The organism is Sphingobacterium sp. UBA7038 (assembly GCF_002494055.1).
Lineage (GTDB): Bacteria > Bacteroidota > Bacteroidia > Sphingobacteriales > Sphingobacteriaceae > Sphingobacterium > Sphingobacterium multivorum.
Genome location: NZ_DLAV01000014.1, coordinates 57,672 through 145,037, shown reverse-complemented (window position 1 = coordinate 145,037; position 87,366 = coordinate 57,672). Strand labels below are relative to the sequence as shown.

Sequence of the window (87,366 nt, the reverse complement as noted above, 5' to 3'; positions counted from 1 at the left end):
TGTTTTCAGGTTCAGCCTTTATGCTCGCATCTAACTTAAGTTCGTCTTTCGTATCGGACAGCGGTGTCTGGTCAGCAGTTTCTGCTTTGGTTATTCCAGCTTTAAACCTTGGTTTGAATCCTGTAGGTTTTGGAGCCGATGTCGATGCTTCGTCGGTCGTTTCTTCGGATGCTGGAGTGCTTGCCGCTGCGTCAGGAGCTTTGGTTACTCCAGCTTTAAACCTCGGTTTGAAACCCGTTGGTTTTGGAGCCGCCGTCGTCGCTTCGTCGGTCGTTTCTTCGGATGCAGGAGTGCTTGCCGCTGCGTCAGGAGCTTTGGTAACTCCGGCCTTGAACCTCGGTTTGAAGCCTGTCGGTATTGAATCTGGAGTGGATTCCGCTGAATCAGCTATTTCCTGTTTGGATGTTGCTTGAGCTTCATCTTTTACAGCGGCAGAAGGAGCCTTGAATCGCGGTTTAAAGCCTGCTGGTTTTGCCGTAGGAATACTGGAGGTCTCGGATGATGCATCTGGGGTAACCTGCTTTTCAACAGGTTTTGCAATAACAGTTTCCTCCTCTGCTAAATGGAAACTTTTTCGAAGCTTGTTGAACCAAAACTTTTTGCTGTGGTCAAAACTCTTTTCTCCCATAGCAGAATAATGTGCTTTGAACTCTTCAAATAAAGGTTCATCTGCAGCTTTTAAAGCTTTTAAATCAATTTTCTTTTTTATGAAAAATTCTTCAAAAGTCATTCTGGTACGAGTTTGATTTAGTCTATTACAAATGTAGTAATTTTTCTGACGGGGCTAGGCGGTGCTTTAAATAAAAAAGAGCGACAAGCGCTCTTTTTTATAGTTTTATAGGTTCAATAGCTTAAGCCATGTTATGGTAAACTGCTTGAACATCGTCATCTTCTTCGATTTTATCGATCATCTTCAATACATCAGCAGCTTGTTCTTCCGTAATATCTGAATGCGATAATGCGATACGTTCCAATTTTGCAGATGTTACTTCAATTCCCTTTTCTTCCAGTAATTTTTGCATATTACCAAAGTCTTCAAAGGAAGTTTGAACGACAGCAATATCATTGCCTTCTTCATCAGATTCTACGTACAATTCTTCTAAGCCTCCATCGATCAACTCTAATTCAAGCTCTTCTAGGTCCAGTTCCTCTGTTGCAGCAAAACGGAAAATGGATTTACGATTGAAAATAAAATCCAATGATCCTGTTTTCCCCAATGAACCACCTGCTTTTGTGAAATAGCTACGGATGTTTCCTACGGTGCGGTTGGTGTTATCTGTTGCAGTTTCAATTAATACAGGTACGCCATGAGGGCCGTAGCCTTCGTATACATATTCTTCGTAACCTTTTGAATCTTTTTCCGAAGCACGTTTGATTGCGGCTTCGATACGATCCTTTGGCATATTTACTGCCTTGGCATTGTGTATTGCTGTACGAAGTCTCGAGTTAGTTTCAGGGTGAGGGCCGCTTTCTTTAACCGCCATAGCGATTTCTTTACCTAAACGTGTAAATTGAACGGCCATTTTGGCCCAGCGTTTGAATTTCCGCTCTTTTCTGAATTCGAAAGCTCTTCCCATTGTTATATTTTGTTTTTAAGATTTTCAATCATGTCGACTGTCATCTTCTGGATGTCAAATTCCGGCGTCCAGTTCCAGTCTTTTCTTGCATAAGAATCGTCTAGACTAGCAGGCCATGAATCGGCAATCTGTTGTCTTGGATCGTTCTCGATGTAAGAGATTGCAAAATTAGGAAGAATTTTTTTAATTTCTTGCGCAAGTTCTTTTGGAGTAAACGTAATTCCACCAAGGTTATAGCTGTGGCGAATGCTTAGGCTTTCTTTGGGTGCATCCATTAATTCGAGTGTACCACGGATGGCATCCTCCATATAGAGCATTGGTAAGGCCGTGTTTTCAGATAAGAAGCAGGCGTAAGTCCCGGTTTTCAATGCTTCATAAAAAATATCGACTGCATAATCCGTTGTGCCACCCCCTGGTTCTGTTTTCCAAGAAATGATACCTGGATAACGGACACTGCGAATATCCAGACCACGGTGTTCTTGATACCATTCTATAAGGCGCTCACCTGCAAGCTTGCTGATGCCATAAATTGTGTTCGGATCCATTACGCAATATTGTTCGGTATTTGTTTTCGGAGAATGCGGTCCAAAAACAGCAATCGAGCTTGGCCAAAATATCTTTGAAACTTTATAGCTCACGGCTAGATCAAGCACATTCAACAGACCATTCATGTTCAATTCCCAAGCCTTCTCAGGGTATTTTTCACCTGTAGCTGAAAGCATGGCAGCTAATAGATATACTTGAGTAGGTTTATATTGTTGAAATAATGTCTCGAGTCCATTTTTGTCAAGGACATTAGCGATTTCGAAATTTTCGTCAGGGCTTTTAATCTGTGGTTCTCTAATGTCAGTGGTTACAACATTCTCTGCACCAAATTTTTTGCGCAAGGCGATAGCTAATTCTGTGCCGATCTGGCCATTTGCACCAATGATAATAATGCTTTCTTTCATTTGTAAGTTTTATTTTAGGAAGCTCCTGCTTTCACTATAATGAGTGTTTATGCTCAAAAATATAAATGAATCGCTTCGCTCGTTTCTTCCTATCGATATGATAGGATCTAGCCTGACATAATTTACGTTTCATCATGTAATGAAAAATGAAATTTCAACCATGGCGGTTTATGATGCAAATATAAAGGCTTTTCAGTATCTATCAACTTTGTGGTCTTTTAGGAAGCCGGGAAAAAATGTTAATTTTTAGACTCTTGGGACTGTTTTTATGAGATTTTAAACTGTTTCAATCGTTTGTTCTTTTTTTTTGAATAAGCGGTGAAAATTTTTATTTTTTTTGAATTGCTTTAATTCTAATTTTATGGCATGAATCAAAGAACTTAACGATTCCATTTTAGCAATTTAGGAGGGGAAATGCTAAATGTTGTGACATTTTTAGCTAAGCGCTTAATATTTTGTTATTTTAATAGTGGAATTGGGGAATATTTTTTAAATTTGAAGAATTCATTCTTCGAGAATCAACTAAAAACAAAATCAAATAACAATTTTAATATACACAATTTAAACACAGACAAAAATGAAAGTGGCAGTAGTCGGCGCAACAGGCCTTGTAGGTACTGAGATGCTAACCGTGTTGGCGGCGCGAAATTTCCCAGTAACAGAATTAATTCCAGTAGCTTCAGAGCGTAGTAAGGGTAAGGAAATTGAATTCAAGGGAAAGAAGTATAAGGTGGTTACACCATCTGAGGCTATTGCTTTGAAACCTGATGTTGCGTTATTTTCTGCTGGCGGTGATACCTCGAAAGAATTTGCCCCTCAATTTGCAGAAGCTGGAATTACAGTGATCGACAATTCTTCAGCATGGCGTATGGATCCAACGAAAAAGTTGGTTGTTCCAGAAGTAAATGGTGATGTGTTATCTGCTGAAGATAAAATTATTGCAAACCCGAATTGTTCAACTATACAAATGGTGGTGGCTTTAAAGCCATTACATGATAAATATAAAATCAAACGTGTTGTCGTTTCTACCTACCAATCTGTAACAGGTACAGGTGTTAAGGCCGTTAACCAATTGATGGATGAACGTGCTGGAAAAGATGGTGAAAAAGCTTATCCTTATCAGATTGATCTGAACGTGATTCCGCATATTGATGTTTTCCAAGAAAATGGATACACCAAAGAGGAGATGAAGATGATTTTGGAAACAAATAAAATCATGCGTGATGATTCTATTAAAGTAACTGCAACGACAGTGCGTATTCCTGTTATGGGAGGACACTCTGAATCATTGAATATCGAATTTGAAAATGACTTTGATTTGAATGATGTACGTGCAGCTTTAGCCGCGCAAAGTGGCTGTATTGTTGTTGACGATCCTGCGTCACTACAATATCCAATGCCGAAGGATGCACACGGTAGAGATGAAGTTTTTGTAGGACGCATCCGTCGTGATGAATCTCAGCCAAATACGCTCAACATGTGGGTAGTAGCGGATAACTTACGTAAGGGTGCTGCAACAAATGCAGTTCAGGTAGCGGAGTTATTGGCTGAAAAAGGATTGATCTAACTCAAGTAGATTCCATAATAAATATTGAGCCCCCATGAATTCGTTCATGGGGGCTCTTTTTTGTTCCATTAGCAAATCACAATTTAGATACTTATGATTTGGTCCTTGATGTCGGGGCTATAAATTATGGTGTCAATGTTGTGGGGTGGATCGAAAATTCAATCTTGTCATTCAACGGAGCATAGCTTTCTTTGCCTTGCTCTTCCAGTCGATCTGGAAATAGAATGCCGAAAAGATGATCCGTTTCGTGCTGAAAAATAACAGCAGTAAAACCCTCGATATTTTCTTCAATAACTTTACCTTCTTTATTGATGTATTGCAGGCGGATCGCATAACTCCGTAATACATCTTCTTTACGGTTGGGGATAGAAAGACAGCCTTCTGCACCTTTACGCTTCAGTTTGGAGCGCCATAGAATTTTAGGATTCACATAGAATTCAAATGGCTGATCCGGTTTGTCAAATCGCTGTACCCAGATTAAATTTTTATTGATGCCGATCTGTGGCGCTGCGATGCCTACACCGGGGTGATTGGGATCACGTACAGTCGCGAACATTCTTTTGGAAAGAGACTCAATCAATGGGTCGTTGTATTTGACATCACTGCTTGTCGCTTTTAAAACTCTCAGATCTTTATCGTCTGTTGTTTGCAATACGCGAAGAATTGCATTTTCATCTCCTGATAAAATGATTTTCTTGTCGGCAGCACTGAACTCCTGTCCTGCGTTAAGATTGACTGGTCTTTCATTCTTTGACTTATGAAATGCTTTTTCTCCGGCCATAATTTTTGTTTCTAAATTGTTCTCGACTGGGGGTACTGGGCAACGGTACCCGTTGCTATAGGCACAGTATGGGTTGTAGGCTTTGTTAAAGTCTATCTCAACATCGTTTCCTTTAATGTCGTCTGTGAATAAATCAATATACCGGCCCCCACTGTAGCTTTCCTGACCATTTGTTAAATCTAAAAATGGTAAAAATAAATGTTTTTTGTATGCAGGATTTTGAAATAATGCGACACTTTGGTAGACATTCAACGTATGTTCTTTTCCATGAAGCGTAAATGTTATAATAGCATAACGTTTGTATTCGTTGCTTGTGCCGTCGTAGGTCGGCATCCGGAATACCGGTTCATCAAATAGGACTTCAACTTTGGCGTTGACTTTATAACTGGCGTCTACAGGAAAGTAATCCAAAAACGCTACCTGATCTGATTTCAATGGGCCGTATTGTTCTTTCGCCAATTCAGCGGCTTTTTCTTCACGAAGAGCAGTAATGTGTTGCTCGTATTTACTTTGGGCATGCGTATTCAAGCATAAGGCCAAAAGGAAACTGGCAATAAGTGTTTTTTTCATTTGTTTGCATATTTATTTGCCCGATTTCATACAGCCCAATGCCCTGTTGCTTTTGCTGTTATTTTGATCCGTGTACTTATAGGGTAAGTCCGTAGACACGCTATGATCGGATTGAATTCGGTGATCTATTGCCCCAAAAAGCAACTTAGTTTGCTTTGTTAAATAGTCTATCAAAGTTATAGTTTTTTTGATTAAAAAGTCAGAATTAAAAGATCAAAAATGAAAAGGGCATGTATTGAAAAGAAGTGTCCAATTGAAATATTACATCTTCCTGTGTAATACTCAGGACTACTTTGTATTTTTGTGAAAAATATATATCCATGAGATTGATGGCCTTTGATTACGGTACAAAACGAATAGGGGTTGCGGTGACCGATCCAATGCAAATTATTGCTACAGCATTGACGACGGTACACCCGCAGGATATCTGGACATACTTAGCCGATTATTTACAGACAGAACAGGTGGAAACTTTTGTTGTAGGCAAGCCACGGCAACTGGATGGGACCGACTCTGAATCCGCACAGCATGTTGTCGGGTTTATTCGAAAACTGAAAAAGACTTATCCCACAATTGCTGTCGCTGAAATAGACGAGCGTTTTACTTCTAAAATGGCTTCTGCAGCGATCGCACAAAGTGGAAAAAAAAAGAAGGATCGTCAACAAAAAGGGCTGATTGATACGGTGTCTGCAACGATCATTTTGCAGAGCTACATGGATAGCCGTAATTTTTAGATACACAGCGACTAATACGTCAAATAAGAATGAATAATAAATAGAAGGATGAAGAGCATATTATTTTTTACCGAGGATACGGATTTCAAATTAAAAGAAAAGGGAAAGATTCGCCAATGGATTGCTGATGCCATCAAAAGCGAAGGATTTAAGCGTGTGGGCGAATTGAGCTTTATCCTTTGCTCGGATGCTTACTTGCTTGAAATCAATAAGCAATATTTAAATCACGACACCTATACTGATATCGTTACTTTTGATTCTTCCGAATATGAGGACACCATCGCCGGCGATATTTTTATCAGTGTGGAACGTATTCGGGAGAATGCCGAAAAATTTAAGGTTGATGTGCGAGACGAGCTTCATCGGGTGATCATTCATGGTGTAATGCATCTGTGCGGCTATCCGGATAAAAAGCCGGCAGATAAAGCCAAGATGACGGCCAAGGAGGATGAGTATCTCGGTAAAAGAAACTTTTAACATATTCCTTCGTACACTCATTAGGGGCTATGGTTCAGTGAACGGTTGGAGATTCTTTTTAGGCTGCAGTCGAAGGGGGCAATACATAAAAAAAGCGCTTTACAATTTGTAAAGCGCTTTTTTTATGTTGTTTCTAACGACTAGAATCTTTCAAATTGAGAGAAGAAGAAGTTTCCTTCTATAGCAGCATTCTCATCTGAATCCGATCCATGGATAGCGTTTGCGTCAATAGATTTAGCATATTTGTTACGGATTGTACCTTCAGCTGCATCAGCAGGATTAGTCGCGCCAATCAATGTACGGAAATCTTCAACGGCATTGTCTTTTTCCAAGATTGCAGCAACGATAGGACCTGAAGTCATAAAATTTACCAACTCACCATAGAAAGGACGCTCTTTGTGTACTGCATAGAATGCACCAGCTGTCTCTTGAGAAAGTTGGATGTATTTCATTGCAATGATTTTAAAACCACCAGCAATGATATCGTTTAAGATTGCACCGATGTGACCGTTCGCTACTGCGTCAGGTTTGATCATCGTAAAAGTTCTGTTAGTTGCCATTATTTTAATTTTTTTGCAAAATTAGATAAATTGCTTTTCATATGCAATATCATTACGCCTCAATATAGACACAATTATTGATAAGCCGACTAGCTGATGTCACCCTTATCGCTAAATTATTGGTTTTTGTTCCAGGATTTGTGCCTCTACTGAAATAGATGTTTCCTTTTGTTCCCAGCCCAATGTTTTTCTCTGTATGTAACAAAACTTTGTATCTGGCCGTTTATAGAAAAGTAAAAAAACAATTGATCTAAGTTCAATACGAATATGTAACTTTGTGTTATTATGGCATTAAATCTAACAGTAGACATCGATAAAGATTCAGGCTTTTGCTTTGGAGTGGTATACGCTATTGATATGGCAGAGGAAATTTTGGAGGAAGAGGGTTATCTTTATTGTTTGGGAGATATCGTTCATAATGACGAAGAAGTTGCCCGATTGAAAGCAAAAGGCTTACGCATTATCGATCATGCCGCCCTGCCGACCTTGAGCAATGAAAAGGTATTGATCCGTGCTCATGGTGAAGCCCCCGAGACTTATCGTGTTGCTTTGGAAAATAACATTACCTTGATAGATGCCTCTTGTCCTGTAGTGCTCAAACTACAGAACCGTATAAAAACGTCGTTCGATCAAGAGGAGAAAATTTTAATCTTTGGGAAGCACGGGCATGCTGAAGTGATCGGCTTGCAGGGGCAGACAAATAATGAAGCCTTAGTTTTTCAGGATATTTCCGAATTGGATCAAGTCGAATTGCCCGCCTCATTTACCTTATACAGCCAGACAACAAAAAGCGTGGATAAATTTTATGCCATCAAAGACGAACTGATCAGGCGAGGGTATGAAGTGAAAGCTAATGATACCATTTGTCGACAAGTTTCCAATCGATACGAAGATCTTGGCGCTTTCGCCAGACAATATGATAAGATCGTTTTTGTCTCAGGTAAGAAATCCTCCAATGGAAAGGTGCTGTTTGAAGTTTGTCAGAATGCCAATCCCGCTAGTTATTTTATTTCTGATCCTGCTGAATTAGATGCATCAGTCTTTGCTGAAAATGACCGTATTGGTATCTGTGGTGCCACTTCAACGCCAATGTGGTTGATGAAAGATGTAAAAGCAAGTTTAGAAGCATTATAAGCACAATTACCCGTCACAGATATTTCATAATTCCGCGGTTTAGATCCGGAGTGCATTCTTTTTTGCGTAGCTTTGTAAGCTATGAGCAATAAAGGCAAAAAAGGTATTCTTTTAGTACAATTGGGTACACCTGATAGTCCCACTACTCCAGATGTAAAGAGATATTTAACGGAGTTCCTAATGGATCCGCGAGTTATTGATATTCCTTATTTTCAACGCACCTTATTGGTCAAGGGAATCATTGCACGTACACGTGCGCCCAAATCGGCAAAAGTATACGAAACGATTTGGGATAAAGAAACGGGATCACCTTTGATGCACTACAGTATTTTGCAACGCAATCTGCTTCAAGAAGCGTTGGGTGAAGAATACCATGTGGAATTAGCGATGCGTTACCAAAACCCATCGATTGAGGCTGCATTGAAAAATATGGAGGGTCTATTTTTGGAGTCCATTCGTGTCATTCCTTTATTTCCACAGTACGCTTCAGCAACATCGGGTTCGGTCATCGATCGTGTCATGGAGCTTATTCGCAAATGGAATTATCTGCCAGAAATCAGTTTCGTAAGCAATTTCTGTACGGACGACTTAATGGCAGAAACTTATGCGGATCATGCCCGTAGGCACGATTTGGAAAGTTTTGACCATTTTGTCTTTAGTTATCACGGCCTTCCTGTGCGGCAGCTTGGAAAAGTAGATCCGACAGGTCAGCTTAAATGCCCCGAATCAGGCTGTGATTCTTGTAAAATGACAGTCAATTCATATTGCTATCTTTCGCAATGTTATGCGACAACACGGACGATAGCTGCCAAGCTCGGGTTGAAAAAAGAACAATATTCGCTCTGCTTTCAATCCCGTTTGGGTAAAGAACCCTGGATACAGCCCTATACCTCCGATTTACTGCATGATCTTGCCGCTAAGGGTTATAAGAAGTTATTAATTTTTAGTCCTGCTTTTGTGGCGGATTGTATCGAGACCATTGATGAAATTGGCGTGGAATATGCTAATGAATTTAAACATTTAGGGGGGGAGGAAGTGTGTTTGGTAGAGAGTCTTAATGATGATCCCAAATGGATCGAATCTTTAAAACAATTGGCGCTTAATGCCAAAAACTAAAATCGATAAAAGATGTTGTTAGTAAACGCGTGTGTATTACTCATATTGGATTTTTATATTTTCTTTGCGCTCCGTGCAACGAAGATTAAATTTCCCAAAACAAAAGTATTTTCCATTCTCTGGTGGTCTTATTCTGTTTTACTGCTATTGGGCGTTTTTATCTCAGCACAATATAGTATTCCTTTAATCGTACGGTCGGTTATTTTAGTCGCCTTTTTTCTGACAGCGGCGTCAAAGATATTTTTCTTTTTGATTTTGTTGATTGATGATATCCGACGTGGGGGTGTATGGTTGAAGCGTCTGTTCGCAAAAAAGAGATCTGTTGAGGATTTAGTCGACGATGCCGGAGACCCTTTACCAGAGAATCCAGTGAAAGGGATTAGCCGATCCGAATTTTTGACCAAAGCTGGTATTCTAGTTGGTGCCTCACCCTTGATACCCTTGAGCTGGGGAATTATTTCAGGAGCCTACGACTATCGTGTAAGGAGAGTCCCCTTGTATTTGCCAAATTTGCCCAAAGCATTCCATGGAATGACCATTGCGCAGATTTCAGATGTGCACTCAGGATCTTTCTATAATAAAAAGGCTGTCAGCGGTGGTATTGATATGCTTTTAAAGGAAAAAGCGGATGTGACATTTTTTACCGGTGATATCGTGAATGCCCAAGCTTCTGAAATGCGTGGTTATCAAGATATTTTTGCGCGTGTGAAATCTGATTTAGGTGTGTTTTCTACATTAGGTAACCACGATTATGGTGACTATTATTATGGTAAAGAAGATTCTCCTGGAAAGCGTAAGAACCTCCAGGATGTTATCGATGTGCATAAAATCATGGGCTGGGATCTTTTAATGGATGAAAATCGTAAGATTAAGGTCGACGGTGAAGAGCTTTGTATTGTCGGGGTCCAGAATTGGGGGACAGGTCGTTTTCCGAAACATGGTGATATCAAAAAAGCATTAATGGGTACCGAAGAGCAACCTGTTAAGTTGCTGTTATCGCACGATCCGTCGCATTGGCGGGCTCAGGTATTGGATACCGACGTGGATGTGATGTTTGCCGGACATACACATGGTATGCAATTTGGTGTAAGGTCCGAGATGTTGCAATGGAGTCCGGTACAATATATCTATAAGGAATGGGCAGGGCTTTATCGTGCGCAACAGAACAAACGATTATATGTTAATGTCGGCTATGGCTTTTTGGGTTATCCAGGACGTGTTGGAATTCTGCCTGAAATTACCATATTCGAATTGCTAAAAGCGCAGGACCCAAAGTTTAAAGCCTAAAAAATCCCCTTTGACTTTTGAGTTAATATAGCTATAATTGTGTATTCTGTACACCAGTTATACATAACATGCAATCAACTTTAAACTTTGGGGACTCTCCCCACACACGTGTTAATATTCTTACCGGGGAAAAAGTACTTGTGTCTCCGCATCGTAGTAAAAGACCATGGCAAGGGCAAGTAGAAGATCTTCCCGGGGATAATAGACCGGAATATGATCCCCAATGCTATTTGTGTCCGACAAATAAACGAGCAGATGGTGATATCAATCCAGATTATAAAGAAAGTTTTGTCTTTGTGAACGATTTCTCAGCTTTATTAAAAGATACAAGCCAGCAGGAATTTAATGAAGATGAATTATTTATCGCCGAAACCGAAAAAGGAATCTGTAAAGTAATTGCATTCACCCCGCGGCACGATCTTACACTACCCGAAATGGATCAGGCTGCAATCAAATCGGTGGTCGATCTTTGGCAAAAAGAGTTTGTCGAACTATCCAAGGTTGAATGGATCAAATACATCCAGATTTTTGAGAATAAAGGTGCAATTATGGGATGTAGCAACCCGCATCCGCATGGACAGATCTGGTCACAAAACCATTTGCCTGTAGAAATTCAAAAAGAATGTGTTCAGCAACAGCACTATTTCGATAAATACCAGCGCACCATCCTGTCAGATTATGTGAAAGCCGAACTCAGAAAAGAAGAACGAATTATAGACGAAAACGATTCTTTTGTGTCTTTAGTACCTTTTTGGGCTGCTTGGCCTTATGAAACGATGATTGTCAGCAAACGGTCTATTCAGAATATTGCCGGATTTGAAGAAAAAGAAAAAGAAGATTTTGCAGCCATACTCAAGCTATTGACAACGCGTTATGACAATCTCTTCAAAACATCTTTCCCTTATTCCGCTGGAATGCATCAGGCGCCAGTAAATGATGGCGATCATCCGGAATGGCATTGGCATATGCACTTCTATCCACCATTGCTGCGTTCTGCAACCGTGAAAAAATTTATGGTTGGCTATGAGATGCTAGCAAATCCACAACGAGATATTACACCAGAAGTTGCCGCAGAACAGTTGCGAAATTGTTCGAAAATACATTATAAATCTAAATAAGATGATAACAAAGGATACAATTGTTAATAAATTTAAAGAACACTATCAAGGAGAACCGCTTGTGGTTTCTTCCCCCGGACGCATTAATATTATCGGCGAACATACAGATTACAATGATGGTTTTGTATTGCCAGCAGCGATTGATAAAGCAATTTATGTTGCTGTGAGCAAACGTGCGGACGATACGATCGTATTGTATGCAGAAGATTATCAGGAAAGCCACGAGGTGAAATTAGCGGATATCGCTATTTCAGAAAAACATTGGCCAAACTATATTCTCGGTGTAGTCGATCAGTATCAGAAACGTGGGGCTACTTTAGGTGGGTTCAACTTGTATATCGATGGTGATGTGCCACTTGGGGCCGGATTATCATCATCAGCGGCCGTTGAATGTGCGGTGACGCTGGCACTTAGTGAATTGTTCGATTTGCAGGTCGAACGACTGGATATTCCGCAGATAGCTCAAAAAGCTGAACATACGTATGCTGGTGTAATGTGTGGTATCATGGATCAGTTTGCATCGGCCTTTGGGAAAGAAAAAAATGTGATCAAGTTGGATTGCCGGACATTGGGATTCGAGTATGTTCCACTTGATCTTAAAGGATATGAAGTGGTATTGCTGAATACCAATGTGAAACATTCTCTGGCTTCAACGGCATACAACACACGTCGCGAGCAGTGCGAGCAGGCTTCTGCCTGGGTGCGGGAAAAATATCCAAGGGTCAAGAACTTGCGTGATGTAACCGTCGAAATGCTTGATGAATTGGTTAAGGACAAAGATGCTGACATTTACGCTAAGGCAAGCTTTGTTGTCCTTGAGAATGAGCGTGTAGAGAAATCTTGCGATGCACTCCGTTCAGGAGATGTTGTTCAGCTGGGACAGTATATTTTTCAGAGCCATGAGGGGTTGAGCAAAGTATATGAAGTCAGCTGTCCGGAATTGGATTATTTGGTAGATTATGTCAAGCAGTTTCCTGAGGTGATCGGTGCCCGAATGATGGGCGGTGGTTTCGGTGGCTGTACGATCAATATCGTCAAAGAAGGTGTATTACCTTCAATTTTGCCAACACTCGAAAAAGAATACAAACAGAAATTTGATAAAGAACTTTCGGTCATTCAGGTCAGGATTGCCGATGGTACCCGAGTACTTTAATAAAAAATGGTACAGTAAGGGGAATAACATTAAGGTGCTATTCCCCTTATTTTTTTGTATTATGTGATAAAGACTTATTACATAAGTTTTAGTTAAGCTGGTCTAACGCCTGTTTTAAATCAGCAATTAAATCATCGATATGTTCGATCCCAACTGAGATGCGCAACATGCCCTGTGTAATTCCCGAAGCTTCTTTCTGTTCCTTCGTATGATGCCCGCCCCACATGCTGGCCGGATGTACAATAAGGGACTCTACGCCACCCAAACTGGCTGCGTTGATAAATATATGCAGGCCATTAATGAATGTCTGTGCATTTGAAAAGGCTTCTTCTTCATCTTTACCGTTCAGCTCCATACAAAGCATACCCGAAAATCCGCTCATTTGCTGTCTCGCCAGCTCATGTTGGGGATGATTGGGTAACCCGGGGTAACTGACCTTTTTGATTTTTGGATGCTGATCCAAAAATTCAGCCAGCTGTAAGGCATTTGCATTGATCTGTTTGACTCGTAGGCTTAATGTTTTCAATCCGCGTAACAATAACCAGGAGTCTAGCGGTGCAAGTGATGCGCCCAAAGCGACCGATCGCTTCCATACACGGGCAATATAGTCCCGCGTACCACAGACGACACCCGCAGTGAGATCACTATGTCCGCCTAAATATTTCGTGGCACTGTGGACAACGACGTCAATTCCATAATCTGTCGGTGTTTGGTTAATAGGGGAGGCAAAGGTGTTATCGACCATGCTCTGAATTCCATGCCGTTTGGCAAGTTCTCCGATTGCTTTTAGATCCGTGATATGGAGATTGGGATTCGATGGAGTCTCGATATATATCAGCTTGGTATTTGCCTGAATCGCTTCTTCAAACGCTGAAACATCTGTCTGATCCACAGCCGTAACTGTGATGCCATAATCCGTTAAGAACTCCTTAAAGAAAATAGCTGTTCCGGAATAATGTGCATGCTGGGCAACGATATGATCTCCCGATTTAACGATAGCCAATATGGCGGTACTGATCGCTGCCATACCTGTTGCAAATACCAGTGCATCTTCCGTCTTTTCTAATTTTGCTAGGATAGTCGCAACTTGGCTATTCGTCGGGTTGCCGTGACGATGATAGAAATAAGGATGTTTCGGTTCGGTAGCAGCCTTGATGTATTCCGCTGGGTCAGGATCTGCAATGTATGTGGATGTCTGATAGATTGGAGTCGTTACTGCAGATGTCTGGTTGAATTGCTGTCCTTCATGGACGAGTATCGTTTCGGTATTGGTTGCCATACTAATAATGTTGATTGATGCTTGTATTGCCTAAGTCTCCATAATGCGAACTTGTCGCATCTTTGACTCTAAGGAACCCTTAGCTCGTTTGAAAGCACTGTTGGTGCTAACGGTTCGTAGAAGGCTTGTCTTGTCTATCAAATATAAATAAAATCTACTCAAAATGTAGATTTTATTTATATCGGATGCATCCATATATCTTACAACATTTCTTTCAGAAGGTTCAACGCATATCCAATGGTATTCACATTATTTAGCGCTAAACGTAACTGGCCTTTCACTTCTTTGAGGTTGCTTATTTCGGGATGACTTTGTACAAAGGAAAGTACGCGGCCAAACTGGTCTGATTCAAAGTAGCTGGATTTCGGATTGTTGACGAAATAACCTTTTAGCGTATGCTTTTTATACGCTATTTTTTCAAACCCGATGGTTTTGCCAAACCACTGTAGACGAAGGGTATTGAACAGTTCGAAAACTTCCCGGGGGATAGGACCAAAACGATCCTCAAGCTCTTTCTCAAACGCTGCAAGTTGTTGCTCATTCTCTAGTTTGGAGAGTTCTGTATACAGATTATACCGTTCCGTAATATTTGTTACATATTCATCGGGGATCAATACCTCGAGGTCAGTGTCAATCTGCGTAAAGGACACATATTTTCGTTCTTTCTCATCCGCGAATACTGCCGAAAACTCGTCCTCTTTTAGTTCCTGAATAGCTTCGTCTAAGATTTTATGATACATTTCGAAACCGATCTCGGCAATAAAGCCCGATTGCTCGCCTCCCAAGAGATTTCCCGAGCCACGTATATCTAAATCGCGCATGGCAACATTAAATCCAGAGCCCAGTTCCGAAAACTCTTCTATTGCAGAAAGTCGTTTATAGGCTTCCGGTGTTAAGGTCGACAATGGCGGACTCAGTAGATAACAAAAAGCTTTCTTATTGGAGCGGCCCACCCGACCTCGCATTTGGTGCAGGTCGCTCAGTCCAAACATATGGGCGTGATTGATAATGATCGTATTCGCATTTGGGATATCAAGACCCGCTTCAATAATCGTTGTTGCAATTAAGACATCAAAATCGTGATTGATAAACTTGAGCATCACATCCTCAAGTTCATCCCCTTCAAGTTGGCCATGTGCCACACCGACCCGTGCTCCGGGAACCAGCTTGCGAATCAAATTGCCCAGCTGCGGTAGATCTGCAACACGATTGTGGATAAAGAATACCTGCCCGCCACGATCAAGTTCGTAACTGACGGCCTCTCCGATTAGTGTTTCATTGAAAACATGGAGTTCGGTCTGTACGGGCTGCCGGTTGGGTGGTGGAGTCGAGATGATACTTAGATCGCGGGCCCCCATCAATGAAAAGTGCAATGTTCTTGGAATTGGCGTTGCTGTCAATGTTAGCGAGTCTACATTCGCACGCATGACTTTCAATTTTTCCTTGACCGAGACCCCAAACTTTTGTTCCTCATCGATAATCATCAGGCCGAGATCTTTGAATTTGACATCTTTGCTAACAAGGCGGTGTGTACCAATGATAATGTCTATTTTTCCTTCAGCGAGCCTGGCTAAGGTATCTTTGATCTGTTTGCTCGTCTTGAAACGGTTGATATAGTCGATCGTGCATGGAAGACCCTTTAGACGCTCCGAAAATGTCCGGTAGTGCTGTAATGCCAGGATAGTCGTCGGTACCAGGACAGCAACTTGTTTACTGTCTGCTACAGCTTTGAAGGCTGCACGGATGGCAACCTCCGTTTTTCCGAAGCCTACATCCCCACAGATCAATCGGTCCATCGGATGTGGCGATTCCATATCTTTTTTCACATCGGCAGTAGCCTTTTCCTGATCGGGTGTATCTTCATAAATAAAGGAGGCCTCCAGCTCATTCTGTAGGTAGCTATCCGGTGAGAACGCATTTCCATGCTGTGCCTTTCGTTTGGCATAAAGCATGATCAAGTCGCGCGCAATATCCTTGACTTTTTTCTTGGTCGTCTTCTTGAGTTTGTCCCAGGCGTCGGTACCCAATTTATTCATTTTGGGAACAGTTCCCTCCTTACCGGAATATTTGGAAATACGGTTTAAAGAGTTGATGTTCACATACAAAAGATCATTGTCCGCATAGATCAAGCGGATCATTTCCTGAGACTTACCGTTGACATCTACTTTCTCCAAACCTCCGTAGCGGCCGACACCATGGTCAATGTGTGTAATGAAATCGCCCGGTTTAAGATCTCGTAGATCTTTGAGCGTAATTGCCTGTGAGCGCTCGTAAGCCTTCTTACGTTTATATTTATAATAACGGTCAAATATCTGGTGATCCGTGTAACAGGCTAACTTTAAACTGTCGTCTCTAAAACCTTCGCGTAACGCTTTATGAATCGGAATGAAGGTGGCTGATTTATCGAGATCTTCCAGAATCGTATAGATGCGTTCGACCTGTTTGGTCGAATCTGAAAAGATCAGATTCTGAATCCGCTGGCTCTCATTCTCTTTGAAATTATGGATTAAGAGATTAAAATCTTTATTGAATGAAGGTTGGGGATGTATATCGAACTTGAACGTGGCTTCAGCTTTATAAAAGAACTGTTTGCCGAATTCGATAATGGGAAACTCAAAAAATAACGCATTGAGGTTTTTCTCGTCTGTAAATTCATAGGCTGGATTATGCCATTCCGGATTATCCTTTTTCTGCTTATCGGTTAACCCCGCCCATAATTTTTCCGCTTTCTTTAACCCATCTTTCACAATATCTAACGTAAATTGAGCGTCTTTGATCCAGATTGTAGCGTCCTGATCTACATATTCCAATAAAGAAATGTGTTGGGATGTCAGGAACTTCGCTTGAACATTTGGTACAATGGTTACTTTGTGGATTTTTTTGACAGACAGCTGCGATTCAATGTCAAATGTACGTATGCTTTCGATGTCGTCGCCAAAGAATTCAATACGGTATGGGAGGTCATTCGAAAAAGAAAAGATATCTACAATGCCACCGCGTATCGCAAATTGTCCTGGTTCATACACAAAGTCGACACGTTCGAAATCATATTCGATCAAAAATTCGTTGATGAAATCAATACTTAGCGCCGTGTTTTCTGTTATTTCTAAGGTGTTTTTATCCAGGTCGTTGCGGTTGATCACTTTCTCCGCGATAGCCTCTGGATAAGTAACAACCATTTTCGGTAATTCCGACGTATGATTGAGCGAACTTAATGTCTCCGCACGTTGCAATACATTGGCGGAGTCCGTTTGCGTAAAATCAAATGCTTTGCGGTAAGACGAAGGGAAAAAAAGAACCTGCTTATCCAACAGGCTTTCCAGGTCACTTAAAAAATAAGAAGCGTCTTCATGAGTCGGTAAGATAAAGACCATTGGACGTTCCTGTAAGTTGTAAGAAGATACGGCTATGAATGCATCCGAAGAACCAATAAGCCCTTTCAACTGAATCTTGGGGTTTTTGGATTGTAAAGCCTTGGTAAGCGACTGAACAGTTTCGCTTTGGCTGTATTTTTCTAATATTTCTTGAATTCCCACGAGCAAAAATTTCGAATAAGTGCGAATTTAACGAAATAGTATCAAGTATCGGGTATGAAGTACTAAATTTTTTGGTAAAAAAATAGCTGACTTGCTCGTTAAAAAGGAGATGACTTTGTGAAGCTCAAAAGCTATAATAGATGAATCTGTGCAGGGGCTTATTTCGCGAGGTAAAAAGTATAGGCAAAAACGAGCAACACCAATAAGGTGGCCAGGTAAATTAATTTATATTGCTCATAAGCTGTAACATGAAAGGATCCAATTTTAACGCGATTTTTGCTGTTTCTCATAACTAATTTAGGTCGAGGTCAATCTTCTGTTCACTAATATAGCTTTTAAGTGTTGTATTACCAAAAGCATCCAGTGTATTTTGAAAATCTTCCCGATAGTCAAATTGAAAGTCTTCATGAAGTTTACTGTATTTGCCCACCGCATGCTTGATACGCCCTGTTATATATTTATGTAATTTATGGGCAGCAGACTGATAGGAGGAGGCGAAAAGCCTGTCGTAATCAGCGATGGCTCTCTTTAGGATATAGCATCTGAATTCTACTTCACTGATTTTATCCTTCGTGACTTTTTCGTGCTCATTCACTAAACCGCTTGCTTGTTTGATAAGCTTGATAAGCGCAATAAAATTACTGTGTTGTGGCGTATTACCAATTTGACTCAAACCACTATCGAACAATTGTTGCAGCTGCTTTCGTAGTTTTTCAATACGTTCCTCTAAATCCTCCGCATTCTCCAATAATTGGAAATGCAATTGCTTGATCAGCATTTTGTCCTTGCTTATCAGGCGTACGAGGAGTTTGTCTTTTTCCTTTTGGGGTAGGTCAAGGACAGCTTTCTTTAGTTCGGCATCTTGATGTAAGGACATAATCTGTTTGTTTTAGTGTAAAGAGAGTTATTGAGCGAAAATTCAGGCACGCTGTCAGTGTGCCCGAATAAATTGCTCGTTTCATCAGCCGGAGTTTATGTACGCAATAGCTGCCCCACATTTACCGTCGCTTGCTATTAATACAATATTCTGAACTTAATTGTATTGTCGATCTGTTTGAGTTGTTTCAATAGATCTTTATCATATTCACCTTGTATATCGGTTACCGCATAGCCAATGTCACTTTTGGTCATTAGAAATTGTGCAACGATATTGATGTTATTTTGGGCATAGACCTTATTAATCTGAGCCATAATTCCGGGAACATTTTGGTGGATATGCAGCAATCTTGTGACCTGTTTTACTTTTGGTAAAATTAGATTTGGGAAGTTGCGACTTAAATAAGTATCACCATTGTTGATAAAATCGGCCATTCGACGCGGAATAAACTCTGAATTTTTCTTTTTATTTTTCTTGTCGTCGAAAACGACAATACCTTTTGCATTGCAGATATCCTTATTGATATGCCCTTTGATATCGCCCAAATATCCGATTGTTTTTAATTTGTCGGCCTGTTGAAGCTGTTCATCACTGATGTCGATATTGTCGCCCAAGAGCAGCATCCCTACGTCCTTTACATACTTTTCTTCGAATGTATCTTTTGTGCGGATAGAAAAACCGTCTCTTTTTAAGATATGAGCCGCTATTTCTGGTACATCTCCCACGATCAAACAAAGGATACGATTTTTAGGATAAGAGATGGCACGGGGCAGATCATTTACATATAAGAACTCATCAAAACTAGGTGTGATGAAGTCTGCTTTCTCAGTGACACTTTTACGTTGGATATTCTCTGTGAATGCAAAGAATTTTTCAATTAATCCCGATTCCTTCAGTTGAAAATCTGAATAACCGTCACCAATGCCAAACAGTCTTCCTTCAATATTTAATTGTTTTAATAATTGCACTTTTCCACCTTCATTTGATAATGGATTCTCTTCGTCAAAACCGATAATATTACCGTCTTCATCAAATCTGAATGTATTGGCATAGATATTTTCGGTCTTGATATGATACGGTGTAACAACAGGTGTAATAAACTCCTTAAAACCTCCTGAAACGATCCATGCGGTGTCGGCGTGTTTCTTGAAAAATTCACGATTTCGGGAAAAAGAGGTTGAAACTTTTTTCTTAAGATGTGAAACAAGTTTATCCAGATGAGATTTATTGGCATTTAATAGTTTTACGCGACCAGCCAAAGCCTCACGGAAAGATAGTTTACCCTCCATGGCAAGATTGGTGTACCGCTCAATTTCGTGATAGATAGATTCGCGATCCGGATGGTTCTCAAGAGAGATTCGTGCAAGTTCATCAAGTGCCTCTACTTGTGTAAATGTACTATCAAAATCAATGATGTAATAGTTTTTCATCTTGTTATTTTTTTATGAAACGATCGTGAGAGTGCTGAATGCTAATCTCCGATATCGGTAGGTGCCGATGGTTTCAAGGTTCGGTTGTTTGTTATGTTATCGTTTTATTGTTTGTTATATAAATCTGCAATTTCCTTCAGCGTTTGTTCCAAAGGCCGATAACTGTGGTTTAGGAGCCCCTGGATTTTAGCGTTGGAATACTGCAATTTGGCACTTGAAGCCGCCGCAGTTTCTTTTGTCAATGTTGAATCCGATTTTTTAAATACGGAAAGCATGCTGGAAACAGTAGAGGCAATTTGGAGTAAGGTCTCGGAAACTTCGATTGTCGGTTCTGGCTTGTTCATTAATACACTTGCAACGCTCAACAGATCCTTGTTGCTTATATTGAGATGATTAATGATATAGCGTTCAGCAGTAATATCGTCTCGCTCCATCAATTGAATCATGATCGCGGCAACATCCTCTACATCAACAACACCAACACTTCCTTTTGGGTAAAATCGTAGCCCTTTATTGATCATTGAAAAAATAGCTCCAGAGCCTTTGTCGTTGGCCGAAGCACCTAAAATTACGGCGGGGTTGACAATAACTGCATTTAGACCCTCGGTAATGCCACGCCATACCTCCATCTCCGCCTGATACTTTGATAACGAATAGTTGGATGTTAGTGCATTGTGCTCCCAGTGGTCTTTCTCGGATACCGGCAGGTTGTCTCTATTTGTCCCTAAAGCTGCGATTGAGCTGACATGGAGTAAGCGAATGCCCTTTTCAAGGCAAAGATTGACCACATTTGTCGTTCCTTCCACATTCACTTTAAAAAGCGCTTTAGCATCTTTCTTTTGGTAGGAAACCAATGCTGCACAATGGAACACTTTAGTAACGCCTTCAAGAGCATCTTCTAATTCAAAATAATTGTTGATATCAGCGTCGATCCATTGCACCAACGAAGAAGATAACAACGAGGCCGGAATAGTCGATTGAGCTCTTTTGATGGCTATGACGTCAATTCCTTGGTCTATCAACTGTCTGATTAGTGTAGACCCTAAAAAACCTGTTCCTCCAGTTATTAATATCACTTGATAAAGATACTGTTAAAAATAATGTTTTCAAAAGTTAGTTAATAAATGGATATTTGTGTGAATTGCATCCTGAAAAAACCTTCATGCTTTCGCGTGTATCAAATACCATGAAAGCCAAGGTAGATTCTTTCAGTCCAATTAAAACAGTCGCTTTCAGAACAAATAGGAGATTTTACAAATTATAGCTTATGTCATCACTGTCCGTATTCTTTAGCCCGATTTCAATTACAGGTTTTGCTCCTGAGCATGGGTTCTTGAGTTCTCAACTAGGAAACGTTATTCAAGCCTATGAAACAGATTTTCCGAGCTGGGAAACGGATAAACAGCCTCAGTTGGCTATTGTCGGTGTGGAGGAAGATCGTGCATCCATCAATAATAATGGAACGGATAAAGCGCCGGATGCTGTTCGAAAACATCTTTATGCACTATATCAGGGCGATTATACGATGAATATCGTTGATTTGGGAAATATCAAAGCAGGTAATACGATTCAAGATACCTATATCGCTTTAAAATCTGTCGTGGAGGAACTGGTCAAAGAGAATATTCTTCCGATTATCATTGGCGGTGGACAGGACCTTACCTATGCACAATATTTGGGGTATCAAAATTTAGAACGAAAGATCGAGCTAGCGATTATAGATGCTCGGTTTGACCTTGATGAGGAGAACGCCGAAAATGTAAGCCTGAATTCCCGATCTTATGTGAACCATATTATTTTGCATCAGCCTGACTATTTATTCAATTTAAATGCCATAGCTTATCAAACTTACCTCGTCAGTAAAGAGTCTATCCATATGTATGATAAACTATTTTTTAATGCAACACGAGTCGGTATGATTGCGGGTAAAATGGACCAATCAGAGCCTTTGATCCGAGCAGCGGATTTGATTAGTTTTGACATAGGAGCCATTCGGGCCTCTGAGGCGCCTGGAAATGCCAATGCAATGCCAAATGGTTTATTTGGCGATGAAGCTTGTCAACTTGCCCGCTATGCGGGGATGTCGGATAAATGTTCTTCCATCGGTTTTTATGAATTCAATCCAACATTTGATCCAATGGAACAGACGGCTATGTTGGTCTCGCAAATGATTTGGTGCTTTATTGATGGTTATTATAATCGGAAACAAGATACGCCGTTGTATCCCAAATCATCTTATATCATTTATCGCACCACACTGGAAAACGAGGAGCATGAATTGGTCTTTGTGAAAAGTAAAAAATCAGACCGCTGGTGGATTCAAGTGCCTTATTTTGGATCTAAATCAGTCAACGAACGCTATTACCTCGTGCCTTGCCGTTATGAAGACTATCAATTGGCTGTCTCAGGTGAAATGCCCGATCTATGGTGGAAAACACACCAAAAATTGCAATAAAGCTTCGTTGAACGGTACATTGCTCTGATTCTGCTTCGATGGCGAAGCGGATGATGCACCTTGTAAATTGACAACAGCTTGCCAACTGACTACAGACTTTTTATAAGTGTTTTTAGTCGTGCAGATCCATTAAGTTTGAGATGTTATAGGTTTAATTAAATGCAATGATGGTTAAACAGACCTGCTCAGGTAAGCATACACCATCTTCAGAAAATACAAATCATGGAAATATTTTTCTTTGCGGGAATCGTATTGTTATTGGTCATTTTGATCGTATTGGTATTAAAAAAGAATACCGATTCCAGTGCTGGTCCTGCATACAATAAAGAGGTTGAAACACTAAAAATTGAGCTTGCCAGATCGCAACAGCGGGAACAAAGTTTGCTGGAAGAACGCCTTATGCTAAAAAATGAATTGGATAAGGAACGGGAGAATCTTCTGGTCGCAGAGCGGTCTTTAGAAAGTACACGTTCATTTTATGAGGCGCAGCTCGATAAATTTCAGGAACAGAAGAATGAAATCGCCGAGATTAAACGGCAGTTCAACAATGAGTTTCAGGTTATTGCCAATAAAATATTGGAAGAGAAGACACAAAAGTTTACAGAGACCAATCATCGTTCCCTGGGGTTGATTTTGGACCCATTGAAGGAAAAAATCAAATTGTTTGAAGAGAAAGTCGATAAAAATTACAATCAGGAGGCAGCGGAAAGAAATTCTTTAAAGGGAGTTGTCCTTCAGCTGGTCGAACAGAGTCTTAAAATTAAAGACGAAGCCAATAGCCTAACCAAGGCATTAAAAGGGGATACCAAAAAGCAAGGCAATTGGGGCGAGGTAATTTTAGAGCGGGTCCTGGAGCGTTCTGGACTGATGCGCGATCGCGAATTTAGATTACAGGTGTCTCTTATGGATGCCGAAGGAAGAAGAATGCAGCCCGACGCGATTATCGACCTTCCTGAAGATAAACACCTGATTGTGGATTCAAAAGTTTCGCTGATTGCGTACGAACGTTGGGTCAACGCCGACACGGATGAGGATCGTGCAATTTTCGCAAAACAACACGTACAGTCTGTGGAAAATCACGTGAAAGAACTTTCCGCAAAAAACTACCACGAGTTGTATGGTATAGAATCGCCAGAATTTGTATTGCTATTTATGCCTATAGAATCGGCTTTGAGTATGTCTGTGGCGCAAAAACCGGATTTGTTTAGTGAGGCTTGGGATCGAAAAGTCGTTATTGTAAGTCCTTCTACATTATTGGCAACCCTGCGTACCATAGCAAGTATCTGGAAACAGGAACGTCAGACCAGGAATGTAATTGAAATAGCAAAGGAAGCCGGGAGCCTTTACGATAAATTTGTGAGCTTTCTGAACGATATGGAGCAGGTGCAGAATCAGTTGGAGCGCGCATTAAAAAGCCATGAAGATGCAACTAAAAAACTTTCTACAGGAGCTGGGAATGTGATTGGAAAAGTAGAGAAATTAAAACGTTTAGGAGCTAAAGCAAATAAACAGATCGATTCCAAATTTTTAGATGAGGAAGATTAACGATGAGGAAGATTAACAAAAACGGACTTGCCGAAAGGTAAGCCCGTTTATAATTTTTAGCTTCGAAATGCAAAACCTACTTTGCTAACTTCTGCTAGCGGTTCTACTAAAGCTCTTTCATGCGCTTATTGATGGAAACATCAACATACGTATCCTTTAAACGGTCTACGGCTTCTTTTTGAACAGTGACATTGGTGTCTGATTCATAATCATGAATAGTCCTTTGATTTTGGATTTCATTATCATAAGGATCCTTTCCTGCCAAAAGTTTGACGATTACCGGAAGACATTCGAGGAAGACAAAAAGCAACGCAATAAAAAATACAGCATTTGCATTGGACTCGTTAACCTTTCCATTGGCATCGTACCTTAGATTGCCCAGCGCAGAGTTGCGGTCTGCAAAACCAGCGACATTGACGGCGCTGTCCAAAGAAGCGTTGGATAAAACTTTTTGGTCCAATATCCCTTCAAATTTCTGTTTCTGGCGTATAGCGTTTTGCTGGGTCGTTATCTTGTTCCGTAAAGTGTCCAAATAGCCCTCTTTTTTCTTCAGCTCTTCTTCTTTCATTTTGGCATAAGGGCCATACCCCATGACACCGGACGTTTCAGTTGTTTTGTTACCGAATATCTCGTAGTTCAATTTTGTACGGTCATTTTTAATGCTGGATTCCAATGAGTCACGTTCTGTCGTGGTTGCTTTCAAAAGTGCAACTTCATTGGCATATTTCTTATTGAAAGTACTGTTGAGCGTGTCAATTTTAGCGCGTTGGTCGGCAAGAAACCGTACACGGAGGTTTTCCCGGATCTCTTTATCGAAGATTTTTAACTCCAATGGCCTAGAGATAACCAACCCGATCAAAATAGCCAATAAAATTCGCGGCAGGGCCTGCAGAAGCTGCATAAAGCCACTTTTGGATTTATTAATACTGAGCACAATATAGCGATCCATGTTAAATATCGCTAAACCCCAAATAATACCAAATACAATAGCTAAAAGCCAGTCAAATGTTCCCCCACTAAAGACGAAATACATGGCATAACCACCCGAAAGGCTGGCAAACAATCCCGTAAAAAAAATAGTAGCACCTATGGCTGTGTACTTACTATGTTCTTCCGGATATTTTTCAAGAGTTTCTTGATGTACCCCCGCACATCTCCAAAAGAAACGGTTAATATCGCTCATTAATATATTTTTACTCAAATTGACAGATTATTTTTAACAAGATTTATGAATAAGTTTTTGTTTTACAATAGGATGACTGTTTTCATGCTCCTTTGTAACGCCTCCCCCAGAAGACACAGCATTTGCCTAATTTTATTATCTTTGAAAAAAATCAGGAATAATCAGATAATATGAAGAAAAGACAACTTTTGCCATTCTTTGCGATAGTGGCAACTGCATTTGTTGGTTGTGAGGAAAAAAAAGTGATGACAGATAATCCTCTTTTATTGGCTTACGAAACCCCATTTAATGTACCACCTTTTGACAAGATCAAAACAGAGCATTTTAGGCCAGCGTTTGATGAAGCAATAAAAATACACAATTTGGAAATTGACACAATAGTCAACAATTCGGATAAAGCAACATTTCAAAATACGATAGTCGCCTTAGAAAATGCGGGTGGATTACTGAATAATGTATCAACTGTATTTTATAATCTCAATAGTGCCAATACGAATGACAGTATTCAGGCAATAGCGAAAGATCTGGCCCCCATCTTATCGAGTCATTCGGATGAAATCTCGATGAATACCAAATTATTTGACCGTATCAAAACAGTTTGGAGCAGCCGAAATACACTTGGACTGGACGAACAGGATAATAAACTGTTAGAAGAAACCTATAAGAGTTTTGTTCGTTCTGGCGCAAATCTAAAGGATGCGGATAAGGAAAAAATGAAAAAAATTAATGCTGAACTTTCAACATTAACAACACAATTCGGACAAAATTTGCTTGCTGAAACCAATGCTTATACATTGGTCGTTGATTCCGCGAGCCAATTGGAAGGCTTGCCGGAATCGTTGAAAACGGCAGCGGCTGAAGAAGCCTTAGCAAAAGGAAAGAAAGACAAATGGGTCTTTACCTTACAGAATCCGTCCATTATGCCCTTTCTTCAGTATGCAAAAAATCGTGAGTTGAGAAAACAGCTTTGGGAAGCCTATCAGTTGCGTGGCAATCAAGATAACACCAACGATAACAAGGCAATCATTCAAAAAATTGTTAATCTCCGTCTTCAAAAAGCAAAATTATTGGGTTATTCTTCACATGCAGCTTATGTACTCGAGGAATCCATGGCGAAGAATCCGACCAATGTCTATGCACTGTTAAATAAACTTTGGACTCCAGCACTTGTTAAAGCGAAAGGCGAGGAGGCTGATATCGCACAGGAAATTAAAGCTGAAGGCGGCAATTTTGCTGTCGCTCCTTACGATTGGAGATATTATACAGAGATTATTCGCAAAAAACGTTTTGCATTGAATGAAGACGAAATTAAACCTTATTTGAGTCTTCCGGCAGTTCGTGAAGGAGCATTCGGTGTCGCCAATAAATTATATGGTTTGACATTCGTAGCCTTAAACAATGTCCCAACCTACCATAAAGACGTAGAAGTGTATGAAGTTAAAGACAAAGACGGTTCACATTTAGGTCTCTTATACGCTGATTTTTTCCCGCGCGAATCAAAAAGAGGCGGTGCCTGGATGACTTCTTATCGTAATCAGTCGACAAAAGATGGAAAACGTGTTGCTCCGGTAATTTCCATCGTATGCAATTTCACAAAACCAGTGGGAAAAAATCCTGCCTTGTTGACATTTGATGAAGCAACTACCTTGTTCCATGAGTTTGGACATGCGTTGCATGGTCTTCTTTCCAATGTAAGATACCGCTCAATGGCCGGAACTTCTGTACCACGTGACTTTGTTGAGTTACCTTCACAGGTGATGGAAAATTGGGCAGCAGATCCAGAGGTATTAAAAACATATGCTAAGCATTATAAGACGAAAGAAGCGATGCCAGATTCATTGATTCAGAAAATGGAAAAGGCCGGTACCTTTGATCAAGGATTTGCAACCGTTGAATACCTTTCTGCTGCGTTGTTAGACATGGATTATCATGCTACCACAAAAGAAATTTCAAAAGATATTAATGGCTTTGAAAAAACGGCAATGAAAAAAATAGGTATTATTGATGCTATTATTCCGCGCTATAGAAGTACATATTTTCAACATATTTTCGCAGGTGGGTATTCTGCAGGTTATTATGCTTATATCTGGTCTGAAGTATTGGATTCGGATGCTTTTGCAGCTTTCAAGGAAAAATCATTGTACGATCAAGTGACAGCAGATTCTTTCCGTAAGAATATTCTTGAAAAAGGAGGTACAGATGATCCTGCTAAGATGTACCGTACGTTTAGAGGTGCGGATCCAGATCCAAAATATCTATTGAAAAAGAGAGGTTTGAACTAATACTCACTAATCAAAAAAAGGCGATATAGAAATATATCGCCTTTTTTTTGTTAAGGTACTTGTTATTCTAAAAACTATTCTTACATTTGAATATTATTTATAATGAGTCTAAATAAATAAAGATGCTATGTGTGACACAAAAATTCTAAGCCAAAGAGGAGATACCCATATTAGTGTTTGCCATAAGTGTCAGACCTATTATATCTGGCAACAAAGTTTTGTACTGACATTTACGAAGAAAAAATTCTTCGACTTCTTGAATATTACGAAAAGTAATGGTGATGAACTCTTTTTTAGCACATTTCCAGATGGTGAATTTCGATTGATCATGAAAACACCTTATCCAGATATCGTATTTTCATTTGACGAAGAACAATGGCAGAATTTCAGAGATGCGCTCCAAGAATCTTATTACATGAATGAGTTTTATGGAATGCTGAATAATTAAGATAAAAAGTCCTGTTGCATCGCTTGTGTTTCATCTCTCTTTCCTTATGCGTTGACAACAGGCACAAACAAAACCCTCAGTTATAGCTGCATAAGTGTACGCAACTGTATCCTGAGGGTTCTTTTTTACCTATATATTGATTACTCGCCTATCGCGTAATATTTAAAATCAAGGTCTTCAAGTTCCTTACGGTTCAATAGTTTACGGCCATCGAACACAAATGCAGGCTTTTTCATGTGCTCCTTGATTTTGGCCCAGTCATAGTTCTTAAATTCATCCCATTCAGTCAATACTGCAATTGCATGTGCATCATTGCAAGCCTCATAGGCGGTATTGACCACCTTTACCAAGGCCCTGTTTTCTTCCGAAGATCTGGTGTTCAGATAATCGAGGTCGGCATAGATGCGTTCAGCAGAAACTTTGGGGTCATAGACCGTGATTTCAGCTTGTTCACTCAATAGATAATCAGCCACATAGATCGCCGCAGATTCACGCGTATCATTCGTGTCTTTTTTGAATGCCCAGCCTAAGAAAGCAATCTTTTTGCCCGATACAGTATTATACAATGTTTGGTTAATGTTGTCCGCAAATCGCTGTTTTTGATAATCATTCATCAAAATCACCTGATCCCAATACTCGGCAACCTCTGTGAGACCGTAACTCCGTGCGATATAAACTAAATTGAGGATATCTTTTTGAAAACAAGAGCCTCCAAAACCTACAGAAGCTTTCAGAAATTTGGATCCAATTCTGGAATCCATACCGATTGCCTTGGAGACTTCATCGACGTTCGCGCCTGTTTTCTCGCATAGTGCCGAGATGGAATTAATGGAGGAGACGCGTTGTGCTAAAAAGGCATTTGCGGTTAGTTTTGACAGTTCAGACGACCAAAGGTTTGTTGTGAGAATCTTGTCGCGACTTACCCAATGTGCATAGATATCGACCAATGCAGCAATAGCTTCATCATTCTCTCCACCTATAAGCACGCGGTCCGGATTGATTAAATCCTGTATCGCTGTTCCTTCAGCCAAAAATTCAGGGTTGGAAAGAATATGGAAATTAACACCATTACCCGTGTTATCCAGGATACTTTTTAAAGCTGCCGCTGTGCGAACGGGTAAAGTCGATTTTTCAACGACAATTTTGTCGTTTTTGGCAACCGCTGCGATCTGCCGTGCACAAAGTTCAATATACTTTAAGTCCGCAGCCATCCCCTTGCCTTTTCCGTAATTCTTAGTCGGTGTATTGACCGAAATAAAAATCATGTCGGCCTCGTCGATAGCTTTTTCGATATCGGTTGAGAAAAACAAATTGCGATGACGCGCTTCCGCAACAATCTCTTGTAAACCGGGCTCGTATACAGGAAAATTATCGAGATTTTCATCATTCCAAGCCGCGATACGGGCTGCATTGACGTCGACGATCGTAATCTCAATATGTGGACATTGCTTTGCAACAACTGACATGGTAGGTCCACCAACATAACCAGCACCGATACAGCATATTTTCTTGATTGTTTTGCTCATTTTGATTATCTTAATCAGCTATAAATTGAAGAACAAACTTAGATAAATTGCTTTTGATATGCAATACAAAGCACAGCATATCAAAACAATTTATTTATAGGAGCTGGCTCATCACTTGTTCTGCTTTCTATTTGCATAATTGCCCTTATGCAATGCTATTAAAGAAGCCATTTCGTAGTGGAGATGCAAAAGATTTATTCTAATTTTACATTAAAAAAGAAACGTTTTGATAAAGCAGGAAGTTATTGATAAGGTACTGGAAACAGCACGGATAGAAGAGGTGGTGGGAGACTTCGTTGATTTAAAGAAACGGGGAACTTCTTTGATCGGAAATTGTCCTTTTCACCATGAAAAGACACCTTCCTTCCACGTTTCTGTTTCGAAGGGTATCTATAAGTGTTTTGGTTGTGGTGTCGGTGGGGATTCCCTCAAATTCGTCATGGAACTGGAAAAGTTCTCATACCCCGAAGCCATTCGTTATTTAGCCGATAAATATTCCATTCAAATTGAAGAAGTCGAGCGTTCTCCAGCCCAGCTTGCCGCGCAGGATAAACGGGAAAGTCTATATGTGCTAAGCGCTTGGGCCAGTAAATTCTTCGCCGAGCAACTCTGGAAAACTGAAATGGGGCAGGTGATCGGACTCAACTATTTCAAGGAGCGCGGCTACCGTGAGGATATCATCAAAAAATTTGAATTGGGTTATTCGCCTGAGGAATGGACGGCATTGGTCGATAAAGCACAGGTAGCGGGTTTTCACCCAGATTATTTGGCCGCGAGTGGTTTGGCTATTGAACGCGATGATAAATCTTTATATGATCGTTTCCGTGGCCGGGTCATGTTTCCGATTCATAACCTTACAGGCCGTGTCATTGGCTTTGGTGGCCGGACACTAAAGACCGACAAAAAAGTCGCCAAATATGTAAACTCTCCTGAAAGCGAAATCTACCATAAATCCGATGTACTGTATGGATTGAATTTTGCCAAAAAAGCAATTATGGAAGAGGATAATTGCTACTTGGTAGAGGGGTATGCAGATGTTCTTTCGGTACATCAAGCTGGAGTCGAAAATGTTGTTTCCTCCTCGGGAACTTCGTTGACAACAGGTCAGATCAAGCTTATTTCCAGATTCACCAAAAATGTGACCATACTGTATGATGGGGATGAAGCGGGGATCAAAGCCTCCCTACGCGGTACAGATATGCTGCTCGAAGAAGGCTTAAACGTGAAGGTGCTGCTTTTTCCCGACGGTAATGATCCCGACTCTTACGTGCAAAAGTTTGGTGCCACGGCTTTTAAAGATTATGTCAAATCCAATCAGCAGGACTTCATTTTCTACAAAACGAATATTCTGCTTCGCGATGCCAATAACGATCCCATAAAAAGGGCCGAGGTTATTCGCGATGTGGTCGAAAGTATTGCATTGATTCCCGATGAAATTAAGGTTTCTGTTTTTATCCGCGAATGTAGCAGCCTTTTGGATATCGAAGAGCGTATTTTGTTGGCTGAACTCAACAAGATTAGGCTCAATAGAGCAAAGAAGGCGGATAAGGATGCTGCTCGTAAAACTCAGAGTCCGCCGCCAAATACAGGGATGCCCCCTTTCGGAATGGACGGGCCACCGCCGGATTTCTTTATGACAGATGGTGAAAGGGCGGGATTACCTCCCATAGAGTCTGTAGAACAGCCTGCACAGCTGACTTCGGAAATTCTCCAGGAACGTGAGATCGTCCGAATTTTAATCAACTATGGTGATTATCTGGCAACCTGGGAAGGTGACGGTGATATTCCAGTTGCAGGATTGCTATTGGGAAATATCAGCGACATTGAATTTAAGGATAAAGCTGCGGCTTATATTTTAAACGTCTATAGAGAAGCTGCGGAAAAATACGAAATTCCAGATACGAAACAATTCTATTCAAACTCTGACCCTGCTATAGCAGATTTGGCGATCAATTGCGTTGCCAGTAAATATTCGCTCAGCGAAAATTGGAATGACGATAAGCGTAAAATTTATGTAACGCAAGAATACGAACATCTAAAACAACTTGTCGTTACAGCGATCTATCGGATCAAGAAACGTAAGATTGAAGCTGAAATGCATCATATTCGTGAAGAAATGAAACATGAACAAGATGTGGCCAACCTGGAAGTCCTTATTTTTAAATATCAGAAATTAAAAGAAGCCGAACGCCTATTGGGCGGCTTTCTGGGCAACACTATTGTAAAGTAATCTTTGATATGGCAAAGCATCTTGAAACGGGCGAATGGGGCGAGCAAATGGCCATGGAATACCTCGTCAAGATAGGCTATAAAATAGTGTTAAGAAATTGGCGATTTAAGAATTTAGAAGTAGATTTGATTGTCGTGGACAAGGATACCTTGGTATTTGTTGAAGTAAAAACGCGGTCGGGAACGGATTTCGGCGAACCTTACGAATTTGTGGATCGCAAAAAACAGCGTCTACTGATTCGTGCAGCTCAGGCTTATATTCTTAAAACAGGTTATGTCGGTGAAGTCAGATTTGATGTTGTCGCAATAACAAAATCTCCCAAAACAGCACTCAATCATATCAAAGATGCGTTTTGGGATAGTTGAGGATACGTACTTATAAATAACTATACATAGATGAGAAAAATAACTTATTTTATGGCAATTGCAGCACTAGCTTTTGCTTCTTGTAAGTCAAAAAAATCAAGTTTGGAATTTGCCTCTCCTGGAGCAAATCAAGCTGTTTTAAAAGGTGCTCAGGTCCAATTGAAATTGAAATTTGAATCTGTATCAATGGACTCTGTGGCTTATTTTGTAGATGATAAACATGTAGGATCATCAACAGATACAACGGCAATTACGGTTGATACCAAAGACATGGCCTATGGTACACGTAATATTTCCGCCCTGGTATACAATGCTGGAAAACCCGATTCTGTTTCAAGTACATTTTATGTTGTACCTGAAAATGCGAAGAACTATGGTTTTGAGGTTGTCAACAAATACCCGCACGATACCACAGCTTTTACACAAGGGCTACAGTTTGCGGATGGTATTCTCTACGAATCCAATGGCCGTTATGGAGAGTCCAACTTGAGAAAGGTCGATCTAAAAACAGGCAAAGTACTACAGGAGATCAAATTTGATGAAAAGACTTTTGCCGAAGGAATGACATTGGTTGGTAATAAGTTATTTATGTTGACTTGGCAACAGGGAGAAGGATATGTCTTTGATAAAAATTCTTTTGTCAAGGAAAGTTCCTTTAAATATGAAAATAGCAAAGAAGGTTGGGGCTTGACCTACGATGGCCAGCATTTGATAAAGTCTGATGGATCCAATAAATTGTTCTTTTTAGATGCAACGACCGGTAAAGAGCTAAATGCTATCGGAGTTTACGATGAAGCTGGACCCGTGGATGAACTTAATGAACTGGAATATATAGACGACAAAGTCTACGCAAATGTCTATCAAAAGGATGTTATTGTTATTATAAATCCTCAAACAGGAGCGGTAGAAGGACGGATTAATCTTGTTGGTATCTATGAGCATACTTCCGCTTATGACAATGAATTGAATGGAATTGCTTACGATCAAGCTGGAAAACGTCTTTTTATCACAGGGAAGTTATGGAATACATTATTTGAGATCAAGACAGTTGAAAAATAAATGAACTTCAAGTCTTGATCCTTCTTCGTAAGGTCGACAGTATTGCAAGTTTGTGTAAAATTAGAAGGGGGTATCCAAAAGATTGGATACCCCCTTTTTCATGCAATTTTATACGTATTCCGCTGCCACATCATTTTAGAGATTCAATTCTCAACGGGTCTGATTTGGCTTTTTGAGCATTTTCTTTTTTATTGGCCCCATTCTTTTTTGAAGTATGGATGTTATCGTATGAGGCATGCAATTCAATCTTTTGTATAATGATGCCTCAAGGGCTGAGACAGATCGCTTTTAGAAGTGTATGGAGTGAATGAAACATTATGGCGAGCAGATCTCCGGGAGCGTGCCTCTCTAATAAAGAAGAGCAGAGTTTACCCGACATCAATATAGCTGATGGGTGTATGCTATTATTGTTGGCTGATTTCGCTAGAATAGGCAGTTATAAAAGGAAACTAAAAACCCCTTTGAACCAGTAGGAGCAAAATAGTTAAAGCAAAAAAAGGAATGAAGTTTGAAACTCCATTCCTTTTTTTATATTGATTTAATTTCGATTAATAAATCGGAGTAAACATCCAAGTATCGTCAAAACGAGATGAACCGTTAAGTCCAGTCGTGATGTAACCGTTGTTTCCTACAGCGAAACCAACAGCATCTTGGCGTGCTGAACCAGCGAAAGCGCCGTTATCATTTGTCCAGTAGTCACCAGAAATATTATATTTCCATGTACTATTGATTACTGCATTTTTGTAACCACCAACAACGAATGGTGTACCATTGATCGCGAACGCAGAGGCATTTGAACGAGTCAAATCGTACGTATATGAATTATCAGCTCTATTGATATCGTTCAATTTAGTCCATTTGCTACCATCAAATTTATAGAAATCTTTTGGGTAAGAACCGTTAGAAATACCACCACCTACATAGGCTACATTATTGACAACAAAAGAGAAAGCTGCTTTTCTTTTCGCTGAAAAAGGAGCATCACTAATTGCTTGCCAAGTATTAGAAGCAGGATCATATTTGTAAAACTCATTGGTATTTGTTGTTCCACCACTAACTACAGTTTCACCGGTTCCAACATAAGCCGCACCGTTTAAAGTAAAAGCTACTGCATTAGACAAAGCAATAGGAAGTGGAGCAATGCTTGACCAAGCACCTTTTCCGCCGTTAGCTGTAGGGTCAAATTTGTAGAAATCTGTTAGGTTGTTTGTTCCGTCATTTCCACCACCAACATAACCGACATTACCAATGGAAAAGCCGATGGCACCGTTTCTCTCAACACCTGTGAAAGGTGCTTTTTCAGCCCAAGTATCTGATGCTGCGTCATACGCATACGTGTCTTTCACGCGGAATGGTTTACCACCAGCGTTACTTGCTAGACCAGTAGTGACATATGCAACGTTATTTATCAAAAAGCTAGCAGCAGATGAAGTTTGTGGCCCTTTAAAAGCAGCTTTTGCAAACCATTCATCTGATTTGGTTGTGCTGTCGTCACTTTTTTTACAAGAAGAGATAGTTGTAACTGTAAATACAAAAGCTAATAAAACGAGTAGCCAATTTTTCTTGTTCATAAATTATTGAAATTTAGTATAAAGGATGTTTAATTTAATTTTCGGATCATTCTCATTATCTTTTGCCAATATTAACCTGTCTCCAGTTGAAAACAAACTCGATGTCGGTAAAGATAGATATAATGAAGTGTTTTTGTATGCTGTTGTTTTAATTTTTGTCAAATATTCAATCAGATTGAATGTATATTTTCCATTGGAACCAAAATCATCGCCAGGAACTAATGTAGGTGCTTGCACACTTCTAGAATCAGTCGCATAGGGTGTTAATAACATACTAATTGGGTTCCCGTTTGGACTGGCAATCATCAAAATTACATTCTTGGGTTGCGCAAAATTTGTTTTGGCTCCATTTTCTACCTCGATGATCAGTTCCGCTTTATTGATTGCAATGGATGGATTGTTCACCAATTCTAATAACGTTGGAAACTCAATTTTTGCTACAACACCAGTTGAGCCCTCTAAAAATACATTTCCATCAGTTTGTTGACTCGCAAGTTGAGGATTTTTTAAGGTCAACGGTGCAAATTTTGTTGCAGAGCGATCCGCTTCAATTTGATTGTACTGGTAAGCTTTGTTGTCAATGGAAAAATATTGTTTGCCAACAGATTTTGTACCTTCATTATTCAGGAATGAATAATGGACCTGTAAAAATACAGTGTCTTTGAATCCAATAACTGCCGTATTGCTATTGTCAGGGACAAGTGCCAATCCTTTGAAATACTCTTGGAAACTTGTACTATTTTGAATCCGGTTGTCATTATTTTTGATCATTGTAAACAACTCATTGCTAATGCTGTTGTTGAATCTAAAAAATAAAGAATCTGCCGATTGTATACGCGGTTTAAAGGAAAGTTGTGCCAATGGCGTATTTTCATAAGCAAACTTTTGTTTACTGAATATTGCCGCAGAAGTGACAAAAACAGGACGTTCATCAACAGGTTTGGTTAAATCAATCTGTGTTTGCGTAATTTCTTCTGTGACACGGTGTACTGCTATCTTTTGTACTTTCGTTGTATCACCGTAAAAATATTTGTTTGGCTTTAATACCAAGGTCACAGAATCCAAGGTAGCATCGTCAGGTATAGAAGCATTACTTATCGTTCCTACTCCTAGGCGCATATAGGCGGTAGACTTCATACTACCCGTAACAGCATTGCTATTCTTTCCTACGAGCATTGTTCCAGTAGCAGAAGTCGGAATATCGTCCAATTGATAAGTCGAAACTTTGGCGGAAACCGTATCAATTGGTACTAAACCGATTGTTTCATCTCTTGAACTATCCAATGAGAGCGAAATGTCTTTATTACAACCAACAAAAGCGGCCAATGTAAAAAGTGGAAGTAAAAGTTGAATACTACGTCTCTTAAAGTCTTTAATCATATTAATTTTTGAATAGTGCAAAAGTAATCAATGCGAACTGTTAATCAGTGTTATATTTTGTTAAATATGGTTAATTACCACAGCGATTGCAAATCTAGTAATTTAAATTTGTTTTAGTTATGGGTAGAAGATTTAAATTACTGATCAGTTTGATCGTTTTAATAGGGGCAGGAATTACTGTAGTGCTAGGCTTTTGGCTTTATGGAAGTTATACCAATCGTCGCGACCTGTTCCTTTCTACCGCAGAGCGTTCACTCTTCAATGCTGTTCAGGAGGCATACCAAGCGCGCAATGGTGATCGGAAGTTAGATGGCCCCGAGGCTGATCGGAATCGCCTACTCCAAGATGTAAAACGAGAGCTTCTGGGCTTATTGCCAGCTGCTAAACTCGATAAGGCTTTACAACGTGTAAGCGCCGAACGACCTAAAAACGAGCGATTTGATCGCGAGATCCACAGTAGGCGGGAGAAAATGTTTCCCAAAGACCGCGAAGGGCAAGGCGCAATTATCCCGCCCTTTCTGTTCCGGGACTTTGAGATGAACAAAGCTAATCTGGATTTGATCGAAAGGAAGTTTAAAGAATCCCTGAACAATAAGAGCATAGCAGTACCATTTGAAATGGCTATTGTCACGATTCCACACGATCAAATCAAAGATGTACGACGCAAATACCGCGAAGCAAATCTTGCTTGGACGAGACCCATGATGGTTAATCCCATAAAAAATGAATTTCTTGTTATCAAGTTTCAGGAGGATTGGAAGTATTTGCTGTATAGCTTAAGTTGGCAGCTGTTGATCTCACTGCTTTTGATTGGACTGCTGCTTGGGACATTCTTCTATTTGATGAAAACCATTCTCAACCAAAATAAGATGGCCGAGCTGCGTAAGAACTTTGTCGATAACATGACGCATGAACTAAAAACACCGGTTTCCACTGTGATGGCAGCTATAGAAGCGATACAGTTGTATGGTGTGCAGGATGACCGGGAAAAGATGAATCGTTATCTGAATATCTCCAAAAAAGAACTGGAGCATCTGTCCAATATGATTGAAAAAGTGCTTCAGATGGATATTGATGCAACGAGAGGGATTGTGCTGCAGCGTTCTGATTTTGATCTTGTCGCGATGGTGAAAGGAGCCATTGAAGTTGCGCAGCTGAATAAGGCCAAGCAAGTGGACTTTAAGCTCATTGCCGTTCCAAGTGAGATAAGGATCAATGGCGATGAAGCCCACTTAAAAAATGTGATCAATAATTTACTGGAAAACGCGATAAAATATGCTGGACAGCACGTTTATATAGAGGTAGAAGTGAAGGAAATGAAAGAAAATGTCCATATTCGTATTACAGATAATGGTAACGGAATATCCGCAGAATACCATAATCAAATCTTTGATATGTTCTTTCGGGTTCCTTCCGGTAATCTGCACGATGTGAAGGGTTTTGGCTTGGGGCTTGCTTATGTCAAGCAGGTTGTAAAAAGGCACGAGGGCAAGATCACAGTGGACAGTGAGCTGGAAAAAGGGAGTACCTTTAATATCCGATTACCTTACAAATAAAAAGCAATATTTATATTTCAGAAAGAAAATAGGGCCGTTTATCGGACAGTAATTAGGCTGATTTATCCTAAAGATTTCTTAGAAACAAAGCCGAAATATATTTTGATTGAATGACAACGCTATGATTGAAATTTTATATGTAGAAGATGAGCCAAGTCTTGGGATGATCGTTGCCGATAGCCTGGAGGCGAATGGATTTAATGTCACCCATTGTAGCAATGGTCATGAAGCCTTGGAAGCATTTATAGCAGCTCGGCCGGATATTTTGGTCGTAGATGTCATGATGCCCGTGATGGATGGCTTTACATTGGCAACAAAAATACGCGAATCAGACACGCAGATACCCATTATCTTCTTGACGGCCAAAGTGCAGACAGAGGATGTTGTAAAGGGATTTCGTTTGGGCGGAGACGATTACGTCAAAAAACCGTTTAAGATTGAAGAATTGGTTGTGCGGATAGAGTCCCTGTTAAAAAATAGCCCCAAAATGCTGTTCGGCCAAAAGCTGATGATAGGAGACTATAGCCTCGATAGCCTAAAACATCAGTTGACCTATCAAGGTGAGGTGCTTAAGCTGTCTTTCCGTGAAAGTGAACTGCTGCGGAAGTTATACGAACAAAAAGATAAGGTCATCCCACGCGAGGATATCATGCGCGCCTATTGGAGTCATGATAAATATTTTACGGGACGAAGCTTGGATGTGTTTATCAGCCGGATACGAAAATACCTCAGTCAGGATGACCGCATCAAGATTACCAATGTCAGAGGAGTTGGCTATATGCTTACTGTTGATTGATTGATTGATTGATTGATTGATTGATTGATTGATTGATTGATTGATTGATCGGAGTGTTCCACGTGGATTGGCAATGGTGCATATTAACGACGGGTTTTCATTTCTCCTTTTCTGCCGAGTCCCCGAATATGGTAGGTAAAACTTAATATGGCGTAGCGTGTTATTGCATTTGATTGGGATACACGTACCCAAAGATCATTGACCTGCTGATTGATGTTTTTATTGTCATTAAATAGATCAAATACCGTGAGATTGATCTCGGCATTCCTACGTTTGAACAATTTCTTGCCGATAGAGACATTCCACAACAAACTTGTCGTACTTGGTGAATTCAGGATGCTGCCATTGTAAAGGTAGTTGAACGTTGAATTGAGCGTCCAAGTTTTTAATAAAGTCAATGCAATGGAATTACCAATGGTATGTTTATAGACCGAATAATTCGATTTTTCGCTGGCTGAGTTCTTGGAGAAGGCGATGTTTCCATTGTAATCCAGTCCGATAATGACATCCTTACTGAATGCCGTGTTTACACCGACCCGTTGACTCAGGCCGTACGTTTGCGCATTGACCTTTTCGAGATTCAATAAGGTGTAATTCTGGTTGAAATAGAGGTTATTGTTTAGGTTGAAGTTAAGTTTCCATGGTTCAAGGCGGTATCCAAGGCTATTTTGCCATTTGAGATTATAGACCCCATTGAAATTTTCGGGCCTGATGTATTGCCCACCAGGCCCGAGTATAACTTCCGCTGCGATCGTAAATGCTGAATCTGTGGTGAAAATGGTATTGGAGATTTTATGTTCAATAAAATCTGCTGTAATGTCAGAGGTGAAACTTCTGCCCGAGCCTTTATTGATCGATCTAAATTGTACCACAAGGTTATGGTCATATTCTTGCTTAAGATCCGGATTTCCCGAGCTAATGCGTAGTGGATTTTGATTGTCTATAAAATCTTGCAATTGCTCGATGGAAGGGGTATTTGTCTTTGCATTATACCGAAACTCGACCCGAGTATCCTTATTGAAATTATATTGGAAGTTGAGGTTAGGTAGTAGGCTATTGAAGCGGCTTTTTGTGGTCAGTATATTCGGAAACAATTTATCATTGACCTGTGAAGCCGTCTGATAATCTAAACCAATCTGAAATCTTATGCTATCCTTTTTGTTAAATAAGTAGGAAACCCCACCACTATGGTAAACAAAATCATTCCGGAATTCATTGGAAAGACGATTTTTTAATTCCCCTAGCTGGCCTGTTTCGGCCAGAAATTCATAGGTCCTGCGGTCCGAATAGCGTGCCGTATTCCGAAACGTATAATTCGCTTGCAACCGGGAATACTTACCGAGCATCTCGGTATAGGCTATCTTTGAGCGAAAGCCGTTATTGTCACCCATGGTATAGTTCCTATTGTTGACGGTGTCGACCCGGCTGAATAAGCCCTCTTTATAATAGGAGTTTAGCGCAAAATTTTCCGCATGACTCTTGTTGCTGTTAAATGAACCATTGAAATTAAAACTGATCGTGCGCCCAGGTTTGTTGAGTCTCCGCATGTAAGTGAGGTCTCCGCCCCAGTTGAAGTTTTCTCCAAAGCTCTTATTCCTACGGTCGGAACTATTCAGCATTTCTTCTAGATTTAACAAGGTATTGCCTGTGGAACTTGTATTCCTATCGTTACTTTGATAGGAGAAATTAGGCTGAAAGTCCAGTTTCTGAATCGAATCTATCTTCCAGTTTGCGCGGATAGATAAAGCATGATTGTTGCCGTAAGTACTGTTTAATTGATCTTGATTGTTGATTTGGTTGGCCCGGTTACCTGCCGTATATTCTGTTTTATTTTGGCTGACGATGTTATTGTCCGTATAGTTGTAGGTATAATTCGCATTGAAGTCCATGCGGTCATCGAAAAAGCGATCCAAGTAGTTGAAACCGGCGTTAAAGCGCGTCGTCACCCCTTGTCCGGTACGTCCTCTGGTGTTTCCGCGGGTCGCAAAACCATTGGGCTGATTAACATTGTTGGTATTGATGTCAATTGAATATTGCCGTTTGGGGTTCATTTTGGTTACCTGTGTATTGACGGCATATTTTCGGTCGGGACCCGCACCTCCGGAGAGCTTGCCAAAATAGGATTTTCTTTTATCAGGCTTGGTGACAATATTGATCACTTTCATGCGTTTTCCATCGTCAAAACCACTAAACTTGGCCTGCTCGGTTTTGTCATCGATAATTTGGATCTTGGCGATAACATCGGCCGGAAGGTTTTTTAGGGCAACCTTAGGATCGGTGCTAAAAAACTCCCGACCATCAATAATAATCTTATTGACAGGCTCGCCCTGCGCTTTTACATTGCCATCTTCATCAATTTCAACACCAGGAATCTGTTTGACCAATTCGTCAGCATCTGCAAAATCCTGCGTGATATATTTCTTGGTGTCAAACTCCAGCGTATCTCCTTTAACCTGTATACTGCTCGAAGAAATGTTAATTTCATCCAGTACAATCTCGGCATTAGTGAGTTTAAACATTAAATCGATTGTTTGCCCGATTAGTTTTACACGCCGAAGATCCATGCTGTAGCCCATCGGCTGTGTACTGACCAAATAATCTCCGTTGGGAAGTGTACTGCTGCTGAATCTGCCCAAAATGTCTGTCGGAACCTGGACTTTACTGGAATCTTTTACCGCTATAATGGTGATGCTTGCACCTCTGATAGGCTGCGAAGTCGTATTGTCAAGCAGCTTGCCCGTAATATACTGTTGGGCTTGCCCGTTTTTCCCCAATAGCGATAAGCAGATAGAAAAGAACAAGATGGTCCAAAGTTTGATCTTCATCGGTCGAGGTGCAAATGTGTTTTAATGTGTTGTTGACGGTTATATAATTTTATTTCCCAAAAATATGGCACTATTTGTTACGAATTATTATCATTTTAGTTACAATAACCCCAAGTGAATGGAAAGATTAGATATATTTGCAGTAGAATTATAAAATCAACTGAACAAGTCCGTATAACGATCGAGTGATATGCGGATATAGATTAAAAAAATAAAAGATGAAAGAAAGTGTTTTGAGTAGAAAAGAGCGTATTATGAAAGAAGCCTTGTTGCTTTTTTCAGATCAAGGCTATACGAATACCTCTACCAAAACGATTGCCCAAAATGCAGGAGTTTCCGAAGCATTAATCTTTAAACATTTTGGGAATAAAGACGCACTGTTGGTTTATTTGATTAAATCAGGTTATCGTAAGGTTCTTACGCACCACCGCGGAATGATGACCTATCGTGAACCAAAGGAATTTCTGCGCACAATGATCAATCTACCCAATAAATTGGTTACCGCGGAACCCTTATTTTGGAAATTGCAGGAGCGTTTGTCTCATCACCCCTTTTCCAAACAACAGCACGAGCAGTTTATGAAGCCTGTGCAGCCCATTATCCATCGTGCTTTTGAAGATCTGAACTATGAAAATCCAGATCTCGAAACACAATTTCTCTTGTTGATTATCGACAAGCTGTGGAAAAAGGAAGCGATAGGTGAATTGGAAAATGTGATGGAGTTGACGCTGTTTCTAGAGAAAAAATATAACCTGATTTAGCTTAAAAAGCTGAATTATAGTCTTTTCTAAACATCTATTCCTTGATAAAGTTCTTTCTTGCTTATCAAACCGATAATTGAATTGTAATCGTTGGATGGCAGTTGTATTCCGGCGCTGTTATTTTTCTATATATTAAGTGTTAGTATTGCTCCCACCAATTGACATGCGGTATATTTCAGCTCTGCACCTTACGAATTGCTGTTTTATGCGTGTTTATATGAAATTGTTGCAAAAACAATTTCATATTGTCCAAAATAATAACGTCCTTAGTATTTCTATTTTAAATACATTATACAAACTAATTTATGTTCAAAAAACTCGGTCTGGGAATATTGGCATTAGTCGGCACAATTTCTTTTTTGAAAGCTCAGGACAAAAAAGATTTTGTGAAATACATCAACTCCCAGCATGCATGGGTCGATGCGGTATTCAATACGTTGACGCCAAAAGAAAAAGTTGCACAGTTATTTTTGGTTAGGGCACACACCAATTTAGGACAGAAATATATTGACTCCGTAGCTCAGGTTATACAGGACCAACATTTGGGCGGTCTCGTTGTTTTTCAGGGCGGTCCTGTCCGCCATGTTGATATGTTCAATCGGTATCAATCCCTGTCCAAGGTCCCATTGATGATGACATTTGATGGCGAGTGGGGATTAGGCATGCGTATGCCAGATTCTACTTTGTCGTTCCCTTATCAGATGACTTTAGGGGCCGTTCAGGATAATCAGCTGATTTATCGCATGGGACGTGAGGTTGCTTTAGACTTCCAACGTATAGGTATGCATTTCAATTTTGCCCCTGATGTGGATATCAACAATAACCCTAAAAATCCCGTTATCGGTATCCGCTCCTTCGGTGATAATAAATATAATGTAACCCAGAAAGCTAAAGCGTATATGGACGGTATGGTGGATGGTGGTATCCTGGCTTCCATTAAACACTTCCCGGGGCATGGCGATACAGATGTGGATTCTCATTATGATCTGCCGCAACTACCTTTCGACAAAAAACGTTTGGATACCCTGGAGTTGTATCCGTTCAAAGAGCTTATTAAAGCCGGTGCACCTGCTGTTATGGTGGCCCACATGAATATTCCGAGTTTAGATGACACGCCTAATATGCCATCTTCCATCTCTAAAAAGGTTGTAACCGATCTTTTGCGTAATGAACTTGGCTTTAAAGGACTAACAGTTACTGATGCAATGGACATGAAAGGTGTAAAGAAGTTTTTTCCAAATGGAGAAGCCGACGTACAGGCGATTATCGCAGGGCATGATTTACTTGAAGTGTCGGAGAATAGCAAGCGTGCGATCAATTTGATTGTAAAAGCTATTGAAGAAGGACGTATCGCGCAGGCCGATATTGATGCGCGGGTAAAACGAGTGCTTGCCGCTAAGCTCTGGCTTGGTTTAGATAAATATCAGGCAACTGTACAACAGAATCTATACCATGATTTACATCGTGCTTCAGCTGTTCAACTCATTGACGAACTGTCCGATGCAGCGATCACGGCATTAAATTCTACCGAAAAAATAAAATCATTCAAAAAGGATTTACCTACGGCTATTATCAACATTGGTATTACAGCCAATCAGACCTTCCAAAATGAATTGGCTAGTGCACTCACAAATGAAACACAATATTTCATCACGGATAGCACAAGTAAAGATGATATCAAACGTCTTACCAAAGAAATCAAGAAGAACAAACAATTTATTATTGCCGTACACGATACGAGACTTCGTCCACGTCCGACCATGGTATTAAATAAAGATGTTCAGGGCCTGATGAAGAAATTTGCAAAAAAATCAATCCTGACTTTATTTACCAATGCCTATGCTGTGGATGGATTTGAAGCATCCAAAAAAGCAAAAACAATTTTGCTGGCCTATCAAAATGATGCTTTCATGCAGAAAGCGGCAGTGAAAACTATTTTAGGGCAAAATACGCCGAAAGGAAAACTCCCTGTTACGATAAACAAAAAATTTAAATACGGACAGGGGAAATAAAGCATTATAAAATCACACCAACACGGTACCTCTTCCAAAAATGGCCCTCCTGCAATTGCAAAGCCATTTCGGAAGGGGTATTTTTTTTAGCAGCACTTAAATCTCTTCATGGGCGGACCTGCTATCGGATGGCTTACTTTCATTTTTCATACGGTCAATCGCCGTCACGACATATTTATACTTTTGATGCTGTTTGATATCGTCATCGGTATATTGAAGCTTATCCCCATCAAAGGTGATAAAAATGATTTTTCCAGGGTCTTTAATGTTTACTTTTTCATCGAGGTTGAAGCGATAGATCACATAGCCATAAGCCGACTCCCCATCATTGGCCACATCGGGTTTTTGCCAAAATAAGGTGTTCATTTTACCATTGGCCGAATTTTTCACCAGAAGACCGAAGGGGGCATTGGGTGGGATACTATCTAACCAAGGCATTGTAGGGGGTAAAGCCGGTGTACGGTACAGGTCATTTCGCATGGAATCCTGCAGTCCAACAAGATTGTCCGTAAGTGATTTGGAACTGAAATAAATACTTCCCTCCACATCGTGCTCCTCCCTTAAGTGGCGTACCTGTCTGGGGATCTGACTACGGTCTGTCCAGCCGATTTTATTTTCGGTAACACGATAAGCTCCATGCCCGACATAAAAGTGACGGCCATAGGTGTGTTTCTGCCACCAGTCAACCAAGATCTCATAGGCTGCTGCACGATTTTTGAATGGAAAGTAGATCTGTGGATTGATATAATCGATCCAACCTTCCTGCATCCATTTGACACCGTCAGCATACAGTTCCCGGTAAGCGCTCAGACCACGGGTATCTGATCCGGCACTGTTATTTTCTTTGTTGTCCCATACCCCACAAGGACTAATGCCATATTTGACATATGGTTTTATCTTTTTGATGGCAACACCAAGATCGTGCACCAGTACGTTGACATTGTTGCGTCGCCAGTCGTCAATTTTCTCGATCCCATTATTATATTGACCAAAGGTAATCTGATCCGGTACCGGTGTATTTCTGCTATCGGGATAGGGGTAAAAATAATCATCGAAATGAATGCCATCTACATCGTAGTTTTTGACCACATCCATGATGACATCAGTAATATATTTGCGAACTTCCGGAATACCGGGGTTGAAAAGCTTCTTGCCAGCATAGGTGAAGAACCATTCCGGGTGACGCTTGGTAATATGCTCATCCGAAAAATGAGCCGGATTTAATGTTGTGGAAGCACGATACGGATTGAACCAGGCATGGAGTTCCATTCCTCTCTTGTGGGCCTCGGTGATGGCAAACTCCAAGGGGTCATAAAATGGCGAAGGTGGTAATCCCTGTTTCCCGGTTAGATATCTACTCCATGGTTCTCTGCCCTTCGCGTAGAATGCGTCGGCAGCTGGACGTACCTGCAAAATAATGGCATTCAGTCCCGCGCTGCGGTGCTGGTCCAATAAATCAATAAACTCCTGTTTTTGCTGTGCGACATTATTGCCCGCTTTGACAGATGGCCAGTCAATATTACCTATGGTTGCAACCCACACGCCACGAAACTCCCGCTTAGGTAGTTGCTGGGAATACGTTCTAATCGAAAATAAACAGATAACAATGGTAAAAAAAGAATATAAATATGTTTTTCCCGTCATTCTATAAATTATAGCCAACAAAGATAGGGAAGCATTTCTTACTTTTTCCCTAAAAAATGTAAGATGTTTGTTGGATACTTGTTAAAAGAACCTGAGCTTGGTTTTCAAATTGATAATAATGCAAATACAAGTAACATTGTACTTTATTTGTGCTAATTTAGATGCGGTTTTCACAAAAGCAATGGCTTGATCGGCTAACCACAATAAAAAAGATTATGAGCAAAGAACAAATATCCGTTTTTGACATGTTTAAGATTGGTATAGGGCCCTCGAGTTCGCATACCTTGGGACCTTGGCGTGCAGCCCAGCAATTTACAGCTGTTCTTAGGTCAAAAGTTGTCTTGCATGAAGTCGAACAAGTCAAAATCCTGCTGTATGGTTCTTTGGCCAAAACCGGTGCTGGACATGGTACCGATATTGCTGTGCTCCTGGGACTAAGTGGAGATGATCCGGTTACCTTTGATGTCAATAGCGTGATGCCCAAAGTCGAGCATATTAAGACAGTCGGCGAACTGGAAGTCGCTGGCGAACGGACGATTCCTTTTTCCTATCCGGAAGACCTCTTGTTTCTATACGCGGAAAGTTTACCTTTTCACCCCAACGCAGTGACCTTTCAGGCATTCCTATCCAATGGTAAGGCAATTACTGAAACCTATTATTCGATAGGTGGCGGTTTTGTGGTGCAGGAAAATGATACTGAAGGTGTTTTGTCTGAAGTGGATCTTCCGTTTCCTGTCGATACTGCACAGGAACTCTTGCATTGGACGATGAAAACGGGTCTGAAAATCTCGGAGCTGGTCCTTGAAAATGAATGTGCATGGCGTGAAGAAAGTGAAACCGTGGCAGGCGTTTTGAATATTTATAAAACAATACATGAATGTATCTACCGCGGCTGTCATACTGGCGGGACATTACCTGGGGGCTTAAATGTCGAACGTAGAGCAGCCAAGCTAAACAAAAAGTTAATGCAGGGACGAAGTTATCAAGATTATGAGTCCTGGGTAGCTGCCATTCGCGAGGGCGGCCAAAACTTTCAATATATTCTGGATTGGGTAAGTTGTTTTGCACTTGCGGTAAATGAGGAGAACGCCTCTTTCGGACGTGTAGTTACAGCTCCTACCAATGGGGCCTCAGGCGTTATCCCAGCGGTGTTGCAATATTACATTACTTTCCACGACGGAATGCTTGAAAATAAAATTATCCAATTTATTCTTACCGCATCCGAGATCGGATCGATATTTAAGAAAAATGCAACCATTTCAGCCGCAATGGGCGGTTGTCAGGCCGAGATTGGCGTTTCATCAGCGATGGCAGCCGGCGCGCTGACAGAAGTACTCGGCGGATCACAGCGCCAGGTGCTGATGGCTGCCGAGATTGCCATGGAACATCACCTCGGATTGACATGCGATCCAATCGGTGGACTGGTACAAATTCCTTGCATCGAACGCAACACAATGGGAGCCATTAAAGCCATTACTGCGGCACAATTGGCACTGCAATCGAATCCGGATAAAGCAAAAGTAAGTTTGGATACAGTGGTTAAAACTATGTGGGAGACTGCTTTGGATATGAATGCCAAATATAAGGAAACAGCAGATGGTGGATTGGCCGTCAATATTCCATTGAGTTTGCCGGAATGTTAATGACTGCCGAAGTTTTCTCGTTTTTCGTATCTTTGACGCGGTAAAATAGATCTATTCTTATAAAGAGCATAAACGAATGAAATATTGTGCAATCGCCTCCGGAAGTAATGGGAACTGCTATTATGTCGCTAAAGATGATTCTGCTATCCTGATAGATGCTGGAATCAACAGCAAGCATATGCACCTGCGGATGTACAACCTGGGTATTTTACCGACTCAGATCAAAGCAATTTTCATTACCCATGAACATTCTGATCATATTAGGGGCCTATCTGTATTTGCCAAAAAATATAATTTACCGGTTTATATTACCAAGGGGAGTTACGATGGTACCCGTTTGCATCTTCCATCCCATTTGGTCCATATCATTTCTCCTAATCAGGTTGTTGAAATTGGAGGGCTTAAGGTGTATGGTATTCCCAAATATCACGATGCCAAAGAACCCTGCAGCTTTCTTGTCTCAGATGGAACATACAATATCGGTGTCCTGACAGATATTGGACGACCTTGCGAAAATGTGCAGCATGTTATTCAACATTCGGATGTTTTGCTCCTGGAATCAAATTATGACGAGGAGATGTTGCGTACAGGACGCTATTCCTATTTTCTGAAAAATCGGATCAGCAGTGGTTGGGGACACTTGTCAAATCGTGTTGCCGTCGAGCTGTTTAACGCCTATAAAACTGACCGTCTGAAACATCTTATCCTCACTCACCTCTCCGGCGAAAATAATACCGTCGATCTGGTACAGCAAACTTTCGAACCACATTGCGAACGTATCCAGCTGCATGTCGCGACACGTTACCAGGAAACAGAATTATTCGACCTGAAACTTGTGCTGGAAAACCATGTGGCATCTTTTTCAATCCTTTCCGCACTCTCTTCCTAACTAACAACGCTCTTTTTGTTCGCTGTATTTCTTCAGTTAAAGCGTAAGAATACTGTAAAATGAAAAAATTAGTTGTTTTAAAAAGATTTCCTGTTATATTTGCTTTGTTTTTAATCAGTCTAAATAATATCTTTTATACTTATTTGGACAACAAGAAACAAAAAACACCATGTAATAGACGGCAATCTATCACATGGCGTTAATCAACATACAGCGGCAACTGCATGTAGATGACTGAAACAGCACGCTGTGTCAGTTACTCCCGATATACGATATGGAAGAACTTGCAAGATAACGAATTTTATTATTTTATTCGTTGTTAAGCATATGCAAAACCTGCAAATTCTCCCATAATAAGTTGAAGAAAACTAAACATCAATCAACATATTATGAAAATTTTAATTTCATTTTTCACATTTCTTACGGTATTACTGTGTAGTCACTCTAGTCATGCCCATGCCCTTTGGATTGAATCATCTTCTTATGGAACGTTAAACCAATCCCATGAAGTCAAGGTATATTACGGCGAGTTTGCAACGAATGAAAGAGATCAGGTCGACAAATGGTACTCCGACGTGAAGGACTTCTCATTAATGTTGCATGCCCCGGGACAGGAACCCGTCAAGCTTCAATTGACGAATCAAGGCGATCACTTTAGCGGTTCATTCCAACCTACAGCAGCCGGAACCTATTTCCTATCCATTGTTAAAGCACCTAAAGATCTAGGCGGTAAAACGAAGTATGAGTTTTCTTCCTTAGTGCCTGTTATCGTAGGAAAGTCTGCAACACTCGATTATAAAAATGTAAAAAGCCCATTGCAAATTGAGTTGCTTGGTGCGGCTAACGCAAAAAAGGGGCAACGTATACAAGCAAAGATCACCAGCTTCGGCAAAGCTGTTCCACAGGCCAAAGTTTCTGTTTTTTCGACTACCGGTTGGGGAAAAGAGTTTGTTGCGGACGAGCATGGCATCCTGACATTTGACGCAATATGGGCTGGTCCATACGTCTTGGAAGCAAGTACGTTTGCTGAAACTGCAGGTGAACATGAAGGGAAAGCCTATGCTTCGACATGGCAGGGAAGTACGACTTTCATTACTGTCAAATAACCGCAGCTACAGCGAAGACAGCATAAGGGTCTAATCTGAAACGATGGCAACACCAATGGGTCCTTACAAAAAAAATATCTAAGAAAAATCTACTATAATAAAACATCTACCATACTACATTCATGAATAAAACTTTATCCTTTTTGGCTATTCCTATGATTAGTTCGGTCTTTTCTGTTGCACAAGCACAGACGAACAAAGTCATTGAAGGAATTCTTATCAATGAAAAATCCGAACCTATCACAGGAGCGACAGTAAAATTAACTAATACAGGTGTGACCACCAGCACAGATAGTGAGGGGCATTTCGCTTTTCATAAGCTTTCATCCAAAACCTACCATATCGAGATTAAAGCGATCGGTTACGGTAAGCATACGATGGAAGTGAACGTAACAGATGAGACGGCAAACCTTGGTCCCATTATCTTAAAGGACCAATCGCAAGCTATTGACGAAGTTGCGGTTTATGGTAAATACTATGAGCATTATAAGTTTGACAGTATCTCCGGATCGTTACGCCTTAAAACACCAATCCTAGAGCTGCCTCAAAATATACAGGTTATTTCTTCCGATTTAATGGCAGATCAACAGGTTTTCGACATTGTTGATGGTATTACGCGTAATGTTAGTGGCGCAACACGTCAGGGCCATTGGGACAACCAATATGCCAATATCCGTATGCGTGGCTCTAAGATCCCTGCATTCCGTAATGGGATGAACATTGAAGCTTCTTGGGGGCCTACAGCCGAAGATGCAAGTATGATCGAACGGATCGAATTTGTAAAAGGACCAGCCGGTTTTATGCTTGCCAATGGCGAACCTGGCGGCTTTTATAATGTGGTAACAAAAAAACCTACCGGTAATACCAAGGGGTCTGTTACCCTGAATACAGGGAGCTTCAGTACCTATCGCGCTGCCGTTGACTTGGATGGTAAATTGCGCAAAGATGGCAAACTGCTTTACCGTCTGAATGTGGCCGGACAACAAAAAGATTTTTTTACAAAATATAATTATAGTAACCGGCTTGTTATAGCGCCAGTGGTTACCTATAAAGTAGATTCTTTGACGAACTTAACATTTGAATACACCTACCAAGGGTCTACCTACCTGTCAAATGGTAATTATACGTTCTCACCCAAAGGATTTGCCGATCCGGGTATTGCCAATGACTTCTTCTATGGTGATCCCTCCATGGAGCCCGGAAAGCTAAAAGACCATAGTGCCTATATTTACCTGGACCGCAAACTAAACGAAAACTGGAAATTGCATGCACAGATGGCCTATTTCAATTTTGATATGAAAGCCACCAGTACATGGCTGAATTACATGAAAGCCAATGGCGATATGCCACGTTATTACAGTATTGCCGACGAACATGGTGAAAATAGTTTTGGTCAGGTTTCTTTAAACGGAGAAGAATATACCGGAAGCGTTCGTCATCGGATTTTGGTGGGAGCCGACTATGGTAATAAGAAGTTCTGGGGCGATTTTAGAACGATTTTAGATTCGATTCCTTCAGCTCCGCTCAACGTCTATGATCCTAAATACGGTATTCCGGGCAGTGTATTCCCTGCGCTGGATCGTTCGCAGAGTGTAAAGGTGCGTGCGGGCGGTAGCAACTACGTGACTTCAACAAACTATATGTCATTCTATGCGCACGATGAATTGGCATTTCTGGAAGAGAAATTGCGTTTATCGCTTGGCTTACGCTATACAATTAATGAGACCATAGGAAAAACGTCTGTAGCTGACAGAACCGATAAAGCATTTACGCCGAGGGTAGGGTTGAGCTATTCGATCGATAAATCCATGAGTGTATATGGCTTGTTTGATCAATCTTTTGTTCCTGTCGCTGGTACCGACTGGGAAGGTAATGCTTTCAAACCAATACGCGGAAATGATTTAGAAGCAGGTGTTAAGAAAGAGTGGATGGGTGGAAAATGGATCTCCACGTTAAGTGCCTACACTATTGCCCGTAAAAATGCGCTGGTAGCTGACCCCGATCCGAGCCACGTCGTTAATGGTGTGTCATTCCAAACCCAATTGGGAGAAACCAGAAGCAAGGGTATCGAATTTGATGTCACCGGGGAAATTATTAAGGGGCTAAATGTAAATGCCAACTATGCCTTGACAGATTCGAAGATCTCCAAAGATACCAAAGAAGAAAATATCGGTAATATCACTCCGAATACGGCAAAACATACAGCCAATGCATTTGTATCCTATCGTATTCAGGATGGGAAAGTGCGTGGACTTGGCTTTATGGGAAGTGTTCAGGGAATGTTTGACCGTGCCGTAGGAACAACAAAAGAAAGTAATTTCAAAAATTATCTGCGTACCGATGCAGGCATCAGCTATCAAAAAGGGAAGTATGCCATTTCGGTCGTAATCAATAATGTGTTGGACAACCGCAAATTGCTGACTGCTGGATCGATCTCCAAAGCAAGTGCGGCCGTTCAGAAGCTCGGTGGTGTGGATTATTATTCCTATATCGTCGAAGCCAGACGTAATTTCCGCATGGGAGTGACCTATAAATTTTAACGGACCGATCCAGATAAATTATAGAATCGATGTATAGTACACTGTTAATCGTTATACTCATGGGAGCCTATCTTTTTTACAACACAAGTAAAAAAGTGAAGTTTGGCCCTAGACCACAATGGCTCGAAAAATTGTGCGCACAAACGAAGTTTGTGCGCACATTGAGCATGCTACTGTTGATCTTTCCATTTATAGCTGTTCTTTATCTGCAAGGCTTTGGAGCAGGTTTTTTTGCTTTTTTTGCCTATTTCATGTGCATGATGTGTCTTGTGGTCCTATTAAATCCTTATCGCTATTTCAAATTATACCCAATTATGGGATTGTATGTATTTAGCCTTTGTGTTGAATTATTGATTTCTTAACCGATTAAATATGCCTGCTAATAAAAAATACCTCAGTACGCCCTTTCAGCGATTCCTGAAAATTACAGCCGGATTTATCGGTGGTTATGTCGTCATGATCTCTTTCCACGTTTTGGTCACTCATATTTTTGAGAAAAAGGATGTTGTTGCCACGGCTTGCTTCACGGGCTATCTCCTATGGGCAGTACTGCTCTTATTGGCCTTTCTTGCTAAGAGTGGATGGAAAATATGGGGGATATATTTAGTGTTGGCTGTCCTTTTCTCCCTGCCCTATTTCTTCAAACTGTAAGTCATCATGAATAACCGAAATTATAATATCTATTTCAATACGCATACCATTAGTGGCATTATTATTTGCGCTATCCTTTATGTGATATTTTTTGCGGGATCATTTGCGTTTTTTAGGAATGAAATTGCTGCCTGGCAGAATAATACGTCGTATAAGACTTATCGCGAAGATCATAAAAACCTTGATCATTTGCTCGACTCACTTAAAGGACAAACAAATTTGCATGGACGCGATATCACTTTTTATATGCACCGGGAAGGGACTTCAGCCTATGTGGGCTTGAGTGCATCTAACGATAGTATACTCAACAAAGAAAACCTGGCGAAGATCACGCCTGAACAAAAAGCTGCAAAAAAGAATAGCCGCAGAAGGGGTGGAGATGATGATTCAAAGAACTTTACCTATAATTTTGCCAATAAAAAGGCTGGAGACTATGTGCAGAATTACGATATGGGCGAGTTTCTATTTCGTTTGCATTTCTTGGCCCAGCTCAATCAGGTGCCGATTCGGGTAGGCATAGCGCCATTTGGTTATCTTATTGCAGGTATTACTGCTTTTATTTTTCTGTTTGCCCTTATTACCGGGTTATTGCTGCATTGGGATAAGATCGTCTCAAATTTCTTTATGTTCAGACCCTTCAGTAAATGGAAAACGGTATGGACCGATATGCACACCGCATTGGGCGTCATTGGTTTCCCCTTTCAATTTATCTTCGCGGTAACAGGTACGTTTTTGATCATTAATTCTGTCCTGGCTTTGCCGCTGAGCAAGTTGTTGTATGATGGTGATCAGCAAAAAATGTATCAGGAGATGGGGGTTAGTGCCGAAACCAATTTTCCTTATACCTACAAACCTTTAAATGCAGACATTAATATCGCTCCATTTTTAGATCTGGCAAAACACAAATGGCCGGAAGCCGATTTTCAGCGTATTACGATCAAAAACTACGCAGACTCCAATATGCATGTTATCATGGAGCTGGAACCGCATTTTAACAAAAGCTTTGCTGGATCGGGGCTGTTGTCTGTGCGAGCGGCCGACAATAAAGTTGTTGCCGAGAAATCACCAGTTAGCGATGCTAGCTATGCAGATGGGGTGCGCAGCATTATATACCGGTTGCATTATGGCGATTATGGAGGCTATCCGCTCAAGATGGTGTACTTTATTTTGGGAGTTATGGGGTGTCTTGTTATTATCTCGGGTATATTGATCTGGTTGGTAGCGCGTGACAAAAACAATGTAATTCCACGAAAACGAAAATTCAATTTCTGGGCGGCCAATATTTTCACGGCAATATGTTTGACGATGTTACCTGTCACTGCATTGACTTTCATTGCTATTAAATTGAGCCCTGAGGTCAATCAGGATTTTATATACCGCGTTTATTTCTATAGCTGGCTCCTATTTTCACTGTATTACATTATCCGGAGAAGCATACGCAGAACCAATCGCGAAACATTGCTGGTTGGAAGCATATTGGCATTTTTTATTCCACTTGCCAATGGTTTTATGACTGGTAACTGGATCTGGGATACCTTCCGCAATGGACAGCGGGATATTTTCGTCGTCGACTTTTTATGGCTGATGATCGGTATAATTGGTGTAATCGCCTATAACAAGACTAAAAAATTCTTTGAGACGATTCGTTAACAAAGATTCTTTTCTCTCTGCGAAGTGTATACACTTTGTTTTTTGATTCCAAGGGTGCTCACAAGGTGCCCTTGGAACGTTTATAGGGTACGGCTTAAATACCTTTAAGGTCAGATCCTGGTAGACAATGCCTCATGGCGCAGAGCAATTCTTATCCAAGGATACCATACTGATGATCGCGGAAATTTCCTCTTACAATACAGCCTTAAAAAATCGGCCGAGGCGCATCAGATCCTGTGCTGTCTTTTCGTTCCAGTCCACGGCATAGTTTAGCCGAATACAGTTCTTAAACTGATCGTGCTGTGTAAACATCCTTCCCGGAGCAAAACTCAACTTTTGCCTGAGCGCATAATCGTATAGCACCGTTGAGTCTATCTTTTTGTCCAGCTCTAACCAAAGTACAAAGCCACCTTCGGGCTGCGACATTTTGGTATTTTCCGGAAAATGGGCCTCAATGCTGTTTCTAAAATTGACATAATTGCTGTACAGTTTTTTTCTGAAGCTATTGAGGTGATGGTCGTACCGGCCGATCTGTAAGAATTTGGAAACAGCTTCCTGGTAAATTGCAGGCTGCGAAATCGTTTGTATGAGCTTTTGTTTTAGGATCTTATCTTTGTATTGCCCGGGCTCAACCCAACCGAGCCGAAAACTTGGGGCTAATACTTTGGTAAATGATCCACACCACATCACCAGTCCCTCTTCGTCAAAATATTTGCATGGTTTGGGCCGTGACGAACCGAAATAGATGTTTCCATATAGGTCGTCTTCAATCAATGGAATATGGTGGTGTGCGAGCAGTTTGACAAGCTCTTTCTTGTGCTCCTCAGGCATGAGTGCGCCCAATGGATTGCTAAAGTTGGTGACAAAACAACAGACATCAATTTTATGAATAACTTTTTTCAGGGCATCCAATTCAATTCCCGTAATAGGGTGGGTCGGAATCTCGATGGTTTTGAGGCCCAGTAGTTGAAAAGCCTGAATAAAGCCAAAGTAAAGGGGGCTTTCTACCGCTATGGTGTCGCCGGGTTTAGTGACGGCACGAAGGCAGCTGTAGATGGCATTCATGGCGCCCGACGTGATAATAAGATCCTCGTCACTTATTTTTCCCTCAAGTACCAATGACCATTTGGCAATTTCTTTCCGTAAGCTCGGACTTCCCTGTACCTGTCCATATTGATCACCGTAATCATGCAGCTCATGAACCGACTCTATAATGCATCGATTAAGTTTCTGAATCGGAAGTAATGATGCACTGGGTAAACCCAGTGAAAAGCGTGTAATTTCCTTGTCTTCCAGGGAGTGGAAAACTTTATCGATCAATGCCGCGGGATCTTGTTTCTTTTCGTCGATTTTGAAGGTAGAAATGGACGGGATAGCCATCCGACGAAGCCCGGATCGGCTAACGAAATAGCCTGATTTGGGGCGTGATTCAATGAGCGATCGACTCTCTAGTTCCATATAGGCACTTTTTGCCGTATTTAAACTTACATTGTATAATTTCTGAGCGCTGCGGACAGAAGGTAAACGATCGCCATAGACCAAGGAACCATTTTTGATCTGGTTTTCAACAATATTGGCTATTTTTTTATATAACAGTTGCTGTTCCATCCTTATGCTAATTTACTGTTTCTGTTTTGATTTAACCAGTTATTATATCGGCGGATTCCTTTTCTGAGCGATTCTTCCGAACCAAATAGGTTCATCAACTGTTGCTCAAAGAAGGATTACGCTTTGTTCATAAATACGTTGGAAAGCGTATCCGAAATAGGACCGTCGTAGGTCATTTCGACCGACAGTAAATTCTTTCTGCAGAGTATTACAGACGAAAAGGCTTTTAATTGATTGCCTTGGTCGAGCACCAGGAAAGGCATGCTTATGCGTGCTGTATCTACCTGCTTTTTGTTTTGTATTTCTTTGATAAGCGCTAAATCAGAAAGATCCACTTGTCTGATCAGATACGGTTGATGTGCAGTTGTCGCCATAAGAATAAATCTTTTTGCTAATTTAAGAAGGGTACAGGATGCCGTTTAGGTACAGAGTGCCGTTAAAATAGGGGTACAGAAAAAAATTAGGTTGTCCGGTGATTTTTGTAATTTCCATTTGAGATCTTTACACTACGAAAAGGATATCTCCGGATCTATAAATTATGAAGTAGTATGCACAGCTTATTTCCTTTATTTATCGCAATGATTGCGATCATCGTATTGATCGAAATGTGGGCGACCAAACTACGGGTAGCCTATCCCATTCTATTGGTTCTGGCGGGGCTATTCATTAGTTTTATTCCCACTTTGCCCGTCGTAACGATTGATCCGGACGTCATCTTTCTCATTTTTCTACCGCCCTTGCTTTGCGAGGCTTCTTGGTCTATTTCGTTTAAGGAGATGAAGAAATGGTGGCGTATTATCGGGAGTTTTGCCTTCTTGGTTGTATTCTTTACGGCACTTTCTGTCGCGGTTGTTGCCAATTATTATATACCGGGCTTTACACTAGCGTTGGGCTTTCTGCTGGGAGGCATTGTGTCACCGCCAGATGCTGTCAGCACAGGAGCGATTATGAAATTTGTGAAAGTTCCCAAAGCTACTTCTGCGATCCTGGAAGGCGAAAGCCTATTAAATGATGCTTCTTCCTTGATCATTGTACGTTTTGCTCTTATTGCTGTTGGGACAGGTCAATTTGTATGGGGACAAGCTGCGGTATCCTTTATCTGGATGCTGGTCGGTGGTGTGGGTATTGGCCTGTTATTGGGTTGGTTTTTTATACAGGCACACAAGCGTCTACCGACAGATGCGCCCTCGGATATTGCACTTACCTTGATTGAACCTTACTTTATGTATTGGATCGCAGAGCAATTTCATAGCTCAGGGGTGTTGGCTGTCGTTGCCGGTGGCCTTTTGATGTCCGGTCAGCGGCTGACATTTCTCAATAGTACGAGCCGGGTGCGGGGGCTGAGTGTCTGGGAGAGTTTTGTATTTATCCTGAACGGTATCATATTTTTTATTATTGGATTAGATCTTCCGGAGATTGTTGCGGGTTTGCGGTCCAATGGAACGTCGCTGTTAGAAGCCATCGGGTACGGTCTTTTGGTAACGGGAGTATTGATCCTTGCTCGTATTATCAGCTCGTATGCAGCCATGATTGCTACCCTTATTTTTCGCCCGGGTGTGGCGCCAAGATCGAGATCTACCAAACAGCGTTTTCTAATGCCTCTTTTGTTGGGCTGGACCGGCATGCGTGGTGTGGTGTCATTGGCAGCAGCATTATCCATTCCTGTCTTTATGAATGGTGTGGCTATTCCGCAGCGAAACCTGATCTTATTCATCACCTTTGTCGTGATCTTATCCACGCTCTTGATACAAGGGCTTACTTTACCCTACTTAATCAAAAGGACTAGACTATTTGAAACTTTTGGAGAAGAGCCCGAAGAGCAGGTCCGTAGTCGCATGAAGCAAGGGTTGAAACATCATGTTTACCAATTTCTAAAAGATAAACATGAGAAAGAGCTGCACAATCGTGATGTTATGGACCGCATTTTGAAACATTGGGAGGAAAAGGTGAATGCGGCCGATGATTCGTGGATGAATGAAAAAACGAAAGTGATATTTATGGAGCTTTTGGATGTACAAAGGGAGTATCTTCAGAAGCTAAACTGCGAGTAGACCATTGACGAGGGGATTGTTCGTTCGCAGTTATATCAACTGGACTTGGAAGAAGAGCGGTTGCGGCGGATTTAGTCATAGAATTTTATAAATGCCTCAGGGCAATAATGTATTTTTAACTAAAGGTTCCAATGAGGAGCCATGCTGAAATATGAAGGTAATTATAACAGGAGCCACCGGAATGGTTGGCGAAGGCGTTTTGCTGGAATGTCTACAAAATGAAAAGGTAACAGCCGTGCTGAGCATTTCCCGCCGGACTGCTGCCATTCAGCATCCAAAATTAAAGGAACTTTTGGTCGAAGACTTTACTAAACTTTCGCTATTTAGAGATGCGATTGCGGGCTATGATGCCTGCTTTTACTGTGCTGGCGTGAGTTCTGTGGGAATGAAAGAAGACAAGTACCGTTATATTACTTATGATACAACACTAGCTTTTGCAAAGTCCCTGCTGGAAATCAATTCGGAGATCAGTTTTATTTATGTTTCCGGAGGAAGCACCGATAGTACGGAGCAAGGCAAAGTGATGTGGGCTAGGGTTAAGGGTAAAACAGAGAATGATCTTGCCAAATTACCGTTCAAAAAGGAGTATAACTTTAGACCAGGAGCAATGACGACTGTTGCAGGGCAAAAGCATGCCAATCCCTTTGCTTTTGTGGCCAAAATAATCAAATTTTTTGCCCCTTCAGCAGTACTTTCCCTACATGAAGTCGGACGTGCCATGATACATGCCGTGGAAAGAGATAACGTTAAGAATATATTGGAGATTAAAGATATTCGGACCCTTGCTTGACCGCTTTGTTAAATATTTATGTAGTAATCTGAATAATCCTGATTATTTGCAAATTATTTGACATAATTATAATTGGTTTATTCCTTCATAATCGGCCTTCTATTCAACTTGTTCGACCAGCTGTTGGCTAGAAATTTTCTCGAAATAGCTTTCCATCTCTTGGTTACACCTTTCTATAAACGTTTTTGTGCGTTTTTGCAATTCTATAATTGTTAGTGGATTTCCTTTATAATTTGCATTATATCTAAATTCCTGCTGTGCTTCCGTAATGTTTTTGAAGGCGTTAAGCTGATCTTGATGATCCAAGCAAAAAATGAAGTAGGCATCAGGAACTATCAATTTGCAGAGTTGCATGAGGAAAGTAAGGTTGACCCGTTGCGGTTTGTATTGAAGTACGGTATTGATTACGCCAAGACAAACTTGTTCCAGCGCTTGAGATAGCATAAAATATACTGCCTCTATACTTATTGCCGAGCAGTATTCCTCATAAGGCAAGTATAATGTGCGCGCATTATTATAGCGCGTCTTCCATTGTTGACGTACATAATCTAGATTTAGCTGTGGGGCAACGATGCTTTCCAGATCGATATTGGCCATGGATGTATTTTGCAACCAGATGTCACCTGCTTTCAGGAGTGAAAGAAAAAAGGGATGACCCTTTGAAAACTGTTTGCTGAAAACGGCTGAGTTTTCCAGGGCCAGCGTGAGCGACACATTGTTGGGAAGCATATCCGCAATGAATTGTGTTAAATTATTGAGTTCGCCATTTAAAGTCTCATAAGCAACAAAAATATAGTAGGAATGGGTGATGTGGTCCTTTTTGGCTCTTTGGAGCGCATTATGGTGTCTGTGATAATCAGAGTCATAACCAAAACAAGCAACCAAAGCAGGTGTACAATAACATTCAATTGCATTAAGAATAAGATCCCGAAAATTGGAGTTACAATAATTTTTTTTGTATATATCATTGTTATTTTTGTAATTTTCAACTTCGTTATTACTATTTTGAAGAATGGTTAGTTTTACCCTTATTTCTTCGTAGAGAAGATTGGAATAATCGTATATCCAGTTTAATGTATTGATCGCAATCTGATAGGCTGTTTCTAATACATCTTCATCGATAAAATAATCAAAGTGATATCGATAGTCGATGTAAGCCTTGTTAATTTTCTCCAAAGCTTGTTTTTTTTCGTTATTATCGGCTAGTGTACCGAGGCGATCGTCGAAAGCTCTGAGATAGTTTATATGGTTTTTTAAGGAATGGGACTTCTTATCCTCAACAACGAGGATATTTTCGGATGTTCGAAATGCAAGCTCCAAAGCTTGATGTAGCATGAATGCTGCGTGTGCATAATTTTTATGCTCAAAATAGAAATTGTAGCCATCAATAAAAGATCGAATCTTGCTCTTTTCCTTTTCGATATATGTCCGTGTTTTTTCGATGACTTCGTCACTTTTATTATTGGGTAAGACAAGGGGAATCTCTTGCACAGGATTCTGATAAATGCGGTTTTCAGGTTGGCAAATAAGATAGGCCCGGCCTAAACCTTGATCCACTTTTTGTTGTATTTCGTGCGTGAAGTTCACATTGATATACACATTGGGATAGGAGCCAACAGTTTTGTTTATCAGACTGTTGGCGTCGGAAAATCGAATTCCGGCATTTGAGGTAAGATTGACCTGTAGCATCTGATACTTTTTACCATCGTGGTCAAAAGTCCATTGGTAGATTTCATCGACAGCAACAGCACGAAGGATTGCCTCGATAATAGGGTTAATATCGGTATTCATAATATGGGTTGAATAAATGGCTGTATTTAGTTTTACAAATTTCCTAAGCGATCGCCTTGGTAAATTTTATTTCATCTTTATTGGTAAGGAGATAGCAGAGCTCAATCAATTTTTGAAAGTTGAGGAGGAATTCAGGGATATCCAGATCCCCATAGTATACTGTGCCTTTGTTCAATACGAATCCTCTGTGCATGAGATCTGTAAGGTTGTCGCGCCAATCGAAAATTGGATAGGTAAATAGCATTTTAATGAGATAGTACTCTGGATAACTCGCTTCCAGTAGTGATAGAGCTGTGAAATTTCCAATTTTATTTTTGTCCCGGAATATATAATATAAGGAGACCTCTCGGCGTGGAGTTAATGCTATTTCTGCATCTCTATCAACAAACCAAAAGACTTCCTCGTATAAAATATCTAAGAGTGTTATTGACTGGGTAAATAGCCAAAATCTACTTTCAGGAATATATACTTTGAACGCATTATCCCAGCTTTTAAAGTCCCTCTCTGCTGATATATATAGGCTGTTAATGAATGCTTGCCAGTCCTGTAGATCTTCTCCTCCCAAAATGTTTTTGATTTTTTGGAGGGTCTCGGTCTTTTGTGGACTTTTCTTTATTTCACCTGTCAATGTGTTGATTTTTTCAGATGTTGGAGTTTCTTCCGCTAAATTTTCAGAAATTTCGCTCTTTACATTTTTTTCCTGATAAGATTCAGGGGTATTCGGCAGAATTGCATCTTCATAGATCTTTCCGAGAGCAGCAGCTAGGCGCAGTAGGAATTCTTTTATAGCAAGAATTTCATGACCGTTGTCGCCTAAAAAGCCATTATCTCTGTCTCCTAAACTTATCCATAAATCATCAAGAATGTTGTACCATTGTTGTAAAGACTCATAAGAAAAAAAACGGCTAATGCTGTCTGCTGCAGTATCAATATTGCTTGCCGATGAGTCTGTTGCTAATAGCTGATTCCAGTAGTCTGAAACGCCTTTGTTGAACTTCAGCGGTTGTTCTATTGTTTTTAGTTTACATTTCCTAAAAATAACATAGGCCAATTCCACCTGTTCAATTAATTTTCTAGTGAGATATCCGGTAGAGGAACGTGGTGGGTTCATCTTTGCGTTTGAAGCCGCGTTAATTAGCGTATTTAGGTCGGCTAACCAGTCACGTATGGATGTTTCGCTTTCAAAGAACCCAATGAGATATTTCATCGGATCGTCGATGTGTTCTTGGGTTAAATAGCGAAAATGTTTCGCTTTTAGTTTCTTTTGCGTATTTTTCATCAGATTATATGTTTTAAAGTTGATGAAACTGCTGCTTGGGCTCATAATGATCTGTGCACTGATCTATAGCCCTGTTGGTTTCATTTGTTAGTTTTTGGTGAATGATGTGTTTATAATTATCAATAGTTAAGCTAATTTAAACACTAATTTTCAATTAATCAAATTTTATATTGATAATTATTGATTATGAGTTCTTTTTTAACGAGAATTAAAGTTATTGCAGATCGAGAAGGACTGAGCGTGACAGCCTTTGAAACTGCCGTTGGAGCTAGTAGAGGCGTATTTACACGTGCCTTAACCAACAATACAGATGTACAGGCGAAATGGTTAGTTAGTATTGTTGAAAAATATCCTGCATATTCTTCCGAATGGTTGTTAAAAGGCGAAGGTGAGATGCTAAAGCCCGTTCTTGCTCAGGAAGAAGAAAAGGAGGGTTATGTGACAAATGAAATTGAAGGCGTTACTAATGCCGTTGTCAACTCCTTAAGACAGGTTATATCGTCACAAAATATCACAATTAAATCTCAGGAGAAGACAATTATTTCGTTGGAGCGATTATTGTCAATTCAAGAGCAAGAAATAAAATCGTTAAGAAATAAATAAACAGCCAACATTTAAAAAAGCTATAAGTGAATGTAAAGGAACGTGTGCTGCTGATCGCTGAAACCAAAGGCATCAGTAAGACCGAATTTTTTAAAGATGTGCAACTTTCCTATGCAAACTTTAAGGGAGGGCAGAAAAATACTGCACTCAGTTCAGATGCTATGGTGGCTATATTGTCCAAACATCCTGACATTAGCCCAGCCTGGTTGCTCATGGGTGAAGGGACTATGATGCGAAAGGATGAGAAGGGGGCACTCAGTGCTCTACCTGCCGAAACAGCTCATTTCACTGCCGAAGGTCTTGGTATTTATAAACAGCTGGTTAATGCCTTAGAGCAAACGGTCAAGGCACAGGAAAAAACAATCCTCTCATTGGAAGGTCAGGTAAGTTTATTACAGCGCAAATAGCCACATTGCGTAGTTTAGAAACCAAACAATCTCCTGCCCAAAAAAATACCTGATTCCGGTGATTTCATTGGCCTCCTTTTTGTTTTAATTTCGTTATTGCAACGGTGCGTGTTTGACCGGTAGCCAGGAAAAGTTTCTGTTGCATTTATTGATGTCTCGTTCCCTGCTGTTGATCGCAATGGAGCGACCACTGGTCATGTATTCAAAGAATTAATTTTATGCCAAAAAAAGGATTACTCATACTCTGCTTTTTTGTTAGTTGGTTTGTGCATCACGCAGTAGCACAGCCAGCGGGTCAACGGCCACTTTATACCTCAACATGGGGGCACCTTTTCCGTGAAGCAGGAAATAATAAAGACCTCTAGGGAGTTTTTCCAACAGAGGCACCTGTGTATCTGTTGGGTTCCACCAATACGCAGTACAAAGTGCAGGTGAATAATGGGGATATCGGTTTTATAGACCGTCAGCCTCTGAAAAGTGCCATGGATGGAAAAAGGTCTGCCAGAGAACCACAACAATATTTCTATCGCGGAACCGAAGGCGCTCAATGCCCACATTTCTATGTACAGGTCTCGCAATTGCGCGTGCGTAAGGCACCCAATACCACAAGTACCGCTGTGCGTAGGGCGGGGCTCAATGAAATGGTATGTATCGATTATGTGCCGCTCTACACAGATGGATGGGTCTACATCGGAGACCACTTCCATGAAAATCCGGAGTACATTCAGATGAAATTTTTGGGTGCTGAGTTAAGCTATGACAAGGTCCTTAAAGAATATTTGGCTGTCAAAGGGAAGGACCAGGAGGAAGAACTGATACAGGCAGGCCGTCTACGTGAAATCGGCTGGACGAAGTATTCCAAGTTAAAACAGGCGCTTACCTATTGGAAGGAATCTTACGACAAAGCGGGAAAAGTGGACCCCAAGGTTGATATCGATTTTGAACTGTTAATGGCCGATAAATTTCAACATGAGTTCCAGTCCGAAGTGTACACAAAGAAACTGAAGGCCTTAAACTTCCATTTCGAATGGAAAGGAGTGTCTTTATTTGATGGTAAAATCACAGATGGACAAATGAAGCAACTGGCGCTGCAGGGGGTTACCGAAATCCCCGATATGCCCGAATGTGGCTGGGAGCCGCAGTATTATTATAAAACACCGAATATGATCGTTGCCTTTGAAGAAAATTATAAAGGCAAAGTGGTCGGAACCTTGTATAAGCTATTTTTTAGTGCGGGTGAAGCTATTGTGTTGGGGGACCAGCGGATGGATGCCAATTATGCGGAAAGAGACTTTGTAAACCACTTTGGTGAACTGCTTTCGGCAGACTGGATTTCAACGCCACATACTTTCTATATTCAAAATGGCGATGCAGGATTATTTATTTTCAGATTTGTTGATGGGAAACTCGCCAGCTATGAGTGTATGTATTATTGTTGATATTCGGAAATAGCGTCGGGGTCACGTAAAGACCTCCAAGTGTCTGAAAATGTCCCTCGTTTGTGTCTTTAGTAGGGGTTTTATTAACCATGAGGAACAGGGATGCTCAAAAAAGTAAGGCCCTTTGAAAGGAGATTAAAATTCCGCTTTCAAAGGGCCTTTGTATGTTATTGAAAACTTAAATTACACTATTTGCATTTCAAAGAGTTGGGCAATATGGCCTTTAAGTTTCCCTTTCACGTCTTCCATATCAACTTCTTTGCCAAGCTCCCGTTTTAAAGACGTTACATCCTTATCGTCGATGCCGCAAGGAATGATGTTGCCGAAATAATCAAGATCTGTATTGACATTGAATGCGAAGCCATGCATGGTCACCCAGCGTGAAGCACGCACGCCCATTGCACAGATCTTGCGTGCAGTTGGTTTATCCGGTTCTATCCATACTCCCGTAAACCCGGGATATCTCCCTGCTTCGATACCATAATCCGCACAGGACAATATGATAGCTTCTTCCAGTGTACGCAGATACAGATGGATATCCGTAAAGAAGTTGTCGAGATCCAGTATCGGATAACCGACAATCTGTCCCGGACCATGATAGGTAATGTCGCCACCACGGTTGATCTTGTAGAATTTGGCCTCTTTCTCTTCCAGTCCTTTCTCATCTAGGAGCAGGTATTCCTCGTGCCCGCTTTTCCCTAAGGTGTAAACATGGGGATGTGCTGTAAAGATCAAGTAATTTGGGGTATTTGCTGCTGTTGCATTGACTCTATTGTCATGTTTGATGTCCAATACGCCCTTAAAGATGGATTCTTGTCTGTCCCAGGCTTCCTGATAATCGACAAGGCCCCAATCTTGAAACTGCACCTCTTTGTTCATTTCGTATTTTATTAAGCTGTGAACAGGTATAAGGCCCGTTCACAGCATTGTTTGTCAAAATTAATACAATAAGTTATTGTAAGGGTAGCGTTCATTGTGCATTTTCACAATAATATCGTAAAGTTTTTGTTTGAACTCTTCGATATTCGTTTTATTCGTTGCTGATAGAAAGATTGCTGGATCAGAATTTTTTGCCATCCAGGAATTACGAAAATCATCCAACGTGACCTCGATTTCCTCACCATCGTGTCCTTCTTCGACGGCCGGTTTATAAAGGTCAATTTTGTTGAACACTGTAATCACCGGTTTGTCAAGTGCTTTAAGATCCTTCAATGTTTCGTTTACCGCCTGGATATGATCTTCAAAATTCGGATGCGAGATGTCGACCACATGGATCAGGACATCGGCTTCCCGAACTTCATCCAATGTGGATTTGAAACATTCCACCAAATGGTGCGGTAGTTTGCGGATAAAACCAACGGTATCTGAAAGCAAAAAAGGAAGGTTGTCGATCACAACTTTACGTACCGTCGTATCCAATGTTGCGAAAAGTTTATTCTCGATCAGTACATCAGACTTGGAGATCATATTCATGATCGTTGATTTTCCGACATTGGTGTAACCTACCAAAGCTACACGGATCATCTCGCCACGGTTTTTTCGTTGTGTCTCGTTTTGCTTGTCGATTGCTTTTAGGCGTTCTTTGAACAGGGAAATCTTGTCCAGGATGATCCGTCTATCGGTCTCGATCTGTGACTCACCCGGACCACGCATACCAATACCCCCGCGCTGACGTTCCAAGTGGGTCCACATACGGGTCAGACGCGGTAATAGATATTGCAGCTGTGCCAATTCGACCTGTGTCTTTGCCTGTGCAGTTTTGGCATGTCGGGCAAAGATGTCCAGGATAAGGTTGGAGCGGTCCAATATCTTGCGTTTCAATTCTTTCTCAATATTACGCAGCTGCGAAGGTGAAAGCTCATCGTCGAAAACAACGATGTCAATTTCCTCCGCTTCAACGTATGCTTTTATTTCTTCCAGCTTTCCACTGCCGACAAATGTAGCGCGATCTGGGAAGCCCAGTTTCTGTGTAAACATGCCTTTGGTCTCGCCACCGGCAGTCTGTACCAAAAATTCAAGTTCCTCCAAATATTCCTTTGCTTTTGTCTCCGTCACACTTGGCGTGATCACACTCACCAAGACGGCTGTTTCGGGTTTTATTGCTGTATCGTGTATTTTAATTCTGGCCATTTTGTACTATTAAGTCTTTCAAGTGAAGTAGGGAGGTCATTAAGCTTTGCAATGTATGCTATTGCCTACCTCTTGTTATACGTTCACTTTTTAAATTATTTTCAATGAGCTTGTAAGCCCGGTTTTTGTTTGAAAAGGTAAATTTAAGAATTTATGCGTTTGTACACCACACAAGACTGATGCCGATTATGACATAATTCTCCATTAACCAATAAATTTCCTGTGATTTGCTTACCAGGGCAACTCAAAATATGTAAGCGTTCGGTCGCCATCTTTTGCCTAGTAAAAGAAGGGATATTTTTCTATATCATGTTCATAATGATGCAAAAGTAAATAAATTTGGTTTTATATACAAAAAAGATAAATTGTCTTCAAGAACTAATAAAAACAATTCGTATCCTATTTATGTTGACGAGTGGCCTTTAGATCCCAATGCGCTCTATTTATTCACTTAAACACGTTATCGATTTATTTGCTGGCCCCGCTTTTTATTTCGAAAATGACATGCGATTAAGAAATCTTGTCCCAGGCAATGCCATCTGATTTTCTGGCGAGGAAGCTTCGCAGCAACTGATTCTTTTCGCTTTGTAGCGTTGGGTCTTCTTTGAAGATAGCAATGACCGTGTTGCGGCATTCTGTAAGCAATGCCTGATCTGTCGCCAGATTCGCCATCTTGAGGTCAAGTACACCCGATTGTTGCGTGCCGGAGATGTCGCCCGGGCCACGTAACTGTAGATCGACTTCTGCAATTTCAAATCCGTCATTGGTACGCACCATGGTATCCAGCCTTAATCGTCCTTCTTTGCTCAGCTTATTGCCCGACATCAGAATACAGAAAGACTGTTCAGCACCACGGCCTACACGGCCACGTAATTGATGCAGCTGGGATAGTCCAAATCGTTCGGAATTTTCAATGACCATCACCGATGCATTGGGAACATTAACGCCCACCTCGATAACGGTAGTGGCAACCATAATCTGTGTTTCGTGTTTGACAAAGCGCTGCATCTCAAAGTCCTTGTCCTTTACAGGCATCTTGCCATGAACAATACTGATCTTGTATTGTGGTAATGGAAATTCACGTTGTAAGTTCTCCAAACCTGCTTCAAGGTAGATCAGGTCCAGTTTTTCGCTTTCCTTGATGAGGGGATATACCACATAGACCTGTCTTCCCTTGGCGATCTCCTCACGCATAAAACCAAACATCCGTAAACGGGAGCTTTCAAAAAAGTGAACAGTCTTAATCGGTTTACGCCCAGCAGGTAATTCGTCAATTACAGAGATGTCCAAGTCGCCATACATGGTCATGGCCAATGTGCGTGGAATTGGTGTCGCTGTCATGACCAACATATGCGGTGGAATGACATTCTTGCGCCAGAGTTTGGCCCGTTGTTCCACGCCAAAGCGGTGTTGTTCGTCAATAACAACGAAGCCCAGGTTCTTGAACTGTACCTTATCCTCGATCAGGGCGTGGGTGCCAATTAAAATATCTAAGCTGCCATCTTCCAGTGCCTGGTGGATCAAACGGCGTTCCTTTGTGCTTGTGGATCCTGTAAGTAGCTTGATATTGACGATGTCATCGCCCACGAGCTGCTTTAGTCCATGATAATGCTGTGTCGCCAGGATTTCTGTAGGAGCCATCATACAGGCCTGAAATCCATTGTCGACAGCAAGCAGCATGCTCATGAGGGCAACAACTGTTTTCCCGGAACCTACATCGCCCTGTACCAGGCGGTTCATCTGCGCACCTGTATTGGTATCCATGCGGATTTCCTTCACAACGCGCTTTTGCGCTCCTGTCAAAGGAAATGGAAGGCGCTCGTTAAAGAACGTGTTGAATTTTTCACCGACTTTATTGAACCGCTGGCCTCTGAATTTCTGTGTGTTGAGCTGCTTGTTGTTGAGCAGCTTCAGCTGAATAAAAAATAGCTCTTCAAATTTGATGCGTTTGATGGCCTGGTTCAGCTCCTTTTGATCGCTTGGAAAGTGAATGGATGCAAAAGCCTGTTGCCTGGAAATAAGGCGATGTTTAGTGAGCACATCCTCGGGAAGCGATTCGTCAATACTGCGGAATACGGTTTCCAAAGCAGTCTCTTGTAAGCGTTGGATTCCCTTGGTATCCAGATTGAACTTTTTGAGTTTTTCTGTCGATGAATAAACCGGCTGTAAACTCATATTGCCGATCTGTTTTACCTGCGGGTTATACAGATCCATTTCGGGATGGGTAATGGATAGCTGGCCATTGAATTCGCTCGGCTTGCCATAAATAATATAGGCGGATCCGACTTTCAATGATTTTTGAAGCCAGGGGATGGACTGAAACCAGACCAGTTCCATGGAGCCGGTCTCATCTTTGAATGAGCCAACAAGACGTTTCGTTCTCTTTTCGCCTACGAGCTGTAAAGAAACCAGACGGCCCAGCACCTGTGCAGCCATCATATCGGGATGAAGTTTCCGGATTTTATGAAACTCCGTACGGTCGATATAACGGAAAGGATACTGTGTCAATAGATCACCAATCGTAAATACCTGTAGCTCTTTTTTGAGTACATCTGCTTTTTGTGGACCTACACCTTTGAGGTATTCTATCGGGGTAATTAAACGTAATTCAGCCATTCTTCTTGATGGCTAAATTACGAAAAATTTATGCGTTTATGGAGCTGTTTCTTAGGCTCGAGTAACTATTTTGAAGCGGATTCTTCATATTTAATGTCCGCTTTTCCTTCTTTACAGATCACGCCCAATGGTTTGCGATAAGATATACAATTTATTTTGGGCGCCATCATTGGTTGGTATATTTCCATTAGTCGGTTGTTGTCATTGATCATGTTTTGCAAGGTTGTTTTGTCTACCGATTTATGATAGGGGAGGTAACTTGTTCCACATACTGTCCGTATTTCTATCATTTCCCATTCTGTGGCATCACTACATGCTTTAGGGCTCGCAAAGGCAATGATTTTACTGTATTTTTCATCGGATAGGGATTCGAGTTCCTTTTCTGTTTTGTCCTTGTAGGGATTTTCTAAATGTGATTCTGATTTACAAACAACAAATAGCATGCAACATGCCAGGAGGGTGATAAAACCCAGGATTGAGAGATTTTTCATAATATTCTTCTTGGTTTTTTTAATTGAACGGGTAATTCTTTATCTCTGCTACAGGAACTTTCTATTAAGTTTTTGTTAAGAGAAATTTGATTTTGAAATCTTTTGTGGTTGATTTCTGTTGTATTGTAGGTTTAAAACAACATTATTTAGTTGACTTTGTAATATAGTTACAACAATCTGGAAACTTTGATTAACTTTCAAGATATCATAAAAAAGGGGCAATCCAGCTATGGATTGCCCCTTTTTGAGATTTATCTCGGCTAATCTCTTGATTAGAAATTACCCTTATTTACATCCCACCAAAGTCTGGTACCGCCGTTGTCAGGTCCGCCCAACAAGGAGATTGCAGATTGTACTTCAGCTGCATTTGTATTGTATTCATTTTGTGGGAACGGTAAACGACGGATCTGTATTTTAGTGTCGATCAGTCCACCGCTATTGTTGACCACAACAGGGAATAGACGCGGATATCCTGTACGGCGGAATTCACTCCAGGCCTCTTGTCCTTCAGGGAAGATCGCCAACCATTTTTGCGTAATGATACGTTCCAATTTTTCTTCGTTGGTAGCGCCCTCATTCCATTTGATGGTCAGTGCGCTTGGTGAAGCTGCGTTATTCTTCGCGTTGAAAGGATCCTCGTAAGCCGCTGCCTTACTTGTATTATCATTGAGATAAGTGCTTAACCCAGCTGATACACCCCATTGTGTAAAGGACGTTTCCACTCCTTTTTCATAAAGTGATTGCGCTGTTCCCCCAGCATTGTTCCAACCTCTCAATGCTGCTTCGGCACGGAGGAAGTAAACCTCAGCAGCAGTCATTAATATCGGTGCTGTAGTCGCTACGAAAGTTGGCGTTGTACCTTCAGTATTCAATGCCGATAGCTTTTGGTATTTATCCTTTTCGATGCCGTCTGCTCCTGCACGGATTCCGATATATTTTCCCGCGAAAGCTGTTGTTGTTGCGTCTTTAATGACGGGAGACATATACTTAGAGATACGAGGGTCGTTCAATCCGGTCATATAAGACGAAAGTGTCGCATTGATACGCGTGTCAGCCCAGTTTTTGGAAATAAACCAAAGTGGGTTGCTGTAGGTTCCATCTGCTGGTACAGTGATCTTGAAGTTTTCGCTATTACTTTCCAATACACCGCCATTTGCTGGATCCAATGCTTTTTCAGCTTGTGTTTTTGCTAAAGTTGCATCGATTTTAACCAAACGCATCGCTAAACGAAGACGTAACGAATTGGCGATTTTTAGCCAATTTTTAAATCTGACCTGATTATCGGTATTCGGAAATACCAAATCGATCTGGTCTATTTTAGCAGCCATTGGGCTATCCGCTTTGTATGATTTTAATGCTGTTACAGCCTCATCGAGCTCTTTGAAGAAAGCAGCATATACATCGGATTGTTTGTCGTATGGAACAGTATTGGAGGTGCCTACTTTACTATAGGGGATAGGACCATAGATATCTGTCACTCGGCTGGCAGCTTCTACTTTGATCACCAAAGCCGAACCCCATAATGCAGGGTAAGTCTCTGCAAGTCCATTGCTTTTTAGCTTTTCAATAGATTTAATAACATTCAAATAGAGTACTTTAAATGGTTCTCCATTCCATCCATTTACCATGGCGTAATTCAGGTTGTTCTGCCCGCTATTAAACGGAGTAGGAGACATGAAGAAACCTGAAAATACATCCGCATTTAGATTCTGTTGTACCTGATAGGAATTGGGATCGCCCGCGCCCGAGAAATTGTAAATAGACATCTGTGCATTTCGCAAGAAAATGACAAGATCTTGGCCATCACCTTTTAAATCCTCATCCGTAACGCCAATGTTATTTTTGTTATAGTCCTCAAAATTCTTGGTACAACTACTTAAGGTGCCGCCAAGCATTAAAAAAGCGAGTGAGAACTTGGATATGTTTTTTATGTTAAATTTCATCTTTTAATCGTTTGTATTTTAAGACTATATAAAATATCCTCGTCATTTTTACCGATATATGTTTTTTTAAACGAGGGATATTTCATTGTTGGTCGTTTAGAAAGTCGCATTTAGTGTAAGACCATAATTACGTGTTGCCGGCATCATAAAGATATCCACCCCACTTAAGGAATTACCTGTAGACATCGTTACTTCAGGATCGAATGGAGCCTTTTTCGAAATATAGAATAGGTTTCTTCCTACAGCATTTACGCGAAGTTTTTTGAAGAAACTGTCTTTAATATTGAAGTCATAACCGAAAGTCAATTCACGCAACCGCACAACCGTTCCGTCGTAAATATATTGGCTGCTAACCGGACCCATACCAGCCGTGGAAGTGTACCATTTTTCGGCGTCCACTGTTGTTACGGCTTTACCGCTTGGTGTAACCCCATTGATGCTAACACCGCCATTGGCACGGGCGTCGCCACTCGCTTTCGAGACACCGTAACCGTCAAGCAACGCTTGCGTCACGGACATCACTTCGTAGTCAAATTTACCATCGATCAGGAAGCTTAAGTTGAAATTTTTATAATTGAAACTGTTGTTCCAGCCCATTTGCCAAATTGGGTTCGAATTTCCGAGTTTGGTATAGGTGTTGTTTTTCTGCGGAATACCGTCCTCGGAAATAAGAATCCTTCCTTGGTCGTCACGTATAAAATCTTGACCATAGATGTCTCCGAAAGAACCACCAACTTGCAATTTAGATGCAAAATTATTACGTCCCTCACCTGTTAGGGTAAATTCAGAAATACCGTCTGCAAGTTTTACAATTTTGTTTTTATTATACGTAAAGTTGAGGCTGGTTGTCCATTTAAAATTGTCATTTCTGATCGCATCCAATGATACCAATGCTTCTACCCCTTGATTTTGAATGTCGCCGGCATTAACTGCATACATGTTGTTGAGGGATGCATTTCCAGCTGCAATTTTGAAAAACTGATTGGTGGTGTTTGTTTTGTAATAAGTAACATCCACATTCAAACGGTTATTCCACATGCGCCATTCCGTACCGATCTCCAAGGAAGCCGTTTTTTCTGGTTTTAATTCCTTCAAAAAGGCAATATCATTCACGGTTAGTACCGCATATGGGTCTACCCGGTTGGTAAGCAAGGTAGTGTAAGGAGGAAGATCATTTCCGACTTTTGCGTATGAACCCCGAATTTTGGCCATATTCACAAATTCAGGTAGATTAAGCTTGTCGTTCAAGACGATGCCCAAACCGACCGACGGATAAGCGTATGGGTTTTGCGGTGTATAGGCTAATGTGCTCGACCAATCCCAACGCGAAGTCAGATCCAAATAAATCCAGTTATCATAGGCTAAGTTAGCCGATGCAAATACCGATTGCAATTGTCTTCGGTTTGCAGACAATGTCGAAGTGACCGGAGTTGTCGTATTTTGGATAAAGAACTGATTGGGAACTTTGAGTCCATCTTTGCCGCTGGTAAAATCTGTACCTTCTGTTTTCCAGTCGGTGATACTCGTTCCAACCAATCCTGTAATTTGTAATTTATCGCCAATATTAAAGTTCATGTTGGCCGTTAAATCACCGTATTGTTGGGTGATCGTGGTATTGGTATAGCTATAAGCTCCATTTTCACGCGCTAAAATGTGCTGTGTGCCGGCATAAGCTTTCCGGTCCCATACTTCGCTGGTACGGTCTACACTACCGCGGGCCTGCACGCTGATCCAAGGTGCAATTTTGTATTTCGCACTACCATTCAAGAGCAAACGATTACGTGTTGAACGTGTAGAATTACGGTTCATAATCCACCAAGGATTTTGTTGGGTGGTTTCGTCGTCCGAAAGCGTAAACCAGTTTTGATCGTAAAGATTACGGCCTGTGTTGAACGTTTCGAAATTTTTATAATCCGCAATATTTAAGCTGCGAGGTAATAGGTAGGTTCCCACTAATGGATTATAATAGAAACCTGAAGTAGGTGCATTATCTAATTTTTGCGTAATGTAATTGGCACTTCCTTCAACGGTCAGCTTATTATCAAAGAATGAAGCACTTTCCTTGAGATTGAAGTTGTGACGCATCAGGTCATTTTCTGGAAGAATACCTTTTGCAAGGGTATTGGCATAAGAAAAATACGTTTGGTTTTTCTCGTTACCACCTGACAAAGTCAATGAATTGGTGAAGTTGCTACCCGTACGGAAAAATTCACCTAAGTTATCATAGTCGGCACCATTGGTTTTGTCGCCCCAGCTAAATACACTGGTGTTACTGTTTTTGCCACCTGAACCTTGACCATATTGGCTTTGGAATTTCGGTGTCGATACAGCCTGTTCGATCTGTGCACTTGAGGAGAAGTTGATCGTTGTGCGGCCTTGTTTACCTGATTTCGTTGTTACCAAGATAACGCCGTTGGCCGCTTGGCTACCATATAATGCCGCCGCGGATGCTCCTTTTAATACGGAGATATTTTCGATGTCTTCTGGGTTGATCAATGAAATAGGGTCGCCACCATCACGTTGTCCGCCGAAAACGTTGTCTGGCTGGCTTGCTAATGTCTGATTGTTGATCGGAACACCATCGACAACATAAAGTACTTGATTGTTCCCAGAAGCCGATTTGTTACCACGCAAAATAACTTTTGCTGAACCACCTGGTCCAGAAGAGCTGGAAGCAATGTTAACACCTGCAACTTTACCGTTTAAATTATTCGCCAAGTTGGTGCTTTTAACTTTGTTTAATTCGTCACCACTGACCTGTTGTGTAGAGTATGTTAATGATTTTTGTGCACGGCTAATACCCAAAGCAGTAACGACCACGCTTTCCAGTTGCTGTGTCTGTTCGTCCAGACTTACCGTCACTGTCGTTTCGCCAGGACCAAGAGTTACCGTTTTGTTTTCATAGCCGACCGTACTGATGTTTAATATGCGGTTTTTGTCATCGACATTGATCTGGAATGCACCTTTAACGTCCGTAGAACTTGCGTTGGAAGTGCCCAATACTTTGATCGTGGCACCTGGAATAGGAGCTTTGGTTTTAGCGTCTACAACCGTTCCCTTTACTTGGCTGGTTTGCGCGTGCAATAAAGATGCTGAAAAAAGTATTGTTGGAACAATACCTAACACCCTTAATGTAGAGTATAATTTGTTATTCATATAGTATATGTGTTATATTCAGTTTTTTATATACATATTTTCATAACGGTGAAATTTCTAATGAAATGGGCTAATTCCATTTAGCATTTTGGTTAGAAGAGAAGATATTGAATAATCGGGGTGCAAAATAAGTGATTATTTGTAATAGTGTGTTTGCTATTCAATACCTGTTATAAGAAAAAAGAGCGGTATGATTTCCCTTAATAAAGATCTAATTTACTATAGTTGAGCAAAAATCAAAAATTTTATGAAACAAAAATGATACACTTTAACTGTTTTTAGTGTTTAATATTTTGATAATTAGTGTATTTTGTGTTTTGTCATTTTTTTTGTCGCATTTTAGCTGGTTGGTGGATATGAATAAAATAACTGTTTTCTGCTAGAAACTGGCCATTCCATGTGGATGAAGTTTCCTATTGCATTGGGTATCATTGTGCTTAACCGCGTGATGGCCTTGCAAAAACCTGTTTGATGTTTGCAGCATTAAATAGCATGATCGCAACCAGTATAATTCCGTAAGCGACATATTTGATTGGAGAAACGGGTTCTCCGAAATAGGTTGCAGCCAAAGTAAAAGCGATCAGTGGATTAATATAGAGCAGAACGCCAGTCGTTGTTGATGAAATGCCAATGAGTGCATACATGCTCAGGAATAGGGGGATAATCGTGAATAGCGATGCGATAAGAACTATGGTGCCCCAAAATATGGGGTCTGTAGGAATTGCATGATGATTATAGATTAGTTTGGGGATCACAAATAATGCACATATACTGAGCTGGACCACCAATTGATTGAGTTTATCGAAACCCGTAGATACCCGTTGTACGATCAGATAAAAAGCGTAACAGGTGGCAATAGTGATAGCCCATAGGACATCATGAAGCGAGCCATTTGCAAGGAGGCAAACGCTGCCAAAGGCAATAAAAGCGCTGTTTTTTGCCAGTTCGTTAGCTTTTCCTGGAGCATGAGATAGGCACCCGCCGCCGTGATCAGGGGGCAGGTCAGGTAAGCCAATGCCGCAGACTGAATGCTAATATGGTTGACCGCATAGATATAAGTAAACCAGTTGCCAAAGATTAACGCCGAAGCGAGGAAGGTAAGACAAATTTGACGGATCTTGCCCACTCGAGGTAGAAGCTGAAACTTAAGAATATCAGCTTTAAAGGTTTTTCTTCGAAACAGCAGCAGGTATATCCAAAGGATCAGGAGCGCAGTTATTATTCTAAAATAGAGAATATCCTCGGCCGGATAGACGCGTATCCAGCGTACAGGGATAGACATAAAACCCCAGATAAAAGGGGCCAAAAAAGCCGCGAAAAGATATTTTCCGCGGCTTGCTGTTTCGTTGTTATTTTCCACGGATTAATCTTTCCAGGCAATGACCGAAATTTCGACATTTACATTCTTAGGAAGGGTTTTTACCGCAACACACTCACGTGCTGGTTGCGCTTCCTTAAAATATAAGGCATAGACTTCATTGACTAAGGTAAAATTGCCCATATCACTTAAGAAAATCGAAGCTTTGACAACATCTTCAAAAGTATATCCCGCATTGGTCAAGATAGCTTCTACATTTTTCAGTACCTGATGCGCTTCGTCTTTCACACCCGATGAAATTAATTCCATTGTTTCGGGAACCAGAGGAATTTGTCCAGAGACATATAATGTATTACCGGCTTTGATTGCCTGGTTATATGGTCCTATTGCAGCAGGAGCTTTGTCGGTATTTAAAATTTCTTTTTTTGACATGGATAACAGTGTTTAGGATGTAAAAAATATTTTGTAGATAAGGCCCAATAAAAAGACAATAATGGCCGTTGCATTAATAATATGCATAGCTTTTATGCTGCCATTTGTGGGGCGATCGGCGTTACGCTTTCTAAAGAAGTACATGGAACTAAGTTACAACAGTAAATTAGAAAGTGAAAATGAAAAGATCAAAAACTTTGAACGGATTTCTTGTAGGCTACGAAACAAAATCTTATGCAAGTGACAGGTTTTTTTTGAATTTTGGTAACTTGGTAATGAAATAGAATTTATATGAATAATAAGATAGCATTAATTGGTGGCAAAATATACACTGGTGAGTCGATTTTGGAGCAAAGAGCATTGCTGATCAGCGAAGGTAAAATTGTAGCGATTGTCCATGATGATGAGGTGCCTGCAGATTATACCAGTTATCCAGTCGGCGGGTCTAATATTTGTGCTGGGCTGATTGACCTTCAATTGTATGGTGACGGATCGGACTTGTATTCTGCCGAACGTAGTGTAGCCTCTTTGGAACGCATCGCTGAGGGTTTGGTCCGTAAAGGCACAACTTCTTTTATGATGACCTTAGCGACCAATACCATTCCCTTATTTAAGGACGCCATTCGGGTGGCAGAAGGCTTTCGGCACGATGCATTTCTAGGATTGCATCTGGAAGGCCCCTTTTTGAATCCTAAAAAACGGGGTGCGCATCCCGCGGAATTAATTATCGAGCCTACAAAGGAAAAGATTGACGATCTTTTGTCCGGAAATCAGGTTGTCAAGATGATGACCATTGCTCCTGAATGTATCGCTGATGATATCTTACAGCATTTGCAGAGCTATAATCTATTGCTCAGTGCAGGACATAGTGATGCGACTTTTGAGGAAGGTACCCACGGTTATGATCTGGGGATTCCAACAAGTACCCACCTGTTTAATGCCATGTCGCCGTTACATCATCGCGAAGTCGGGTTAGTCGGCGCAATTTTTAATCATCCGACAGCACAAGCAAGTATTATTGTCGACGGACATCATGTCAGCTTTGAAGCCGTAAAAATTGCGAAACGTCAGATGGGGGAGCGGCTGTTTATGATTACAGATGCGGTAGCCGCCTGCGATAAAGACATCTATCATCACGTCTTGAACGATGGCTATTATTCCCTGCCTGATGGCACCATTTCAGGAGCGGCAATCTCCTTGCTTGAGGGGGTAAAAAATGCTGTGCAAAAAGTTGGTATATCGCTTGATGAAGCGATCCGAATGGCAACACGGTATCCTGCAAATCTTTTAAAAAGGACGGATATTGGAAACCTCAATCAGGGGAGCATAGCGAATGTCATTGTCTTTAACGACGACTTTAAGCTGGAGCAGGTGATCTTCAATGGAGAGTTCAAGCATTGATCTATGTCGGAGAAGATTAACCGATTGGCCGTGATTGACTAATATTATATGTATCTTCGTTCGTTATTTTGAAAAAACACTATTCTATAGCTTGATGAAACATTCCCTATTATTTTTAGCGACAGCACTTTTTGTTTTATCTTCTTGTTCATCCAAGAAAAATAAGAAACAGGAGCCTGTCAATACCACAACTACAAATGTCGAAATTGTAAAAAAAGATCCACCTTCGGTACCCAAGCGCGAACGGGTGAAAAATACAATTGAAACAAAAGAACAGCCGGTTGCAGAAAAGAAGAAGGAAATTGTTGTCGATCTTCCGGTGTTACCGCGCGAGTTTCGCGCCGCTTGGGTGGCTTCTGTTGCCAATATCAATTGGCCGAGCAAAAATAACCTGAGTACCGCCGAGCAGCAACAGGAAGCAATTGGTATTTTGGATTTTTTGAAAAACAATAATTTTAATGCTGTTGTTTTTCAGGTGCGTCCATCAGCCGATGCATTTTATAAAAGTGATCTTGAACCCTGGTCTTATTTTTTGACAGGTACAGAAGGACAGGCACCTTCCCCTTATTATGACCCGCTTGATTTTTGGGTTGAGCAGGCGCATAAACGAGGAATTGAGCTGCATGTTTGGTTGAACCCCTACCGTGCCCATCATACTGCTGGCGGTGCTGTTACTTCAGCTTCCATGGCACGTAAAATGCCTGAGTCGGTTGTCAAATTGAAGCAGGGCTATTATTGGTTTGATCCTTCTAAACAATCTACACAGGACCACGCTGCACGTGTGGTTATGGATATTGTCAAGCGTTATGATATCGATGGTGTGCATTTCGATGATTATTTCTATCCTTACGCGGAATATAATGGTGGACAGGATTTCCCGGATTCGGATAGTTACAATGAATACAAACGTAATGGCGGGGATCTATCACGCGGAGACTTCCGCAGAAATAGTGTGAATACCTTTATCGAACGGATTTATAAGGATATTAAGAAAGAGAAGAATTTTGTAAAATTCGGTATCAGTCCCTTTGGTATCTGGAAACCGGGTTATCCGTCAGGAATCCAGGGATCTAGCCAGTATGATATGCTTTACGCAGATGCTAAATTATGGTTGAACAAAGGCTGGATAGACTATTTTGCTCCCCAGTTGTATTGGCCTATACAGCCAGCCAGACAAAGCTATACGGCTTTGTTAAAATGGTGGGAAAGTGAGAATACCATGGGACGCCACCTTTGGCCGGGCATCAATACGGTTGGCAGACGTGGTCCGGAATATGTTCAGGAAATTGTTAATCAAGTGGAGGCAGCACGTACGCTATTGCCTGATAACCGAGAAGGGGTGATCCACTGGAGTCTGGCAGGGCTTACCAAAAACCCGGCCATGACACAAGCTTTGGTGAATGGGCCTTATCAGGTGAAAGCATTGGTACCAACAAGTCCTTGGTTAAATGCAAATCCTTTGTTGAAACCTACTTTGCTGGTAACTCCACAGGGGGGTACTACTTTTGTGAAATGGCAGCACCAGCAAATTGATCAGGTTGCAAAATGGGTATTGTATCTCAACTACGGTGGCGTATGGCAATATGAAATATTGGAGCCTGGGGTTACAGGTAAGGACATCCCAACGACATTGAACAACAAAAAACTACAGTATGTTGCGGTAAAGGCTGTTGACCGTTTGAGCAACGAAGGTCCTTATGCCGCAGAGAAGATAAAATAACGAGCTGTTGTTTCATCAACGCGTAAAAAAGGGATATCTGAATTTTGGATATCCCTTTTTTGTATCATTATCTATCGGTAATGGTCAGGACGAACCTTCTGTTGGCGCGTGTACGTAAGCCCATGTGATTCATTCAGGTTTTGTTTTGAATTGTAATCTATCCAAAGTAAATTTATGGGTATGGAAGAAATCTATAAAACGGTAAGCGAATCTGTGATTCGGATGTCACAGCTGATGTTGCCCTCCAATGCTAATTTTGGCGGTAAAATTCACGGCGGTTATATTTTATCTTTGATGGATCAGATCGCTTTTGCGGTGGCATCTAAATTTTCTGCACATTATTGTGTGACGGCCTCCGTTGGCAAAGTTGATTTTTTGAAGCCTATTGAGGTGGGCGAATTGGTGACATTGATCGCTTCTGTGAATTATGTAGGTAACTCTTCTATGGAAGTCGGTATTCGGGTCGAAGCCATGAATATTCAGACGGGCGAAACCAAGCATTGTAATTCCTCTTATTTTACGATGGTGGCAAAAGATGAAACAGGCAAGCCCGCCCGGGTGCCAAGGTTAATATTGGAGACCGAAAAAGATGTATTTCGTTTCTACCGCTGTGTGGTGAAGATGGAAGTCGACAAAGAAAGAGACCGTGCTATTCATGATCTGGAGACAGATTCTGCGGAGCAGCAGGCCTATATCAAGCAGCATTTTGATGTGAAGATCAGTCTGAGCTCCTAGGTCTTCTTTCCTTTCTTACCATTCAAATGTCCCTAGATATTTACTGTCTGTGCATTCATCGCTTCCGTCTGTTTTGTAGAAAAATACATAGACATGATAGTTGCCGACGGTTTGCTGTCGGGATAGGATAGCTGTCTGTGTTTTATGCGTAAGAGGATTCATGCTTTCATTTGTGAAAGCGCACTCATCGGGATTGTATAGCAGCAAACGGCAATTACTCGAGCTGATGTTATGTTGTGATGCAGTATCTGCATCATATTCCCAGGTGAGTGTAAATGTTCCTGTCTCTTCATCTACCTGAAATGTATGGGTGGAAATGGGATTGGGGGTTCCTTTACTCACGCGAAAGTTTTCAAAATTGATGACATAGCCAGTTGCCGTTTTTTCTACGGCATTATTGAGGTTGTAAGACATCGCATTGCCATATGCTTTCTTCTCGGGGTTATAATTTTTAAATCCGACCCGTATTAAATCTAGCATTGGGGAGATAAATTTTTGGATGAGGGAGAAACGTGACCTTGATTGAATTTGATCTGCAGAAGGTTTTTTTCTACTTTTCTTAGGTAAGCCCCTTGCATAGGTTGTATTTCCATTGGTAACAAATACTACTGATCCTGCTTTGCCCGAAAGCGTGCCATTGGCACCGTTTTTAATGACTGCCATAATCTAAGTTAATTGCGATTGATTTTTCTTTAAGTTACAAAATAAATAGGTATTGATCAATAGTAGATTCAACCTTTTTTCGGATTTACAACGAATCTTGAACGGAATTTAGTCGGACTTTATTCGCTTGCAACCGAAGAAGCACCGAAGTAGCACCGAACAAGTACCGAAGAAGCACCGAGTAATCTCCGAATGCAGTAGCTAATAATTAGTCTAAAATGGCGGTGTAAATCGAATATTCCTTTGCATAAGCACGCTGTTATGTGTTGGATGCTGCATGCTATTGGTGGTTTTGTGGTGCTAATGTTTGTTTTCTGCTATCAAATTCGGTGAAAAGGTCTTGCTAAATGCTTTTATAAGATGTTTTGGTTTTTATTTTGCTGTGCTATGCGTTTTTGTATCTGTTTTTATAGGAATTAATGGTTTTTTTGCTGTCAGATTGTGCGTTAATGTGTTTATTGTTATTTCTTTTTCAAATAATTATGCATAAGCTTGCAAAAATAGGAAGCTTTTCATACTATTGTGTAGTAATTGATATAAACTTAGGGTTGGAACCGCCCGTTATGGAAAATTATTAACAACTAACTAAAAACCATGAATAAAAAAATTCTCTTATTCTGTTCAGGGGTGATGCTGTCAACCAGTTTATGGGCACAGACCAAAACTGTAACGGGTAAAGTGACGAATGCTTCTGATGGTGGTACAATGCCTAATGTAACCGTAAGCATCAAAGGTAAATCTGTCAGTACACAAACTAAGCCTGATGGAAGTTTCACCATCAATGCGGAGCCAGGCGATATTTTGATTTTCAGAGCCGTGGGTTCTCAGGAAAGACAACAACTGGTTGGGACAAATGCAACGATCAATGTTACGCTTTCTGGCAGTGAGGAGGCGCTTGAAGAGGTGGTTGTGACGGCCATGGGAATTAAGAAGGAAAAAAAAGCGCTTGGCTATGCTGTTCAGGACATAAAATCGGATGAGTTGATGAAGAATAAGACGGCAAACGTGGTCAATTCATTGGCAGGGAAGATTGCAGGGGTTAATGTAACACAGGCTTCGGGTTCTGCCGGTGCCGGAGCGCAGATTATTCTTCGCGGCGGAACTTCTCTTGAGCGCGACAACCAGCCCTTGTTTGTTGTAGACGGTGTGATCTACGATAACTCTACGGTTATTGGAGGAAATAGTGCCTTCGATGGCGCTCAAGCAACAGCAACCTCTAACAGTAACCGGGTGATGGATATTAATCCCGAAGATATCGACAATGTGTCGGTGTTGAAAGGTCCGGCTGCGGCAGCCTTATACGGGTCAAGAGCTGCTGCGGGAGCTATTATCATTACGACGAAAAAGGGACAAGAAGGGCGTACGGAGATTGGTTTTTCAAGTAGATTTTCAAATAATTGGGTGAATCGCTTGCCAGAGCAGCAAGGAAAATACAAACGTGGCTATTATAACAGTGCGGGTGTACTGGATGATTATACCACGCAATCCTGGGGCGAAAAATTTGGAAGTAATGATGTTGTTTATAACAACGTGAAAGATTTCTTCCAGCATTCGACGGTATTTGACAATACCGTTAATTTATCCGGCGGAAATAAAAATGGATCATTCTATTTGTCTGGTTCCCGCTTTGATCAAAAGGGTATCGTACCTAATACAAGCTTTGATAAAACCACGTTCCGCTTTAATGGGGATCAAAAATTTGGTAAACTGACGGTGGGCGCTAATGTGGGGTATTCGCTGGCAAATACAGATAAAACCCTAACTTCTGCGGGGCTATGGGGATCAGGTGGTACAGGAGCGATGGAGTCCCTGTACAGCTGGTCAAGAAGTGATAATATGAAGAAATACCTCAACGATGACGGGTCGAAGTATCGGATGTTTGAAGGCCGCCAGCCGCTAGAATCTGATGTGGAAAATCCATACTGGACAATCAATAAAAATATTTTGGGCGATAACACTGAGCGTATTACAGGTAGTATCAATGCAAGTATGCCCATCTTCGATTGGTGGAGCCTGACCTATCGTGTCGGGATGGATAGTTATCTGACTAAAAACTCAACTATTATCGGTGAAGGTGGTGCAATTAAGAAACCTTGGCAAAAAGGTATGATGTCGGAAAGTGATTTCAAATACAACTATTGGTCTTCCAACATCATGTCCAATTTCAATAAAAAGGTAGGTGATTTTGATTTAGGCGCTTTAGTGGGATTTTTCTCGGAACAAACCAAGACGACAACAAACCGCCGTATGGGCTATCATTTTGAGGTAGACAATTTTTACAGCTTCGAAAATATAGCAGCAGCGAATAAACAGTTCGCAGTAAACAATACAAAAAAACGTCTTTTTGGTTTGTACGGTGAGTTAAGAGCTTCATATAAAAATATGTTGTTTTTGAATGTTACGGGAAGAAATGACTGGACCTCGACGTTACCAGTAGACAATAGGTCTTATTTTTATCCTTCTGTTGGTGGTAGCTTTGTGTTTACCGAACTCATGAAAGACAGTCGCCCAGACTGGTTGGATTTTGGAAAGCTGAGAGCTTCCTGGGCGCGCGTGGGTAAGGACGCCAATCCGTATGTAACCAATACCTACCTTTGGAAGCCTGTTGAATATTTAGGTGGAATTGTAGGCGCGGGAAATAACTGGCAGAAAGGTAATCCGTTTTTGAAACCTGAAACAACAGGTTCGTTTGAAGTCGGTGCTGAATTGCGCTTTTTTAAGGGGCGATTGGGCGTGGATTATGCCTACTATACCAATAATTCCTATAACCAGATCCTGTCTCCACGTTTAGGACAATCGACAGGATATATTTTCATCTCAGTCAACGGTGGCGATATCTACAATAAAGGGATGGAGTTGTCCTTAACTGGTAAGCCGATTGTGAAAAACGACTTTGTTTGGGAATCTACGTTAAACATGTCCAGAAACAAAGGGACAGTAGATAACTTGCTCGCAGGGGTCAATATTTTGTATGTCACAGACGTGCAGGTAGGGAATGCGAAAGCTGCATCCTTTAACGGAGGAAACTTTATGGGGATCTCAGGTTCGCAATGGACCCGTACACCTGATGGAAAAGTTGTTTTGGACGCTAATACGGGTATGCCAACAAGTGACAACCAGACGACATATAATATCGGAAACCGTGAGCCTAAGCTGACAGGTGGATTCAATAACAGCTTGACTTATAAAAATTTTAATCTGTCCTTCCTGTTTGATTTCCGTATAGGTGGCGATATCTATAACGGTACAGATTATGCGATGACGATTAATGGAATGAGCAAGCGAACCGAAGATCGTGATCAGCTGATTTTGGACGGAGCCATCCGTAACGGCGGAACAAACGACGCTCCGGTGTACGAAAACAAAACATTCACTTTCTTGGCCGACCAGATGTACACGATTAAAGGTGTGTCAACAAGCGGACGGAAGATTATCCAAGATTATTGGAGTGATTTCTACGCCCGTGAAAGTGCGAACTTTATGGTGAAAACAAACTGGTTGCGCTTGCGGAATATCTCGATGTCCTACAACTTTTCGGACGGTGTCCTGAAGAATGCCGGTGTTTCCAAAGTGGTAAAAGGTCTTACAGCTACTTTGACTGGTACTAATCTTTGGTTGTTGACCAACTACAAAGGGCTTGATCCGGAGGCCTCCGCTGCCGGATCTGGTGTAACGGGATCTAGTTCGGTAGGTATTGATTACAACGGTGTGCCAAGTACAGCCGGTGTTATGTTTGGTTTAAATTTTAGATTTTAAGATAGAAAAGTCATGAATAAATATAAGAGAATAGTCTCATTTCTGTTGGTTCTAACTTTATTTTCGTCCTGTAGTAAGAATTGGTTGGATATCAATATAGACCCGAATACGCCATCCAGCACCGTGGCTTCGGTCCAGAGCCGTTTGGCTTGGATACAGCATTATTATATGTATGCACAAGGGACAGCGGGGACACGGGCGGGGTTTGTGACACAGCAACTGACATTTGTCAACGGTACTGCATCAAACAGTATGATTGCTGGCTGGAACCCTGCGGCAGGTATGTCGACCACACCTTATCAGTTTTTCTTTGTCGGTGCAGGGGCAAATTTTAAGGATATGGAAGATAAGGCTACGGCCGATAAGGCTTACCATTATCTTGGTGCATTGCATGCTATCCGTGCCATGGGTTTTATGCTAATGACGGATTGGTATGGTGAGATGCCTTACACGGAGGCCTTGGGTACCATCATAACGCCAAAATTTGATGGTGGAAAAGTGATTTTCGAAGGTTGTCTTACTGATATTGATAAGGCAATTGAATACTTTAATATGACGCAGCCTGGCACTGCTGCTCCCTTGTCGGCCGGCGACAGCTGGAATGGTGGCGATGTAAGTAAGTGGCTGAAGATGTGTTATGGCTTAAAAGCGCGATGGTTGAATAACCTATCGAAAAAGAGCGCTTTGTACAAACCGGATGATGTATTGGCGGCGTTAAATAAGGCTGCCACTTCGGTGGGAGAAAGTACAGTAATAACTCATATGGATGATGCGACTGATAATATCGGGGATATCCTATTTGCAGATCCTGTAAAAACCTCTATCGTTTTTAATAATGCGGGTATGAATACCAATACTTTGGTTACGAAATGGTATGAGAATTTATTAACCAATTTTGACAATAAAGGCATAGAGGATCCGCGGGCAGACAAATTATTGCCTTGGGCAGAATACGGTTATCCCAAAAAGATGATCCGTTCCAAAGGAGTAGATATGCAGTCTACTATCCGCATGAACTCCGGGCCTATAGCGTCCTCTTATAATGATAAAGATGTGGCTATTCAGAGTAATGGCCGTACGGTAAACCCACACTCCTGGTATATTAACAGTGCCAATACAGCACGTTGGGGAGATACCGTTTATGTATCCATTAAAAGTAGTTCCAAGGGATATGACAGCGATGTGTCAGATACCTATAGATGGAAAGATGGTACCGTGGCTGCTTCAGGTACATTTTATTCGCGTCCCGATGCGCCTACCCATCTGGTTGCATACCCCGAAATGTGCTTTATTAAAGCTGAGGTCTTATTTAATAAGGGAGATAAAGCAGGTGCCTTCAATGCCTATAAAGAGGGAATTAAAGCACATATTGACTTAATGAATATAAAGCTGGGTTCTTATGCAGACGCCAGTCCGAGCAAATCGCCAATGACCCAGGCCAAGATCGATAATTTTCTAAACAAAGGCATTGGTACGGCGGGAGATATTACATTGGCTAAAATTATGACGCAAAAATTTATCGCACTTTCGTTTTCACAGCAAAACTGGAATGATATGCGTCGCTATGATTTTAGCAGTTCAGTCTATCCCGGTTGGTCAGTTCCCTATGAGTACACGGTGACCGCAGCAGCACAAACTAAAATACCGCAAGGAAAGCAGTTCAGAAGAGTACGTCAGGTTTCGCATGAGATCAACTACAATTCCGATAATTTAAAAGCATCTCATCCGAATGCGTTAAATGACGATATCTGGTCATTCCCGGTTTGGTGGGATACCAAAGAATAATTTTAAATTTGAAAGCCGCAACTGCGGCTTTCTTTATCTAGTTTGTTTTTGTTATGAAATATTGTATTAATTTCCTTCTTCTTTTTATACCATTTGTGCTTTTTGCACAATCACCCAAAATTATTCAAAAACCGATTACCTGGGATAAGGACCGTATTCAACTTTCATTGGAGTACCTCAAAAATCGGCACGGTCTATCGCAGTCGACTCCGGTTATCCATCCCAAAATGGTGGTAGTGCATTGGACCGCGAATAACAGCGTGAAAGCGACCTTTAATACATTCAATCCTACGCGGCTTCCGGGGCGTCCGGAACTGACCAAGGCCAGTGCCTTGAATGTATCTTCGCAATTTGTCATCGATCGTGACGGTACGATTTATCAGTTTTTACCAGATTCTATTTTTGCACGGCATACCATAGGTCTCAATTATTGTGCAATAGGGATAGAAAATATAGGTAGTCGCCAGAACCCACTGACTGATGCACAATTGAAAGCGAACGAAGAGCTTATCCGTTACCTCAGTAAAAAATATCCCATCGAATTTGTTTTAGGTCACCATGAGTACCAACGTTTTAAGAAAACAAGCTGGTGGAAAGAAACTGATCCCAATTACATCACGGGTAAAGATGATCCGGGAGATAAATTTATGCATGAGCTAAGAAAGCATCTTGTCGATCTGAAATTGAACCCCCTGCCTTAAATCATGCCAAATCGAAGAATTTCGTTCTGCAGGTAAATTGCGTTTTCCTACAGGAATAAGTAATAAGTGTGCAATTGGTGATCGTTTTGCAATATATTTTGCTGGTTTGCTGTATTTTGCTGCATTGTTAATAAAATGTTAATTGTATTTGATTTGTTACGTGAGCGTGTGCTCTGCACACTTACTTATTTTTCTTTTTAATCGTCCGATTTATTGTAATCGACTGTATTTCAATTTATTGTGATGTATTTTTGCTTTCAGTCTCAACTAATATATTGCGGTTTAATT

At 41.0% G+C, this 87,366-nt stretch carries 68 protein-coding genes; 37 read left to right on the top strand and 31 right to left on the bottom strand.

Annotation, left to right across the window (positions count from 1 at the left end):
• From B3H30_RS09060 to B3H30_RS09050, 3 genes are all read right to left on the bottom strand, one after another.
• On the bottom strand, positions 1–730 hold a 730-nt coding region (locus B3H30_RS09060; protein WP_286833972.1), incomplete at its 3' end, for a hypothetical protein.
• A gap of 121 nt (positions 731–851) precedes the next feature.
• Positions 852–1,577: a YebC/PmpR family DNA-binding transcriptional regulator gene (locus B3H30_RS09055; RefSeq protein ID WP_070561411.1), complete on the bottom strand. Its 726-nt coding sequence runs from the start codon at positions 1,575–1,577 to the stop codon at positions 852–854.
• A 2-nt stretch (positions 1,578–1,579) separates the two neighbouring features.
• The gene (locus B3H30_RS09050; RefSeq protein ID WP_046671586.1) at positions 1,580–2,527 is read right to left on the bottom strand and encodes an NAD-dependent epimerase/dehydratase family protein; all 948 of its coding nucleotides are present in this window, start codon (positions 2,525–2,527) and stop codon (positions 1,580–1,582) included.
• Between the two features lie 577 nt (positions 2,528–3,104).
• Here B3H30_RS09050 and B3H30_RS09045 point away from each other — a divergent pair.
• On the top strand, positions 3,105–4,094 hold the full coding sequence (locus B3H30_RS09045; protein WP_046671587.1) for an aspartate-semialdehyde dehydrogenase: 990 nt from the start codon (positions 3,105–3,107) through the stop codon (positions 4,092–4,094).
• 124 nt (positions 4,095–4,218) lie between these two features.
• Here the strand turns inward: B3H30_RS09045 and def are convergent, their stop codons facing one another.
• Complete coding sequence (gene def / locus B3H30_RS09040) at positions 4,219–5,445, bottom strand: peptide deformylase (RefSeq protein WP_286833970.1); 1,227 nt, start codon at positions 5,443–5,445, stop codon at positions 4,219–4,221.
• Positions 5,446–5,765: 320 nt separating this feature from the next.
• Between def and ruvX the strand changes: the two genes are divergently transcribed.
• Positions 5,766–6,179 (top strand): Holliday junction resolvase RuvX, encoded by a 414-nt coding sequence (gene ruvX, locus B3H30_RS09035; RefSeq protein WP_070561409.1) that lies wholly within the window; start codon positions 5,766–5,768, stop codon positions 6,177–6,179.
• Between the two features lie 48 nt (positions 6,180–6,227).
• Positions 6,228–6,656: an rRNA maturation RNase YbeY gene (gene ybeY / locus B3H30_RS09030; RefSeq protein ID WP_286833968.1), complete on the top strand. Its 429-nt coding sequence runs from the start codon at positions 6,228–6,230 to the stop codon at positions 6,654–6,656.
• 140 nt (positions 6,657–6,796) lie between these two features.
• Here the strand turns inward: ybeY and B3H30_RS09025 are convergent, their stop codons facing one another.
• Positions 6,797–7,216, bottom strand: coding sequence for a nucleoside-diphosphate kinase (locus tag B3H30_RS09025; protein ID WP_046672716.1), 420 nt, complete (start codon positions 7,214–7,216; stop codon positions 6,797–6,799).
• Between the two features lie 285 nt (positions 7,217–7,501).
• On the opposite strand from B3H30_RS09025, the gene B3H30_RS09020 reads away from it, so the two are divergent.
• The 5 genes from B3H30_RS09020 (at position 7,502) to galK (ending at position 13,024) form a co-directional block, all read left to right on the top strand.
• A complete protein-coding gene (locus tag B3H30_RS09020; protein ID WP_070561403.1) occupies positions 7,502–8,350 on the top strand; it encodes a 4-hydroxy-3-methylbut-2-enyl diphosphate reductase in 849 nt (282 codons plus the stop codon).
• Positions 8,351–8,431: 81 nt separating this feature from the next.
• Positions 8,432–9,466, top strand: a complete 1,035-nt coding sequence (hemH, locus tag B3H30_RS09015; RefSeq protein WP_070561401.1) for a ferrochelatase — start codon at positions 8,432–8,434, stop codon at positions 9,464–9,466.
• Positions 9,467–9,478: 12 nt separating this feature from the next.
• Entirely contained in the window at positions 9,479–10,753 is a 1,275-nt protein-coding gene (locus B3H30_RS09010) for a metallophosphoesterase (protein WP_286710266.1), read from the top strand.
• 68 nt (positions 10,754–10,821) lie between these two features.
• The gene (locus B3H30_RS09005; protein ID WP_083295770.1) at positions 10,822–11,871 is read left to right on the top strand and encodes a UDP-glucose--hexose-1-phosphate uridylyltransferase; all 1,050 of its coding nucleotides are present in this window, start codon (positions 10,822–10,824) and stop codon (positions 11,869–11,871) included.
• 1 nt (position 11,872) lies between these two features.
• Positions 11,873–13,024, top strand: coding sequence for a galactokinase (gene galK / locus B3H30_RS09000; protein WP_070561397.1), 1,152 nt, complete (start codon positions 11,873–11,875; stop codon positions 13,022–13,024).
• A gap of 88 nt (positions 13,025–13,112) precedes the next feature.
• On the opposite strand, the gene B3H30_RS08995 is transcribed toward galK, so the two are convergent.
• From B3H30_RS08995 to B3H30_RS08975, 5 genes are all read right to left on the bottom strand, one after another.
• Positions 13,113–14,303 (bottom strand): trans-sulfuration enzyme family protein, encoded by a 1,191-nt coding sequence (locus B3H30_RS08995; RefSeq protein WP_070561395.1) that lies wholly within the window; start codon positions 14,301–14,303, stop codon positions 13,113–13,115.
• A gap of 200 nt (positions 14,304–14,503) precedes the next feature.
• Entirely contained in the window at positions 14,504–17,839 is a 3,336-nt protein-coding gene (gene mfd / locus B3H30_RS08990) for a transcription-repair coupling factor (RefSeq protein WP_070561393.1), read from the bottom strand.
• Between the two features lie 292 nt (positions 17,840–18,131).
• Complete coding sequence (locus B3H30_RS08985) at positions 18,132–18,716, bottom strand: hypothetical protein (protein WP_286833961.1); 585 nt, start codon at positions 18,714–18,716, stop codon at positions 18,132–18,134.
• A gap of 137 nt (positions 18,717–18,853) precedes the next feature.
• Complete coding sequence (locus tag B3H30_RS08980) at positions 18,854–20,146, bottom strand: HAD-IB family phosphatase (RefSeq protein ID WP_070561389.1); 1,293 nt, start codon at positions 20,144–20,146, stop codon at positions 18,854–18,856.
• Between the two features lie 104 nt (positions 20,147–20,250).
• Positions 20,251–21,222 (bottom strand): NAD-dependent epimerase/dehydratase family protein, encoded by a 972-nt coding sequence (locus B3H30_RS08975; protein WP_070561387.1) that lies wholly within the window; start codon positions 21,220–21,222, stop codon positions 20,251–20,253.
• Between the two features lie 191 nt (positions 21,223–21,413).
• Here B3H30_RS08975 and B3H30_RS08970 point away from each other — a divergent pair, with 191 nt between their 5' ends.
• Both B3H30_RS08970 and rmuC read left to right on the top strand, forming a co-directional pair.
• Complete coding sequence (locus B3H30_RS08970) at positions 21,414–22,601, top strand: formimidoylglutamase (RefSeq protein ID WP_070561385.1); 1,188 nt, start codon at positions 21,414–21,416, stop codon at positions 22,599–22,601.
• A 222-nt stretch (positions 22,602–22,823) separates the two neighbouring features.
• Positions 22,824–24,146, top strand: coding sequence for a DNA recombination protein RmuC (gene rmuC, locus B3H30_RS08965; RefSeq protein ID WP_046672705.1), 1,323 nt, complete (start codon positions 22,824–22,826; stop codon positions 24,144–24,146).
• 106 nt (positions 24,147–24,252) lie between these two features.
• On the opposite strand, the gene B3H30_RS08960 is transcribed toward rmuC, so the two are convergent.
• On the bottom strand, positions 24,253–25,329 hold the full coding sequence (locus B3H30_RS08960) for a DUF4407 domain-containing protein (RefSeq protein ID WP_070561383.1): 1,077 nt from the start codon (positions 25,327–25,329) through the stop codon (positions 24,253–24,255).
• Between the two features lie 170 nt (positions 25,330–25,499).
• Between B3H30_RS08960 and B3H30_RS08955 the strand changes: the two genes are divergently transcribed.
• Positions 25,500–27,611: a M3 family metallopeptidase gene (locus tag B3H30_RS08955; RefSeq protein WP_070561381.1), complete on the top strand. Its 2,112-nt coding sequence runs from the start codon at positions 25,500–25,502 to the stop codon at positions 27,609–27,611.
• Between the two features lie 127 nt (positions 27,612–27,738).
• On the top strand, positions 27,739–28,059 hold the full coding sequence (locus tag B3H30_RS08950) for a hypothetical protein (protein WP_070561379.1): 321 nt from the start codon (positions 27,739–27,741) through the stop codon (positions 28,057–28,059).
• Positions 28,060–28,199: 140 nt separating this feature from the next.
• Here the strand turns inward: B3H30_RS08950 and B3H30_RS08945 are convergent, their stop codons facing one another.
• Positions 28,200–29,585, bottom strand: coding sequence for a nucleotide sugar dehydrogenase (locus tag B3H30_RS08945; protein ID WP_070561377.1), 1,386 nt, complete (start codon positions 29,583–29,585; stop codon positions 28,200–28,202).
• 226 nt (positions 29,586–29,811) lie between these two features.
• Here B3H30_RS08945 and dnaG point away from each other — a divergent pair, with 226 nt between their 5' ends.
• Genes dnaG through B3H30_RS08930 form a run of 3 tightly spaced genes read left to right on the top strand, consistent with a single transcriptional unit; the run spans position 29,812 to position 33,239 of the window.
• Positions 29,812–31,815, top strand: coding sequence for a DNA primase (gene dnaG, locus B3H30_RS08940; RefSeq protein WP_070561375.1), 2,004 nt, complete (start codon positions 29,812–29,814; stop codon positions 31,813–31,815).
• 8 nt (positions 31,816–31,823) lie between these two features.
• On the top strand, positions 31,824–32,180 hold the full coding sequence (locus tag B3H30_RS08935; protein ID WP_046672699.1) for a YraN family protein: 357 nt from the start codon (positions 31,824–31,826) through the stop codon (positions 32,178–32,180).
• A 30-nt stretch (positions 32,181–32,210) separates the two neighbouring features.
• Positions 32,211–33,239: a glutaminyl-peptide cyclotransferase gene (locus B3H30_RS08930; protein ID WP_070561373.1), complete on the top strand. Its 1,029-nt coding sequence runs from the start codon at positions 32,211–32,213 to the stop codon at positions 33,237–33,239.
• A gap of 548 nt (positions 33,240–33,787) precedes the next feature.
• Here B3H30_RS08930 and B3H30_RS08925 read toward each other — a convergent pair.
• Both B3H30_RS08925 and B3H30_RS08920 read right to left on the bottom strand, forming a co-directional pair.
• Positions 33,788–34,810, bottom strand: a complete 1,023-nt coding sequence (locus B3H30_RS08925; RefSeq protein ID WP_070561371.1) for a Kelch repeat-containing protein — start codon at positions 34,808–34,810, stop codon at positions 33,788–33,790.
• A 3-nt stretch (positions 34,811–34,813) separates the two neighbouring features.
• Entirely contained in the window at positions 34,814–36,190 is a 1,377-nt protein-coding gene (locus B3H30_RS08920) for a DUF4270 family protein (protein ID WP_286833956.1), read from the bottom strand.
• Between the two features lie 119 nt (positions 36,191–36,309).
• Here B3H30_RS08920 and B3H30_RS08915 point away from each other — a divergent pair, with 119 nt between their 5' ends.
• Together B3H30_RS08915 and B3H30_RS08910 are read left to right on the top strand one after the other, a co-directional pair.
• Positions 36,310–37,746 (top strand): sensor histidine kinase, encoded by a 1,437-nt coding sequence (locus B3H30_RS08915; RefSeq protein ID WP_286833955.1) that lies wholly within the window; start codon positions 36,310–36,312, stop codon positions 37,744–37,746.
• Between the two features lie 121 nt (positions 37,747–37,867).
• Positions 37,868–38,542, top strand: coding sequence for a response regulator transcription factor (locus B3H30_RS08910; RefSeq protein WP_286833951.1), 675 nt, complete (start codon positions 37,868–37,870; stop codon positions 38,540–38,542).
• 83 nt (positions 38,543–38,625) lie between these two features.
• Here the strand turns inward: B3H30_RS08910 and B3H30_RS08905 are convergent, their stop codons facing one another.
• Positions 38,626–41,367: an outer membrane beta-barrel protein gene (locus B3H30_RS08905; RefSeq protein WP_286833949.1), complete on the bottom strand. Its 2,742-nt coding sequence runs from the start codon at positions 41,365–41,367 to the stop codon at positions 38,626–38,628.
• A 218-nt stretch (positions 41,368–41,585) separates the two neighbouring features.
• Here B3H30_RS08905 and B3H30_RS08900 point away from each other — a divergent pair, with 218 nt between their 5' ends.
• Both B3H30_RS08900 and B3H30_RS08895 read left to right on the top strand, forming a co-directional pair.
• Positions 41,586–42,128: a TetR/AcrR family transcriptional regulator gene (locus tag B3H30_RS08900; RefSeq protein ID WP_070561361.1), complete on the top strand. Its 543-nt coding sequence runs from the start codon at positions 41,586–41,588 to the stop codon at positions 42,126–42,128.
• Between the two features lie 305 nt (positions 42,129–42,433).
• A complete protein-coding gene (locus tag B3H30_RS08895; RefSeq protein ID WP_286833947.1) occupies positions 42,434–44,140 on the top strand; it encodes a glycoside hydrolase family 3 protein in 1,707 nt (568 codons plus the stop codon).
• Between the two features lie 96 nt (positions 44,141–44,236).
• On the opposite strand, the gene B3H30_RS08890 is transcribed toward B3H30_RS08895, so the two are convergent.
• Positions 44,237–45,784: a glycoside hydrolase family 10 protein gene (locus B3H30_RS08890; protein ID WP_286833945.1), complete on the bottom strand. Its 1,548-nt coding sequence runs from the start codon at positions 45,782–45,784 to the stop codon at positions 44,237–44,239.
• Between the two features lie 215 nt (positions 45,785–45,999).
• Between B3H30_RS08890 and B3H30_RS08885 the strand changes: the two genes are divergently transcribed.
• The 7 genes from B3H30_RS08885 (at position 46,000) to B3H30_RS08855 (ending at position 54,263) form a co-directional block, all read left to right on the top strand.
• Complete coding sequence (locus B3H30_RS08885) at positions 46,000–47,427, top strand: L-serine ammonia-lyase (RefSeq protein ID WP_286833943.1); 1,428 nt, start codon at positions 46,000–46,002, stop codon at positions 47,425–47,427.
• A 76-nt stretch (positions 47,428–47,503) separates the two neighbouring features.
• Positions 47,504–48,316, top strand: a complete 813-nt coding sequence (locus tag B3H30_RS08880; RefSeq protein WP_286767509.1) for an MBL fold metallo-hydrolase — start codon at positions 47,504–47,506, stop codon at positions 48,314–48,316.
• Positions 48,317–48,705: 389 nt separating this feature from the next.
• Complete coding sequence (locus B3H30_RS08875; RefSeq protein WP_115046414.1) at positions 48,706–49,422, top strand: DUF4198 domain-containing protein; 717 nt, start codon at positions 48,706–48,708, stop codon at positions 49,420–49,422.
• Positions 49,423–49,544: 122 nt separating this feature from the next.
• A complete protein-coding gene (locus B3H30_RS08870) occupies positions 49,545–51,962 on the top strand; it encodes a TonB-dependent siderophore receptor (RefSeq protein WP_286833941.1) in 2,418 nt (805 codons plus the stop codon).
• 29 nt (positions 51,963–51,991) lie between these two features.
• On the top strand, positions 51,992–52,324 hold the full coding sequence (locus tag B3H30_RS08865; protein WP_112375062.1) for a hypothetical protein: 333 nt from the start codon (positions 51,992–51,994) through the stop codon (positions 52,322–52,324).
• Positions 52,325–52,334: 10 nt separating this feature from the next.
• Complete coding sequence (locus tag B3H30_RS08860; protein ID WP_046672687.1) at positions 52,335–52,613, top strand: hypothetical protein; 279 nt, start codon at positions 52,335–52,337, stop codon at positions 52,611–52,613.
• 6 nt (positions 52,614–52,619) lie between these two features.
• On the top strand, positions 52,620–54,263 hold the full coding sequence (locus B3H30_RS08855; RefSeq protein WP_286833939.1) for a PepSY-associated TM helix domain-containing protein: 1,644 nt from the start codon (positions 52,620–52,622) through the stop codon (positions 54,261–54,263).
• A 192-nt stretch (positions 54,264–54,455) separates the two neighbouring features.
• Here the strand turns inward: B3H30_RS08855 and B3H30_RS08850 are convergent, their stop codons facing one another.
• Entirely contained in the window at positions 54,456–55,871 is a 1,416-nt protein-coding gene (locus B3H30_RS08850; protein ID WP_201640018.1) for a PLP-dependent aminotransferase family protein, read from the bottom strand.
• Positions 55,872–55,987: 116 nt separating this feature from the next.
• Complete coding sequence (locus B3H30_RS08845; protein WP_286833936.1) at positions 55,988–56,245, bottom strand: hypothetical protein; 258 nt, start codon at positions 56,243–56,245, stop codon at positions 55,988–55,990.
• Between the two features lie 174 nt (positions 56,246–56,419).
• Here B3H30_RS08845 and B3H30_RS08840 point away from each other — a divergent pair, with 174 nt between their 5' ends.
• Together B3H30_RS08840 and B3H30_RS08835 are read left to right on the top strand one after the other, a co-directional pair.
• The gene (locus B3H30_RS08840) at positions 56,420–57,922 is read left to right on the top strand and encodes a Na+/H+ antiporter (RefSeq protein ID WP_286833933.1); all 1,503 of its coding nucleotides are present in this window, start codon (positions 56,420–56,422) and stop codon (positions 57,920–57,922) included.
• Between the two features lie 151 nt (positions 57,923–58,073).
• Complete coding sequence (locus tag B3H30_RS08835) at positions 58,074–58,712, top strand: NAD-dependent epimerase/dehydratase family protein (protein WP_286833931.1); 639 nt, start codon at positions 58,074–58,076, stop codon at positions 58,710–58,712.
• 99 nt (positions 58,713–58,811) lie between these two features.
• On the opposite strand, the gene B3H30_RS08830 is transcribed toward B3H30_RS08835, so the two are convergent.
• Positions 58,812–60,503 carry a HEPN domain-containing protein gene (locus B3H30_RS08830; RefSeq protein WP_112375057.1) on the bottom strand — a complete coding sequence of 564 codons (1,692 nt, stop codon included), beginning with the start codon at positions 60,501–60,503 and terminating at the stop codon, positions 58,812–58,814.
• Positions 60,504–60,546: 43 nt separating this feature from the next.
• A complete protein-coding gene (locus B3H30_RS08825) occupies positions 60,547–61,782 on the bottom strand; it encodes a hypothetical protein (RefSeq protein WP_286833930.1) in 1,236 nt (411 codons plus the stop codon).
• Positions 61,783–61,968: 186 nt separating this feature from the next.
• On the opposite strand from B3H30_RS08825, the gene B3H30_RS08820 reads away from it, so the two are divergent.
• The 3 genes from B3H30_RS08820 (at position 61,969) to B3H30_RS08810 (ending at position 64,231) form a co-directional block, all read left to right on the top strand.
• A complete protein-coding gene (locus B3H30_RS08820) occupies positions 61,969–62,385 on the top strand; it encodes a hypothetical protein (RefSeq protein ID WP_070561335.1) in 417 nt (138 codons plus the stop codon).
• Between the two features lie 26 nt (positions 62,386–62,411).
• The gene (locus tag B3H30_RS08815) at positions 62,412–62,792 is read left to right on the top strand and encodes a hypothetical protein (RefSeq protein WP_201640022.1); all 381 of its coding nucleotides are present in this window, start codon (positions 62,412–62,414) and stop codon (positions 62,790–62,792) included.
• A 389-nt stretch (positions 62,793–63,181) separates the two neighbouring features.
• Complete coding sequence (locus tag B3H30_RS08810; protein WP_286833928.1) at positions 63,182–64,231, top strand: hypothetical protein; 1,050 nt, start codon at positions 63,182–63,184, stop codon at positions 64,229–64,231.
• 183 nt (positions 64,232–64,414) lie between these two features.
• Here the strand turns inward: B3H30_RS08810 and lipB are convergent, their stop codons facing one another.
• The 10 genes from lipB to B3H30_RS24745 form a co-directional block, all read right to left on the bottom strand.
• A complete protein-coding gene (lipB, locus tag B3H30_RS08805; RefSeq protein ID WP_286710262.1) occupies positions 64,415–65,110 on the bottom strand; it encodes a lipoyl(octanoyl) transferase LipB in 696 nt (231 codons plus the stop codon).
• Positions 65,111–65,170: 60 nt separating this feature from the next.
• Positions 65,171–66,361, bottom strand: coding sequence for a GTPase HflX (gene hflX, locus B3H30_RS08800; RefSeq protein WP_046672676.1), 1,191 nt, complete (start codon positions 66,359–66,361; stop codon positions 65,171–65,173).
• A gap of 510 nt (positions 66,362–66,871) precedes the next feature.
• Positions 66,872–68,977, bottom strand: coding sequence for an ATP-dependent DNA helicase RecG (recG, locus tag B3H30_RS08795; protein WP_070561328.1), 2,106 nt, complete (start codon positions 68,975–68,977; stop codon positions 66,872–66,874).
• A 65-nt stretch (positions 68,978–69,042) separates the two neighbouring features.
• Complete coding sequence (locus B3H30_RS08790; RefSeq protein WP_070561326.1) at positions 69,043–69,468, bottom strand: hypothetical protein; 426 nt, start codon at positions 69,466–69,468, stop codon at positions 69,043–69,045.
• A 272-nt stretch (positions 69,469–69,740) separates the two neighbouring features.
• Complete coding sequence (locus tag B3H30_RS08785) at positions 69,741–71,411, bottom strand: RagB/SusD family nutrient uptake outer membrane protein (RefSeq protein WP_070561324.1); 1,671 nt, start codon at positions 71,409–71,411, stop codon at positions 69,741–69,743.
• A 96-nt stretch (positions 71,412–71,507) separates the two neighbouring features.
• Complete coding sequence (locus B3H30_RS08780) at positions 71,508–74,567, bottom strand: SusC/RagA family TonB-linked outer membrane protein (RefSeq protein ID WP_286710261.1); 3,060 nt, start codon at positions 74,565–74,567, stop codon at positions 71,508–71,510.
• A 437-nt stretch (positions 74,568–75,004) separates the two neighbouring features.
• Positions 75,005–75,397, bottom strand: coding sequence for an EamA family transporter (locus tag B3H30_RS08775; RefSeq protein WP_286710277.1), 393 nt, complete (start codon positions 75,395–75,397; stop codon positions 75,005–75,007).
• Positions 75,397–75,927: an EamA family transporter gene (locus B3H30_RS08770; RefSeq protein WP_286710260.1), complete on the bottom strand. Its 531-nt coding sequence runs from the start codon at positions 75,925–75,927 to the stop codon at positions 75,397–75,399. The genes B3H30_RS08775 and B3H30_RS08770 overlap by 1 nt, the downstream gene beginning before the upstream one ends.
• Positions 75,928–75,930: 3 nt before the next feature.
• Positions 75,931–76,317 (bottom strand): RidA family protein, encoded by a 387-nt coding sequence (locus B3H30_RS08765; protein WP_286710259.1) that lies wholly within the window; start codon positions 76,315–76,317, stop codon positions 75,931–75,933.
• A gap of 12 nt (positions 76,318–76,329) precedes the next feature.
• Positions 76,330–76,461 carry a DUF6728 family protein gene (locus B3H30_RS24745; RefSeq protein ID WP_312128511.1) on the bottom strand — a complete coding sequence of 44 codons (132 nt, stop codon included), beginning with the start codon at positions 76,459–76,461 and terminating at the stop codon, positions 76,330–76,332.
• 147 nt (positions 76,462–76,608) lie between these two features.
• Between B3H30_RS24745 and nagA the strand changes: the two genes are divergently transcribed.
• From nagA to B3H30_RS08750, 3 genes are all read left to right on the top strand, one after another.
• Positions 76,609–77,718 (top strand): N-acetylglucosamine-6-phosphate deacetylase, encoded by a 1,110-nt coding sequence (gene nagA, locus B3H30_RS08760; protein WP_286710258.1) that lies wholly within the window; start codon positions 76,609–76,611, stop codon positions 77,716–77,718.
• Between the two features lie 94 nt (positions 77,719–77,812).
• A complete protein-coding gene (locus B3H30_RS08755; protein WP_286710257.1) occupies positions 77,813–79,438 on the top strand; it encodes a glycoside hydrolase family 10 protein in 1,626 nt (541 codons plus the stop codon).
• Positions 79,439–79,618: 180 nt separating this feature from the next.
• A complete protein-coding gene (locus tag B3H30_RS08750) occupies positions 79,619–80,173 on the top strand; it encodes an acyl-CoA thioesterase (RefSeq protein WP_046672667.1) in 555 nt (184 codons plus the stop codon).
• A 15-nt stretch (positions 80,174–80,188) separates the two neighbouring features.
• Here B3H30_RS08750 and B3H30_RS08745 read toward each other — a convergent pair whose 3' ends face one another.
• Positions 80,189–80,836 (bottom strand): DUF6266 family protein, encoded by a 648-nt coding sequence (locus B3H30_RS08745; RefSeq protein ID WP_159333457.1) that lies wholly within the window; start codon positions 80,834–80,836, stop codon positions 80,189–80,191.
• A 594-nt stretch (positions 80,837–81,430) separates the two neighbouring features.
• Between B3H30_RS08745 and B3H30_RS08740 the strand changes: the two genes are divergently transcribed.
• Genes B3H30_RS08740 through B3H30_RS08730 form a run of 3 tightly spaced genes read left to right on the top strand, consistent with a single transcriptional unit; the run spans position 81,431 to position 87,078 of the window.
• Complete coding sequence (locus tag B3H30_RS08740) at positions 81,431–84,592, top strand: SusC/RagA family TonB-linked outer membrane protein (RefSeq protein ID WP_286710256.1); 3,162 nt, start codon at positions 81,431–81,433, stop codon at positions 84,590–84,592.
• Positions 84,593–84,604: 12 nt separating this feature from the next.
• A complete protein-coding gene (locus B3H30_RS08735) occupies positions 84,605–86,377 on the top strand; it encodes a SusD/RagB family nutrient-binding outer membrane lipoprotein (RefSeq protein ID WP_286710255.1) in 1,773 nt (590 codons plus the stop codon).
• A gap of 53 nt (positions 86,378–86,430) precedes the next feature.
• Positions 86,431–87,078, top strand: a complete 648-nt coding sequence (locus B3H30_RS08730) for an N-acetylmuramoyl-L-alanine amidase (RefSeq protein WP_159333454.1) — start codon at positions 86,431–86,433, stop codon at positions 87,076–87,078.
• Positions 87,079–87,366 lie beyond the last annotated feature (288 nt).

Coding starts and splice junctions, on each gene's coding strand:
- B3H30_RS08845 (WP_286833936.1), bottom strand. CDS start 56,245: ATGGCGACAACTGCACATCAACCGTATCTGATCAGACAAGTGGATCTT.
- B3H30_RS08935 (WP_046672699.1), top strand. CDS start 31,824: ATGGCAAAGCATCTTGAAACGGGCGAATGGGGCGAGCAAATGGCCATG.
- B3H30_RS08925 (WP_070561371.1), bottom strand. CDS start 34,810: ATGAACAAGAAAAATTGGCTACTCGTTTTATTAGCTTTTGTATTTACA.
- B3H30_RS08985 (WP_286833961.1), bottom strand. CDS start 18,716: ATGTCCTTACATCAAGATGCCGAACTAAAGAAAGCTGTCCTTGACCTA.
- B3H30_RS08730 (WP_159333454.1), top strand. CDS start 86,431: ATGAAATATTGTATTAATTTCCTTCTTCTTTTTATACCATTTGTGCTT.
- rmuC (WP_046672705.1), top strand. CDS start 22,824: ATGGAAATATTTTTCTTTGCGGGAATCGTATTGTTATTGGTCATTTTG.
- B3H30_RS09025 (WP_046672716.1), bottom strand. CDS start 7,216: ATGGCAACTAACAGAACTTTTACGATGATCAAACCTGACGCAGTAGCG.
- B3H30_RS08905 (WP_286833949.1), bottom strand. CDS start 41,367: ATGAAGATCAAACTTTGGACCATCTTGTTCTTTTCTATCTGCTTATCG.
- B3H30_RS08755 (WP_286710257.1), top strand. CDS start 77,813: ATGAAACATTCCCTATTATTTTTAGCGACAGCACTTTTTGTTTTATCT.
- B3H30_RS08765 (WP_286710259.1), bottom strand. CDS start 76,317: ATGTCAAAAAAAGAAATTTTAAATACCGACAAAGCTCCTGCTGCAATA.
- B3H30_RS08950 (WP_070561379.1), top strand. CDS start 27,739: ATGTGTGACACAAAAATTCTAAGCCAAAGAGGAGATACCCATATTAGT.
- B3H30_RS08745 (WP_159333457.1), bottom strand. CDS start 80,836: ATGGCAGTCATTAAAAACGGTGCCAATGGCACGCTTTCGGGCAAAGCA.
- B3H30_RS08830 (WP_112375057.1), bottom strand. CDS start 60,503: ATGAATACCGATATTAACCCTATTATCGAGGCAATCCTTCGTGCTGTT.
- B3H30_RS08885 (WP_286833943.1), top strand. CDS start 46,000: ATGAGCAAAGAACAAATATCCGTTTTTGACATGTTTAAGATTGGTATA.
- B3H30_RS08750 (WP_046672667.1), top strand. CDS start 79,619: ATGGAAGAAATCTATAAAACGGTAAGCGAATCTGTGATTCGGATGTCA.
- B3H30_RS08740 (WP_286710256.1), top strand. CDS start 81,431: ATGAATAAAAAAATTCTCTTATTCTGTTCAGGGGTGATGCTGTCAACC.
- B3H30_RS08735 (WP_286710255.1), top strand. CDS start 84,605: ATGAATAAATATAAGAGAATAGTCTCATTTCTGTTGGTTCTAACTTTA.
- B3H30_RS08910 (WP_286833951.1), top strand. CDS start 37,868: ATGATTGAAATTTTATATGTAGAAGATGAGCCAAGTCTTGGGATGATC.
- B3H30_RS09045 (WP_046671587.1), top strand. CDS start 3,105: ATGAAAGTGGCAGTAGTCGGCGCAACAGGCCTTGTAGGTACTGAGATG.
- B3H30_RS08865 (WP_112375062.1), top strand. CDS start 51,992: ATGTATAGTACACTGTTAATCGTTATACTCATGGGAGCCTATCTTTTT.
- B3H30_RS09055 (WP_070561411.1), bottom strand. CDS start 1,577: ATGGGAAGAGCTTTCGAATTCAGAAAAGAGCGGAAATTCAAACGCTGG.
- B3H30_RS08890 (WP_286833945.1), bottom strand. CDS start 45,784: ATGACGGGAAAAACATATTTATATTCTTTTTTTACCATTGTTATCTGT.
- B3H30_RS08785 (WP_070561324.1), bottom strand. CDS start 71,411: ATGAAATTTAACATAAAAAACATATCCAAGTTCTCACTCGCTTTTTTA.
- B3H30_RS08840 (WP_286833933.1), top strand. CDS start 56,420: ATGCACAGCTTATTTCCTTTATTTATCGCAATGATTGCGATCATCGTA.
- B3H30_RS08835 (WP_286833931.1), top strand. CDS start 58,074: ATGAAGGTAATTATAACAGGAGCCACCGGAATGGTTGGCGAAGGCGTT.
- B3H30_RS08945 (WP_070561377.1), bottom strand. CDS start 29,585: ATGAGCAAAACAATCAAGAAAATATGCTGTATCGGTGCTGGTTATGTT.
- B3H30_RS08875 (WP_115046414.1), top strand. CDS start 48,706: ATGAAAATTTTAATTTCATTTTTCACATTTCTTACGGTATTACTGTGT.
- B3H30_RS24745 (WP_312128511.1), bottom strand. CDS start 76,461: ATGTACTTCTTTAGAAAGCGTAACGCCGATCGCCCCACAAATGGCAGC.
- B3H30_RS08955 (WP_070561381.1), top strand. CDS start 25,500: ATGAAGAAAAGACAACTTTTGCCATTCTTTGCGATAGTGGCAACTGCA.
- lipB (WP_286710262.1), bottom strand. CDS start 65,110: ATGAACAAAGAGGTGCAGTTTCAAGATTGGGGCCTTGTCGATTATCAG.
- B3H30_RS08880 (WP_286767509.1), top strand. CDS start 47,504: ATGAAATATTGTGCAATCGCCTCCGGAAGTAATGGGAACTGCTATTAT.
- ybeY (WP_286833968.1), top strand. CDS start 6,228: ATGAAGAGCATATTATTTTTTACCGAGGATACGGATTTCAAATTAAAA.
- B3H30_RS08870 (WP_286833941.1), top strand. CDS start 49,545: ATGAATAAAACTTTATCCTTTTTGGCTATTCCTATGATTAGTTCGGTC.
- B3H30_RS08820 (WP_070561335.1), top strand. CDS start 61,969: ATGAGTTCTTTTTTAACGAGAATTAAAGTTATTGCAGATCGAGAAGGA.
- hemH (WP_070561401.1), top strand. CDS start 8,432: ATGAGCAATAAAGGCAAAAAAGGTATTCTTTTAGTACAATTGGGTACA.
- B3H30_RS09050 (WP_046671586.1), bottom strand. CDS start 2,527: ATGAAAGAAAGCATTATTATCATTGGTGCAAATGGCCAGATCGGCACA.
- B3H30_RS08920 (WP_286833956.1), bottom strand. CDS start 36,190: ATGATTAAAGACTTTAAGAGACGTAGTATTCAACTTTTACTTCCACTT.
- B3H30_RS08895 (WP_286833947.1), top strand. CDS start 42,434: ATGTTCAAAAAACTCGGTCTGGGAATATTGGCATTAGTCGGCACAATT.
- B3H30_RS09010 (WP_286710266.1), top strand. CDS start 9,479: ATGTTGTTAGTAAACGCGTGTGTATTACTCATATTGGATTTTTATATT.
- B3H30_RS08860 (WP_046672687.1), top strand. CDS start 52,335: ATGCCTGCTAATAAAAAATACCTCAGTACGCCCTTTCAGCGATTCCTG.
- B3H30_RS08970 (WP_070561385.1), top strand. CDS start 21,414: ATGTCATCACTGTCCGTATTCTTTAGCCCGATTTCAATTACAGGTTTT.
- B3H30_RS08960 (WP_070561383.1), bottom strand. CDS start 25,329: ATGAGCGATATTAACCGTTTCTTTTGGAGATGTGCGGGGGTACATCAA.
- B3H30_RS08995 (WP_070561395.1), bottom strand. CDS start 14,303: ATGGCAACCAATACCGAAACGATACTCGTCCATGAAGGACAGCAATTC.
- galK (WP_070561397.1), top strand. CDS start 11,873: ATGATAACAAAGGATACAATTGTTAATAAATTTAAAGAACACTATCAA.
- B3H30_RS08825 (WP_286833930.1), bottom strand. CDS start 61,782: ATGAAAAATACGCAAAAGAAACTAAAAGCGAAACATTTTCGCTATTTA.
- B3H30_RS09020 (WP_070561403.1), top strand. CDS start 7,502: ATGGCATTAAATCTAACAGTAGACATCGATAAAGATTCAGGCTTTTGC.
- ruvX (WP_070561409.1), top strand. CDS start 5,766: ATGAGATTGATGGCCTTTGATTACGGTACAAAACGAATAGGGGTTGCG.
- B3H30_RS08915 (WP_286833955.1), top strand. CDS start 36,310: ATGGGTAGAAGATTTAAATTACTGATCAGTTTGATCGTTTTAATAGGG.
- B3H30_RS08850 (WP_201640018.1), bottom strand. CDS start 55,871: ATGGAACAGCAACTGTTATATAAAAAAATAGCCAATATTGTTGAAAAC.
- recG (WP_070561328.1), bottom strand. CDS start 68,977: ATGGCTGAATTACGTTTAATTACCCCGATAGAATACCTCAAAGGTGTA.
- hflX (WP_046672676.1), bottom strand. CDS start 66,361: ATGGCCAGAATTAAAATACACGATACAGCAATAAAACCCGAAACAGCC.
- B3H30_RS08855 (WP_286833939.1), top strand. CDS start 52,620: ATGAATAACCGAAATTATAATATCTATTTCAATACGCATACCATTAGT.
- B3H30_RS08780 (WP_286710261.1), bottom strand. CDS start 74,567: ATGAATAACAAATTATACTCTACATTAAGGGTGTTAGGTATTGTTCCA.
- B3H30_RS08790 (WP_070561326.1), bottom strand. CDS start 69,468: ATGAAAAATCTCTCAATCCTGGGTTTTATCACCCTCCTGGCATGTTGC.
- B3H30_RS09005 (WP_083295770.1), top strand. CDS start 10,822: ATGCAATCAACTTTAAACTTTGGGGACTCTCCCCACACACGTGTTAAT.
- B3H30_RS08930 (WP_070561373.1), top strand. CDS start 32,211: ATGAGAAAAATAACTTATTTTATGGCAATTGCAGCACTAGCTTTTGCT.
- B3H30_RS08980 (WP_070561389.1), bottom strand. CDS start 20,146: ATGAAAAACTATTACATCATTGATTTTGATAGTACATTTACACAAGTA.
- def (WP_286833970.1), bottom strand. CDS start 5,445: ATGAAAAAAACACTTATTGCCAGTTTCCTTTTGGCCTTATGCTTGAAT.
- nagA (WP_286710258.1), top strand. CDS start 76,609: ATGAATAATAAGATAGCATTAATTGGTGGCAAAATATACACTGGTGAG.
- B3H30_RS08900 (WP_070561361.1), top strand. CDS start 41,586: ATGAAAGAAAGTGTTTTGAGTAGAAAAGAGCGTATTATGAAAGAAGCC.